The sequence below is a fragment of the Jeotgalibacillus sp. 10bf12 genome, assembly GCF_055597105.1.
In genome coordinates, this window is record NZ_CP200276.1 from 2,012,353 (window position 1) to 2,127,695 (window position 115,343).

Genomic DNA, 115,343 nt, shown 5'->3' on the forward strand with positions numbered 1-115,343 from the left:
TTATCCCAGCGCTACCTGATCTCAGGACTGACTGCCGGCGGTACAAAAGGTTAATCACTGATACTGATTGATTCTTACAGACACATAGCTTACGTAACTTCGGAAAATATTCCGTTAAAGGAGGAGGGGCAGAGGTGAGAAGAGTCAGCGCTCTTTTACTCATCACTATCCTCCTTTTTAATAGCGCTTTTTTGAATTCAGCAGGCGCTGTTGAAAAGGAAGAGAGAATGTGGCAGGACGAATCAATTTATTTTCTGATGGTGGACCGCTTTTTAAATGGTGATACCTCAAATGACTTTACAGTGGACACGCAGGATCCTCTTGCGTACCACGGTGGTGACTTTCAGGGAGTTATCAATGAGCTGGATCACATTAAAGACATGGGATTTACTGCAATCTGGCTGACGCCTGTCTTTTCTAATGAAGAAAACGGGTATCATGGCTACTGGATTGATGACTTTTACGAAACAGAAGAACATTTTGGCACAATCGAAGAATTTAAAACGCTCGTAGATGAAGCCCATGACAGAGGACTTAAAGTCATTCTGGACTTTGTTGTTAACCACACGGCGCCGACCCATCCGTGGGTGTCTGACCCTGAAAAAGAAGACTGGTACCATGAAGAACAGCCGATCAGAGATAATAATGATCCAGAACAGCTTGAAAACGGCTGGATTTACGGACTGCCGGATCTGAATACTGAAAATCCGGAAGTGCGGGAATACTTATTTGATGCAGCTAAATGGTGGATTGAGGAAACTGATATTGACGGATACAGGCTTGATACAGTCAAGCACGTACCTGCTGAATTCTGGACAGAATTTTCCTCTGAAGTAAAGTCTGTAAAAGATGACTTCTATTTAATAGGGGAAGTATATGATACTGATGTAAGGAAAATTGCTGAATATGCTGATACCGGCATTGACGGCTTTGTTGATTTCCCGCTTGCTGAACAGATGAGAACGGCTTTTCAGACCGTTGATCAGTCAACAGACCGTTTGTTCAACTACTGGGATTACAATCAGCAGTTTTTTGACAATCCTTATTTAATGGGTAACTTTATCGATAACCATGATATGTCCCGTTTCACAAGGCTTGCTGCCGAGAATAATATGTTCCCGGGTACCAGATGGGAGCTTGCAACCGTCTTTATGTTTACAGTACCAGGAATTCCGATCATGTATTACGGTTCTGAAATCGCGCTTGATGGCGGTGAGGATCCCGATAACCGCAGACTTATGGACTTTAACGTTGATGAAGAACTGAAGGATTATATTGCTGATGTTGGTGAACTGAGACAGGAGCTTCCTTCATTAACAAGAGGCACACTGAATGTGCTTTATAATGAGCAGGGAATGCTTGTATATGAACGAGAATATGAAGATGAGACCAGTGTCATTGCAATTAACAACACAAGTGAAACACAGACCGTGGATTTACCGGTTGCCGATTTTGCGGATGATAGCGAGCTGCGCGGTCTGCTTGGTGGAGATCTTGTAAGGCCGGAAAATGATCAGTTCAGAATTGTGATGGACCGTGAAGTGGCAGAGATCTATGTCGTTGCAGAAGAAACAGGTATTAATTACGGCTTTTTAGCATTGATTGCTGCTGTATGGATATTCTTCATCGGTTTATTCATATTTATGAAGAAAAAAGGGAATAGAAAATCAAAGGCTTAAGTCTTTGATTTTACTCAATTTGTAAGCGTAATCACAGGAGGTGACGATGATGTCTGTCACGATTAAAGATGTAGCAAAAGTTGCAAATGTAGCGCCGTCCACTGTGTCTCGGGTGATTGCCAATAATCCGAGAATCAGTGAAAAGACGAAAGTGAAAGTAAGGGAAGCGATGGATCTTCTTGGCTATCATCCGAATTTTATAGCCAGAAGTCTTGCCAATCAGGCAACGCAGGTGATCGGACTAGTCACCCCGGGTTCATCAGATGTGTTTTTTCAAAACCCATTCTTCCCAACAGTGTTAAGAGGGCTGAACGAGGGTGCACACGAGCATCAATATGCACTTCAGCTTGTTACAGGTAAAAGTGAGGATGATATTTATCATGGTGTTGTCCAGATGGTACAGGGCGGCCGGGTCGATGGCGTTGTCCTATTGTACTCCAAAGTGGAAGACAGAATCGTTTCATACTTACAGGAGCGGAATTTTCCGTTTGTCATGATTGGGAAGCCTTATAAAATGGCTGACAGTATTACTCATGTAGATAACGATAACGTCAGCGCGGGCTTTGATGCAACAGAGTTTTTAATTGGTATGGGGCATGAAAGAATTGCCTTTGTCGGCGGTGATAAGCAGCTGGTTGTGACAATGGAAAGACTTCAGGGGTACAAAGAAGCACTGCAAAAAGCGGGCATTCCTTATCGTGAATCCTATACGGTGCATGAAAGCTTTCTGCTCGAAGGCGGGAAGGATGCCATTTGTGCGCTGATGGATTTGCCGGAACAAGACCGCCCGACAGCGCTGTTAGTGACAGATGATTTAATGTCACTGGGTGTTTTAAACACATTAAGCGAGCTTGAAATATCAGTTCCTGAGGATCTCTCTATTATCAGCTTTAACAATGTGCTCTTTTCTGAAATGTCGAGACCGCCGCTTACTTCAGTCGATATTAATATATTTCAGCTTGGATATGAAGCATCAAAACAACTGATTAACTGTGTGGAAAAGAAAGAAGAAACTTCTCACAGAGTGACGGTTCCTCATAAAATTGTGAAGAGGTTTTCAACTGAATACGTAAAAAAATAAGAGCATCACTGCTCTTATTTTTTTATGTTCATTTTTTTAACTGCTTTATATCCAATCATGTTAACAGGATCTTTCGGTGCGCTGTAGGGTGGTGCGTAAGCAATTTCAAGGGTCTGCAGGTCAAGAACACTTAGATGTCCGGAAATGGCTGTGCTGATGACATCAATTCGTTTATCTGCTCCCTGTCCGACTGCCTGAGCACCATATATCTTTCCACTATCAGGACAGAAATGTACGATAAGCGATAGGGAAGATGCACCGGGATAATAGCCTGCGTGCTGCTTCGATGTTAGGTCTGCGGTTTCAAACGTCCTATTCATTTTCCTGAGTGAGGATGCACTGTGACCAACAACAGCGGCAGATTGCTCAAACACCTTACAAATAGCTGTACCTAAAATTCCTTTAAAGGGAATCGGATCATAGGTCATATGTCTTGCTGCAATATAGGCTTCTCGGTGGGCGACCCAGGCGAGTGGCACCTGCTTCGGCTCACCTGTAATAAAATCAACCGACTCGATTACATCACCAATCGCATAAATATCAGGGTCATCCGTTTGCATATATTCATTCACACAAACACCGCCTGTAGAACCGATTGACAGTCCAGCTGTTTCAGCAAGGTGTTTATTCGGTTTAATACCGACTGCAAGCAGCAGAAAGTCCGCTTCAATCACAGTTCCATCTGAAAGCTGAAGCGACTTATCTTCATTAATTTGCGTCACTGTTGATGACAAGTGAAGATCTATACCGTTTTCAACCAGCTCTTCTTCAAGCGCTTTTGAAAATTCAGGCTCAAGGAGGTTAAGTACATGTGCAGACCGCTGAACAAGATGAACTTTAATCCCTCTCGCTTTCATATTCTCAGCCATCTCAAGCCCGATAAATCCGCCACCAACCAAACAGACAGACTGATAATTGCGTTTAGAGATATGCTCATCCAGTTTGAGCATATCTTTAAATGACCTCAAGCTGTAGCAGTTCCCTCTATTCAGATGTTTGATATCTGGAACGATTGGTATTGCACCAGGGGAATAAACAAGCTTGTCATAGGTTTCATCATAGGTGTCATCTTTAATATGATCTTTTATGGTCACTGTTTTCTCAGTTCTGTTTATTCGGATCACTTCATGACGGATCCGAACTTCTATATTTTTCTTATCCTGGAAGGACTCAGGTGTAGCTGCAATCAGGTGCTCTCTTTTTTTAACAAAGCCCCCAAGGTAATAGGGCATCCCGCAATTTGCAAAAGACATGGTTCCATCTTTCTCAAATACAATGATCTCACTCTGCTCATCAAGCATTCTCAGTTGTGAGGCGAAAGTGGCACCTCCTGCGACTCCACCAATTACCAGCACTTTCTTCGTCATCTAATCAATCCAATCAATGTGCAGATTTTTTATTCAGGAAAAAGATTGCCAGCGTACCAGGTCCTGCGTGCGCACCAACTGCCGAACCGATCATACCGGTAAAGAATGAAGTTGTACCGAACTCATTCTCAATCATCGTCTTCATTTCTTCAGCAAGTGCTTCATCATCTCCGTGGCTGATCCCGATCATCTGCTGATCAAGCTGATCGCCGCGTTCCTTCATTACTTCAATGATTCTCTTCATCAGCTTCTTTTTGCCGCGAAGCTTCTCAAGCGGTACAAGCTTCCCGTCTTCAACATGCAGTAACGGCTTGATATTCAATAAGCCCCCGATGAATGCAGAGGCTTTAGACACGCGTCCGCCTTTTGCCAGATAATCAAGGTCTTCCACCGTAAAGAGGTGCTCCATATGCTCATACTGAAATTTCACTTCTTCTTCAATTTGCTCAAATGTTGCCCCCTCTGAAAGCATGTGAGCTGCTTTTACTACAACCAGCCCATATCCAAGAGAAGCACACTTAGTATCAAGGATTGTCAGATCGAGCGCAGGATATTCTTCCTTTACCTGATCCCTGATCATAACGGCAGTCTGATAAGTCCCTGACAGCTGTGAAGAAAAGGCAATATATAATCCTTTTTTACCCGATTTAGCAAGGTCTGTAAAAACTTCTTCCATTTTCTTTGGACTCGCCTGTGAAGTTTTTGGATGACCGCCTTGTCTGATCGAGTCAAATACATCTTTTGACTTAATTGATACGATATCTTCGTATTCTTCTTCTCCAATATGTACATGAAGTGGAAGGAGTGTTATATTATGTTCTGTGAAAAATTCGCCCGGTAAATCACTAGCACTATCAGCAATCAGTTGAATGTTCATTTTAGTAGCTCCTTTTTGTTTGGTTGTGGTATTCGCCTGAAGTGTTTGCGGTCCCGCGCATCGTCCTTCAGCAGGTGTTTTTATAAAGCTTTAGTCATACTTCTAAGTTTAGCGATTAAATGAAGAATTTACAATCAGATTAGTGTATTGACGGGTAAATTAGGTAAAGTATAAATAAATGATATAGAAGGGAAGGGTGAATCGTGGCAGAGACGAGAGATGCCTTTAGCCTGGCGCATGTATCGAAAGAGAATATCTGGATTGAATCCAAAAAAATTGCTGTTGTCATTATAGGTGCGATTTTAAATGCTGTAGCACTGAACCTGTTCTTAATACCTGCGAATGTTTTTGCAAGCGGCTTTACAGGAATGGCTCAGCTTTTATCTAATATTCTTCTTGATTTCACACCGTTTTTCATCTCAACAGGGATACTGTTGCTAATTCTTAACATTCCGGCCATTATACTGGGGTGGTTTAGAGTAGGGAAGATGTTCACGATTTACAGTCTGATTTCAGTAGGGTTTACCACTATTGCGCTTGAAATCATTCCTGTCGTGGAAGTTTCACCGGATATCCTGTTAAACGCTGTGTTCGGTGGTGTTATTGCTGGTGTCGGTGTAGGAATGACACTCAAGTGGGGTGCTTCCACCGGAGGTATGGATATTATTGCAATGATTTTATCCAGAATGAACGATAAACCGGTTGGCATTTATTTCTTTGCAATGAACGCAGGGATTATCCTGCTTGCAAGTGCATTATTCGGATGGGAAAAAGGATTATATACGCTCGTGACATTATATGCATCCACCAGAATGATTGATGCGCTGCATACAAGGCATGAAAAGCTGACTGCGATGATTGTGACTGACAAGTCGTCAGTACTGAAAAAGGCGATTCATGACAAAATGGTCCGGGGAATTACAATTGTACCGGCACGTGGTGCTTTTGCAGATGACCCGAAGGAAATGCTGATTATGGTCATAACACGATATGAGCTGTTTGAGCTTGAGCGGATTATTCATCAGACAGATCCTCATGCGTTTACAAATATCATTCAGACGACCGGGATCTTCGGATTCTTTAGAAAAGATGATTAGAAAAACGGCTGCTTCTATTATAGAGGCAGCCGTTTTATCTGTAACCGGTTCACTTCGCTTCAGGCGGACGCTTTCCGCGGCCGGGCGGTGAGCCAGCAGGCTCCGCCATAGCCTCACACGTCCCTTCCTGCCGCAGGAGTCGCCGCCTTACGCTCCGTTCCCCTCTGATTCAATTCATACGATTGAAACATCTAACATTCATCTTCATCAGATTTTAATATTCAACCGGTCTTCTAAGAATAATGAGATGCCGTCTTCGTTGTTGGTGCCTGTAATATGTTTGGCTGTTGATCTGACGCTGTCGATGCCGTTGCCCATTGCGACACCAAGACCTGCGTAATCGAGCATTTCAAGATCATTGTCTTCGTCTCCAAAGGCAATAATGCGGTCTTTGGAGATGCCGTAGTAGTCAGCCACTTTTTTAAGTCCGACTGCTTTATTCAGACCGGATTTGACGATTTCGATTACATGCCACGGTGCACCCCAGCGTCTATGATCAATAACTTCTGCATGAACTTCACTCAGGTGGCTCCTGATACTTTCCACATGCGATTCATCAGCATGAATCAATAAACTTGTTGGATTGGCTGGCAGATAGGTTCTAAGGTCTCCTGCTGTAATGGTTGGGTTACCGAAGCTGAAAATATCCAGCAGCTTTTCATCATGATAATGAAGGTAGACGTCATCAAGAATTTCTGCGACCATGTTATGAAATTCGTAATCATGCACTGCTTCAACGATATCTTTTACAACATTCAGGTTCATTGGCTCATGATGAAGTCCCCAGCTCTGATCAAGAGGGTGGTGGACATATGCACCATTAAAATTAACAATTGGTGTATGCAGTCCAAGCTCTTTATAATAGGCTTCGCTGGCTCTGAAAGGTCTGCCGGTAGCGATCATGACTTCATGACCTGCTTCCTTTGCTTTTAAGAGCGTTTTCTTCGTTCTTTCGGAAATCACTTTTTGATCTGTCAGTAGAGTACCATCAAGGTCGAGTGCAATTATATGTTTATCCATTGGAATACGCTCCTTCGCTTCTAAGTCCTTATTCAATTGTATCATTCGTTTCAAATAAGGTGAAATAGTATGACACAATTTGGTTATGTGATAATATATGAGCGAAAAGGATTGAGAGGAGCATCAGCGTTGATCGAAATACATAACAGAAAAATTGCAGGTATACCATGTTTACTGGTTGAAAATATGCAGAATGAAACATCTCCAGTCATTTTTTTCTTTCACGGATTCATGAGTGCGAAAGAACACAATCTTCACTATGCCTACCTTTTAGCAGAAAAAGGCTTTAATGTTGTGCTTCCGGATGCAGCCTACCATGGTGCCAGGTCGGATGGCTCTGATGAAATGGTCATGAGTACGCGCTTCTGGCAGATTGTTGTCAGATCAATAGAGGAATTGGGTGCCATGAAGCAGGAGCTCCTCAGTCAGGGGTATGCTGAAGAAAACCGTATTGGAGTTGCGGGTACTTCAATGGGGGGAATAACGACACTTGGCTCATTAAAGCGCTATGATTGGATCCACACCGGGGTCAGTCTAATGGGCTCTCCTGCTTATGTTGGTTTTGCTAAAGCACAGATTCAGCACTTTGAAAGAAATGGCTTCAAGCTGCCGATGAGCGATGAAGAAGTAGATGAACAGCTGAAGGTGCTTGAAGAATATGATCTCAGTCTTCATCCTGAAAAACTGAATAACAGACCACTGATGTTCTGGCATGGAAAAGCGGATACAGTCGTTCCTTATGAGCCGACATATGCTTTCTTCAAATCCATTCATCAGTCTTATGATAAAAAAGATTATTTGAGATTTATTACGGAAGAAACAGAAGGACATAAAGTGACACGAAGAGGTTTGCTTGAAACAGTAAAGTGGTTTGATCTGCATATGCAATCATGACAGTTTCAGTTGTAGCGTTTTTTTGTTATGATAAGTACAAAGCGTTAAAGGAGTGATTGGATGGATCAGGATACTAAAGACAGCATCATGGGTGCCCTTGAACAGGTTATTGACCCTGAGCTTGGCATTGATATCGTAAACTTAGGCCTTGTCTATGATGTATTTATGGACGATGCAGGAAATACAGAAGTTAAAATGACACTGACATCTATGGGTTGCCCGCTTGCACCGGTGATCGTTGACCAGGTAAAAGCAGCACTTGCAGATGTACCTGAAGTGAAAGAAGTAGATGTAAATATTGTATGGAGCCCGCCATGGAGCAAAGACAATATGTCACGCTACGCTAAAATTGCATTAGGGATTACGTGATCAAAAAAATAAAACCGCTGAACCCTTTGATGGGTTCGGCGGTTTTTGCTGTGTCGGAGTATGTAGCTGTTGAGGAAGCGGGCAGATTGCCGGTGACCGATTGCAGTGCGGCCTAATAATGAAAAAGGTGATGTAATCCGTGTGCTAGCTGTAGGAATCCTCAGTAAAATTGATAGATAAAATCTGCCCGACGGTGATGAGCTCCGAATTAATGTCAATGGTGTCAGAATAAATTCAATTGCCGATAGATAAATGGGAAAAGGTGATCGAATCACCGCCATCACCGCCCACCTCCTCCGCCACAGTATACAGATCATTTCCTACCTCCATTAACAACCACACATTGACTGCAGTTGAAATGCCTGTGTCGCTGCGATGTATTGCCCGAAAAAAAGAGGCTCAGCCGTCAACACGGCCAAACCTCTCACCAATTAAATGAATCAATTTCCCGTCTGAAACGTATATAAGGAAACCATTACTTTACGAAATCCACAGTACAAGTAGAACAATTGGACCTACAGTTAAACAGTAAATCGCAAAATAAATCAGGTTACCCTTCGCCATAATATTCATAAACCACTTAAGCGAGAAGTATGAAGCAATAAGTGATGCGATAAATGCCAGCAGGTATGGGAGCCACAGATCCGCCAGGTTATCATCCTGAAGGAAATCTGAGAAGCTCAGTACCATTCCGCCAAGACTGACAGGTACAAATAGCAGAAATGAATACCGCAGTGCCGTTTCCTGATGAATCCCTCTTGCCATTGCCGCTACAATTGTTGCGCCGCTCCGGCTGATACCCGGAATCAGGGCAACCGCCTGAGCGCCACCAATGATCAGTGCATCTTTTATAGACATACCACTCTCACCGCGTTTACCACGCAGATTTCTAATCAGAAATAGTGCGATACCGGTAATCATTAAAGTAATCGCAACCGTCTGAGGTCCGGATAGACGTGAAATGTCATCATCAAACAGCACACCGATCACACCGGCTGGAATTGTACCGATAATCAGGTACAAAATGAAATTAAATTCTGTTTTATCTTCAGGCTTTCTCGTTTTTATGTAACCAAGACCTCTTGTAATCAGTCGGATAATGTCTTCTCTGAAAACCAGTAAAACAGCGATAAGAGAGGCTGAGTTCACCATTAATTCAAAAGTGAAATTGTTACCTTCAATTTCTATACCAAGAAAATATTGTGCCAGCTGAAGGTGCCCGCTGGATGAGATCGGAATCGGTTCAGTAAACCCCTGAAACAATCCGAGAAAAGTAAATTTTAATAATAACCATAACTGTTCGATATCCATAAAATCCTCCATTATTTTAGCATCACATGTTCTTAATTTAACCACCGAAAAGATGAGATGTAAAGTGCTGGTTCTTTACAATTTGATGAAGAGAATGATAAAATATGACAAAAGGTCAAAGAAGGTCAAAGGAGTGATCTGATGAAACTGGATCAAATGACATACAGTGTGCAGGATGCTTTTGCTGAAGGAAAAGAGCTTGCAGTAAATAATAAGCATTCTTCTATTGATGTAGAACACGTTTTTGCCTCGATGCTGAACAATGATTTTACATTGAGGCTACTGTCCGGGATTCACATGAATACTGCTGACATTAAAAGCTATATCTCAGAGAAGCTGTCTTCATTGCCTGTCGTGCATTCAGAAAGTTATGATCCTGTTTTTGCAGGAGATGTAGGCGTGTGGCTGAAACATTCAGAATCAGTCATGAAGGAATATACAGATGAGTTTTTATCATTAGAGCACCTGATGCTCGGTTTAATGAAACTGTCTCATCTGGACACAGTCAAATATATATTAAAACATAGTGAAGGACCTGATGTTTTAAAGCAGGTTATTGATGAAATCAGAGGGGGAAGAAGAGTGACATCTCAAAATCCTGAAGTCGCATATGAAGCGCTGTCTAAGTACGGACGTGATTTAGTGGAAGAAGTAAAAAAAGGAAAGATGGACCCGGTGATTGGACGTGATGCTGAAATCAGACACGTCATCAGGATTTTATCCAGAAAAACAAAAAACAATCCTGTACTGATCGGCGAGCCGGGGGTTGGTAAAACGGCCATTGTTGAAGGGCTTGCACAGCGGATAGTCAGAAAAGATGTACCTGAAGGGCTGAAAGATAAAATTGTCTTTGAGCTCGATATGAGCGCGCTTGTCGCCGGCGCAAAGTTCAGAGGTGAATTTGAGGAAAGACTGAAAGCCGTTCTTGCTGAAGTGAAAAACAGTGATGGTCAGATCATCCTCTTTATTGATGAATTACACACCATTGTAGGTGCCGGGAAAACAGAAGGTGCCATGGATGCAGGGAATATGCTGAAGCCGATGCTTGCCAGAGGAGAAATACACTGCATCGGTGCGACTACTTTGAACGAACACAGACAGTATATTGAAAAAGATCCTGCTCTTGAACGCAGATTTCAGCAGGTGATGGTGCAGGAACCTGACGAGGATGATACAGTATCGATCCTGCGCGGGCTGAAAGAGCGTTTCGAGCTCCATCACGGTGTAAGAATTCACGACAGTGCGATCGTAGCAGCAGCTAAGCTTTCTGAGCGCTATATTACAGATCGCTTTCTACCTGATAAAGCGATTGACTTAATCGATGAAGCCTGCGCGATGATCAGAACTGAAATTGACTCGATGCCACAGGAATTAGATGAAGCATTCCGAAGAGTCATGCAGCTTGAAATTGAAGAGCAGGCACTTGCAAAGGAAAAAGACCCTGCAAGTATTGAAAGGCTGAATAAACTAAGGCTTGAGCTTGTTGAACTGAGAGAGCAGGCAGAGGTCATGAAAGCGAAATGGGAAAGTGAAAAGCACTCATTAGTCGTGATTCAGGAAAAAAAAGAAGAGCTTGATAAGTTGAGAAGAGAGCTTGAAGATGCTGAGAATAACTATGATCTTTCTAAAGCTGCAGAGCTGAAGCACGGTCATATTCCAAAGCTTCAAAAGGAAATTACAGCACTGGAACTTGAAAACGAACAATCACGCGATGAAAACCGTCTGTTAAGAGAAGAAGTTTCTGAAGAAGAGATTGCATCAATTGTAGCAAGATGGACGGGGATTCCGGTCAACAGATTAATAGAAGAAGAGCGTCAAAAACTGTTAAGACTTGAAGATACGCTGCAGGAAAGAGTGATTGGTCAGCAGGAAGCCGTTATTGCTGTAAGTGAAGCGGTTCTGAGAGCACGGGCAGGCATTAAAGACCCTGATCGTCCAATCGGTTCATTTATCTTCCTCGGACCAACAGGAGTCGGTAAAACAGAGCTTGCAAAATCACTTGCCTTCACACTGTTTGATAGCGAGGATCAGATGGTCAGAATTGATATGTCTGAGTACATGGAAAAACACGCTGTCTCTAGATTAATTGGAGCGCCTCCTGGTTATATCGGGTATGAAGAGGGAGGTCAGCTGACAGAAGCAGTCAGAAGAAAGCCATACTCAGTGATCCTTCTTGATGAAATAGAAAAAGCGCACCCTGAAGTATTCAACATTTTGCTTCAAATGCTTGATGAAGGAAGAATTACTGATTCTAAAGGACGGACAGTAGACTTTAAAAATACGATCATTATTATGACTTCTAATATCGGTTCAAGTCATCTCCTAGAACAATCCGGTGATATTGAAAAAGCGAGAGAGCTTGTTATGGGAGATCTGCATCGTCACTTCAGGCCGGAACTGTTAAATAGAATGGACGATATCGTTTTATTTAATCCGCTGACAGAAAATCATATGAGGGGAATAGTCTATAAGCTGATCGAAGAACTTCAGGAGCGGTTATCTGAACAGCATATAACACTAGATTTGTCAGATGAAACAGTCAGCTATATTGCTAAAGCAGCCTACAACCCATCCTTCGGCGCAAGACCGCTGAAGCGCTATATCCAGAAAGAAGTAGAAACCCTTCTTGCAAAAGAGCTGCTAAAAGGAAATATCCAGTCACACAGTCACATACTGATCGAGCGGGAAGATGAGCAGTATAGAATTGTGAAAAAATAGCCTACAAAATAATATATTTGTATATGCACAGCTGATAATTGGAACGTAAGGGGGCGGCTCGGCAGGAAGGGACAGGTGAGACCAAGCATGGCGAAGCCTGCGGGCTCAACGCCCGGCCATGGAAAGCATCCCCCTGAAGCAGAAATGTTCAGCCAGTCTATACAAATAAAAAATCATGATCCCTGTATCCGGGGATCATGATTTTTTAGTGATGCTCAGCAGGCTGAGGCTTTGGAATGATTGTACCTAGTACAAATAACAGTACCGTTACGATCACAGCGATAATATTAGCAGTCATAAACTCGTAAGGAACGCCGTTCATAGAGCTGACAACATAAGCCATCATGTGCGTTAATAGGAAAGTCCAGAATAATGTGAAGAAATATGCCAAAGGATTCACCTCATTTCGAAAAAATACATCGCTTTCATTTTAGCACAGTTTTTTAGAAAAGAAATGTCGAATCAATGAATTCATAACGAAATTCAGTTATGATTATAAAGGAATAAAAGCAATAAAGAGGAGAGATACAAATGGCAGACGATAAAACAATGGAATTTATGCAGATCGCAATGAAATATCTACCGGAAGCAAAAGCAAAAATGGATGAAGCTGGCATCGAAGTTTCAGTAGAATCACTCCAGCCATTCATGACAATCTTCGCAAAAGCAATGAATGACGCTTACGAACTTGGGAAAGCAGATGCTAAGAAGTAGGGAATAGTGAACACGTTGAATATCAGTCACACTCACGATTTGCGCAGCGAGCCGATCGTGTTCGAAGCTAAGACGATCATGTCTTAGCTTTTTTTATTACAGAGCAATCTATCCATCAGTTGAAAACAAAATCATTATCATATATTATTAGTACCAACTCATAATATATGATCATATCTATTGATAAAAAATCAGAAAGAAGGAAGATATATGCGTGCAGGTGCTTTAGGAGTAGGACGTTACTTACCTGAAAAAGTCGTAACAAATCTAGACTTGGAAAAACAGATGGACACGTCAGATGAATGGATCCGCACCCGGACAGGGATAGAAGAACGCCGGATAGCCGGTGATGATGTGAATACATCAGATATGGCCTATGAGGCTGCATTAAAAGCAATTGAAAACGCTGGAACCAAAGCTGAAGACCTGGATATGATTCTTGTTGCGACGGTCACACCTGACAGACCGTTTCCTTCAGTGGCAACGATTTTGCAGGAAAGACTTGGCGCAACAAAAGCTGCAGCATTGGATTTATCAGCAGCGTGTGCAGGATTTATGTATGGAATGGTTACTGCAAAGCAGTTTATTGAGAATGCAGGTTATCAGCAGGTCCTTGTAGTTGGTGTGGAAAAGCTGAGCAAAATTACAAATTGGAATGACCGGAACACAGCTGTTTTATTCGGAGATGGAGCAGGTGCAATGGTATTGGGCCCTGTTGACGAATCAAAGGGTATCCTGTCATTTGAACTTGGTTCTGATGGTTCAGGCGGAAACCATCTTTATCAGGCAGAAGATGGAATTCATATGAATGGCCGTGAAGTATTTAAGTTTGCTGTGCGTCAAATGGGTGAATCCAGCATCAACGTTCTTGAGAAAGCAGGATTAACGAAAGAAGATGTTGATTACCTGATCCCGCACCAGGCAAACATCAGAATTATGGAAGCATCCAGACAAAGGCTTGAATTACCGATTGAAAAGATGTCTATGACTGTAAATAAATATGGGAATACCTCGGCAGCTTCTATTCCGATTTCATTAATTGAGGATCTTGAAGCAGGCAGAATTAAAGATGGAGACCTGCTCGTAATGGTCGGATTCGGTGGCGGTCTGACATGGGGTGCTATCGCAATGCGCTGGGGAAAATAATCGAACGAACAGATCTTAACTAAACAGGAGATGACAATAATGACTAAAAGACGCGTCGTAGTAACAGGTCTTGGGATGGTTTCACCATTAGGAAACGATGTTGAGACAACCTGGCAGAATATTATTGATGGAAAATCAGGGATTGGTGAATTAACAAGACTCAATCAGGAAGATTTTCCTGCAAAAGCAGTTGCTGAATTGAAAGATTTTAATATTGAAGATCATATAGAAAGAAAAGAAGCACGTAAAATGGACCGTTTTACTCAATATGCAATTGTTGCAGCTCGTGAAGCCGTTAAGGACTCTTCACTCGATATTGCATCAAATGCAGAGCGAATTGGCGTTTGGATCGGCAGTGGTATCGGAGGGATGGAAACGTTTGAGAAACAGTTTGAAACATTCCAGAAGCGAGGCTATAAACGTGTCAGCCCATTTTTCGTTCCTATGATGATTCCTGATATGGCAGCAGGACAGGTGTCAATTGACCTCGGGGCTAAAGGAATGAACTCATGTACGGTAACGGCATGTGCCAGCGGTACCAATTCGATTGGAGATGCTTTTAAAGTCATCCAGAGAGGCGATGCTGATGCGATGGTCTCAGGAGGATCAGAAGCACCAATCTCCCAGATGGCGATGGCAGGATTTGTCGCAAACACTGCTCTTACACTTAATGATGATGTGACAAAGGCAAGCCGTCCGTTTGATAAAAACCGTGATGGTTTTGTCATGGGTGAAGGTGCAGGGATTCTTGTACTTGAAGAGCTTGAGCATGCACTTGCGAGAGGCGCTAAGATCTACGCTGAGATTACCGGCTATGGCTCTACAGGAGATGCATATCACATTACAGCGCCTGCTCCGGGTGGAGAAGGCGGCGTCCGTGCAATGAGGCAATCTCTTGAGGATGCAGGGATTAAGCCTGAAGAGGTCGGATACATTAATGCACACGGTACAAGTACACCTTATAACGATAAGTACGAAACAATGGCGATTAAGGAAGTATTCGGAGATCATGCATACAAGCTAGCAGTAAGCTCGACAAAATCCATGACAGGTCATTTACTTGGGGCAGCAGGTGGTGTAGAAGCAATATTCACCGTTCTTGCACTTAAGAACAGTATTCTTCCACCAACAATTAACCTGGAAGAACCTGACCCGGATTGCGATCTGGACTATATACCTAATGAGGCACGCAAACAGGAAATTCAGGCTGCGGTCAGTAATTCCCTGGGATTTGGCGGACATAATGCTACAATTGTTTTTAAATCATATAAATAAATTCAAAATACCAAGGCAGGGTTTGCGGCATGCAGCCCTGCTTTTTTATATGAATATGAATGAATATTCATGCATCCTATTGTAATATAATTCATTTTACCTATTAAAGTATGTTGAATAATAAAGTATTGTAAATATTACACCTATCATTCGAGTGTGAAAATATTTTTAAATTTTTTTATTTCGACAAAACCCTTTAAAATCAACGGTTCTAGGATGGTGAGGGGGGGTAATTACAAAGAATTAGAAAAAACAAGTTGAAATTGTAATCTATCTGTAATAGTATTTTATACAAATAATATAAATTGATTGAAAATAAGAAATATTAGAGGTGTTCAAATGGTTAGAAAAACGGCAGGACAGAATGAGACACCACTTTTAGAGATCAAGGAACTTCAGACAGGGTTCAAAATTGGCAAGAATTATTATAACGCTGTTGAAAAAGTTTCCTTGAAAGTCGACAGAAGAAAAATTGTCGGAATAGTCGGAGAATCCGGCTGCGGTAAAAGTGTAATGTCACTGTCAGTTATGCAGCTTCTTCCTCAGGGAATTGGAAAGATCCGAGGAGGAGAAATCAAATTCGAAGGCAGAAATCTGGAGAACTTATCAGAACGCGAAATGAATAAAATCCGCGGGAAAGATATTTCAATGATTTTCCAGGAACCGATGACTGCTCTTAATCCGGTGTTTACAATCGGATATCAAATAGAAGAAGTGCTTCTCAATCACGAAAAGATTGATAAGAAAGAAGCGCGAAAGAAAAGTGTTGCGCTATTGAAAAGTGTTGGAATTCCTCGACCTGAGAGTATCGTTGAAGAATATCCTCACCAGCTATCAGGTGGTATGAGACAGCGTGTCATGATTGCAATGGCAATTGCCTGTCAGCCAAAGCTGCTCATTGCAGATGAGCCTACAACAGCACTTGATGTAACGGTACAGGCTCAGATCCTCGAGCTGCTGAAAGATATTCAGGAAGTAAACGACATGGCCATTATCATGATTACGCATGACCTGGGCGTCGTCTCGGAAATCTGTGACGAGGTCATTGTTATGTACGCAGGTAAGATTGTAGAAAGAACTGATGTAATCGAACTGTTTGAAAATCCTAAGCATCCATATACACAGTTACTCATGAATGCGATACCGAAGATGGATGAGGATGTAGAGACGCTCGCAACAATCGAAGGTCTTGTCCCATCCATTCAGAAAATGCCTCAAGTAGGTTGCAGGTTCGCTAACAGATGTCCTAAAGCAATGCCGGAGTGTTCAACGATCACACCACTGCTTGCTGAAGATGCACCGGATCATGAAGTTGCTTGTCTCTTATATGAAAACAGTAAACAGCCTGAAAGGGTGGGTGACAGATGAACATGACAGAAACGCGCGAAACAACCGCTCAGCCGCCTAAAACTAAAAAAGAGGTACTGCTCGATATCCAGAACCTTAAAACCTATTATCCAATCAAAGGTGGATTTCTGAAAAGAACGATTGGTAATGTAAAAGCGGTGGATGATATTAATATTCAGATCAATAAAGGCGAAACAATGGGCCTTGTTGGAGAGTCAGGCTGTGGTAAGTCTACAACTGGACGGACAATACTGAGATTATTAACGCCTACTGCCGGAAAAATTATTTTTGACGGAAAAGATATCACAAAAATTAAAGGTAATACGCTCAGAAAAGCGAGACAGGATTTCCAGATGGTTTTCCAGGATCCTTATGCATCACTGAACCCTACACAAAGCGTGGGCGACATTGTATCAGAACCGATCCGGAACTACCGCAAAGTCAGTAAAAAAGAACTGAAATCTGAAGTCATTGAGTTGCTTGGGCGTGTTGGGCTGCCTCCTGAAGCATATGACAAATATGCACATGAATTCTCAGGTGGTCAGAGACAGCGTATCGGAATTGCAAGAGCGCTGGCACTGAAGCCTAAGCTGATTGTAGCCGATGAGCCGGTATCAGCACTTGATGTATCTGTTCAGTCACAGGTTTTAAACCTGCTGAAAGAACTTCAGGATGAATTTGACCTTACCTACTTATTTATTGCCCATGACCTGAGTGTTGTTAAACATATGAGTGACAGAATCGGGGTTATGTATCTTGGCAATATGGTGGAAGTGGCAGATAACAAGAGCTTGTATGCTGAGCCGCTTCATCCATATACCCAGGCGCTGATTTCAGCAATTCCGGAAGCGGATCCTAAAAAACGAAAAGAAAGAATTGTTTTACAGGGTGATGTACCATCACCTGCAAATCCGCCATCAGGCTGCCCGTTCCATACGCGCTGTCCTATGGCTAAAGCGGAGTGTGCTGAGATCAAGCCTACTTTAAAGGAGGTGAAACCTGGTCATCAAGTAGCGTGTATTCTTTACTAAGAAATTAAACCAATTTGGGGGGAACAAAATGAAAAAGAAGTCACTATTGCTGATGCTTACTCTTCTTCTAGTACTATCTGCGTTTCTAGCAGCATGTAGTTCAGATGATGGTTCAAGCGAACCGGCAGACACAGACAACGAATCATCAGAAGAAGGCACTGAAGGCGAAGAAGCAGCAGGCGAAGCACAACCTGGGGGAACTCTTACATATGGAGTAGACTCTCCACCGGAAGGTCTTTTCAACTGGGCATTCTACGGTATCGTAACTGATGCTGATATTCTTGCACTATTCGATGAAGGCCTAATCGAATATGATGAGAACCTTGCACCACAGCCTAACATTGCAAGCTGGGAAACTGAAGATAACAAAACATACACATTCACTTTCGAGCAGGGTGTTATGTGGCATGACGGTGTAGAACTTACAGTAAATGACTGGGTATTCGCACTAGAAACAATTGCTGATCCTGATTATGACGGTCCTCGTTATGCTAACGTTCAGACAATCGAAGGTGCTCCTGCATTCCGCGAAGGCGAAGCAGACAGCATTTCTGGTCTAAACGTAATTGATGACTACACAATTGAAGTGACTTTTGACGAAGCACGTGTTAACAACCTTGTTAACGTTTGGGCTTACCCAATGAGCCGTGCGCAATTTGAAGGTATCCCTGTAGCTGAAATGTCAGCTTCTGAGCAGGTACGTACTAAGCCAGTTGGTCTTGGACCATTCAAAGTTGACAGCATCACTCCTGGTGAAGCTGTAATCATGACGAAGTTTGAAGACTACTGGAAAGGTGAACCAATGCTTGACGGAATCAACGTTCAGGTTATTGATAACACAACTACAGTTGGAGCACTTGGAAATGGCGATATCGATATGATGTCACTACAGCCGGTAAACGCTGCTGAAGTTGAAGAACTTGATAATGTTGAAGTTGTAACTTATCCAGGTCTTTCTTATTACTATGTTGGATTTAAGCTTGGAACATTCAATACTGAAACAAACGAAATTGTTGAAGACAAAGATAAGTATGCTGATGTGAACCTGCGTAAGGCTATGGCACACGCAATTGACCGTGAGGCTTGGGTAGAAGCGTTCTTCTTCGGCTATGGTCAGCCTGTAAATGGTCCGGTTCCAACGAATCACTGGATCGCTGCTGATCCATCAGAACTTGCAACATACGATTATGATCCAGAAAAAGCAAAAGAACTTCTTGCTGAAGCTGGATACGAAGATACAAATGGCGACGGATTTGTTGAAGATCCAAACGGAGAAGAGTTTATTGCTAAGTTCTCTCACTATGATACTGGTAACCCGACTTTTGAAACGCGTGCTCAGGCAATCGTTCAATTCTGGGAAGCAGTAGGTATCAAGACTGAGCTGGAAATGTCTGAAGTAAACCTTTACTACGATGACATTGAAAAAGATGCTGATTCTATTGAAACATTCTTCGGCGGCTGGGGAACTGGAACTGACCCGGATCCAACAGCACTTTGGGGATCTGATCAGATTTGGAACTACCCACGTTACAAGAACGAAGAGTCTGATCAGCTTCTTGCTGACGCTCTAAACCTTGACATCGTAGGTGACGATCAGGAAGCTCGTAAAGACCTTTATGTTCAATGGCAGCAAATGGTAGCTGAAGATGTACCAATGATCTTCATCGCTGAGCTTCAGGAAATCGTTGCTCTTAGCGACCGCGTACAGGGTGTAGAATATGACGTATCTGGTCAGAACAGCCCGCACGAATGGTCTATCGCTCAATAATAATTTGCAGTAAAGCTAGATAAGGAGAGTATCTATGTTAAAGTATACAATTCGCCGTATTCTCGGCATGATTCCAATGCTTCTCCTTATCTCCTTCGTAGTGTTTCTCCTGGCGAAAGCAATGCCAGGAGATTCGCTAAGCGGGGAGATTGATCCGAATAACACAGACCCACAGTACATAGAAGAGATGCGCGAAAGACTCGGTTATAATGATCCGATTCCGGTACAGTATTTCAGATGGGTTGGCGGATTTTTTGAAGGTGATTTTGGAAAATCAACACGATATAAAGTACCTGTAGCCGACTTAGTAGCAGAAAGACTTCCTAACACGATATTCTTAGGTGTTACATCACTTGTAATTACGTATATTTTAGCCTTTGCAATGGGGATATATGCAGGAAGAAAACCATATACGTTTGGTGATAATTTAATCGGTGGTATCAATTATCTTGGTCTTGCCATACCGTCATTTATCGCCGCGGTATTTGCTATTTATTTCTTCTCCTTTAACCTTGGCTGGATCCCTTATTCAGGCTCAGTAGATCCAACCTTGCAGCCCGGTACATTTGATTACTGGTTAAGCCGACTTCATCACGTGATTATGCCGGCTATTGTTTTGGGAGCATTAGCAACTGCAAGTTATACGCAGTTTTTACGAAATGACATTATTGAAAACAGCAGAAAAGATTTTGTACGTACAGCACGTGCAAAAGGAACACCTACATCAAAGATCTATAATGTTCATATCATGCGTAACTCAATTATCCCACTTATTACATTTCTTGGCTTTGATATTGCAACACTCATCAGTGGTGCAATCATTACGGAAACAATTTTCACTTACCCGGGTATTGGTCAGCTTTTCCTGAACTCAGTAACCAACCGTGATTATCCGACACTGATGATTATTACAATGATGCTTTCAGCTCTGACTTTAATTGGGAATCTGATCGCTGATATTTTGTATGGTGTTGTTGATCCAAGAATCCGTCTGGACTGATAAAGGAGGAATTATTCAATGGTCAATGTAACCGCAGATTCAAATAAGTCACAGGAAAAAACCATTAATATGTCTCCTTGGGCAATCGCCAGACGTAAGTTTTTAAGGAACAAACTTGCTATGACAAGCAGCTTTTTCCTGCTGACAGTAATTATCGTATCGTTTTTAGCACCATTTATCACAACAGCTGATATTTCACAGGTTAATATTATGCAAATGACACTAGAGCCAAGTAGAGATCACTGGCTTGGTACTGATAAATCAGGACGTGACGTATTTACACGTCTATTGTATGGCGGACGAGTATCACTGATCGTTGGCATGTCATGTACACTGTTAGTTGTATTATTTGGTACAATTGTTGGTTCAATTGCAGGTTTTTATGGCGGAATTGTTGATTCAGCTCTTATGCGTTTCACTGATTTCGTTCTTAACTTCCCATTCCTAGTATTCGTTATCGTACTTGGTGCAATCTTCCGTGAATATGTAGATGGTCTAACAATTCTGATCGTCGTAATCAGTATACTCAGCTGGGGAGGCGTGGCCCGTATCGTAAGAAGTAAAATTCTTGCCGAGAAGGAAAACGAATATATTCTCGCTGCTGTATCAATCGGATGTAAGCCATCAAAAGTAATCATTAAACACCTGTTACCAAACGTTTTATCTACAATTATAGTCCAGTCTACGATTTTATTTGCTACACTGATCGTTGCTGAGTCAGGCCTAAGCTATCTAGGTTTTGGTGTACCGGCGACAATTCCGAGCTGGGGTAATATGCTCTCTGCTTCTCAGGAATCTGATGTTCTTGCAAATAAGCCATGGATCTGGATGCCACCTGCCATCATCCTGACAGTAACAATCCTGTCAATCAACTTTATTGGTGAAGGTCTTAAGGATGCATTTAATCCTAAATCTATCCGCTAAAAAAAGGCACCTCTTTTTATAAGAGGTGCCTTTTCATTTCCTGGGAAATGTTTTTTCACTCAGTTGCATAGGATAAAAATGGGGTGCTGATTGTGATTAGAGTGTTAATTTATATTGCCGGCTTTATATTAATCAGCTCGGGATTTTTACATAGTGTCATCTTACTGAATCTAATTCCTTCAGGTAATTCCACATTGGAGTACATAAAGTATCTTTTCAGCCATTCAGAGACATATGGTATTCCTGCCGGGGCATTGCTGATCCATTTTTCGACAATAAAAAAATCCGGCAATCGCCGGATTTAGTTTTATTTATTCTTACGCTTTCTGCCAAGACCCATAGCCGTTTCCATTTTTTTGACCATTTTACCTGCTGTAAAGTTTGCCTTCTCAGCACCATGATCAAGTATTTCATCCAGTTCCTCAGAGTCCATCAGCTCATAGTAACGATCCTGAATCGGCTTAATATGTGCTACAACAACTTCAGCCAGTTCAGCTTTAAAGTCACCGTAGCCTTTTCCTTCATAAGCTTCTTCAATCTCTGCAATTGTTTTACCAGTCAAAATTGAATAAATAGAGATCAGGTTTGAAACACCAGGCTTTTCTTCTTTGTTATATTTTACAATGCCCTCAGAGTCAGTTACTGCACTCTTGATCTTTTTAATAATCTGAGTGGGTTCATCCAGCATGGAGATAAATCCTTTTTTATTCGCATCAGACTTACTCATTTTCTTCAGAGGATCCTGAAGAGACATAATTCTTGCACCTGTCTTGGGGATTCTTACCTCAGGAATGGTGAATATGTCATTATACTTTCTGTTAAATCTTTCAGCCAGATCTCTTGTCAATTCAAGATGCTGCTTTTGATCCTCTCCAACCGGTACAAGATCAGTTTTATATAGCAGAATATCTGCTGCCATCAACGGGGGATATGTCAGTAGCCCGGCTGAGACACCATCTTTACCTGATGATTTGTCCTTGAACTGTGTCATTCTCTCAAGCTCACCTATATATGAAACGCATTGTAACATCCAACCCGCCTGAGCATGAGCAGGCACTTCAGATTGAATGAACAGTGTAACCTTCTCAGGATCGAGGCCTACAGCAATATACATTGCAGCAAGACTCTTAATATTCTTTCTTAACTCGAGACGGTCCTGAGGCATTGTAATTGCATGCTGGTCCACCACACAGAAGTAACAGTTATAGTCATCCTGGAGATCAACGAACTGCCTCATTGCACCAATATAATTACCAAGTGTGATGGTTCCACTCGGCTGAATGCCAGAAAAAATCGTTTTCATAAAAATTCCTCCTTTAATTAGACACACAAAAAATCCGTCCCTTCCTATTAATCGATGTTAATAGGAAGGGACGGATTTTCCGCGGTGCCACCCTTATTGCAGTTGAAAACTGCCACTTTAAGCTCATAACGCAGAGCGGTACGCTAATCGCTTTTCACGATTAGAGCTCAAAAGTCCATTCACTGAAGTTAAATATCTGCTTACACCGACCGCAGACTCTCTTGAATTTAATTCATCAGCTACTACTCTCTATCATTGCCTGTAATATAAAAGATCCTTTTATTATTATAAGCCAGTTTATAAAAAGGAATCAATGATTTTTCAGTTTCTCAGGAAAATTAGAAAAAAATATGTCATTTCAGAAATTATTAACAAAATAATTCAATATGACGTTTCTTTTACGATTATTACTTGTTAGAATTATAAGGTACATAAAAATGAGTTAGTAGGAGAGGTATACGTGTCATTGAAATACATCGCAACTTCTGCAAGCGCTGCACTTTTAGCTTTTACGGTTTTCAGCACTGACGCAAACGCAGAAACACAACACGAAGAACATCAAATCAGAGAATTTATTGAAATGCAAAAAGTTTTTCCGGAATCGATGCCAAGATTCGTTTATGACTCAGGGTTATCTTTCGAATATCCGGATGCAGTCAGAGGAATTTATGTGACTGGACATTCTGCCGGTGGAGAAAGATTCGAAACGTTACTGGATTTAATGGATAATACAGACTTAAATGCAATGGTCATCGACGTGAAAGAAGATCACGGTTATTTAACATATACGCCTGAAGAAGATTCGGCTTTTACAGATATCGGTCAGCCGTACATAAAAGATATGCGTGAAATGCTTGAGACGTTGGAAGAACATGAAGTGTATCCGATTGCACGTGTCGTGGTATTTAAAGATTCAGTGTTAGCTGAAAAAAGACCTGACCTTTCATTCCAGGAAAATGGCCAGGTATGGGCGAATGGACGGGGAGAATCTTTTGTTAACCCGTTTATGAAGGAAGTATGGGATTACAATGTAGACATTGCAATTGAAGCAGCAAAAATGGGATTCAAGGAAATTCAATTTGATTATGTCAGATTTCCTGAAGGCTTTGAAACCCGTGATGATGTATTAGAATATGGCACTGGTGATTACGTGGATGATGGCAGTGACGATACAAATGAAAGAGTCGATGCTGTAACTGATTTTGTAGAATATGCTTCAGATCAGCTTGAGCCTTATGATGTAGATGTTTCCGTAGATATCTTCGGATACTCTGCAACGTTACCTGAAGCACCTGGTATCGGTCAGAACTTTAACCGTATTTCTGAGCATGTTGATGTCATTTCATCAATGATTTATCCAAGTCACTGGACATCTTACTTCGGTATTGATAAGCCGGACCTAGAGCCTTACAACCTGATTTCAGAGTACGCAAAAGTTGAAAATGCCAAGCTTGCTGAACTTGAGAACCCTCCAGTATCTAGACCATGGATTCAGGACTTCACTGCATCATACCTTGGTACGGGTAATTATCTGGTATACGGACCAAAAGAAGTTAAAGATCAAATTGATGCACTTTATGACAACGGAATTAACGAGTTCCTTTTATGGAATGCAGGTAACACATATACTGGTGGAGTAGACTACTTGCCATAACCTCATGAGATACACCTTAGAAGCCGGCACGCTTATTTTGTGCCGGTTTTTTACATGTATTTAAGGACAGTGGTTTAAAAATTCAAAAACAGGGAAGAGTATAGAAGTTATCAATCCCTCATATTATAACCTCACTATACTCAACTCAAATCTTCACGATCTGAAAGGGGAACTACTATGCATTGGTATGAAAAACTGAAAGATTATTTTCCGGTAGAGGAAATGAAATCACGCGAACATATGGAAACGCTTTTAAAAGAAAGAAGTGATATTTATCATAAAGATGAAAGTGAAAAACACGTGCTTATGTACGTAGAAACAAAAGACTTTATCTTTATTGATTATTTATTTGTTTCAGGTGCAGCAAGAGGGGAAGGTCTTGGCGGTAAACTGATTCAACAGTTAAAGGATAAAAAGAAACCGATTATTCTTGAAGTGGAACCGGTTGATTATGATGATACAGATACGGAAAAGCGCCTCCGCTTTTATAAACGCGCAGGATTCCAGCATGCTACATCAATAGGATATAACCGTAGATCACTTGCTACCAATGAAATAAATACAATGGAGATTTTGTATTGGGCTCCTGGTGACGAGAGTGAAGCAGTCATCTATGAAGCAATGAAGAAAACGTACGAAGATATCCACACATATAAAGATAAAACTTTCTACGGCGATGAGTACGAACCGGTTGATCAGGTGCTGAAAAAAGACCGTGAAAATGCAGAAGACGTGCTGAAAGAGATCTGATATTTTCAATTAAAATATTTTAATTGAGAATGGGTAGAACAAATTGCTTAACAGATGTTTAATTTATTGATATACGGGAATAACTATCTTAAGGTTGAAATATATAAGTTATCATCACATATATATGACAATTTCGTTAAGAGTCTATTCAAAACTTACTTATTTGTGTATAATGAATTCAAGATATCTTTTTAAAACGATTTTAATCTAGGAATTGATCGTGTAAGATATTGAATGAAAAATTTTTAAATTCGAGGGAGTGTGAATGGTTCATGGTAACGTTGTTCACTTCACCTAGCTGTACATCATGCAGGAAAGCTAAAGCCTGGTTGGAAGAACATGAGATTCCATATACAGAAAGAAATATCTTCTCTGAACCGCTAAGTATTGAGGAAATCAAAGAAGTGCTTCGAATGACTGAAGATGGAACTGATGAGATCATCTCTACAAGATCTAAAATCTTTCAAAAGCTTAACGTCGACTTAGAATCTCTGCCACTGCAGGATCTATTCGAACTGATCCAGGAAAATCCGGGATTACTCAGACGTCCGATAATTATGGATGAGAAGCGTCTTCAGGTTGGATATAATGAAGATGAAATCCGCAGATTCCTGCCTAGAAAAGTACGTACATTCCAGCTTCTTGAAGCGCAAAAAATGGTAAATTAATTTTCAGTAATAGCTAATAACAAAGACTTGTCCCATTTCTGCAATAGGACAAGTCTTTTTGTATAATTGCGCGCTTTATCTAAGCACTATATAGCAGCTTGTCAGACAATTCCACAGTTAAGAGTGATCGTTTCGGCCAGTTATTCAGCCACGATATTACTGGTTTGCAGTTTAAACTTCTATAAGCTTCACTGCTTGAAATAATTGACGGAATAGTCTACACTCAAGTGACAATCCTTATAATAATTAGACGCCATATAATTTCCCTTTATGGCAGAATTATCATACAATATAAGAGTAGAAAGATCACCCTATTCTTTGAGTCCGATTGTATTACCTATGACTAGGGGGGAGATTCCCTTCATCCAACACATAGGAAGGGAGAGTTGAAAGATGGAAATTGAACGCATTAATGATCATACTGTAAAATTTTATATTTCTTATGGAGATATAGAAGACAGAGGATTTGACAGAGAAGAAATCTGGTATAACCGTGATAAAAGCGAAGAGCTCTTCTGGGAAATGATGGATGAGGTTCATCAGGAAGAAGATTTCACTGTAGAAGGTCCGCTTTGGATCCAGGTACAGGCACTTGAAAAAGGTCTTGAAATTCTTGTGACGAAAGCACAAGTAACAAAGGACGGACAGAAATTTGAATTGCCGATGCAGGATGATAAAAACGGCGCCGGTCTTTCCAATCAGATTGAGGATTATCTTGATCAGCATTTTGATATGGAAGATGAGCAGCAGGAAGAAATGGAAATGAAGCTTGTCATGCGTTTTCAGGATTTCGAGGATGTTATTGCGCTGTCAAAAAGATTTGAAACTGAAGACCGCTTAATCACAAAATTATTCTCTTATGAAAATCACTATTTTATGTATATTGAATTTCCTGAAAATCAGTTTGAAGAAGATGACTTTGAAAATATCTCAAGTCTTTTGTATGAGTATGGTAAAGAATCCAATGTTACCGTTCATCGCCTTGAAGAGTATGGAAAAGTGATTATGAAGGATCAGGTATTCAAACAGCTTGTTGAATATTTCAACTAAGGTTTATACTGTACTGTACGTTTTAAAAACGTACAGTACAGTTTTTTCATCGCTAAAAAAGGAGAGAGCTTATGCTAATAGCACATACCCCACTCGGTAAACCTATTTCACTATACCTCGCACGACATAACAGCCCTTTAATTACTCACCTTCGAACTCAACCACTTATATGCCCGTCTTGTAAATCTTCAGTTATTGTAAAATCCGGCGAAAAAGTTATACCACATTTTTCACATAAGCCAAAAGCAGCCTGCAGTGGATTCTCAGAAAATGAATCTGTTTTTCACCTTCATGCGAAAACGGCTTTAAATCGCTGGTTTTCCCGGCAATCTTTAATAACTGAGCTTGAGAAAACCTATCCCGAAATCAATAGAAGAAGTGATATTAGTGTGCAATGCTCAGAAACTGAATTTGCGATTGAGGTTCAGTGCTCCCCAATTTCTTCAGAAATACTGCAGTTAAGGTCTAATGATTACCGGACAATTGGAATCATCCCATTTTGGATACTACCCTCAGAGTTCATACAGAAAGCCTCTATGGTGAAGCTTAGTTCTTTTCACCAGCAATTCATTAGGTACTCACCCACTGCCGGTCAATACTATCTTCTGACTTATTCTCCTGTTTCACAATCCTTCACAATCTATAACCATTTAACCCCTATGAGTAAAACACTCTTTTATACCAGTTACAACGTTATACCACAAAACACAATCAATTTCCCCTCGTTTCCAATTAAACAACTTCATATGACTGACAACCTTTACAAAGCACATTTGAAAATGAATGAAAAGTGGCTCATGCAGTTATTGAAATACCGCAGAAGTGTTAGAGACCCTTTGATGAGAAAACTGTATGAGACAAATCTCTCACTGTTTGAAGCACCGCCGTGGATTGGCCTTCTGTTAAAAAGCAATATGATCTTTTCGTGTTCACCAATGGAATGGCAGATACACCTTTATGTAAAAATGAGAAGAGAGAAAGTGTTTAATGAACAGCATTTAATAAGTGAACTGAATCAACTCATTCATAGAAGAGTTCTGCATGTCAGATCCATATTAGAGCCGTTACCTGAAAATATTATTGATGAGGCTGTTGAAGAGCTCGTGAATGTCTTATTAAAATGTAAAGTGATTTTACAAGATAGCTCAGGATATCTGTTAAATAAAGCAATGGATTGTCAGCAGATCAATGCTCAAAATAGACCACAATACCTGGATGACTTCCATCATCAAATGAAAAATGTCATCATACAGGAATATAATAGAAGATAGTTGCAACTTGATTTAAAAAGAGAGAAAATAAAGAAAGTTCGAGTAATGAAATGATAGGGGGACCAATATGTCTAGTCAAGCTGTTAAAAAATTAAAAGAAAGAAACGAAGTACCTGAAGAATTGACCTGGAATCTTGAAGCCATCTTTGCAACAGATGAAGAGTGGCATAAAGAGTATAAAGAAGTGCTCGAGGAGTCTAAAAAAGCTGAAAACATCCAGGGAACTCTTGGAAACAGTGCGGATTCATTCTATGAAGCGCTTAAGTTTCAGGATGCGGTGATGGAGCGTCTTGAAAGACTTTATACATATTCACATATGCGTCATGATCAGGATACAGGCAATTCAACGTATCAGGGGATGGATGACCGCGCAAAAAATCTCGTTTCCCAGGTGAGCAGTGCATTTGCATTCATGCTTCCTGAGATCTTATCGATTGAAGAAGAGAAAATTCACCAGTTTCTTCAGGAAAAGTCTGAGCTTGAAACGTACAGACATTCAATAGAAGTATTGAATGCCCAACGCCCTCACGTTCTGACTGCTGAAATGGAAGGGTTGATGGCAGAAGCATCAGAAGTATTAAATGGATCCGCTAATACATTTGGTACATTAAATAATGCGGATCTGACTTTCCCGACAATTAAAGATGAAAACGGGGAAGAGGTAGAGGTCACACACGGCAGATTCATTAACTTCCTTGAGAGTGGAGATCAGCGTGTCAGACGTGATGCATTTAAAGCAGTATATGAGACGTATGGAAAATTCCGCAATACGTTTGCTTCAACACTTGGTGGACAGGTGAAAAAAGATAACTTCAATGCTAGAATCAGAAAGTATCGTTCGGCAAGACATGCTGCTCTTTCAAACAACAGCATTCCTGAAGATGTATACGAAAATCTAACTGGTACAATCAATAAAAACCTTCACCTGCTTCACCGTTACGTGAAACTGCGTAAAAAGGTGCTTGGCCTTGATGAGCTTCATATTTATGACCTTTATACGCCGCTTGTAAAGGATGCTGCGATGAAAGTGCCTTATGATGAGGCGAAGCAGCTAATGACTGATGGGTTGAAGCCACTTGGTGATGAATACCTGGATGTAGTGAAAGAAGGTCTTTCAAGCAGATGGGTGGATGTAGAAGAGAACAAAGGGAAACGAAGTGGCGCTTATTCTTCAGGTGCATTCGGTACTAACCCTTATATCTTAATGAACTGGCAGGATAACGTGAATAACCTGTTTACACTGGCTCACGAGTTTGGTCACAGCGTTCACAGCTATTATTCAAGATCAAATCAGCCATATCATGATAGTGGATACTCAATTTTTGTAGCAGAGGTGGCGTCTACTTGTAATGAAGCATTATTAAATGACCACCTGCTTGCGACAATTGAAGATGAAAAGAAGCGATTATACATCTTAAATCATTTCCTGGAAGGTTTCAGAGGAACTGTCTTCAGACAGACAATGTTTGCTGAATTTGAGCATAAAATTCATCAGATGGCCCAGGAAGGGGAAGCACTGACTGCAGAAACGCTCACAAAGGAATATTATGAGCTGAATAAGAAATACTTCGGGGACGAACTGATTGTAGATGAAGAAATCGGTCTTGAATGGGCAAGAATTCCACACTTCTACTACAATTATTATGTATATCAGTACGCAACTGGATACAGTGCTGCAACTGCGCTTAGCAAAAAGATTCTGGATGAAGGGGAGCCTGCTGTAGAGAAATATATTAATGAATTCTTAAAAGCAGGAAGCTCTGATTATCCGATCGAAGTACTTAAAAAAGCCGGAGTCGATATGACAACAGCACAGCCGATCGAAGAAGCTTGCAAGGTGTTTGAAGAAAAGCTGAACGAAATGGAAGCACTGTTAGATCGTTTGAATTAATTAATTTAAGTGATCAGCTTCAAAATGTATTGAGCAACGCATACCGAAGCCTGAGACACCTTAGTCTCAGGCTTTTTTTCATCTTATAATTACTACCTCTTAAACCTTCTCGGCTGGTAAAACGTCCATAAAAACAATGTGATAGCAGAGAATAAAAATAGCGATGAGAGGGTAACAGAATAGATCTCCAGCAATGCAAACAGGTGATAAATGAAAGCTGAAGGAATAAGAACAATCAGCAGAATGTATCTGAATAACTTCATAACAGGCGCCTCCTGCTAATAAATATATGAACATCCTGCAAATTTAAAACCGATTGACTTGTCACACTTGTAAATACATGATAAGATGATGGTGTGAAATTGATCACATACAAACATATACCCCTTTGTTTGACCGTGAAAAATTTCTCCCATCCCCTTTGTTCGTAAGAAAAGGCCCTCACATTTGTGAGGGCCTTTTCGCTATGAATAATTAAAAGATATAACGCCAGAAAGTACCGTTTACGGCTTCGATTTTTTCAACCTTATTCGTAAACATCAGTTTCTTCAGTTTTTTTTCAGCTTCTTTCATCGACATATCATAAACTTCAGCTACTTCAACAGTCGCAGCAATTTTAAATCTCATTAAAAATTCTTCAACAGACGGTAAATCCTTTTTAACAGGCTTATCTTCAAGCATCTGTTCAACAACCTGAGAATAAATTTCGTAAGGGTATAAACCGTCTACTTTAATGCCTTCATCTTCGATATTTTCATTAAAAAATACTAAAGTGGGTGTGCTGTGGACCTCCATTTCACTCGCAATTTTAACATCACATTGAAATGCTCTTGATGCAGTCGCTGAGTGTATATCATGAGTGAATTCATCCAGGTCGAGTCTTGACTGCTCTGCACACTTTAGTAGTACGTCATAATCTGAAATGTTTTTTTGCTCAACAAACAGTTGTTCCTGGATGGACCTTAAAAATCTACTGCCTGCTTTTTTTCCCTGCATTTCCGCAGCTTTTACAGCAACTGATGCAAGAAAAGGTGATTCTACAGGGTTTTTCAACCACTGGTTACCATTACAGGGCATTCCGGATTTTTTAGCTGTTTCATTCCAGGATTTCGCGATTTCTTTGCGCTGTTTTTCGGTCTGGCAATTCAGTGTATCCAGACTGCTGCTGAGAATATGCTTGATTCTTAAATATGGTTCATATTCCAGTAAAAGTTTTTTAATTTTTGGTTCAAGCGCCCAACAATCTGAACTGAGTGGATCTATAAATAAATAAATTTCCAAAGGCTTTTGATCCTGATTATACCAGCTTGCGTCTGTCCATTTTTTTGCACTCACCATTGATCACCTTCATGCTCAGGCGTGTTGACCATGTGCTTTGCTGTCATCGCAAGACGGTAATACAGTGCGTCTCTAAACTCGCCCTCCAGACCGGTTTCATCCATGGCAGCGTTCATACAGCTTAACCATGCATTAGCGCTGGATGGTGTGATCACGTGAGGGAGGTGTCTGGCTCTTAGCATTGGATGACCGTGCTCTTCAGTGTAAAGCTGTGGACCTCCGAGATACTGTGTCAAAAACTGCTTCTGTTTTCTTGCAGTTTCAGTAAGGTCATCAGGAAAGATAGATTTAAGTTCTGGATGATTGCTAACTCTGGTATAAAAAGCGTTAATGAGTTCAGTTAGTTTAGCTTCACCAATATATTCGTATGGTGTTCTACTCTGTTCAGTCATGAAAAAACCCCTTTACGCCCTAGTTCGAATGTATAACTATTGTAGCAACCGCCCATTCTTTTCTCAAATAGTTCGCTTGAGGACAAATTAAAAACGCCTGATAACAGGCGTTTTAAGATAAATAAGTATCCATTACTTTTCTCACATAATTGGTTGTTTCCTTAAAAGGCGGAATCCCGTTATATTTATCTACATTCCCTGGACCTGCATTGTATGCAGCAAGTGCGAGCTTTGGATCCTGGTTATATTTGTTTAGCATATCTCGCAGATATTTAACTCCGCCGTTTACGTTCTCTACAGGATCAAAAATGTTTTTAACGCCAAGCCATTTTGCAGTGCCCGGCATCAACTGCATTAATCCGGAAGCACCTGCATGGCTGACAGCATCAGGGTTAAAGTTGGATTCATGCTGAATAACTGACCTTACAAGTTTTTCTGGCACCTGATACTTCTCGGCAGCGGTTTTAATGATCTGGTCGAGCGGCTTTGACTGTGATGAAACGGCCTGAGCTGTAGTTTCAATAGGAGATTGAATAGGTGATTGAACCATGGGTGACTGAAGCGGCATGACATTTTGCAATTTATGCTGTTCCACCAGACTTGCTACAGATCCGAGCTGATTTGTATTAACGTTCATACTCTGCTGCATCAGTTGGAAAAAGTTTTGGGTGCTTGTCTCAGGGTTCTCTGATCCAAGTGTTCGCATCGCCTGCATTTGCATCAGCTGATTGATCGAGTCAATATTCATGCTGTTCCTCCTTTTATTTAAAACGTGCTTTATAAAACCGTTTAATTTTATTATCGGTTTCTCTTAACGGAATTTTGTAGGACGTTAGTAATGCCAGGAAGTTTTCTTTTCCTTCGTCATAAGAAGGCACTTCGTATTCAAGTTCATAATCTTCATGCCCAAGGTAAGTGCTGTGATCAAGCACGAGTAAACCGCCTTTGTATTCTATTTCCGTCCGGCTTGTCTCAAGTGATCCGAAATGTACAATGTCCTGAGGTGATATATTCATCAGCTTCAGCAGTTCAGCGATTTCTCCCCCGATCAGGCCACCTCCTGAGAGCATATCCTCGGTATCAAGGCTTGAAATTGACTGGTGAGTTTCAAGCAGACCTTCCTCTACCGGCTGTTTCAGCGTGAGCGTGAGCTTTCCTGATTTTTCACGTATTCTCAGTGCGGACTGAGCATCTTTTAAATGGAAAAGTGGGGTATCAAAATAATGATTGACCTGGTGAACCGGCTTCTCCATGTCAAAATCCTGGTAAAGCTTTATGTATTCATTTCTGGTAAGCAGATTTTTAAATTCTATTTCAAGCTCCTGCACAGTAAACGCCCCTTTTCGTTAATACTCATATTATGGAGTGTTTCCAGTGAAACTTCAATGGGAAGGTGAAAGCGGCAGGGCTCTGTGATAAAATGTAAAGGCAACTAATGGACTAGAAAAACCTGAGTTAGACAAACTGACGGGGTGATGCTGATGAAATGGGAAACATTTCTTGAGCCTTATAAACAGGCTGTAGATGAATTAAAGATCAAATTAAAAGGTATGCGTACACAGTTTCAACTTGAACAAACTCATTCCCCGATTGAATTTGTAACAGGAAGGGTAAAGCCCATTGCAAGCATTTTAGATAAAGCAAGGGAAAAAGAGATTTCTGAGCATGAATTTAACCAGCTTGCTTTTCAGATTCAGGATATTGCGGGACTCAGAATGATGTGTCAGTTTGTAGATGACATTGAAAAAGTGGTTAAGCTGTTGAGACAGCGTAAAGACTTTATCATTGTAGAGGAAAAGGATTATATTTCACACAAGAAATCAAGTGGGTACAGGTCCTATCATGTTGTCATTGAATATCCTGTGCAAACGATTAATGGTGAAAAGAAAATACTTGCCGAGATACAAATCAGAACACTCGCCATGAACTTTTGGGCTACAATTGAACACTCACTCAATTATAAATACCAGGGGCAATTCCCTGAAGATATCCAAAACAGGCTCCAGCGTGCTGCTGAAGCGGCTTTCAGATTGGACGAAGAAATGTCTGAGATCAGAGAAGAAATTCAGGAAGCCCAGGTCTTTTTTCAGAAAAACAAAGAAAAGGGCAACCAGCACAAAGATGATCGGGAAAATGGATGGAATGGAGGAGGGACACGATGAAATTTGCAATTACATCTAAAGGTGACGCGAAATCAAATGCACTAATGCATAAGATGCGTACATACTTGAAGGATTTTAATCTGGAATACGATGAAAAGGAACCTGAAATCGTCATATCAGTTGGCGGGGATGGAACGCTGCTTTATGCTTTCCACCGGTACAGCTCCCGTCTGTCCAAAACAGCCTTTGTTGGTGTACATACTGGTCACCTCGGCTTCTATGCTGACTGGGTACCTGATGAAATTGAAAAACTCGTGATTGCAATTGCTAAAACACCTTATCAGATTATTGAATATCCTTTAATGGAGGCGATTATCCGTTATAAAAACGGAGGACGTGAAACACGCTATCTTGCCCTGAACGAATCCACTGTTAAGAGTGTGGACGGTACACTCGTAATGGACGTTGAAATCAGAGGTCAACACTTTGAGGTATTCAGAGGGGACGGGCTGTGTCTATCTACACCTTCTGGATCTACTGCTTACAATAAAGCACTGGGCGGTGCAATTATCCACCCGTCATTACCTTCAATTCAATTAGCTGAAATGGCATCGATTAACAACCGGGTATTCAGAACAGTCGGTTCACCACTCATTATGCCGGCGCACCACACCTGCATGCTTAAGCCTGTAAACCGCTCTGACTTTATGATTACAATCGACCATTTGACACTTGTTCATAAAGATGTGAAATCCATCCAGTATCGTGTCGCAGATGAGAAAATCAGGTTTGCACGGTTCAGACCATTCCCATTCTGGAAGAGAGTACATGACTCGTTCATCGATGGATAAACGTTTAATAATGGAGTGGACGGTAGGGACAGAAGAACATAACCTGCTGCTGCGTGAATATTTAGGGTTAAAAGGCATTTCAAAAAGGGGTCTGACGGCCATTAAATATGATGGTGGCGGAATCTTTTTAAATGGTGAAGAAGTAACGGTGAGAAGGAAATGTCAGGCGGGGGATCAGGTGGAAATCTATTTTCCACCGGAGACCCGAAGTGAATCCTTAATACCGGAAGACCTGAATCTTGAGGTCTTATATGAAGATAGCTGGCTGCTGGCCGTCTTTAAGCCGGCCGGAATGAATACAATCCCTTCTCGTGATGCTCAGACCGGCTCACTTGCAAATGCGCTGGCAGGCTATTATGACAGGCATGGGATAGCAGCTGGTATTCATATTGCAACCAGGCTGGATAAAGATACTTCAGGGGTCGTGCTTGCTGCCAAGTATGCTCACATTCATCATCTGCTCAGTGAGATGCAGCAGGCAAATCTGGTGAACAGAGAATATATTGCAATTGCTGAAGGGACAGTAACAGAAGAGTCGGGCACGATCGATCAGCCGATTGCACGTGAACCGGACAGCATCATTACAAGAATGGTGGACAGTGAAGGCAGGCGTGCAGTGACCCACTTTAAAAAAATGTCTGCAGGCGAGCACCACACAATGCTGTCTTTCAAACTGGAAACAGGCAGAACTCATCAGATCAGGGTTCACACGTCGTGGCTGGGTCATCCGCTTGCAGGCGATGATTTGTATGGTGGAAAGTGCGACCTGATAGGTAGACAGGCCTTGCACTGCAGAAAACTGACGTTGCCTCATCCGGTCACAGGGGAAAACCTTGAAGTAGAATCGCCTTTGCCGGATGATCTATCAGAACTGATGAAGAGAGTTGGCATAAAAGGATAACTTTATGCCAGCTCATCATCCCTGAACTTTTCTGGATTATAAGCCATTGACGATGGAACAGAGATGATTTCCATTTCAGGATATCTGAGTGCTGTCAGTTTGTTGCCGAATACAGCCCCGGTATCGATATTGACAGTGCGATTCTTAAACCTTGCCTCATGAACAGGTGTATGGCCGTAAACAATCCAGGGTTTACCTTTATAATGCCTTGCCCAGTCTTTCCTGACAGGCAGGCCTTTTTCATTTTTCTCTCCTGTAATATCACCATAGAGTACAAAAACAGCCACACGTTTATTGAACTGGCCGATATCATCTTCTCTAATACCGGCGTGGGCAATTACAAGCCGCTTATGATCAAGCACGTGATATAGCGGTGCTGTTTCATAAAGTGTTAAAAATTGTGCAGTGACTTCCTTTCTTTCTTTTTCAGAGAGCCGTTCGAGTTCAGCAGCAGTGGTTTCAAGCCCATGGATCAACTTTACATTATTCCCTTTAAGATAGCGGTAAAGCTTATTACAGTGATTCCCGGGTACATAAAAAGCATGATGTTCTTTTACCACGCGGAAAACATCTCTTATTACCTGGACTGAATCAGGCCCTCTATCTGTCAGGTCCCCGACAAATGCGAGATGTCTTCCTCCGGGGTGAACAGGTAAACCGGTTTTCCAGGAATAGCCGAGCTTTTTTGTTAAAGAAACCCACTCATCATGACAACCGTGAATATCACCAATTATATCTATTTGCATGTCTGCCTCCTTGCAGGTATAAACCATTGATTTTTTAATTAAAAAGCGATATCTATATAAAGTGTGCTTTTTATTGCCGATTATTTCTCAGTTTACCACCAGTCAGTCTTAAATATCACATATAGGCTGCTTTGCCAGAATGAAAGGAGTGTGGGTTAAATGGCTGAACAGGAACTTGAAAGAGAAACAGTGATTGATGAAGATTATTTAATAAGATCGCTTGAAAATAATGAATTTGATGTGTTTAGAGACGAGTACTTTAATCTGCATCCTTATGACCGTGCCCAGTTTTATTTCAGACTTGACCCTCGGCAGCGGGTAAAAATTTATGAATATCTATCCCCTGAAGAAATGGGAGAAATCATTGAAAACATCGAAGCGGACGATGAGGATTATGAACCGCTTTTTGCTGAAATGAATGCACAGTATGCTGCAGATACACTTTCACACATGTATACAGATGACGCAGTAGACGTCCTGAATGAATTGAATAAAGATCAGGCAGCCAGTTACTTAACGATTATGGATCAGGAGTCGGCGCAGGAAATTAAAAACCTTCTTCATTACGAGGAGTATACTGCCGGCTCCATTATGACCACGGAGTTTATTTCAATTCCTGAACATTCAACTGTCCGCTCAGCGATGGCGATTCTTAGAAATAAAGCGCCGGATGCTGAAACGATTTACTATACGTTCGTTATAAATGAAGACAGAAAGCTGGTCGGCGTTGTTTCGCTCAGAGATCTGATCACATCAGAAGAGGACCGGTTGATTAAAGAAATTATGTCTGACAGAGTTGTCTCTGTTTCAGTAAGTGAAGATCAGGAAAATGTTGCAAGAATGATGAAAGATTACGACTTTCTTGCATTGCCGGTTGTAGATTTCCAGCAGCATTTACTCGGCATTATCACAGTCGATGATATCATCGATGTTTTAGACGAAGAGGCATCTGATGACTACTCCAAGCTTGCCGGGGTCTCAGATATGGATTCACGTGACCGCACGCCCATCAAGGCGGCGAGAAAGCGTCTGCCATGGCTGATCGCGCTATTGTTCCTTGGTATGCTGACAGCCAATCTGATCGGAAGCTTTGAAGATACACTTGAGCAGGTAGCTATCCTCGCAGTGTTCATTCCCCTGATTGCAGGTATGGCAGGGAACACAGGAACACAGGCACTTGCCGTTGCAGTCAGAAGTATTGCTACAGGTGATATCAAAGATGAGAGTAAGATGAAACTGATTATGAGAGAAGCAGGTACAGGTCTGATCACCGGTACAGTCTGCGGCATTCTGGTTACAGGGATCGTATATGTCTGGCAGGGTCATTTCTTCTTGGGGCTTCTGGTTGGCTTTTCTATCTTTGCATCACTGATCGTTGCAACACTCGCAGGATCACTCGTGCCACTTGTTATGCACAAATTCAATATTGACCCGGCCGTCGCATCAGGGCCGTTTATCACAACGATTAACGATATTATCAGTATTTTGATTTATTTTGGAATCGCTACGACATTTATGAGCTATCTTTAATTTAACATTTACATGAAGTCCGTTTCTCAGAAACAAATTAATTGGATTTTAAATGGAAGTCTTGGTGAGCGGAGCACAATGCGGCCCGCGGGAAGCATTCGCCAGAAGTAAGGCAAACTCAGAAAGAGAGTGGGGCTAAATCCCGCTCTCTTCTTTTTGGCAGTCAGATAAATATTGCCTCTATTCATTCAAATGTGTTAAGTTGGTATCAGGTACTAATAACTTGTTCTAAACAAGGAGGACACAATGAGCTTATCACTAAAAGGAAAAACAATTGTTGTAATGGGTGTTGCCAATAAAAGAAGTATTGCCTGGGGGATTGCCAGATCACTTGATGAGGCTGGCGCGAATTTAGTCTTTACATATGCAGGCGAACGTTTTGAAAAACCTGTACGCGACCTCGTCAGTACATTAAAAGGCAACCATGAATTAATTTTGCCGTGTGATATAACTAATGATGAAGAGATCAAATCATGCTTTAACACAATCAAAGAAAGTGTTGGCACAATCCACGGATTTGCACACTGTATTGCATTCGCTGTCAAAGAAGATCTGCAGGGTGATTATACAAATACGAACCGTGATAATTTCCTTCTTGCACATAATATCAGCTCGTATTCACTGACTGCTGTTGCGAAGGAAGCACGTCCGTTAATGACAGAAGGCGGAAGTATTGTGACATTGACTTACCTTGGTGGAGAGCGTATTCTGCCTAATTACAATGTAATGGGGGTAGCGAAAGCTTCTCTTGAAGCAAGCGTACGTTATCTTGCAGGAGACCTTGGTAAAGATAATATCCGCGTTAACTCCATTTCAGCAGGACCAATCAGAACGCTTTCAGCTAAAGGGATTAATGATTTCAACTCGATTTTAAAAGAGATTGAAGAGAAAGCGCCACTTAAAAGAAACACAACGCCTGAAGAAGTTGGCGATACTGCAGCATTCTTATTCAGTGACTATTCACGTGGAATGACTGGGGAGAACCTTCACGTAGATTCGGGTTATCATATTGTAGGATAATTAAAAGGCTTATCGGCATTTGCTGATAAGCTTTTTTTGTTGTCCTGAGTGGACCTGGCATCTGTATAGGTAAAATGACCCTGAGTGCCGAACATAGTGGGTTTTGCATCGAACTAGATCATCCAAGTCGCGAACTTCATACTATATACGTCGAACACCAGTTATTTCTCATCGGACATACTTTATTTCCCGTCGAACCACACAGCACCAACGTAACTCATTATGTTGAATATAACCCATACCATATACATATACTGAACCACTAACCGTTAAAGGGAGTGAGGTATTGCACAAAAAGGGGCGTCCGCTTCTTTATGTCAACCAGCCGGAGTTTCCTGAAATAAAGCCTGTCATGCAGCACTACTATCAGGCTCCTTCAGTTCATGAAAAAACCCCTGTAAAAAAAGCAAAAGTACCGCCGCTTGGATATGTAGAAGAATCTGTGATTGAAAAACCGCTGTCGGAAGAACCGAAGGAAGAAAAATTTACCTTTAAAGAACTTAAGCCATTTAAAAAAATGACTCTTCATGAAAAACTGGGTTACCTTGGTGCTTTTGAAGGAAGGAGGGCTCCATTTCAGTGCCGCTTTCTAAAAGATGATGGCAGTGAAATTTATGGCGTTCTATCAAATCAGGATCAAAGCGGCCTTACAGTCAAAACACTCAAAGGCAATGAAGTCAGTATAAGCTTAAATGAATTGAATGATATTACGATTTATTAAAACTTTATTCACCATGCTAAAAAGACATCCTTTGATCAGGATGTCTTTTTGCAGAGAAAGATCAGGGAGAATCCCCCCACTAACTAGTCACAGATTCCAAGGTGCACGTCTTTAATACACTGAACCGCACAGAAGCAGCTCAAGTCAACAGTTACACAGCTATCCGTAGAATCAAAATCTACTACTTTACAAAGCTTACTCAGCTTAATTTTTGTACCGCATTCATTTAGAAGGTCGACTTCATTGCCGTGATGGTCTCTTGGCTCAAGTACGCGAAGTGTTGCGCAGCATCCATCAAAAATTGACTCAACTCTGAAAAATACTGAGATACAGTCATGATCTTTAAAATCAGTGTCCTTATAAAAAGCATGGAATGGCGAACCGTCCTTCGTTTTCAGTGTAAATACACGTGTATCTGCACGGCGTCTTCTTGAAGGCGCAACCAGATCACCAAGGGGCTCTAAAAAGCAGTCAGTTAAACAAGGCTGACAGTCGACATCAACAGCGTTGTCCTGGATATCTTTTATTGCCCGGACAACCTCGCACACACAATTACGGTGGTGATGGTGATGATGATCCCCAGTTCCACCGACTTCATTTCTTTTTCCACAACTCATTTTTTCTCCTCCTTTACTTGAATTCTATATACTTTATTCAAACTTCACGGCAAGAGAGTGGTCATTTGCCGTGTTTTTTAAAATTAGGCATAAAACCTTTGAGAGTAAGACAAACTATCTCTATTCAGAACGGCAAAGAGGCGATTCGATGAAAAAGTTATTTTTACCGGCAATATGCTTAGTTTTCATGTCCGGCTGCGCTGCACTCGAGCAGACCGGTCCTGTCCATGTCAAAATTCATGATAGTGAAAACGGTACGATTAAAGAGGTTGCGGAGCATATAGAGGATACGAAAGAGCTATATGATTCTGTTGTAGTGGCTGCAGATTCAACGCTTGTTGTCAGTTATAAAGTAAAACACCTTCACCGCTTCCAAATGAAGGGGATCGAAAAAGAGATGAAAGCCTGGCTCGAAGACAAGTATCCGGATAAGGAAATCGTGCTTTCAAGTGATTATAAAATCTTCCTTGAATTATATGACCTTTCAAATAAGTGGGCGTCCGACTCATTAAGTGAGAAAGAAGCGATGGATGAAATTGAAAAAATCATTAAATTGAAAAAAGAAATGACGTAAGAGGTGATGAATGTGGCTGATAGTTGGGTCAGGCAGTCAAAAAATGCTGCAGAACAAAATGAGATTAAAAGACCGGTACTGAAAAACTGTCTGAAAGCATTTTTAGTAGGTGGTTTTATATGTACAATCGGACAGCTTGTGACGCTGTTTTTAATCAGTTATTTTCCGTTTACCGAACAGACAGCAGGAAATCCAACTGTAGCAATTATGGTATTTTTTTCAATGCTGCTTACCGGGTTTGGTCTTTATCAAAAGCTCGGGCAGTTTGCAGGAGCGGGCAGTGCGGTACCAGTAACCGGGTTTGGTAATGCTGTAGTAAGCGCTGCAATTGAACACAGAAGTGAAGGATTGGTACTTGGTGTAGGAGGAAATATTTTTAAGCTCGCAGGGTCTGTCATCGTATTTGGCGTCATATCAGCTTTTTTTATTGCACTCGTTAAAACAATTCTGATTCAAATAGGAGTCATCTGAATGAAAACGTGGCATTTTTCCTCGCGTCCATCAATTATAGCTTCTGCAGTAGCGGCAGGTCCTTTCGAAAAAAACAGTCCATATTCTGCTTCATTTGATACTTTTTTTGAAGACTTATATATGGGTGAGAAAACGTTTGAAAAAGCACAGCGAAGGTTAATGGAAACTGCTTCAAATATGGTGCTGGAAAAAGCAAATATGAATAGAGAGGATATTGACTGTCTCATATCAGGCGATTTGATTAATCAGATTACACCGAGCAGTATGACAGCAAGAACTTTAGAGATCCCTTACCTGGGCATCTTCAGTGCGTGTGCAAGTTCAATGGAAGGTTTAGCATTAGCTGGAGCACTAATAGATGGGGGATTTACTGATTATGTTTTAACCGGTGTTTCTAGTCACAACGCAGCAACAGAAAAACAGTTCAGATATCCAACTGAATATGGAGGGCAAAAGCCGCCTACAGCACAATGGACGGTTACTGCTGCAGGTGCTGTCATTGTCAGCAGCAGCAGTGATAATCCGATGGCATATATCGAAAAAGCCACCATTGGCAGAGTACAGGATATTAGTATGACAGACCCTTTTAATATGGGTGCTGCCATGTCACTCGCTGCAGCTGATGTGATTGAAAGACATCTGCAGCAGTGTGATGAAACACCTCAGGATTATGATTACATCATTACAGGCGATTTAGCTGAGATCGGTCATGCGACTGTAAAGGATATATTAGATAAAAAAAATATACATCTGACAGAGGAACAATTTTTAGATTGTGGAAAAATGATTTACCGCGGGATAGATGAGGTGATGGCAGGCGGGAGCGGTCCTGCTTGTTCTGCTGCAATGGTCTACAGTTACTTTTTAAACCAATTAGCTGAAGGTACTGTCAGCCGAATTTTAGTCGTTGCAACCGGTGCACTCTTATCTCCCCTGACCTTCCAGCAAAAAGAAACCATTCCGTGTATCGCTCATGCTGTATCACTGGTCAGTCCAATGAAAGGAGTGCATTAAGATGATCCCGATGTTTTTCTGGGCATTTGTTGTCGGTGGATTAATTTGTGTGATTGGCCAATTAATGATGGATGTATTAAAACTCACCCCTGCACATACACTCAGCACGCTTGTCGTAAGCGGAGCACTGCTCGAAGCGTTTGGATTGTATGAGCCGCTGATCGATTTTGCAGGAGCGGGCGCGACAGTGCCGATCACTTCATTTGGCAATGCATTGCTGCACGGCGCAATGCAGGAAGCAGAAAAGCACGGCATCATTGGCGTCATGACAGGTATGTTTGAAGTCACAAGCTCAGGTATCTCTGCAGCGATTATATTCGGGTTTATCGGTGCACTTATATTTAAACCGAAAGCCTGAACGTATGCCCACTCTTTCTGTATACCTCCTACATAGAATATAGAAGTCAGGGGGTGAAGGTATGTACGGCAACTGCGGATATGGCAATTATGGCGGGTACAATGGCGGCTCTACGTTTGTGCTGATTGTTGTGCTTTTCATTCTGTTAGTTATTGTTGGCGCGAGCTTCTACTATTAAGCGCGAAAGCCACTCCGGTATGGGGTGGCTTTTGACAATCAAAGGGAGGGTTAAATATGAATGATGCTTTTTTTAAAAAGATAGAGAATAAAACCGGGGTAAATATGGATCAGATTTTTGCGCTTGCAAATGCATTTCAGCATGCGGATTTTAACGATGAACAAACCGTTAAAAAGCTGGTACGCCAGGTAGCATCGGCTGCAGGGAAACCAATCACAAAAGAAATGGAAGAAAAAATTGCGCAAACTGTTACAGCTAAAGGGGAAAAACTTGATTATCAGACGTTGTCCAATATGATAAATAAAAAATGACCCCTATAAAAACCAGCTGATGCCCGAAAAGTTTATCAGGAAGTTTAATTTTATGTAATCAAGGTAATATAGATAATATTCGGAGGTGATAAGAATGGGCTATATCGCACCAGTAAATCAGCTGCAGTACCAACAGTACGCCGAGAGAGTCACTATGAAGGATTACGATCCATACTTCTTAACGCCTGTTCAAAGAGTCAGTCCGCTTCGCAGATCTGACAAAGATTTTGAAGAAGAGCTTGAGGAGAAAATGGATAGAAAAACTAAGAAACGTGAAAGAGACTTTAAAAGCGGTGATGCGCCTATCTTTCACATCCAGACAATCCCACCACATCTGATTCCAAAAGTGACAGGCAAAGGACAAAACTTTAATGCAACTATTTAAATACAACAAAAAAGCAGCTGCGATCATGCAGCTGCTTTTTTCATGATATCTGTATGTCTTTTTGCATCGTGTAATGCGGAATACCGGCATCCATAAACTCGTCTGAGATGACTTGATAGCCGAGTTTTTCGTAGAATCCAAGTGCGTGTGTCTGTGCATTCAGGATTAGTGCATGAATCCCTGAATTTTTTGCATGCTCTTCAATCCCTGTCATTAATAGAACGCCCGCATGCTTACCGCGAAGTGCTTTTATCACACATACTCTTTCAACTTTCCCTTTACCATCTTTCATTCTGAATCGCCCGGCACCTGCCGGCTGATCTTCAGCATAAAGAACAAAATGGGCAGCAGTCTGATCATATTCATCAAGCTCTAATTCTTCAGGGACCTGCTGTTCTTTAACAAATACTTCTTTTCTTACATGGTATGCATCCTGCAATTCCTCATCTGTTTCAACTTTCTTTACAAACATCAGCTGTCGCCGCCTAAACGATAAGTTTCGTATACAGTCCATGAACCATTTTCTAGCTGGTATAACAAGTGGACTCGGTCAACAGTTTCCTCATGATCAACGCCGGCCATTCTCAGTGAACCATATACATCTGAATGTTCATCATTAGACAGCTTCTGGGCGATGGTAATGTGAGGAACGAATGAATATTGTGATTCCCCGCCGAAGTCACTGCTGTGAAGGGCATCATAAAGATTCAATAATTCAGGCACAGCATCAACCTTCATGTAAATAACATTATTAACAGGCTGAAATGAGCTGATTTTATATGCTCTTAATGTAAAAGGCTCTGCATGATAAGCTACATCACCTAACTTTTTTGCAATGACATTGATTTCATCATCTGTTGCATCAAAAGGCTCTTTAAGAGTTAAATGAGGCGGAATCAGTGAATAGTGCGGATCATAGCGTTTCCGGTAAGAGTTAGCAAGATCCTGTAATTTTTTTGAAGGGAATACTGCGATACCAAACTTCATTATTGTCAGCCTCCTCTTTCACATCATAAAATAATCAATTTCTCATACAATTATATCAGACAAATCATTGAATATTGCGTCGGTTAATAAGAAGTTTTTTTAAACATTTTTTCCATGACACGAGCCAGATCAGGCTGCCAGTATTTCCATGAATGTTCACCGTCAAATTCATCATAAAATACACTGTAATTTTTATCTTTCATTACCTGATGAAGTTCTCTGTTCGGTTCAAGAAAGTTTGCTTCTGATCCATTGGTCGTTTTAACTGAAGTTTCACCCGTCCCGATAATGTGATAAAAATTAATCAGCTGAACATCAGTGAACGCCTGTGCATTCTCAATGATATCCTCATTCACAAGAGGGGACTGCATAATGACACGCCCGAAAGTATTTGGATATTTCAACGCCGCCTGGAAAGACACAGTCCCCGCCAGTGAATCGCCAATTAATGCCCGTCCGATACCAATGTTATAAGTAGGATACTCGTCATCAATAAAAGGTACTAGCTCCCGTGCAATAAACCGGACATAAGCATCGTGCTGACTGCCACCCGGATGATATTTATCATAGCGGTCTTTTACATTTTTATATGGGACCCCTACAAAAATCAGGTTTTCTATTTTTTCATCTTCATTCAATTGATCCAGCAGTCTTGGCACACGGCCAAGCTGAAAATAATCTTTTCCATCCTGAGCAATCAGGACCGTGTATTTATATAAAGGCGAATAGTTGTGAGGAAGATACACTAGTAAATTCATCTCTTCCCCGAGCGCCTCACTGTATAGCTGGTGTTCTTTTACTGTTCCTGTTTTAGGCATCAGAAATCCTCCCTGTTACAAAAAAAGTTTGAAGCGTTTACAAATAGATTGTATCATATCAGTCTACACAGTTATCAAATTCGAGTGATCGGCATATGTAAATCCTGATTGTTTGAATCACTTAAATATAATGAATAAAGGAGATTTATGATGAAGAATAAAAACGATAGAGTCCATTCTCATGACGTAACGCAGGCAGCTTATAATGTATTAATTGAGCGGGGCGTTACCATTGATGATATCGCAGACATCGTATATGAAATGCAGGGGCCTTACAATGAAAAACTGCAGCTTGATGAATGTATTGAAAGTGTTGAAAAGGTTTTGCTGAAGAGGGAAATGCAGCATGCAATTCTTGTAGCGGTTGAACTTGACCGGCTTGCAGAACAGAAAAAACTGACTGAACCTTTGCAATCACTTGTAGAAACAGATGAGGGTCTTTTTGGTGTAGATGAAACAATCGCACTCGGCGCTTCATTAGGTTATGGCAGTATTGCTGTTACGACTTTTGGACATCTTGATAAGAACAAGATTGGCATTATTGAAAAGCTTGATACAAAAAAAGGTGGGAAAATCCATACATTCCTTGATGACATGGTTGCAGCAATTGCAGCAAATGCATCATCAAGACTTGCGCACAGACTGAGAGATATCGAAGAAAACCTGCCGAAAAATGAGAGAAGAATTATAGAAGACGAATAACGTTATTCAAAATTTATACAAACCCTCCTATGAATTTGCAATCTTTTTAACATTTGATGTCATGAATGTCATTTGATAGATAGCGTTTGCATGCTTGATTTATCAATATTTGCAGAAACAATTACTAGGTTTAAAATGATTTAAGTTTGACACAAATGTAATATTGCATGATAAAATGGTATACGTAGTTATGCAATTTTATAAGGAGGGGGAACTATTTTGAAAAACAAAAAGTTTTATTTAAGCATGATATTGCTTCTGGCAGTATCAATGATTCTTGCTGCCTGCGGTGGAGATGACAGCGGCAGTGGAGATGGTGAAGGCGGTTCTGAACAGCCTGAATTTATTAATATCGCTACTGGCGGTACTGGCGGTACATACTACCCGCTTGGTGGAACATTTGCACAGCTGATTGAAGATGAAACAGGTATTACTACAACTGCAAACACTTCAAACGCTTCAGCAGAAAACATGGCAATGATCGATAACGAGGAAGTTGAAATTGCGTTTGTTCAAACGGATATCGCTTCTTACGCTGTTGAAGGAACACAAATGTTTGAGGCGCCAATCGAAACAATCCAGGGACTTGCAACGCTTTACCCTGAAACAATTCAGATCGTAACAAGTGCTGATTCAGGAATTGAATCAGTCGAAGATCTTGCTGGTATGACTGTATCAGTAGGTGAGTCAGGTTCAGGTACTCGTCTGAATGCTGAGCAGATTCTTGAAGTTCACGGCATGTCATTTGATGACATGGACGTTCAAAACCTTTCATTCGATGATTCTACAACTGGAATCCAGGATGGATCTATTGATGCTGCATTTATTACAGGTGGTACACCAACTGGAGCTGTAGAAGGACTTGCTGCTCAGGTTGATGTGGTTATCGTACCAATCGCGGCTGATATGGCTCAGACACTGATGGATGAATATCCATTCTATTCAGAGGACGAGATTGCTGCAGGCACATATGGTCTTGAAGAAGCAGTTCCAACTGTAGCTGTTCAGGCAATGCTTGCTGTATCTTCTGAGCTTTCAGAAGATGTTGTTTATGACATTACAGCTGCAATCTTCGAAAACACTGACTCAATCACTCACCCTAAAGGTGAATTCATTACTGTTGACACTGCTCTGGATGGAATCGGAATCGATGTTCACCCTGGTGCTCAGCGTTATTACGACGAGCAGTAATACAGAATTTAAATGAAATATGATGCGGCAAACAGGTCCCTAAAGGACCTGTTTGCCCATTCTTATGGAGTTGTAAATGAAATGCAGAAGAAAAAAATGATTCCTATTGTGGTCATTGTAATAACAGGAGTATTTTTTGCTGCTGTATTTCTGCCATTCAGACAAGCGATCACATTTCACCACCAGCGATCAGGAGAACTGATCAGCTATATCCCCGTATCAGACGAAAAAGATTTTCAGTTAAGCTATACGCATTCTATTCATCAATCAGAAGTGATTGATTTTTACGAAATCACACAGCAAAACGATGTAAGACAAGTGGCGCTTGAATATGAAGATATGGCGATAGGTATGCCATCAAATGCAATGTACGAAGGCGAAGAGTTTGTTGAAAAAGATGGTAAATACCGTATTGAAAATATGAATCGTGTATTTCCATCCATCAATCTGCATACAAGTCAGGTTGTAGTCAGTCATGTATTTCACTATCGTGACAAGGATTATGCCCTGCATGACTATATTGAACCTGGAACATTTATTACAATATCTATTAAACAATTAACATTATCAGAGTTTTTGAGAGGAGTTGGGATGGATGACTGAGGATAAAAACAAAGCTGAATTGGAGAATAAAGATGAAGAGCAGTTTGGCGAAAAAGAACAGAAGGATCTGCTGGCAAAATATGATCCCGATGCGAGAACGAAACAGTATAAAGGGCTCCTGAATTGGGTCGTCTTTATCGGATTAATCGCATTCTCTGTTTTTCAGATTTATGCCGCCGTTACACAGTCAATTCCAAGGCAGACGCTATTATCTATTCATTTAGGTTTTGCACTAACTTTAGTATTTTTACTATTTCCGGTTACTAAAAAGAAAGTCGGACATAACAAACTTACATGGTATGACAGTATTCTGGCACTGTTATCGATCTGGGTAGGTGCCTATTATCCGCTGAATGAAGACCGGATCGTGAATACGATTGGATCGATTTCACCGATGGACTTCTGGACAGGTCTGATTGCGATTCTGTTAGTACTTGAAGCAACAAGACGTGCGGTTGGTCTTCCAATCATGATCATTGCAGTGACCTTTATGGCATATGCTTTATTTGGTCCTCAGATGCCAGGCTTCCTTCGTCACAGAGGGCTTGACCTGGAAGGTTTAGTTAATACGATGTTTATTTCTTCAGAAGGTATATTTGGTACGCCATTATATGTATCAGCAACATTCATTTTCTTATTCTTGCTTTTCGGAGCTTTTCTTGTAAAAACGGGAATTGGTCAGTACTTTAATGACCTTGCCGTGGCATTTGCCGGTAAAGCAGTCGGTGGACCTGCTAAAGTAGCGATCTTCTCGAGTGCAATGCAGGGCACAATCAGCGGTAGTTCTGTAGCAAACGTTGTAACATCGGGTTCATTTACAATTCCGATGATGAAACGGCTGGGCTACAGAAAAGAATTTGCCGGTGGTGTAGAGGCAGCCGCTTCTACCGGTGGACAGCTGATGCCGCCTATTATGGGTGCGGCAGCGTTCCTGATGGTTGAATTCATTGGCGGCGTTACCTACTGGGAAATCGCCAAAGCCGCTACAATCCCTGCATTATTATACTTTTCAGGGATCTGGATCATTACACACTTTGAAGCCAAAAGAATCGGTCTGACAGGATTACCTGACTCAGAGATTCCGAAAAAATCAGTTGTGCTTAAAAAGATTTATTTATTAACACCAATCTTTGCTGTTATTTTCTTACTGCTTGACGGTAATTCCATCATCCGAGCAGCATTGTACTCAATTGTGATTACAATTCTGGTCAGCATGATCCGTAAAGATACACGTATTAATATCAGAAAGTTTTTCGATGGACTTGCAGACGGTGCGAGAACAGCTTTATCTGTTGCTGTGGCAACAGCCTGCGCAGGGATTATTGTAGGGGTTGTAACACGTACAGGACTGGGTCTGAAACTTGCAAACGGGCTTGTGGACCTTTCCGGCGGGATCCTGTTGTTGACGTTGTTCTTCACAATGTTTGCAGCAATTATTCTGGGTATGGGATCACCAACAACCGCGAACTATGTTATTACAGCAACAATCGCAGCACCAGCTTTGATTCTGCTTGACGTTCCACCGCTGGCTGCTCACTTATTCGTATTCTACTTTGGTATTGTGGCTGATATTACGCCACCGGTAGCGCTCGCCGCGTTCGCCGCCGCAGGGGTATCAGGCGGGGAACCGATACGAACCGGGGTCAATGCCGCCAAGCTTGCCATTGGCGCATTTATCATTCCGTACATGTTCGTTCTTTCTCCTCAGCTGCTGCTGATTGATACAAATGCAGGGGAAATTACACTATCAGTTATAACGGCACTTGCCGGCATGACCGCAATTGGTGCAGCAGTAATTGGTTACTGGTACAGACCGGTACACCCGATTGAAAGAGTGCTTGCGCTGACTGCAGGCCTTATGCTGATTTATCCTGAAGGCATCAGTGACCTGCTTGGTGCAGGACTATTTGTTGCATTGCTGATTCTTCAGTTTGTATGGAAGAGAAAAGATAAAGATAATCTTCAAACTGCAAAAGCATAATAAAAAGCATCCCGGCTTCGGAATTATATCCGATACCGGGATGCTTTTTTATGTTCTTCACCTAACCTCGTCGCCCACGATTCACACCAGAAAGCATCATAAGGTTTTAAGGGAACCCCTTTTTTTACTTTATATGCACGGATATGATACCTGACAGCTGAAGGGATTGTTACTGCAAATGGCATTAATGGACCCAGATAAAGGTTTTGAAAGCAGTGCCCATACTCGTGGGATTTCAACTTTTCAGAGGCATCTTTCTGCACGAAAAAAAATCCACCAAAATTAACGCCACCCCATTTGTCACCCGTGTCAAAATAAATCGCCTGATTGAATTGTTTCGGTTTTTTTCCTGAACATATTAAAAACAATGAAATCAATAGACCGGGAATATTAATTAATAAACCCCAGGATAATTGAATCAGCCAGAAAAGATAAGTGTTCATATGATCTCCTTTTCAGCAGAAACAATGGTAGCTGAATCTCTATCTGCTTATCTCCATTCTAATGATTAGATTCTGTTTTGTCAGCGCATGAAAAAAGCACTTTTATCAAAGTGCTTTTCGGGATGACCTGTGAGGGACTTGAACCCCCGACCCCTTCCCTGTCAAGTCTGTACATCTCGTTTTCTCAATTAGTATGATGTTTGCTGAGGCTTGATATATCAGCGTTTATTCACGTTTGAATTGGATAGGGTAGATGAAGAGTGGTCAATAATTTCCGAATTGGTCAACAAGTGGTCAACAAGTTTGGACAACAAAAAAAGCAGGGGGATCTATTCCCCTTGCTCTTCTGGATGCTGCTGTGGCTTTGGAATGTTATCAATAATGACAGTAGCGTTTTCATATTTCGGCTTCATCAGCTCATGTTCCAATTGTTCCTCATTCTCGACATCTAACCCTTTACCAACTTTTATAATGTGAACTCGTTTCCCCTGTGCCTTATGCATACCCTCCAGCCGCCTTAAACGTGCTGATAAGTCCATATCATTCACCCCTTTAGTTTGCGCTCAATCTCTTTAATACGTTCTTCTAACTCACCATCTTTAATCGCTGACAGTGCCACATTTGATAGATAGCCGATAGCCCTGGCTTTGTCCACTTCCTCTTTAGTAACCTCTTCAGCACGTAATTTATTGATCTGCTCGCTGACAACCTGCCTAACATGAGTGGGGGACTTAATACGCCTGTTTTTCATATATGCCCTACACCTCCTTGTAAATCGCTTATATGATGATTGTTTGTGCCATATGTTTTATGACATTTTACATCACTTTATTATTGTTTAGTTCCCATAACTCGACCAATAAAGAAGCATGATCCGCCTGTGGTGGGAGGGAAGAGAGCCTCTTCATAATCGAAAAGGCTTGTTTTCTATTCCCCATACCTGCTACATATTCCTCAATCTTATTTAATCTGCTTTCAATGTTCATAAGATCACCTCATGCCTATTTATTTGCTAATTGCGCCTCATGTTCTTCTTTCCTTTTAACCTTCTTGTACTCTTCAATCACATCAGATTTATAGCCAATGGTTCTAAATTCAAAACTCTGTCTAATGTGATCCTGTGTTGGTCTGGCGATATAAGAGGAGATCTTTTTCACTTTTTCTCTAGCTTCACTTTCGAACGCTTTGTAAGATTCACCGATTTCTTCATATAGCGCCAATGCTTCCTCCAGCTTTGTGTTCATCTCATCAAATTTAGGTTTTAACTCGACCTTTTTATCATTGAGATCTTTATCAACCGCTGCGCTTACTGTCTGCATTGAACCAGGCTCACCAGCTTGCTTATATGCTGTGACCTTATTATTAATCATGTCTAGTGTTTCCTGCGTGTCTTCGATCTCTCTGGACAGATCCTTTTTCAAGCGTAACGCCTTTTTAAATTTGTCCATTAAGCCAGCCTGTTCACTTTTTTGCATATCGCTTACACTGCCCTTATGCTTTGCAGTCAGTTCGCTTAATTCTTGCTCAAGATCCTGCTTCTGTTGGATTAATACTGCAAATTCCTGTTCTTTTGCTTGTAATAGTTCATTTAGATTTTTCATAGTTTATCATTCTCCTTTTTGTGTGTTGTTTTTATTGTGAACCCCTAATGCTTGGATGAACGCCTCATGTTCATCTTTTGGCGGCTTTGGCGCTGCTGGTATTCCCAGCGCTTTCTCTACGTCTGTTCGGTTGTCCTCTTCTAATAGAGGAAGCCCAAAAGCTTTGCGGAACTCATTGACATCTGGCTCATTCATCAGTTACCCCTCCTTAATACTCTTTAGATATGGTGCTGCGTACTGGCTTACAATCTCTATAATGACTTTATCCTCTGATACCTTCTGAATCTCTGCTGCTTCCTTAATCGCTTTGATAGCGGCTGAAAAGTCTTTCATATACTCACCTCCAGTTGCTTGCTCTCAATGTAGCTGAGATAGTTGTTAAATCTGTTGAACACATCATCAAAGTTTTGACCTCTTGCAATCTCTTTATATCTGCTGGTGGAGATCTGCCCGCTGTAATCTGTTTGACGATACACAAGCCATTCACCCCCTGACAGTTCCATATATGCGGTACTGGAGAAGCTAATGGACTTAAAATACAATGTGCCTGTGATCCCTACCATGCAGCCTATATCCTTCATAACGCTGTCATGCTGAAGCATATCCAATATGATTTGCTTATGCTCTCTGAGTGATTCAAGTAGGGAAGGGGGAAGGCGGCTTCCTTGTGCGATTCTTAGTTGACCACTTTCAGCATTCACGCCATGACCGATAGATTCAAGATACTCGACTAGCTGTAAGGGATCTCTCATATTAAGAGATCCTCTTTTTCTTCTTTAGAGAGAGTAGGGAAATTATCGTCACTTCGTAACCTATCGTCGCCAGCGTTGATATAATCACCTTTGTGCGGTGCTGAAGTATTATTTTTATCGTCACCAGTTGTTGCGTTATCGTCACCATCTTTAATTGCAACCAGTTTCAGCGTTTTAAACTTCCTGCTTTCCCACTCAATATAAAGGATGTTTTTCTTCTTCAATGATGGATTGATCCTTCTAAGCCTGTTTCTCACGCTTCTGGATGTCGGAAAGGCTTTACTGCGCCTTGTACGTTCATCTACATAGCGAGCGGCTTCAGATAATAGCTGAGTGGCATTACCTTCAAACTCATCAGTTCGCTTCATCAGCTCAAGTATTGCGGTTGCAAATGGATCTGATTCTATACCTTGATCGACTGCGGTTTCCCTGTTCTCGTTATAGATGTTAATGAATTCATTTTCTTCCCAGCTTAATGCTTTCTCTGCCGCTGTTACGAATAGGGCAAAGTCTGCCATACGTGGGGCTTTTGATAGCTTTGTATGCGGTAATGCCTTTAATGCACCAGCTACCACCGTACACAAGCCACCTAATATACTAGCCCTGTGCGCTTCAAATTCTCGCTTGAATGTTTTCTCATCTTTGCGCTGATCCTCTGGAATAGAAGGGAGGTTTAATATAATGCTGCGGTCAAGTAGATCCGGCTTGGCGCTGATGTCGTCGATTCCGTTCAAAATCATTGGGCGCATGACTTGAAACACGCTTTCCTCATTGTCACTGTATAGCTTTCTTGTGGCTAACCCTCCACCAGTTGATACTTTAGCCAGTGCGTCACTCATATCCGCTGGTAAGCCAGATAGGTTATCAAACGCCAGAATATGCGTGTTATTAGCTGCTATAACTAGATCCTTTTCATCTCTCGGTAACGCACGTAAGGGGAGGGAAGAGGGATCTATAATAGTTCTCAATACTTTAGTTGTAGTTGATTTACTGCTTCCCTGTTCGCCTTGAATGTTTAATATTGGATAAGGTGAATTTTCTCGGAAAGTTGATAGCAACCATGCTATAATTAACTTATAATCTGGTTCATCTTTAAAATTGATAAACCTTCTCAGATCGTTTACGGAACCATCTGGCATAGGGGCAGGAAGTGATCCCATATTATTCGACCTTTTGAAATAGACAGGCGAATGATCTATCACTTTCCAGCCTTCTTTTTTTATTTCTACGACCTGCCAATTCTCGTTGCATAGATCCAGATAAATCGCTTCATCCGTTTCCGCCACTCTTATATGAACGTTCCTTTTAGTACCCTTTAAACGTGCTTTTGCTTCTAATGCCATGAGTGCGTCTGATAACGCTTGGCTTCCTGGTACTCTATCCTCAAAATGCTCAAGGTATCTACCAACCAGTATCAGCTTTACATCACTGGATCGGATCGCCCACACTTCATAATGTCCATTGACCGCTATTCTTGCATAAGCGGTTGATTGATCGTCGTAAAATAAATCAAAATCTGAAGCTAATCCAACAAGTATTTGCGCTTGTGTTTTCTTTTCTTCTTTCGATTCTTGTTCCTGTTCTTGCGCTAATGCTTCAATGTTTTCCACTGTATCAACCGCCTTTCCTACGTTTTAATTCCTTCCCAGCTATTGAGTTAAGAATTGTTTTCAGTTCCTCTTCAGCTAGTGGGGGATCGTTCCTTTCATTCCACAAGTGCATAATTTCAATTACCAGATAAGGATCTATATACCTTCTAAGTAAATGACCTGCAAGGGAAGCCGCTGCATTGTTTCTGCCTTCACCTTCAGACAGTCCGCTCATAATAGAAGACCAGTGACCGCTCGTGTGCTTCTTTTGTTCGGCTGACTTATTGCCTTGTATAGCCTGTATCAGCCATTCAGGGGCTTCAGCAATCGGCTGTTCATGCGGATAGGATGAAACTTCAAACTCGTACTTTTTACCGCTAATATGAACGCTTGGGGCTGCTACGATATAGCCGCCATCACCTCTAATGTCAATGGAACGAAATAGGTTTGTTTTGTTCCCGATCCCTTCAGCATATTTAAAGAAGAAATGAGATCCACCACTTCCAGTAATGGCTTGTACGGTGTCTGGTAGCTGTCCGTATTGATCCGTTAATGCTTCTAAAGTGTCATATCCATCATTTAAGTGAGTGTCTACATCTAATACGAAAATGCCGCTAATTCTGCCAGTTGCTATGCCGACATTTGATATTGGATGTTTAGTGAACCAATTTCTAATTGTGTGAGTGTCAGTTGTGGCTGCCAGCACCCCGTTAGATGTTCTCGGATGTTTAGCTGGAGAAGGGCAATCTTTGCCGCAAGTACATTTACCATCTACCACACTATGAAGGGGGAAGACCGCCCAATTTAGCTTTGTAGCGTACCATAGAGCCGCTTCAAGTGACTTCATTTCACACAATCCCTTTACATTCCTGCTGCTCAATCCACTCATCAATACTGGACACCCTAAACAGGATTCTTCTTCCTACTCTGAAATGTGGTATGCGCTTTTCCCGAACCATCTTAAACACCATATCTACACTGATCCCTAAGTATTCAGCGGCTTCTTTTGTGGTTAGCGTGCTTCTTACAACTTCTTTCATTGTTCCCCCTCCTCAGATTTAGCAAGATCCCCGATAGCTTTCATTAAAGTTAAATAGTCGTGAAGCAGCTTGTAACCTTTAATCAGTTGATTCACTGATTGAACTGGCAACCCTTTTTCAAAGCGTGATAGTCTGCTTGCACTTGTACCCAGCGTTTTCGCCATTGCGGCTAATGTTAACCCTAACTTCTCACGGATCTGCTTATGCTGCTCGCCAGTCGCTTTCCATTCTTCAGCGTTTTCAAGGATGAATAATTCTTTATCGGTCATTTAATTCACCGACCTTAGTGTTCGTTTTATCAACCGTTTTGATCGTAAAAACACTCTCAAAAGGTAAGCCTAACCCCTCACTAATTTTATAGGCTGTTTTGGCTGCTAATGTTTTTTTGCTGTTTAGAAGCTGCGATAAATAAGACTGCGATACGTTTATCTGCTTAGAGAACTCTCTAGCAGACAGACCTTTTTTAGCAATTTCAAGTCTTACCAGGTCTTTATCCTTGAATTGAATGTTCACAAAATCATCCCCTTTACTGTTTGATATATCTAATATAAAACAAATGTTTATAAAAATCAACCATTGTGACAAAAAACGTTTGTTTTATTGTCCGTTTGATTGTAAAATGATAACTAACAGGAGGAGATACTATGAATAAAAGCTTTGGTAAGTCCTTAAAAGATCTTCGATTAGAGAAGAAGTTGTCAGGTAGAGAATTAGCGAGAAGAGCAGGTATTTCGCACGCTTACTTATCTCAATTAGAAAATGACCACAACAAAAACCCTACTAATGAAATGCAGAAGAAGCTGGCTAAAGGTTTCGGTATACCTTTGTATGAATTACAAATGAAAACCAACATTATTAGTGGTTACAAGAATCATGATCCGATCCAGCACTACATTAATAGCGCTGACTTGAAAGAATTACTGACAACATCATCCAGAATGAGATATAAGGATCAGCAATTAGTAAAAGAGGATGTTGAAAATATTATTAAGTATATTGAAGCGTTCATTTATAAAGGTGACGAGTAGATAAATTGACCACTCACTTACACTGATTATCGTTACTATAAATATTTATCGTGACCATATCGACACCTTTGTAACCGTTTATATATAAGGATTGGCGACGATAGGTGACGAAGCGACGATAACCTATATTTATTACAAAAAAAGAGGAGGAGAAGAGGACATGGCAGGAAGTATTCAAGATAGAGGGAATGGGTCATACTTGTTGGTGTATCATGTTGGTTATAATGCTGAAGGTAGACGGATCAGAAAGACACGCACCATAAAGGCAAAGAACCATACACAAGCTAAAAAGATGTTGGCAGCCTTTATCACTGAGATAGAAACTGGTGAATATGTCGCACCCTCACATACACGCTTTGGGGACTATGTGAATGTATGGCGTAAACACGCTATAAAGAAGCTGGCACCTGGCACAATGGAAACGTACAACTATGTATTGGATAGCAGGATCATACCAGCGTTATCTCATTATAAGATGGAGGATGTCACGCACTTCCACATAAGCGACTATTTACACCAATTAGAAGCGGAGAAACTGTCTTCAGCTTCATTAAAGAAGAACTATAACGTATTGAGTAGCATTTTCAATCTGGCAAAGAAGAATGACATCATAAAGAAGAATCCGATTGAAAAGGTAGATCCGCCCACTGTGACGTATAAAGCAGGGGCAGTGTATAATTCAACTGAACTGAGTAAACTGTACCAGCTACTTAATAAGGAAGAAAATAAGCAAATGGCGTTAATGGTGAAGGTGGCGTTAAAGACTGGTCTACGAAAAGGGGAACTGCTGGGGCTTCAGTGGAATGACATAGACTTCACCAATAACCTAATTCATGTCAGGCACTCACTCAGCTATACAAAGGATGGGGGATACTTCCTTAAAGAGCCGAAAACAAAGAATTCTATTCGTAAGGTAGCGCCACCAGTGAAGCTAATGGAGGAATTGAAGAAGCACATCTATATTAAGAAGACTGACAGAATGGAATCAAAGGAACTATGGGAAGGCGGAAAGTATACTTTTGTATTTTCATCCGATTTAGGCAAGCCGTTGCATTTAGGATCACCAAATAGATGGTGGATGAGGTTTCTTGAGCGGACAGGCTTTAAAAAGATCCGTTTCCATGATCTGCGCCATACGGCTGCTACTGATCTGATTAATAGAGGGGCTAATCTTCATTCAATCTCTAAAAGGCTTGGTCATTCATCATATACCATCACGACTAATATATATGGTCACTATCTGGAAGAAGCGGATCAGAAAATAGCTGATCTACTGAATGAGGATTACATTTAAGCACCGTTAAAAGCGGTGTTTTTTTATGGAGAAATAGGGGAACAAATATTCTACTTTTGAAAATGGTCAACAATTGGTCAACAAATACGCCAGATTGAATTTATTCTCAAATAGAAAAAACCCTCACAAGTGTTGATATGTAAGGGCTTCAAGCTGATGACCTGTGAGGGACTTGAACCCCCGACCCCTTCCCTGTCAAGGAAGTGCTCTCCCACTGAGCTAACAGGTCATTATATGTAGTTAATCCCATATGAGTTGGGACAAATATTATAATACCTTTTAGACAATTCATTGTCAATCAGTTATTGTTTTAAAATAGACGTTTAAATGAGGTGTATCGATGAAAAAGATTATCGTCATAGGTGGAGGCATCGCAGGTGCTTCAGCTGCCTATTATTTATCAAAACAACCGTGTGAAGTGATATTAATCGACCGGGAAGATCCAGGGCAGGCTACAGGTGCTGCAGCAGGGATTATCTGTCCATGGCTTTCACAAAGAAGAAATAAACAGTGGTATTTTCTGGTGAGAGAGGGTGCTGCTTATTATCCGGAATTAATCGATATGCTGAACCGCGACGGGGAAAATGATACCGGTTATAAAAAAACAGGCGGCATCGCACTGCATCTTGAAAAATCGAAGAGAGATAAGATGATTGAACGGGCGATGAAAAAGAGAGAAGAGGCACCTGAAATAGGTGAGATCAGTGCATTAGATGCTGAAGAGGTTAAGCGGCATTTCCCGTATCTGACTGAGGATTACTTCGGTGTCCACGTCTCCGGAGCAGCACGGGTAGATGGAAGGAAGCTAAGGCAGTCACTGATTAATGGAATGATAAAAAACGGGGGAAGGCTGATCACCGGTCATGCAGAAATTCTGAGTGATGAAAAACAGTCTCCAGTCGTATCTGTAAATGAAGAAAAACTGTCTGCTGATCATATTATTTTAGCGGCAGGCGCCTGGGCGCCGGAAATATTAAATAGTCTGCATATAAAGGTTGACGTTTCCTATCAAAAAGCGCAAATTACGCATTTAGGAGTAGCTGAGGATACGAGTGAGCTTCCTGTAGTCATGCCACCGGGAGATCAGTATCTGCTTGCATTTGATGATCACCGTATTGTTGCAGGTACAACGCATGAAAACGACAGACCAATGGATGATAAAGTCACAGCCGGCGGCGTCTTTGGCATTCTGAATAAAACGCTGGCTATTGCGGGCAGTCTCAATGAATCAGAATATATAGAGACAAGAGTAGGGTACAGACCGTTTACGCCCGGATTTCTGCCGGTAGCAGGGCCATTCCCCGGAATTCCGAATATGCTTTTTATTAACGGTCTCGGTTCTTCAGGGTTAACATCAGGTCCATTCATAGGATCAGAAGTAGCAAAAATGGCTTTAGGTCAGGAGTCAAAAATAAATCCCGAAGACTATTCGGTAGAGAATATTATAAAAGAGCGCCGATAAGCGCTCTTTTATTTTGCTGTATAAACAGGCAGACTAATCTCAAAAGTAGTGCCGTGCTTTTTAACACTGGATACCTTTACAGAACCACCAATTGCTTTAATTATACTGTATGAAACCATCAGTCCAAGACCCGTGCCTTTTTCTTTCGTTGAAAAATATGGCTCGCCCAGTCTGTTGACCTCTTCGTCAGACATACCGTGACCCTGATCAGAGACATGTAATATATACTGCTTAGTTTGCTGGGAAATACTGATTGATAAAACACCGCCGTCAGGCATTGCTTCAATTCCATTTTTAAATATATTGATCATGCTTTGCTGGAATTGTTTCTTTTCCGCAAGCAGAAGTGCATTCTCGGGAATCTGATCCTGCAGGTGAATATTTACATGATTCATATTAGCGAGCGGCTGGATCACATTAACTGAATGATTCAGTTCTTCTTTAATCATAATGATATTCTGCCGATCAGAAGTCGGCTTCGCGAATGTGAGATAATCATTAATGATATCCGTTGCATGATCGATCTCTTTTAATGCAGTGTTTAAATAATAGTGTTGTTTACCGTCCTCATCACGATCCTGAAGCGCCATCTGAATAAAACCTCTGCTGACTGTGAGCGGGTTTCTTACTTCATGTGAAATGCTTGCTGCAAGGTGACTGACGACAGAAAGTTTTTCAGCTCTGATTAAATCATTTAAGATCAGGAAATTCGTTCTGATGATCTCCCATAAAATCAGTGCAATAATCAGACCGATAATGTTGATAGTCGTAAATGTCACCCATACATCAAATGGCATTAAAACATCGAAAATCAAATAAGATAGTGTCAGGTTGCACAGAACAAGAAATGAAACCAGTAAGGTGCTAATCATGATTTTACCCGGAATCTTTGAGCGCTGAAACTGCTTCATAAAAACAAGATATAAAATCCAGATCAGACACAGTGTAATCGTTGATACCAATACGCCATCACCACCGAGTACAGCCCGGCTGATCAAAGCGACTACTGTTAGAAAGATGCCCATCCTGTAGCCGCCATATAATGTGCCAAGAACAATCGGGATAGCGCGCAGATCCCATAGAAAACCTTCATTAATGGTAAAAGGGAAGGAGAGGCATAGCAGAATAGAAATAGCTGGAAAAATAGCTGCAAATTTTCCTTCTTTCTTTTCAAGGCGATTGCGGTATGAATAAAAATAAACAATCTGTATAAATAATAACGGCAGGATCATTAGTAAAAAGTTCACCAGCAGGTCTTTTGTTAATACGTCCATATATCAAACTCCATACAATTAGTCAGTACGTATCATATCATAATTTGAAGCATTTAGATTGAAAAAAGTCAGCAGTTGCGCTATGATTCTAATTCAGGCTGCGTTGTTCGTATGTCCTAAGTAAGTTTTAACCTTTGATCTTGTAACGGGAGTTTTAAATAAAAGCGGGATTGTCATGCCTCATCAGCGTATGAGGACGCGCATGAATGCTTTTGCGAACACCCACTTTGAGGAGTGGTGGTTTAAAAACTTTCTTAATTAAACTACGGCAAAGGCGGCTGTAAAACCGGGGTCTCCCCGGTTTTTTTAATACCTGAAACCTCTTTAAAGCTCCGTTCTCAATTCCCAAAGCTCCGGAAAGAAATAAGTATCCAGCACGTTTTTTAAATAGTTAACGCCTGAGGAACCACCTGTACCTTTTTTGAAACCGATAATACGTTCTACTGTTTTCATATGACGGAATCGCCACTGCTGATGCCAGTCTTCAAGGTCGACCAGTTTCTCAGCAAGCTGATAAAGTGTCCAGTACGTCTGAGAATCTTTATATACTTCACTCCAAGCCGCCTTAACTTCATCACTTTTAACATAGGGCTTGGAAAATTCCCTGTTCAGAAGATGTTTTGGAATATGAAACCCTGCTTCTGAGAGTTTATCTATTGCAAGATCATAAAGCCCCTTTTCTTCATACGCCTTCTCAAGCACTTTAAAAACTTCCTTATCCTGTTCATAAATTTTGAGGATATGCGGGATTTTATATCCAAGTGAAAATTCAATCAGCCTGTACTGATATGACTGAAACCCTGATGCTTTACCGAGTGAGTCACGAAACTCAATGTATTCAGAAGGGGTCATTGTTGCCAGTACATCCCAGGCTTTAATAATCTGTTCCTGTATTTTTGATACGCGCGCCAGCTGTTTAAAAGCCGGTTCAAACTGGTTATGGCGGAGTGATTCACAGGCAGCCTGAATTTCATGAATGATCAGTTTCATCCACAGCTCACTTACCTGATGGATCACGATAAAGAGCATCTCATCATGATGACCTGAAAGCCGGTTCTGTGCAGCAAGCAGCTGGTCAAGAGACAGGTAGTCAGCATAAGTCATGTCATTTTTAAAATCTGTGTATACATGTTTGTCACTCATTCTGAACACTTCCTTTTTTTATCACGTGTTGGTTACCATTTTAACAAAACGATCCAGTGATGAGGAAAAATTAAAAATAATGTAAAACTTATATGAGGTTTGTGGTAAAATTTATTCATTGGAATACATTATATAGGTCTTTATCATTACGATGTATTATTTTTGTAAAAAGAAGGTGAAAACATTGTCTACGATGAATCATTCTCTTTTCAGAATTCAGCAGCAGCGGCTTTTTCAGTTAGCTAAAGCGAAAAGAATTTCTGCGATTGAACTTCAGTCCACAGTTGAACAGCTTTGTGAAGCGATGTCAGAAATGATTCAATGCGAAAGGGTCGGTGTGTGGGTCTTTGACCAGGAGCAGCCTGCTTTGAACGCAGTGAATGTTTATCATGGCAGCCATACAAATGGTGCTATCTTACATAAAGAACAATTTCCACATTACTTTAGCCTGCTGCAGGAGACGCGAGTACTTTCCATAACAGATGTTTCAACAGATAAACGGGTCAGGGAACTATACCCTGATTATTTTGAACAGGCAGGGAACATCCGTTCAATAATAGATGCACCCATCGTGATGGCTAATGGTGTAATAGGGGTTATCTGCTGTGAAACTTCAAGTCAGAAAGATTGGGGAAAGCTTGATGAATCCCTGGCTGGAAGCTTTGCAGACCTTATTGCATTTCTTTTTGACAGCATTCAACAGCAGGAGCTCGAAAACAAACTCGAGCATCTCGCTTATTATGACCAGCTGACATCATTACCCAACTTAAATATGTTCTACAAAGAAACAGACAGCAGAATGGACAAAGTTAAGCATGCCAGCGTCTGTTTTATTGAGATCGATCAACTGCACCAGATGGTTGATGCACTTGGTTATGATTCCGGCGACATGATCATTAAAAAAATTGCTGACAGGTTCAGCAGGATATTAAAGCACGGTGAATTTTTGGCTAAAGCAGACCAGGCACACTTTATATTTTTTACAGATCAGTCAAACATAGAAGAAAGAATTCATCAGATACAATTTTTACTGACAACTCCTTTTAAAATAAATAACCTGGATGTTGCTGCTTCCTTCAGCTTTGGTATCAGCCAGTCAGGATGCTCTGCTAAAGAGCTGTTGCAGACTGCCCAGATTGCACTCAACAGAGGAAAAGACACCTCATCAAGAAGCAGCCTGACTTACTTTACAGAAGATATGAAGGATTCAAGCAGAGATCACTTTGAAATAGAAATGAACCTGAGAAAAGGACTGGAGCTGAATCAGTTCACATTATATTATCAGCCTCAAATTAAAGCTTCTACAGGTGAAATAACAGGCTTTGAGGCGCTTGTCAGATGGAACCATCCCGAGATTGGTCTTGTTGCTCCTGATGTGTTTATTCCACTGGCTGAATCAACAGGGTTTATTGTGCCGCTGGGAGAATGGATCATTGAGGAATCGATTAAACGATTAAGCACCCTTAATCGTCAGGGGAGAGGGGATGTGGGAATCTCAATTAACATCTCACCTAGACAGTTTATTCATGAAAAGCTGCCAGATATGATTTTCAGAGCTCTTGCGCTCTATCATGTCTCTCCGGAACAGCTGTGTCTTGAGATTACAGAATCTGTTGCAATGGAAGAAAATAAGCTTGTCATTGAACGTTTGAATCTTTTCAGTAATGAGGGAATCAGGCTTTCAATCGATGACTTTGGTACAGGGTTTTCAGCCTTTGTTTATCTGCAGGACTATCCTGTCCATGAAATCAAGATTGACAGGGAATTTGTAAAGGTGCTGACGGATAATAAAAAAAGTGAGGCACTGGTTAAAACCATTATAGACCTTGCAGGAAACCTTAAGCTGTCTGTGATCGCAGAGGGTGTCGAATCAACCGAACAGTTGAATCTGTTGAAGCAGCTGGGCTGTGACCATTTTCAGGGTTATCTGATCAGCAGACCAATGCCGTCAGATGAGCTGGATTCATGGATGTCCCGTTTTGACGATCAGCTATAATGCAAAGCAGCCTGAGATTAAATCAGAGGCTGCTTTTTAATTATATCCTTTTGACAGAATACGCCTGCAACGGGAGTTTTATAGCGAAGGAGATCGGCCTGATACTGATAGAGGTAACTTCACGCTCATAAAGACAATAATATGATAAGAAACATTGCCTCGAATATTTCAGACTCCTGAATCAGCGCTGCCATCCCAAAATAGTACGGGCAAGCACGATACCATTTAAATCACATTTTCATGTCTTTAACTCCTGATTTTTCATAAAAAAAGACTTCCACTTAGTGAGCAGAAGTCATTGTCAGTTGATTTAATTGTAATTGATTAAATACTAGTAAGAAAGAGTAGGATGGCAGTAATAACCCCTGTTCCGGCAAATCCTGTAAGTATATCCGACTTTGTATATGAAACGTTTTCTTCTCTCATGATGATGTCCTCCTATGTTAAACGCTCTGTTTTTAGTGATATTAGTCTATTCCCGGAAGTCAGTCGTTTAAACAGAAGGTATTGAAAAAAAGAAAAAAGACCCACAAATTTAAAATTTGTGGGTCTTTTGATATATTATTCTGTTTTATACTGCATGTATGCGACGTGAGTAACAAGGAAGTCGTCCAGACCGTGCTTTCCATCAGCACCGCCAAGTCCTGATTTTCTCACACCGGCATGATAACCCTGAAGTGCTTCGAAATTTTCACGGTTAACAAACGTTTCACCAAACTTCAGTCCGTTGATCACTCTCATTGCTTCATGATAATTTTCAGTATAAACAGATGATGATAGTCCAAATTCAGTATCATTACTCATTTCAATCGCTTCATCAAGAGTATTGTACGTTACGATTGGAAGTACTGGACCAAATATTTCTTCTTTAATAATTGACATGCTGTGTTTCGCATTTCCGATAACGGTAGGAGCATAGAAGAACCCTTTGTCGCGATCAAGCGGCTTTCCACCTGTCAAAATTTCTGCACCTTCTTCAACTGCCTTTTGAACCATCTCATGAACAGTGTCAAGTCGATCTTTGCTGACTAATGGTCCAAGATCCAGGTTGGATTCCTCGTTTGGATTGCCTGCCTGTGATTTTTCCATTGCTTCAGTCAGTTTCTTTGTAAATGTTTCAGCTACTGATTCCTGAACGTAAACACGCTCAGCATTGGTGCATGCCTGTCCTGAGTTAGTCAGACGTGAAGTCACGATATGCTTCACAGCAAGGTCTAGATCTGCATTCTCTGTTACGATCGCAGGTGCTTTCCCGCCGAGCTCGAGGTTTACTTTCGTAATATTCTGTGCAGCTGCTTCCATTACCTTCGTTCCTGCACCAACACTCCCTGTCATTGTAATAATGCCGACCTTAGGGTGTGAAGCCATCACGTTTCCAATGGTGGAACCTGTCCCTGTTACGTAGTTATATACGCCTTTAGGGATCTCCTCCATGCTATCAACAATTTTCGTGAATTCAGCTGCTGTGTTTGGCGTCTGCTGACTCGGTTTAAGTACGATAGAGCACCCTGCAATTAATGCAGTTGCTACTTTTCTTGCGAGGATAAATACTGGGAAGTTCCACGGTACAATCCCGGCTACAACTCCAATAGGTTTTTTATAAATCAGTATGTTTTCATTTGGACGGTCACTTGGAAGGATTTCACCTTCAATTCTTCGAGCCCACTCAGACATGTAATGAAAGTATTTGATCGCTGTATCCACTTCGTCGCTTGCCTGATCTTTCGGTTTACCCTGTTCTTCAATCAGCAGCTTAATAAATGTTTCGCGCTTTTCCTGAATCTTATCACCAAGCTTTCTGACGATCTGACCACGTTCGTTAGAAGGGACCTTTTCCCATTGCTTCTGTGCTTCAAAAGCAGCATCTATTGCTTTGTTCACATCTTCTTCTGTACCTTTAGGTGTTCTTGAAATGACTTCTTCAGTAGCAGGATTGATAATATCAATCCATTCATCGCCGGTTGACTCTGTGTATTGCCCATTAATATATAATTTATGCTGATTCATAAAAATCCTCCTAAATGTGTAATAGTGTATGTTTTCCACATTCAGAAGGATAGAAACCTTTTGATGTTCTAAATAGCTTCGAAATTTTTCTCGAGCAGGATTTCAACGTTGCCTTTCAGCGCACGTGAGATCATGCAGCTTTGTTCCGACTGCTCCATATAACGTTCAATTTTACTCTGAAGTTCCGCCTCAGCCTTCACATATGGACGGTGGATAATAGATTTGTAGGTGATCACACCTTTATTGTCCACTTCAACAATTCCTTCAGATTCAAGTGACATTTTTTCTATTTCTATATTTGCGCGTTCAAGCTTTGCTGCAAGTGTAATGATATAGCAGGTTGAAGCTGCACCGAGTAACATTTCATCCGGATTTGTTCCAATCCCTGGTCCGTTCATTTCAGGGGGAATTGAGATATCAGTCTTCAGATTGCCTGCTTCAATTGAACCGACTGTGTTGCGGCCACCCGGCCATTTTGCTGTTAAATGAAAAGAATGTTCAGCCATCCAATCTTCCTTTCCTTATGAAAATTTCATCATTATTGTAACACTGAAGCTTAAAAAGGTAGATCAATACAACCTGTGCTACAATATTTTAAAAAAGATTCAGGAGAGATCATCATGAAAAAAAGAGTGCTGATCGTTGAAGATGAAGAAAAAATTGCCCGCGTGCTTGAACTGGAACTGGGCTTTGAAGGATACGATACAGTAAAAGTATATTCTGGCTATGATGCGCTTGAAAAATACAGAGAAGGGAACTGGGATCTGATTTTACTTGATGTCATGCTACCTGAAATGACAGGAATTGAACTCTTAAGAAGAATCCGTTCTGATGATTCGGAAACTCCGGTGATCTTGCTGACTGCAAAAGATTCGGTTGAGGATAAAGTTTCAGGTCTCGATCTCGGAGCCAACGACTACATTACAAAGCCATTCCAGATTGAAGAGCTCCTGGCAAGGGTCAGGGCAGTACTGAGAACTAAGAAGACAGATGATGCACCCGTTCTTAAAGCAGGGGATCTCATATTGAATGAACAAACAAGGGAAGTAACAAGAGGTGAATTTGAAATCGATCTGACACCACGTGAATTTGATCTGCTTGTTTATATGTTAAAAAACATGAGGCAGGTGCTGAATAGGGAACAGATTCTTAATGCGGTATGGGGCTATGATTATTACGGCGATACAAATGTAGTTGATGTCTATATCAGATATATACGTAAAAAAATTGATCTAGAAGGTCATACTTCCCTGATTCATACTGTAAGAGGAGTCGGGTATGTACTGAAGGTGAATGAATGAAGCTTCAGAACAAAATTCATCTTTTCACCTCAGGTGTATTTGCTATTTTGCTTTTACTCATCAGTGTTGCGATCTATCTGATATTCAGCAATCTTACCTATAACAGTCAACTGAATGCTGCAGAGCTCAATGCTGCAAACACAGCTTCCGGTATGATTTCGAGTGCGGGTGTCATTCCGGAAGGAGATCTGCTCCGCTCATTTGGACCTCTTGATGGCGCAACATCTATTATCAGAGAGGACGGCAGTTCACTTGGTACCGTCACCTCAGTTGGCCAGAGTACATTAAACAATACAGAAAGTAACTTTTATAATAATCAGCATGCGGAAATTGTAGATCTCGATAATGGGAAATATACATTCGTATCAATTCCAATGATCTGGACAGATGGAGCGGTTGTCAATCTGCAGACATATGAAAGCATTGAACCTGCTGTATCCAATTTGCAGATCCTCAGAAATACTCTTGCAGTTGTTGTTGTGTTAGCGTTGATACCGGTTTTTATTTCCGGCCGTCTTTTAGGTAATGTCATTATGGGACCGATCAGATCAATGACAGGAACAATGAAGGATATTCAAAAAAGTGGAGAGTTTAAAAGAATTCCGCTTGAGGAAAAATCTAAAGATGAATTATACCAGATGGGCGACAGCTTTAATCATATGATAAATCTGCTGGAGACGAATTATGAAAAGCAGGAGCAGTTTGTAGCAAATGCTTCCCATGAATTGAAAACACCGCTTACGGTCATTGAAAGCTATGCAAATTTAATTAAGCGGAGAGGAACAGATAATCCGGAAGTTGTCGCTGAGTCAGTTGAAGCGATTCATTCTGAGGCGATCAGGATGAGAGACTTAACCCAGCAGCTGCTGTTACTCGCTAAGCATGGTGAGCAGTGGAATCTGTCACTTGAAGAGTTTGATTTATTACCGCTTGTGGAGGATTCTGCTCAGGCGTTCAGGAATGCTTATAATAGAGATATTTTTCTTCATGGAGAAGAGCAGCTTACAGCCAGGGCAGATAAACAGAAGCTGAAACAGCTCATCTATATTTTAATTGATAATGCCATTAAATACAGCGAACAGGAGATCCATATCACGTTATTAAATAATGGATCAGCAGGAAGAATAACAGTCGAAGATAAAGGGATCGGAATTCCTGAAAGTGATCTGCCAAAAGTGTTTGACAGGTTTTACAGAGTGGATAAGGCCAGGACGCGAAAGTCAGGTGGATCCGGTCTCGGTCTGTCGCTGGCAAAGGAATTATCAGATGCACTCGGTATGACACTTACCTTAGAGAGCACAGAAGGAAAAGGCACGACGGCTTCCATCCATTTTCAGGTTTAATCTTAATCTGATTCTCATCGAATTCTAATCTGGACACGATAAGATAAAAGAAAAGCGCTGAGGTGAAGAAAGTGAAGAAGCAAAGAATGATTTGGATGGGCGGTGGAGCATTGCTGGCAGTGGTTTTATTTGTGATTGTACAGCAATTTATGATGACAGGCACTTCAGCTGCCCCGATGACAGAAGAAGAAGCAATCCAGTTAATTAATGAGCAGTATCCCGACAGCACACCGGAGCTGATTGATGAGAACGATAACACCTTTTTATTTAACCTGACCAATGATTACGGTAAGTACGAACTAGAAATTGACCGTGAGAATAAGAGTGTTGCATACCTTAATAACCTTATACTTAATGAGACAGCTGAAGGCAATGACACTGGCTCAGATGAATCTGACCAGTCAGCATCAGAAGATTTAACCGAAGAAGAAGTCATTGCAATCGCGCAGGAGATCAGCACAGGAGAAGTTGTCTCAGCTACACCGCTCGAAAATAATAGATACGAAATAATCCTTGAAGAGGATGACCGTATACTGACGGTTAGTGTAGATGCAACGTCGGGAGAGTCTGAAATTACAGGGGAAGAAGTTAAAAATACAGAAGAGCCTGCCAGAATTTTATCTGAACAGGAAGCGATTAATATCGCACTTGGTGCTGTGGCAGGTGAAGTGGATGATGTAGATCTTGAACAGGAGAATGGTGTCCCTTACTTCCTGATTGAAATTGAAACAGATGAAGATGATGCAACAGTGCAGATCAACGCCATATCAGGAGAAATCATGTCTACTGTATGGGATGACTAGACAAAGCGGGCGGGTCCGCTTTGTCTTTTTATCACTGTATAGTACACTGATACTTAGATGAATTTTACAGGAGGAATCTGTATGCAGCCCAATACAAAAGAAACGATGAATCTGTTAAAAGAATTAGTATCAATACCAAGCCCGTCAGGACATACATCTGAGATCATTACATATATTAAAAACTGGTTTTCAGAAAGAAATATTTCATCAAGAATCACGAATAAAGGTGGTCTGATTCTTACATTTCAGGGGGAGAATACGCATGAACAGAGAGTGCTCACAGCGCACGTGGATACACTTGGTGCCATGGTTAAAGAAATTAAGCCTGATGGCAGACTGAGCATGACGATGATCGGGGGATTCCGCTGGAACGCAGTCGAAGGGGAGTACTGTACAGTGGAAACGACAGATGGAAACAGGTATAGAGGAACCATCTTACTCCATCAGGCCTCTGTCCATACATATAAAGAAGCGGGATCTGCTGACCGCAGTGAAAAAAATATGGAAGTCAGACTTGATGAAGTGGTGCATTCACGTGAAGATACTGAAGCACTCGGTGTTTCTGTAGGAGATTTTATTTCATTTGATGCACGTCCTGAAATCACACCAAGCGGTTTTTTTAAGTCCCGGCACATTGATGATAAAGCAAGTGTTGCGATGCTGATGAAAGTCGCTGAACAAATAAAAGGAGCAACAATGCCATATACAACTCACCTGATTATCGCTAACAATGAAGAAATTGGGTTTGGCGGCAATTCAAATATCCCATTTGAAACAGTCGAATATATTGCTGTCGATATGGGTGCACTTGGTGATGGGCAAAGCTCAGATGAATTTACCGTTTCAATTTGTGCAAAAGACAGTTCAGGACCATATCACTACGGTTTGAGAAAACATCTAGTCAAGCTTGCAAAAGAGAATGACATTGAATATAAAATTGATATTTATAATTATTATGGATCCGATGCCTCTGCTGCAGTGAGAGCAGGTGCTGATATCAAACACGGTCTGATTGGCGCTGGCGTGGATGCTTCACATGCCAATGAACGCACACACGAAAAATCTCTCTATCATACTGAGTCTCTTATTCTTAAATATCTTCAGTCTCCATTAAGTGAGGATTGAAGAAATATAAAAAAAGAGTAAAATATCAAATGAACAAATCATCTAACGAGTGAGGAATTTTGAGATGAAAACCAATGAATGTATAAAAAACTTATCAATTGTAAAACAAATAGGTTCACTTCCAGATGAGATTACTGCGCTTGAAATTGATTCAAGAGCTGTATCAGAGGGAGCGGCATTTATCTGTCAAAAAGGCTATACAGTAGATGGTCATGATTATGCAGGACAGGCTGTTAAACAGGGAGCAACACTGATCATTACTGAAAAAGAGCTTGATCTGCCGGCTGAGCAGGCTGCTCAGTTGATCGTGAAAAATTCTTCGCGTGCACTTGCTGTACTTGCAGATACTTTTTACGGGGCTCCTTCTGAGCGGATGAACGTCTTTGGTGTGACTGGAACGAACGGTAAAACATCAGTATCCAATCTGATTCACGAACTGATCAGAAAGCTGAATGGGCGTTCTGCACTTTCCGGTACCATTGGATTTGACCTTGACGGGGATCTTCGTCAGAGTGCAAATACAACGAGTGACCTATTAACAACACAGCGTATGATCCGCACTGCGGAAGTTGAAGGTATTAGTAATATGATATTTGAGGTTTCTTCACATGGGTTAGTTGAAGGAAGACTGTGGGGGATTGACTTTGACGTGGCAGTATTTACGAATCTCAGTCATGATCACCTGGATTACCACCATACAATGGAACATTACGGATATGCTAAAGGGCTCCTTTTTGCCCAGCTCGGTCAGGATCTGACAAAGAAAAAAGCTGCCGTACTAAATCTTGATGATGAATGGTTCGAACGTTATGAACAAATGACACCGCATGAAGTGATCAGCTACAGTATGGAAAAGCCTGCTGACTTTTATGCTGAAAACATTCAATACATGTCAGATCGGACTTATTATAAGCTTATTTCACCAGAAGGGGAGTTTGACCTTGAAACACAACTCCTTGGCACATTCAATGTATCAAACACCCTTGCAGCGATTGCAGCACTCTATGCAAGAGGTTATAAAGTGTCAGACCTTGTGGAAGCTTTGAAAGACATTGCGCCTGTATCAGGAAGGATGCAGCTTGTTCCAACAAGTGCGCCATTATCTATTTATATTGATTACGCACATACACCGGATGCAATTGAGAAAGCCATCAGGTCTGTCATGCCTTTTAAGAAAAACAGAATTCTTTTCCTAATCGGTACAGGCGGTAATCGTGATAAATCCAAGCGCCCTGCAATGGCTCAAATGGCCTCGCTTGCAGACTACGTTGTCTTAACAACTGATGATCCGCGTTATGAAAGCTATGAAAGTATCACGTCAGATCTCGAAAAAGGCATGCTGCATGAAAACTATGCGTGTATTGGTGATAGAGCAGCAGCAGTCAGACATCTTATGCAGCAGGCAGAACCTGAAGATATTATCATCTTTGCCGGTAAAGGACACGAAGATTACCAGATCATTGAAAACACAAAATACCCTCACAGCGACAGCGAAATCGCTTTAGAAGTCATTGCTGAGAGGTTTTAAGCATTTTAATAAAAGTCATGATGGTTATTTCACACCAAAGCAATTAATTGGAGTGCGGGACGAAGGCTTGCATAGAAGCAACAACTGAGACACAGGAGGGCGAAGCCTGTAAGTGGTTCAGTGAGTGGCATCGGAAAGCGCAGTTCCGCACGGAAATCACTTGCGGTTTCAGCATACAAAAAGGGTTGTCCAATTCAGGACAACCCTTTTTAACGATTATATTAGAAGAACATACCTGCAATCGAAGCAGAAAGCATTGATGCAAGTGCACCGGCCGCAACTGCTCTGATACCCATACGAGCAATATCAGGACGTCTGTCAGGTGCAAGGTTACCAAGGCCACCAAGCAGAATTGCAAGAGAAGAAATATTCGCAAATCCACAAAGTGCGAATGTGATGATTGCAACTGTCTTATCTGAAAATGTATCTATTTGAGGAGCAAAGCTGGCATAAGCCACAAACTCATTCAGTACAAGCTTTTGACCAATAAAGTTACCTGCTCGAATTGCTTCATCCCATGGAATACCAATTGCAAATGCCAACGGGGCAAAAACGTAACCAAGAATTAATTCAATAGATAACTGTTCAAAACCAAACCAGCCGCCAATTCCGCCAAGAACCCCATTTAATAATGCGATTAAGGCGATGAAAGCAATTAGCATTGCACCTACGTTAAGTACGAGCTGAAGTCCTGTACTTGCCCCTTTTGCAGCAGCATCTACTACGTTTGAAGCTTCTTCATCCGCCTCCATCTGGAAGTCATCAGGATCTGGGCGGTTATCAGTTTCAGGAACAAACATCTTTGCCATTACTAAACCAGCAGGAGCAGCCATGAAACTCGCTGCAAGTAAATATTCGAGTGGTACGCCAAGCTGTGAATAACCAATCAAAACAGAACCTGCTACTGATGCAAGTCCACCAGTCATAACAGCAAACAACTCAGAATTAGTCATATTAGAAATATAAGGTTTCACGACTAAAGGTGCCTCAGTCTGTCCTACAAAAATATTAGCTGAAGCTGACATTGATTCTGCTTTACGTGTACCAAGTAACCATGAAAGACCGCCGCCAAGAATCTTTATTACAAATTGCATGATTTTTAAGTAATAGAGAACCGAAATTAACGATGAAAAGAAGATAATGATGGTTAATACATTTATCGCAAAAACAAAACCACCTTCTTGCTGTTGATAACCAAATCCACCGAGAACAAAATCAATACCGGCATTAGCATATTCAATAATATTGTTTACGCCAAAAGTCAAAGCTTCGAGAAAGCTTCTTCCGATTCCCGTTTGCAGCACGAGAAAAGCAAATGTTAATTGCAATCCAAGTCCAACTAGTACTGGACGCCATTTAATACGTGTTCTATTATTTGAGAAAATAAAGGCTATAGCCAGGACTGTTAAAATCCCTGCAAACCCCCATAAAATGTTCATCTTGCCAGCTCCTAACAATTGATAAATTAGTGTGTTGCCTAATTGCTTTTCTCATTCTACAATGCAATTGCAAGCGTTTCAATATTCGTCACAGAAACGTCAAACAAATGTATGATGTCTGACATCTGAGGAGGTGAAAACTTGAAAATCAGAAAGAGCTATGGTTCAAATGGGGAAAGATCTGTATATATCCACGAGAATAAAAAAGAAGAATGTATTCTGGTTGCAATCCCTTCATTGGAATGGTCCTGCTTTTTTACATATGAAGAAGCAGGGGAGGAATTACAGGAGAGAATGATAAAATCATTAGCTGACAGAACAGATGACACAGAGGCGGCTGAACTCTCGGCCCGAATTCGCGGGTGGACAGGGGAAATGTAGTCACATTAAAGGCTGATCAGATCTGATCAGCCTTTAATTCTGTATAGACTACTAATCTCTCAACATATCCGGCGCCTCCACGGTCAAAATAACCTGTGCATGTAATCAGGTTCAGTCCTCTTTCGGGAGAAGAACCAAAAATATCTGCAATCGGTGCTTCACCGGTATCATATGCGACTGAATCTTTCACCACAAAAACAAGGGTTTCCCCATTTTCATCAGTTATCGTAATCTCATCACCCGGTTCAAGCTCTTTCAGGTCCCAAAAAACGGCGGGAGCTTTCTCGCTGTCTACATGACCTGCAAGTACTGCATTGCCTCTTTGTCCAGGTTTATAACCCGGTTCAAACCATGCTACTTCTTCACCATTATCAGGTACAGCCATTCCACCGGATTCGTCAAGACCATAAGGGTTAACAATTGCATCTACACCAATAGCGGGGATCGTAACTCTGCTGGGCCTTAGTGAAACTTCCTGAACAATTGAAGTGATTGCCGGTTTATCAGTTTCCTGAGAATCAGCAGTTTCTTCATTTTCCACTTCTTCCTGCTTTTCTGCAGGAACGGTTTTTTCTTCAGTTTCTTCTGCAGGAGGAGCAGCCGTATCTGCAGAAAAAAGCTGATCAGATGATGAGCAGCCGCCCACCATCAAAATCAGCCCAGTAAATATCAATAGTTTTTTCATTTTTTAATTATGATTGGAATACGCGCTTGCGGAATACAATCAGTAATGCTGCTCCTGCAGCCATAGCTGCAACTGCCATCATACCTGCATTCGACTGATTAGCTGCTCCACCCATACCTGTTTCAGGCATTTCAGAAGGCATGCTTTCAGCTGCAGATGCAGTAACCACTAATGGCTCAATGCTATCAAGCGTATTAACTGCATATACACTGTATGCTGTACCAGCTTCTAGTGCTGTACCAGACAGATCAAGTACCTGATCACCTTCTGGCGTACGTACTTCTAAGTCATATGTGCCAGCTTCAAGTTCTGCAAAATCAGTAACACCAGGGAATTCTGCTCCTGAGAATACTGCATCTCCATCGATTAGACCAACATCAACTGCCGGTGCATCTGGAGAGAAGTGTCCTGCGCGAACTTTTGTCATTCCTTCACCAATTGTAAGGTCATCCTGAGTCACATTAAGCTCAATGCTATCCAGTGTTCCTACAGCTGCTGCAGTATAGTACATACCTTCTTCAACTGTAAGTGTTTCTGAAATGACAGCTGTTTCTGTGTCTCCAGCAGGGAAGATTTCAACTTCGTGATCTCCTGCAGGAAGTGCTAAGTAATCTGTAAATGCTTTAAATTCTGCGCCTTCAACGACTGCATCACCATTGACGTATACATCTACTGCCGGTGCATCAGGTGATGCGTGAATGACTCGTGCCCATCCTTCGCCGCCTTCATGATTGTCAGCCAGTGCTGCGCCACCCATCATTGCCATAACCATGATTGCTGCGGCGATTGAACTAAAAAGCTTTTTCACAAAAAATCACTCTCCTCTTTTTAATTGGTATAAAAATTGTGTACGATATACATATACCCAAATGAAATAATTTAACTCTTCTGAATGTTCTGATCAGAACATTAATTAGATAAAAATTATTTCAATCGGTATAAGTGGTGTACAACTTATTTATACACCGTGTTTAGTTTCTGTACAACTATGAATGTGCTCCTTAACATTTTGCATTGGATTGCAATCTGCTATAGAAACTAATATGATGTTAAAGGTAGAAATTCATACATGAGAGGAAATGGATATGACACTTATAGATGAGGTACAATCCCGCAGAACGTTTGCAATTATTTCTCACCCGGATGCCGGAAAAACGACACTGACAGAACAGTTACTTTTATTTGGCGGTGCAATTAGAGCAGCGGGGACAGTTAAAGGGAAAAAGACTGGAAAATATGCAACGTCTGACTGGATGGAAATTGAGAAGCAGCGTGGAATTTCGGTTACTTCTTCAGTGATGCAGTTTGATTATCAGGGGAAAAGAATTAATATCCTGGATACACCTGGTCACCAGGATTTCAGTGAAGACACTTATCGCACGCTGATGGCTGTGGATAGTGCTGTCATGATTATAGATGCAGCAAAAGGGATTGAAGCACAAACATTAAAATTATTTAAAGTGTGTAAAATGAGAGGGATCCCGATTTTTACTTTCGTTAATAAGCTTGATCGTCAGGGGAGAGAACCTCTTGAAATAATGGAGGAGTTAGAAGAAGTTCTTGGAATCGAATCTTACGCAATGAACTGGCCAATCGGAATGGGAAAAGAATTCCTTGGCATTTATGACCGTCATCATAACCGGATTGAACAGTTCAGAGTTGAAGATGATCAGCGTTTCCTTCCATTAAATGGAGAAGGAGAGCTTGAAGGGGATTATGAAATTAAAAAAACTTCATTATATGACCAGGCATTGGAAGATGTCATGCTGCTTAATGAAGCGGGAAATGAGTTTACAACGGACAGGCTGAAAAAAGGTGAGGTAACGCCGGTATTTTTCGGAAGTGCCTTAACAAACTTCGGTGTGCAAACATTTCTGGAGACGTATTTACAGTTTGCACCGTCACCTCAGCCGAGACAGACTGATCAAGGTGAAGTAGGAGCCGCTGAAGAAGAATTTTCAGGCTTTATCTTTAAAATTCAGGCCAACATGAATCCTGCACACCGTGATAGAATTGCTTTCCTGAGAATCTGTTCGGGTCAATTCGAGCGGGGAATGCCGGTACAGCTTAGCAGAACAGGAAAAACGATTAAGCTCAGTTCATCAACCTCCTTCCTTGCAGATGACCGTAACATAGTAGACAATGCCGTAAGTGGGGATATCATCGGTATTCACGATACAGGAAATTACCAAATTGGTGATACGTTGACAGGCGGTAAAAAAAATTTTGCATTTGAAAAACTGCCACAATTTACACCTGAATTATTTATGCGAGTTACAGCTAAAAATGTAATGAAGCAAAAACATTTCCATAAAGGGATCAATCAGCTCGTTCAGGAAGGTGCGATTCAGCTTTATAAAACCTACCGCACAGATGAAATTATCTTAGGCGCAGTGGGGCATCTTCAATTTGAAGTATTCGAGCACCGCATGAAAAATGAGTACAATACAGATGTGATGATGGAAAATATCGGATCAAAAATGGCCCGCTGGATTGAAAATGAAGAAGATGTAAAAGATTCAATGTCATCGCAGAGAAGTATGCTTGTAAAAGACCGTTACGGCAAGCTTGTCTTTTTGTTTGAAAATGACTTTGCAATGCGATGGTTCTCTGATAAACACCCAGATATTAAATTGTATAGTCTTTTATAATAGAAATGAAAAATCCCGTCAGAGATGGCGGGATTTTTAAAACTAAAAAACATTATTTTTTTACTATTATATAGGAATAAAGTATGCTTTTAATGGGTAGATAAAAAGCAGCATGTAAGATTAGCGAAGGTGGGGGAATGAATGGTGACTAAGTGTGTAAATTGTGGTGTCAGTATGAAATTTTTAAATGGAGGGACTTTTCATTTAAAAAATATCAGTGAGAGTGAACTTGAAGCATTAACTTTTCCTGTTATGGGATTAGGCATGACTTATAAAGCCGGATATGAGAGCCTGAATCAGCTTGAAGAAATGGCAAACGAGATTATTCAGCTGAATCAACATATTGAATGTGGAATATCCTCTAAAAATAACTACGCTCAATATATGAAGGCGGATCTTTTTAAGAAGAGACTTGAGAACAGGGAAACAGTTGAGTTTATTCAGGAAGGTAAGCTGATCAGCCACCTGCAGCCAATTGTTGATATTTCTTCTGGAGAGCTCTATGCATATGAATCACTCCTCAGGTCTGACAGCAGTGAAAAGAAAATTTCACCATACGAATTGTTCAAGGTTGCCAATGAGGCTGAAATGCATTCATTACTTGACCAGAGAGCGAGAGAAGAAGCAATCCGTGCAAGGAAAAATCATATTCCTTCAGGGATTAAGAGCTTCATTAACTTTCTTCCTTCTACAATCTATAATCCTGAATACTGTCTGCAGCATACATTCCATGTGGTAAATAAATATCAGGTTGATCCGGCCGATCTGGTGTTTGAAGTTGTGGAGACTGAAAAAATTCAGGACATTGACCATCTGAAAAAAGTTTTTAAAACCTATAAACGCGAGGGTATGAAGGTTGCACTTGATGATGTTGGGGCGGGTTTTTCTACTATTGAAATGTTAAAGCTGCTGGAACCTAATTATGTGAAAATTGACCGTTCTTTTGTTGACCGATGTGATGAGGATATGAAAAAGCAGAAATTTCTCGCTGACGTGAACCGGATTTCAAAAGAGCTCGGAATTACTGTATTAGCTGAAGGGCTTGAGAGAGTGGAAGAATTAAAGGTATGTAAGGAAATTGGTATTGATCTTTGTCAGGGGTACTTAATTGGTAAACCTGAACCAACTGCCACAACGCCGATTATTAATACATCTGCAGCGTCATAAAGATTATGACTTGACGATTCACTCAATCCAATATAAAATCATCGTATACTTTATCACTTAAAAGCGTTTAAGTAAAACAGTATATAGCGATGATCCGGCAGATTCAGTAGATCATTGACCTGCAGCAGAAAGAGACTGGAAGGACGGTGAAATTCCAGGCAGATCATTGATTAAATTACAACTGTCATATGGATGTACGGTTTGAGTGAGTGAGATACTAATTTGGGTGGTACCGCGGACTTAACTTCGTCCCTTTTCGAGGGGGCGGAGTTTTTTGCGTCTACAATGTTTGGTTTGGAGGATTTCTTATGAAGAAGATACATCAGGAAGTAGCACCTTCTTTTATGGAGGGGTTAATCATTGTTGTGATGATTATAGGTATTATGAGCGTGAGTATGATTGGATTCGGTTCAGTTCCGCATATACCGATCATGATGTCAATTTTACTGTTAATCACATTTGGGTTAATGAAGAGAGCATCATTTAAATCACTGCAGGACGGTATGATCTCTGGAGCAGCTTCAGGAATGGCTGCCATATTTATCTTTTTATTCATTGGTTTATTAATCAGTTCATTTATGTTGTCAGGTACAATTCCAACATTGATGTACTATGGACTATATTTAACGGACTTTCCATTTTTCTTTACGGCTGTGTTTGCCATTACTGCCATCATCGGGATCAGTATCGGGAGTTCTTTGACTACGGTCGCGACTATTGGTGTTGTGTTTATCAGTATTGCAGGTTCTCTTGATTTATCACTTGCCATCACGGCGGGTGCCATTGTTTCAGGTGCTTTTTTTGGTGATAAAATGTCGCCTCTTTCTGATACGACCAACCTTGCTTCATCTGTAGTAGGTGTTGACCTGTTTACCCATATCAGGCACATGTCCTGGACGACGATTCCGGCTTTTATTTTGACAGCTGTGTTGTTTATGTTCTTCTCAGCAGATCCGGCTGGTGATAACAGCGGGATTGCTGATCTAAGAGAACAACTTATGGATACAGGACTGATCCATCTTTACAGTCTGCTGCCGATTGTATTACTGTTTCTTTTTGCAGCCAAAAAGGTTCCTGCACTGCTGACATTAATTTCAGCTATTCTCTTTAGTATAGCCATTTCATATTTTCACAGTGCAGTTCCTGTTTCTGAGCTCTTTCAGATTTTATTCTCAGGCTACTCTTCGACCTCTGAAAGTGATCAGATTAATGAATTACTGAACAGAGGCGGCGTTGAATCAATGATGTTCACCATTTCATTAGTATTCCTGGCGCTTGGTTTGGGAGGATTACTGTTTTCAACAGGTGTGATTCCTGCTCTATTTGAGAAAATGAATGAGGCTAAAAATACACTCGTTAAGGCAGCCGGAACAGCGGTTGGAACAAATGTACTGATCGGGGAACAGTATTTATCTATTCTTTTAACTGGTGAAACCTTTGCGCATCAGGTGGATAAAGAAAAGATTGAAAGGAAAAATCTTTCAAGAGTACTCGAGGATGCAGGTACAGTGATTAATCCGCTTGTCCCATGGGGCGTATGCGGTGTATTCATTACGAATGTCTTAGGGGTTGAAGTCATTGACTATCTGCCATTTGCATTCTTCTGCCTGATCTCTCCGATTCTTACACTGACGTATATTTTTACAGGGTGGACTGTTACGAAAGCTGAATGATTTGATGATATTGTGAACGCGACATTTTAAAATTGATTAGCGACAGTTTTGTCGGTATAGTGAAAAGTACAGTAAAATGTTGGTCTGTATAGACTGGCGAAAGGAGCGTTCACTTGAACATCAGTCGTTTTTCAATTAGAAGACCCGTCTTTACTATCGTAACGATGCTGGTTGTTCTTTTAATAGGTACAATTTCACTATCAAGGATTCCACTTCAGCTGATCCCAAATATCAATGCCCCGGTTTCAGTGGTTGTGACATCCTATCCGGGTGCTGGCCCGACAGAAGTGCTTGAAAAAGTGACAAAGCCAATTGAAGCCCAGGTGGCACAACTTCCGGGTCTTGAGAATGTGCAGTCAACTTCTACAGAAGGATCGAATCTTGTCCTGCTGGAATTCAACTTCTCAACAGATATTGATGAGGTTGAAGGAGATATCAGAAGGGCAGTGGAACAGGTACAGCTGCCTGATGATGCAAATCAACCACGTGTTTTAAAGTTTGACCCCTCACAGTTTCCTGTGATTCAGATGAGTTTGAGATCTTCGGATGAAGGTGCGAATATCAGAAACCTGGCAGAGGAGCTTGAAGTAGAGCTTTCAAGAACTGAAGGTGTTGCCAGTGTTGATATCTCTAACTCTCTTTCAGAAGAAGTGAGAATTTCACTGGATCAGGATGAGCTCCAAACTTACGGGCTGACTCAGACTGATGTTTCGAATGTCATTCAGTCTAATAATGTTTCATTTCCAGGGGACACTGTTGAGACTGAGGGTAAAAGTCTGACGACAAGAATATTAAGCACACTGACTTCAGTTGAGGACATTGAATCGCTGGTTGTATCTGCAGACCCTTCAACAGGCGATGACATTACCATTTCTGATGTTGCAGACGTTCAACTGGGTGAGCCGGAACAGTCTGTTATTACCCGTGCGAACGATGAGTCTGCTGTGCTGATCAGCGTGCTGCAGGAAGCAGATGCGAATACAGCCGATGTTTCTACAGCATTTCAGGATGCCCTCAGTGAACTGTTAGAAGAAGATCAATATGAAAGCGTTACTGCAGATGTATTATTTGACCAGGGGGATTATATCCAGCTTGCAATCGGTAATATCGCAAGTTCTCTGATCTTTGGTGGTATTTTTGCCATGGCAGTACTGTTTTTATTCCTTAGAAATATTAAGAGTCCAATTATTATAGGAGTCGCAATACCGTACTCAGTGATCGTGACATTTGTATTGATGTACTTTGCAGACTTCTCACTTAACATCTTTACGCTGGGTGCCCTTGCACTAGGGATCGGGATGCTAGTGGATAATGCGATTGTCGTACTTGAGAATATCTACAGGCATCTTGGAATGAAAAAAGATCCTAAAACAGCAGCAAGAGACGGTGCTAAAGAGGTCGCAAGTGCAATTACAGCCTCTACACTTACAACCGTTGCTGTATTTATACCTGTTGTATTTATTGAAGGACTAATCGGTGATCTGTTTACTGAATTTGCTTTAACAATCTCATTCAGTTTATTTGCTTCTCTTGTAGTGGCGTTAACCGTTATTCCAATGCTTGCAAGTAAAATGCTGAAAGAGCCTAAAGAAGATCTCGAGAAAAAGAGAAGAGAGTCTCCATTTACAAAACGTTTTATGGGATCGGTCAAGTGGTCGCTAAAACACAGATGGGTACCAATTCTTATTACATTTATCCTGCTGGGAGCAGGAGGTTTTGGCATTATGAGTGTAGGTACTCAATTCCTGCCTGCAACAGATGAAGGTTTCTTTGATATCAGCGTATCATTAGAAAATGGTACAGCACTTGAGGAAACTGAATCAGTTATTGCTGCAATAGAGGATGTGCTGAGAGAAGAAGAATCGATCGATGTCTATTTAAGCCAGGCGGGATCATCAGGCCAAGGCGGACTTGATAATTCACCGGATGGATCTTCAGGTAATATTTTTGTGAAAATGAAGCAGCTAGACGATCGTGAAATATCAGTATTTGAGCTGATTGAAAAGATTACGCCTGAAATTGAGGATGCTGCGACTTCTGTCAATGAGACTGCTGAAGTTTCAGCGTCACTTCAGACAGCGACAGGTACTTCCCCACAGACACTTTCATTTAGTGTCAGGGATGCGAATGAGACGCGTCTGAATGAATCTGTTGATGAGATAAGAGATGCGTTAGTTGCACTCGATTCAATCACAGAAGTTGAAACGGATCTGGAAGACACAGTTGAAGAAGTTCAAATAGAAATTAACAGGGAAGATGCACGAGCAGCGGGATTATCACCGGCACAGATTTCCCAGGAGGTAAATGCCGTTACACGCGGTGCATTAGCGACACAAATTATTACAGATGACTCGAATGTATATGATGTCTTTATCCAGTATGATGGAGATATCGCAAATACGATTGAAGGACTTGAAGACCTTGCATTAAGAACGCCTTCAGGTGAATTTATCTCACTTGGAGATGTTTCAGACATTACAATTGGCGAGGGACCTGTATCAATTCAGAGAATAGATCAGCAGGCCGCTGTTGGATTTACTGCTTCTTATACGACCAATACGAATCTTGGTGCAGTTTCCCAGGAAGTGGATGAAGCCATAGCGGATCTGAATCTCGCTGATGAAACAGAAGTTGTATTCGGCGGTGACAGAGAACTGCTAGAAGATTCAATTATGGATATGCTGCTTGCAGTCGGACTTGCGATTGTACTCGTATACTTTGTTATGGCAGCTCAATTCGAGTCATTTAAATATCCATTCGTTATTATGTTTACAGTTCCACTAATGGTGATTGGGGTAGCCATTGCACAGTTTGTTACGCAGACGCCTGTCAGCGTAACGTCAATCATTGGACTGCTAATTCTGACCGGGATCGTCGTTAATAACGGGATTGTACTCGTTGATTATATTAATCAGCGAAAAGCTGCAGGTCTTACAAGCTATGATGCAATTGTTACATCTGTCAGAGACCGTGCACGCCCGATTTTAATGACGGCACTTACAACAATACTCGGGCTGGTTCCACTGGCTCTGGGGATCGGTGAAGGAACGGAAATTAACCAGCCAATGGCGATTACCGTTATTGGGGGATTAATCAGTTCAACATTCCTGACGCTGTTCATCGTTCCGATCGTTTACAGTTTCCTTGATCCGGAGACGAGAAGAATGAATAAGAAAAGTAAGACAAAATAATAAAAGGCAGTTCACAAATATGTGAACTGCCTTTTTCTATTGGCGGCTTTTTCTGTATAATCAGAATAAGGGGAGTGATCACATGAAAAAAGGCTATTTCGTAACCGGATTTCCAGGATTCATCAGCGAAAAACTATTAAGAAAATGGCTGAATGAACCGGATGAAAAAAACATTTACCTACTCGTTCTGCCAGCACTTCAGCAAAAAGCTGCTGAACGCATTGAGAAAATTAGAAATGAAATCCCAACCACATCAACAATTCACATTGTGCAGGGGGATATTACTAAACCGGACATAGGACTATCATCAACTGTCTCAACATACTTAAAAGATAAAATTCATTACGTCTGGCACCTTGCAGCAGCGTATGACCTAGCGATCGATCAGCCAACTGCTTACAGAGTAAATGTAACTGGAACTTATCACGTAAATGAATGGGTAAAGCAGCTATCCGCACTAAAGCGTTATATATATTTCAGCACTGCATATGTTGCTGGACACAGAACCGGTTTAATCAAAGAAAACGAACTAATCAGACCTGAAAACTTCAGAAATGCATATGAAGAAACGAAGTATGAAGCAGAATTACTTGTTGAGGAGCTTAAAGCCCATTTACCTGTTACGATCTTAAGACCGGGTATTGTGAGAGGTGACACGCAAACCGGTGAAACCAGCAAATTTGATGGACCATATTATTTACTTAATATATTCGACAAAACGAAGGGTCTGTCAAAATACCCTTATATCAGTAAAAGTCGTGCAAAGCTTAATGTAGTTCCTGTTGAATACGTCATTGATGCTGCAAGTTATTTAGGCAGAAGCGAACGCAGTATAGGTAAAACTTATCACTTAACAGATCCAAATCCTTATCCTGCAAGGGAGGTCTACCGCTTTTTACTGCAAAAGCAAACTGGAAAGACACCTTCTGGATTTGTCTCACATAAAATAATGGATAAGGCACTTTCCATTCCTAGAGTCAGGAAGTATCTCAAAGCTGAACGTGAGGGACTTGAGTACTTTTTCTGGGAAGGGGAATTTGATCAATCAGAAACTGCAAAAGATCTCGCGGGCTCAGGCATTCATTGTGCTGACTTTCTGGAGGGTCTGGATGCTATGGTCGACTTTTATAATCGACATAAGCATGAAAAAAGTTTCCATTCAGTAATAAAATAAGCATTGCCATTTTACCAGCTAATGGTATAATAAGCGTAATTCAATAGCGCTTTGACAAAGTTGTCAAGGGGGAGTAGCTTTAGCTGCATTCGCAGCTAATTATGATCGTCACGACATGAACTAGAGCGGTTCATCGGTCATAATGGCATGATAAATGCTTTGCAAGACCTTTGCCTTTTATTAGGTGAAGGTCTTTTTTGCGTCCATTTATAGGAAAAAGAGCTTCGTGAGTAAGTTATCGGTTATTGGAGAAAATTAAACAGAGTTAGAGGAGGAAAAAAGAATGGATGCAGCACTATTATTGGAATACGGCTGGGTACTTCTTATTTTAATCGGGCTTGAAGGAATTCTCGCAGCTGATAATGCGGTGGTTATGGCAGTTATGGTCAAGCATCTGCCGCCTGAACAGCGCAAAAAAGCATTATTCTATGGATTATTCGGTGCATTTATTTTCCGTTTCGCATCGTTATTTTTAATTGCAATTTTAATTGATGTTTGGCAGGTCCAGGCAATCGGTGCTTTATATCTGTTGTACATTTCAATCAGTCATGTCACAAAACAGATTTTATCAAAAAAAGATGAGTCAGTTGAAGCTGCGGATGCAGAGGGCAAAGCAAAAGGCTCAGGATTCTGGATGACAGTATTGAAGGTAGAGCTTGCAGATATTGCATTTGCAGTTGATTCAATGCTAGCGGCAGTTGCTCTGGCACTGACGCTTCCTGCAGTCGGCGCGTTCGAAATCGGAGGAATTGATGGAGGGCAGTTCATTGTTATTTTCCTGGGCGGCCTGATTGGATTAATTATCATGCGTTTTGCAGCTCACTGGTTCGTAAAACTTCTTGGGAAATATCCATTACTTGAAACAACTGCATTTCTTATCGTTGGATGGGTCGGCGTTAAGCTTGCGGTCTTCACACTCGGTCACCCGAGTGTCCAGCTGATCGACACACACTTTCCACATTCTACAGAGTGGAAAATCATTTTCTGGTCAGTACTCGTTCTAATTGCCGCTGGAGGATTTATTCTTGCGAAAAGACGCGGTCAGGAAAGCGCTGCTTATTAATGTGATGAAGTCTGTTCCTTTTGGAGCAGGCTTTTTTATGCGGCACATTAGGGACGGAGTTGTGTGAGTCGAAATTAGAATGATTATAAAAAAGAATCACTTAACTCCGTCCCCGGTGTGTCTATTAAATAATGTTTGTAAAACCCCCTTATATTACAAACACATTACGTAAACTATATTGAATGGCTTCATCTTCCATTCGACACAATTTACCGGTACAATTTGTCTATGACGTGTTGAATAGAGGTGGAGAGATGTTATCCTTCCTTTTGTTTGGATTATATCATTTCTCTTCAAAGCTGAGCCTTGAAGAGAAAGTGGCTCAAATACAAAAAGGGAATACGCAGCTTTTGTCTGAAGTGCTTGAGGATTATAAGCCTTTTGTGAAGAAAGCTGCATCGAAAATTTGTCATCGTTACATCTATGATTCAGATGACGAATTCAGTATTGCGTTAATTGCATTCAATGATGCATTGATGAAATATCAGCCTGAAAAAGGGGCTTCAGTCATCAGTTTTTCAGAAATTGTGATTAAAAGAAGAATTATTGATTATATGAGAACGCATCAAAAAGAAAAGCGGGAATTGTTATTTGAACCTGGAGCTGAAGCCTCAGAAGCTGCTGGTTATTTAGAAAATAATCAGTCTATGAAGCAGTATCATGATGAACAGGATTCTGTATTTAGAAAAGAAGAGATTGCCAGGTATAGCAGTGAACTGAGTGGATACGGATTAACGTTTGGTGAACTGGCAGGCAGCTCTCCTAAACATCAGGATGCACGTAAAAACGCAATATTTATTGCACAGCTGGTCAGTACAAATGATGAATGGTTTTCAGAGTTAAAGAGCAAGAAACGACTTCCAATTAAAAAGATTGAAAAAGAAGTTGAAGTCAGCAGAAAAACGATTGAGCGTAACAGAAAGTATATTATTGCGGTAGCAGTATTACTGAGTGGCGGTTATCCTTATCTTTATGAGTATGTGAAGGAGCATTTATGATGAAAAAAGGAATCGTAATGGAAGTGAAAAAAAGACACGTCGTGCTTTTGACTGGTGATGGAGAATTCTGCAGAGTAAAAAAACCATCAGACCATGTTGGTGTAGGTGAAGAGATTATCTCGAGCGAAATATCTGTGAAATCATACAACCAGCTGATTGCAACAGGAGCTTTAGCAGCCTTATTTATGATTGCCTTTGTCATACTGCAGCCGGTTTTAAATCAAAAGACTTATGCCTATGTGGCAATTGATATTAACCCAAGCTTTGAAATTGAATTAAATAAAAATAATGAAGCAGTGAAGATCGAACCGGTTAATCAGGATGCCGAGGCGATATATAATGATCTGGACTGGGAAAATAAAAAAATTGGTGACGTGATCGCTGCTATTGTGCAGGAAAGTGTCCGTACAGGCTTTCTGAAACCTGACGAGGGGACTTTAACAATTTCTACAGCTTTGTCAGGGGAAGCGGATGAAACCTACGAGGAGAAGCTTCACTCCATTTTGAAAGGCTGGTCACAAACTTCAAATCTATCTAATGTTGTATTCCTTGAAGGTGATATGCAGCATGTAACAAGGGCAGATGAAAGAGGGATTTCATTTGGACAGCTTCTGTCTGAACAGAAAAGTAAGAATGAGCAGCTGATCACACCAGAAAAACCTGCTTCTGTCATCACTGACCAAGAAGAAGACGCTGCTGAAACAGCTGAAGATTCTGAAGAAGCACCGTTTGAGGAATCAACACCTCCTCCTGCGTCTGAATCATCAGAAGAACCTCCTGAAGAATCTGTTCCTGCCAATCAGCATGGTATGGAGAAGAAGGAAGAAAACATGCAAAAACAAGAAGAAAAAAAGGATGAGCAAAAAGACAAAAAAGAAGAGAAACAGCCGATAAATAACGGCAACAGCGGAAACAACGGAAACAACGGCAACAGCGGAAACAACGGAAATAACGGCAACAGCGGCAACAACGGCAACAACGGCAACAACGGCAACAACGGCAACAGCGGAAACAACGGAAATAACGGCAACAGCGGAAACAACGGAAACAACGGCAACAGCGGAAACAACGGAAATAACGGCAACAGCGGAAACAACGGAAACAACGGAAACAACGGAAACAACGGCAACAACGGAAACAGCGGAAACAGCGGAAACAACGGAAACAGCGGAAACAGCGGAAACAACGGAAACAACGGCAACAGCGGAAACAGCGGAAACAGCAGTAAAAATAAAGATAATCAAGGCTAAAGCGGGGGATTCCCTGCTTTTTTATTTGTGTTTAAATGTCAGAGATCTATATATAGTTTTAAGATTACTATTTAAATCTTTCCGTTTTTCATATAAGCTATGTATAGATTTCACAGAAGGGAATTAGAAACATGTGGCAGATGCTGAAAAACCGTATTAGAAAGCTAAAACCTGCCCAGCTGATTGTAACGTATTATTTTCTGGCAATCAGTTTGTCATTTGGGCTGTTACGACTGCCATGGGTTCACCAGCCTGGTCAGGAAGTATCTTTAATTGATTCGCTTTTTACTGCTGTAAGTGCTGTAAGTGTAACAGGGTTAACTGTCATTCAGATTACAGATACTTATACAGTTTTTGGAATCCTGATGGTTATGCTGATCTTACAGCTTGGTGGAATTGGTATTATGTCTCTAGGGACATTTGTATGGTTATTAATTGGTAAAAGAATTGGATTAAGAGAACGCCAATTGATCATGCTTGACCATAACCAGTACAATCTATCCGGCGTGGTAAAATTGATTATTGAAATTATAAAAATATTATTGTTGATCGAAGCCATAGGGGCAGTGTTGCTTAGCTTATACTTTACGCAATTCTATGAGACATGGGCTGAAGCCGTTTTACAAGGCGTGTTTGCTTCAGTTTCAGCTACAACAAACGGTGGTTTTGACATAACGGGACAGTCAATGATTCCTTATGCAAATGATTATTTTGTGCAGATTATTACGATTTTACTGATTATTCTAGGTGCAATAGGATTTCCGGTTTTGATTGAATTAAAGCAGTTCCTTAGTCATAAGTCAGGTCCATTCCGCTTTTCTTTATTTACGAAATTAACAACGATCACGTTTGGAATCCTCCTGGTCGTAGGAACGATTTTGATTTACCTGATAGAATATAATCAGCGATTTGCAGATGTCAGTTGGCATCAGGGGCTGTTTTATGCTCTTTTTCAATCAGTCTCTACGCGGTCAGGCGGACTTGTAACAATAGAAGTTAGTACGTTTACAGAGCCAACCCAATTAATACTGAGTCTGCTGATGTTTATTGGCGCCTCACCTAGTTCGGTTGGAGGAGGTATTAGAACGACTACACTCGCCATTGCAGTATTGTTTCTGATTAACTTTTCAAGGGGCAGACATCATATTCAGATATTCGGCAGGGAGATTCACCTGATCGATATTTTCAGATCTTATGTTGTCATTATTTTAGCTGTGCTGATGTCTATGATTTCAGTTATCACAATTATGATTATTGAAGACCTGGATGTCATTGCCGTCATATTCGAAGTCACATCCGCGTTCGGAACATCAGGCATGTCTATGGGCATCACACCGACACTTTCAACACCAAGTAAAGTAATCCTGATGGTGTTAATGTTTATCGGGCGTGTGGGACTGATCTCATTTCTGTTTATGATTGGTGGTAACAACAAAAAAGAAAAGTTCCATTATCCAAAAGAACGAGTCATTATCGGATAACTAAAAGATCCTTTGCCACAAGGCAAAGGATCTTTTTACATAATCAATTCAGACTGTCAGGCTCTTTACCTGATCTTTTGAAAACTCAAACATCGCAGACTTACCTGATTTAGGGTCATAATAAGCAAGCAGGTACATTGTAACAGGCTTCCCTTCAATCAGTTTTAAGCCCTCCTCAAGCACTGTATGCTTATGAAGCTCTTTTTGGTTCAGATTAAGTAATGTGAACGCTTCTCCAGCCATTTCAGGGTTTGAAAGAAGAGAGTCATAAACCTCACCTGATCGTTTTTCTTCTTTGCTCCACCAGGCTTTTCTCGGTTTGAATCTATGCTTTTCCAGATAATCTTTTTTCATCAGATAGGAAACATAAGGAAGTGACTCAGGTTTATTTTTCTCAATAAACTGAAAGAGTCGTTTAAATAAATCTTCAAGCTGGTGACCGATACGCGACCAGCCTTTTTCATCCCAGTAAGTGCCGAAATCCTGATAGAAGTCAAAAGGCGTGTCAAACACGTCTGTCGTTAAATAAGCAATCGTTTCATCAAGTCTGTGGTCGTTCCAGTACTTTTCAAGTACATCTTCAACCTGTTTAATTCTCAGGATCTCATCAAAGGACAGCTGATTATTACCGAGAATTTCATATGGTGCGTGATCCATAAAGACGTATTGATGATCTGCTGCGTTAATTCTGAGTCCGGTTCCTCTCAGCATTTTCAGGAAGCCGAGCTGAAGCTCTTCAGGTCCTAATTCATATACATCATTAAACGTCTGTTTAAATGACTCATAATTCTCTTCAGGAAGTCCTGCGATCAGATCGAGGTGCTGATCAATTTTACCGCCTTCTTTGACCATTGTCACAGTCCGCTTCAGCTTATCAAAGTTCTGTCTTCTTTTTACTAGCTCATTCGTATGGTCATTTGTCGACTGAACACCGATTTCAAAGCGGAATAATCCTGCAGGTGCATGATCATTTAAATACTGGATCACTTCCGGGCGCATAATATCACCCGTAATTTCAAACTGAAACACTGTTCCAGGCAGATGCTCATCGATTAGAAATTCAAACATTTCCATTGCATAGCTTCTGCTGATATTGAATGTTCTGTCTACAAATTTGAACACTCTAGCACCATGCTGCATCAGGTAACGGATATCATCTTTTACTGCTTCCCGGTCAAAATATCTAACACCGACCTCAATAGATGATAAACAGAACTGACATTGGAAAGGACATCCTCTGCTCGTTTCAATGTAAGTGATTCTCTTTTTCAAATCAGTACGGTCTTCCGGAAATCTGAATGGGGAAGGAAGATTCTTTAAGTCAGTCTTCTGCGGTTGTGGAATCAGATGCATTTTTTCATCAATCAGGCATGCTGCACCTTGAACCTGCTTGAATTCGATTTTTCCTGAAAAATAATCAAGCAATTCTTTAAAAGTAGCTTCACCTTCACCTACTGCAATAAAATCAATATCGTTCTTCAGCCTTTTCAGCCAGTCGTATACGTCATAAGTCACTTCTGGTCCGCCGAGAATGATTTTCACATCAGGTAACACTTTTTTAAGCATTCTGATGACCTGAATCGTTTCTTCGATGTTCCATATATAGCAGCTGAATCCGATCACGTCAGGCTTTTTTGCATATAAATCGCCCACAATATTTATAACAGGGTCATTAATTGTATATTCGGCAAGCTCAATGTCATATTCACCGGCAGCAGCTTTCAGATACCGGATCGCAAGGTTTGTGTGTATATATTTGGCGTTTAATGATGCCAGGATTGTATTCATTTTTATGCTCCTTTATCAACAAATCAACCCTTATTCTACAGGAGAGAATAAGGGTTGACAATAAGCGTTCTTTATAATGAATAAATCGATGATAATGGTTTATTTTATAAAAGGTAAATGTTAAAATAAAACAATGACTTGTCAGAAATTTCTATCATCGTTATTCTTTCTGGTTTAACATCTTTTTCGCCTTGGAAGCCCTGAGCTCGACAATCGGCTGAGCTGCCGCTGCAACCAGTCTAGAAGAGAGGAAAATCGTCAATAACAGCGAAGCTGCCATGATAATCAGCAGCGAAACGTAAGGATTGACGATTAATCCCAATCCGCTTTCACGGTAAAATTGAATAATAAACCCGTGGAACAGGTACACATATAATGTGTTAAGGCCCCATCTTGTAAAGAACGTCTTAGCGACAGGTGCAAGCGAAAAGAATGCAACAACCAGCCAGAAGCTGACACCATAGATCAGCAGTCTCAGCATAGGACTTGCTTCTACAGGCGTACCAAGGTCCTCATAAGAGTGGGAACCAAATAGCCATCTGCTGCTCCAGTCAGGTAACAGGTAAATTGAAATAAAAACAATGACAAGAGACAGAACGGAGCCAATCATCATTTTTTTCGACTTTAACTGACTGAAGAACTCTCTGCTCAGATAATGTCCTGCCAGGAAAAACGGGAAAAAAACAAAAGTTCTTGATAAACTTAACGTGGACGTGTAATCATTCACAAAGCCAATCACGACGCCGAGTGTAATGCTGATCAGCATCGATGCTTTCCAATTCAACTTCAGTACATCAACAAACAAAATTAACAGCAGACTCCAGAAGAATAAGCTGATTAAGAACCACAGTGCCCATTGAGGATTCAGCGGATCGATTTCAAGATTATTTTCATTTCTCAAAAAGTAATAATAGATCGTATAGATCAGCTGAAAAATCAAATATGGAACAATCAGCTTTTTTAACAGCTTAAAGAACAAGCCTTTCGAATAGTTCGCTTTTGCAAAATATCCGGCAACTAAGATAAACGCCGGCATATGAAAAAAGTAGATTGTCTGATAAGTAGTCATGAGAATCGGATCTTCCTGTATACTGCTTTGAATCGCATGGCCAAAGACGACCAGGAAAATTAATATAAATTTTGCATTGTCAAAATAATAATCACGATTTGCCATTGTTACACCGCTTTCTATTACAGTTCGTTCATCTTACATACCCTTTTTTACAAAAAATAAATCTGGTGAAATCGACATAGTTATGATTGAACATCATTCTAATGAAAAGTAGGGATACAATGATGCTTTCGAGAGATTTATCTCAAATGGATTTAATTCAAATTGCGAATAACCAGTCAAAAACAACTTTACAAAGTGACCGGCTGTTAAAGTATATCAGCGAATGTGCCATAATCCTGAATCCCGAAGGAATTATACTCAATTTTAATGAGCCGAGCAAATGTCAATTTCATCCTGAACCTGGTGTTTCGATCTCGAAGTACCTCAAAAGTGAACATATTGGATGGCTGAAGGCCTGTATGCTCGGGAGAAATCAAGAATCTGCAAACCTTCAGTTTTTTAATGGTTCCTGCGTGAAAGAATGTACAGGGGATTGCATTCCTATTCCTGCTGAAGGTGTATATATTTTGATCCTTCAAAATGTTAATCAGGTTCCTGAGGAATTAATTTATGCAAACGTTTTTGCAAGGTCTATTCATGGCTTACTTATTACAAATGACGAAGGAAACATTGTTAAGTCGAATATTGTTGCTGACCGTCTGCTTGATTTAGCATCAGGCGAATTGATAAATTTTAAGGATTTAATGGCCCGATTTGAGACAAATGAAAGGGTGCCGGTATTTCCGCAGCCACTTGCACCCCATGATGAAAATGAAATGATGAGTAAAGTCATAAATATTAACAACAGAAATTATGAGCTTACAAAAGTCATGGACATTGCAAATGACTATCATTTAATTATCATAAGAGATATTAGTGAAATGGTTGAATATATCAATAGGGCAGATCAGCATGACACACTGAAAGTTGTCGGACAGCTTGCAGCGGGTATTGCACACGAAATCAGAAACCCCATGACTTCACTGAAAGGGTTTATTCAACTGCTGCAGTCAGATTTAAAAGACAGTCAGAAGATGTATTTCGAAGTGATACAATCAGAACTGAACCGTCTTGAAGCGACAATGACCGAATTCCTGATGCTTGCTAAGCCGAAAAATAGTGTGATGAAGAAAATTAATCTGACCAGAGTACTCGAAGAAACAGTTCAAATCATGCACCCTCAAGCTATGCTGCACGATATTGAACTACACTTTGCGATGTCTGACCGGGAATCCTGGACATTTGGTGATGCCAACCGGCTGAAGCAGGTATTTATTAATTTAATTAAAAATGCAATTGAAGCTACGCCGGTCAAAGGCCACATCAACATATCCATTCAGCATAAAAATAACGGCTTAGTCGCATCTGTCCGGGATTACGGATGCGGCATTCCAAAAGAAAAGCTTAAAAGGTTGAATGAACCATTTTTTACAACGAAGGAAAATGGAACCGGACTTGGATTACCGGTGAGTTTGAAAATTATCGAGGAACATAGAGGGGCTGTTGAAGTTATCAGCAGAGAAGATGAAGGGACTGAATTTAATATTTCACTGCCTTTAAGCAGCTGAATAATGAGCGGCCACATGTGGCCGCTCATTATTTGGATTTAATAGAAATCAACTCTCCGATCATCAAATATCGGGATTCTCTTACGGATTTCTTCAACTTCTTCTGCCTGAATCTCACCGTAGATGATCTCTTCCTGATCAGACCCTTCAGCAATCACTTTACCCCATGGATCAATGATCAGAGAGTGTCCTCCGAATTCGTTTGCATGATCACTGCCAACCCGGTTACAGGCAATGACATATACCTGGTTTTCAATCGCTCTTGCCTTTAACAGTGTAATCCAGTGATCAATTCTTGGCGCAGGCCACTCAGCAGGCACTACAACCGCTTTAGCACCGTTCAGAACGGATTTTCTGATCCATTCAGGGAATCTGATGTCATAACAGATAAAGCCTGCAAAATGAATCTGACCCAGCTTAAATGACGGATCATCATTTCCTTCTTTTAAATGAAGGTGTTCATCCATCAGTTTAAATAAATGAAGCTTGCTGTATTCATGAATCAGGGAGCCTTCCTGATCGATCACCGGCATCGTATTATAAATATGGTTGTTCTCTGATTTGGCGACAGAACCGCCAATGATATGAACATGATGTTTAACAGCCAGGTCTTTTAAAATTGAGACTGTCTGATTAAAGTGATCATTCATATTTTTAAGGTTTGGCAGGTCATAGCCTGTCGTCCAAAGCTCCGGGAGGACAACAACGTCTGCAGGATTCATTTGACTCATCCAGCTCTTTACTTTTTCAACATTTTCTTCAGGAGATCCAAATGCCAGATCCATTTGGAAAATCGCGAATTTCATATGCTTCACCCACTTTTCAGAATCATCTTTACAATTATACATTTACGTTATAACATTTAGGGCAATAATTTGAAAGAGGGGCGTCTTAGTGAAAAAGTTTGAACAATCAGATCGTTTGAATGAATTACCGGAGCAATTCTTTGCAAAGCTTTCATCGAAAGTAATGGAGAAGGTGGCAGCGGGGCACGATATCATCAACTTAGGCCAGGGTAATCCGGACCTGCCGACACCTGAACATATCATCAGGAGATTACAGGGCGCAGCTGAAAACCCGGTGAATCATAAATACTCTCCTTTTAAAGGAATGAAATATGTAAGGGAAGCGGCTGCTGCTTTTTATAAACGGGAATACGGAGTTGAGCTTGATTCTGATGAGGAGGTAGCACTTCTTTTTGGTGGTAAAGCAGGACTGGTTGAATTACCTCAGTGTCTTGCAAACCCTGGAGATGTGGTGCTTGTTCCGGATCCGGGCTACCCTGATTACTGGTCAGGTGTATCACTTGCAGAGGCTGAAATGGTCATGATGCCGCTGCTTGAGGAAAATCAGTTTCTGCCGGATTTGACTAAAATTCCTGAAGAAGCTGCAAAAAAAGCAAAGCTGATGTTTTTGAACTATCCGAATAATCCTACAGGGGCGGTTGCTGATCAGGCTTTTTTTGATGAAGTCATTACTTTTGCTGAAAAATATAACATTTGTGTGGTCCATGATTTTGCTTACGGATCGATTGGTTTCGATGGCTATCGACCAGTCAGCTATCTGCAGTCTGAGCGTGCTAAAGAAAATGGGATCGAAATCTATACACTTTCTAAAACCTTTAATATGGCTGGTTGGCGGGTTGCTTTTGCAGTTGGAAATCCTTCTGTGATTAAGGCACTTAACCTTCTGCAGGATCATCTGCATGTAAGTCTGTTTGGAGCAGTCCAGGAAGCAGCAGAATCAGCCCTTACGGAGTCTTATGAACCGGCACTCGCGCTATCTGATATTTATGAGAAGAGAAGAAATACAATGATCCGTGCTTTTAACGAGGCAGGCTGGAAGGTTAAAGCGCCACACGGTTCATTTTTTGCCTGGTTTAAAGTGCCTGATGGCTATTCGTCAGAGAGCTTCAGTGACATGCTGCTTGAGAAAGCAGGAGTTGTGGTGGCGCCCGGGATCGGCTTTGGGGAAAGCGGTGAAGGTTACGTCAGAGTTGCTCTGCTGGCAGACGAGGACAGAATTGAGGAAGCAGCCTCAAGACTCTCGCAGCTTAACTTATTTAATTAATACATAAAAAGTCATGATAAAGATGAGGTGAAGGGATTGGCAAATGATCATGTTGAATTAACCATTCTTCAAACGAATGATATCCACGGGCACGTAAAGTCCACCTCTCACTGGGGGACAGATCACACACATGGAATGGCGCGTCTGTCATCTGTCATTAAAAAAAGGCGGCAGGTGGACCCTGATCTATTGCTGCTTGATACAGGTGATATGTTAAAAGGAAGTCCTTTATCTTACCATTACGCAAAATATAATGATCATATGCCAAACCCGATGATCTCAATCATGAATCACCTTGAATACGATTGTGCGGCAATAGGGGAATACGATTTTGACTATGGTCTGCCATTTTTGAGCCGTGCAATTGGAAGGTCATTCTTTCCATGGCTTGCAGCAAACATTGTGCATAAGACGACTAAAGAGCCCTATTTCGGATTTCCTTACACAATTAAAAAAGTAAAAGGTGTAAAGGTTGCCATTCTGGGCATTTCGGCTACCAGAAAGATCGGGGAACATCCGTTTATCCTGAAAGATATTTTAATTGAGGATGCTTATGTATCAGCAAAGCGCTGGGTTGGTTTTATTCATGAAACCGAGAGCCCGGATCTTGTAGTTGTTAATTACCACGGTGGTTTCAACAATAAAGATTCCCGAAGCATAGACCAGGGGGATGAGATCTGTTCGATTGATGGGATTGATATTCTATTGACTGGCAGAGACCATGCAAAGGTTAGTGAAATGAAAAATAGCAAATTTGTGATGCAGACAGGTGGATACGGGATTGAGCTGGGAGAAGTGCGTGTGAGACTTTCAAGCTTTGGATCTTCTTATAAAGTTGAGTCAATCCATGGTCATTTTCATGCAGCAAATGAAGCTGAGCCTGATGAAGAAATTGAAAAACTGGTATATTTTCAGCAGCTTGAAACATTAAATTGGAGTCTCCGTGAGAAGGTTTCACAGCATTTTAAGTATTCAAAGTCAGAGGATCCTGTTATCAATGATTGGTTGAAGAAATTGCGACTAAAGGATTATATTGACTTCTTTTAGTCCTCATCGCTATACTTTATAAGATGAATCTGACAAAAGGAATGACTGTAAATGACAGATGGAGCGGACTATAACCAATCATTAAAGCTATTTATTGTTTTATCGAGAGCGTATAAAGCAATTAACGAATCAAGCAGCAAGCTTTTTCAGGAGCATGGGCTGAATCCGACTGAATTTGGCGTGCTCGAATTACTGTACCATAAAGGGAAGCAGCCGCTTCAGAAAATAGGCGGAAAGATACTCCTGGCAAGCGGCAGTATCACGTATGTAGTGGACAAGCTTGAAAAAAAGGGGTTAATCTCAAGAATCGCTTCTCCGGAGGACCGAAGAGTGACATACGCTGTTATCACGGATGAAGGTCATCAATTTATGAGTGAGATCTTCCCGGCACATGAAAAAAACCTTCATGAACTTATGACAGCTTTATCAGATGAAGAACAAAAACAGGCAATCGAACTGCTGAAAAAATTAGGACTTTCTATTAAAGATCTATCTTATTAAGCAAATTCGAATGTTGAATACCAGACGCCGGAATAGTCCGGTGTTTTTTTATGGGGAAAAGCAGGAAGCAGGCAGCAATCAGTCGAATGGTATAACTGAATCCATACATAAGGAGAATGATGATGCTGAAATTTAGTGACTACGAATATAAACGCCCTGATATAGAGCAGGTAAAACATCAGTTTAATCAATTGCTTGAGGCTTTTAAGCAAGCTGATAGCCTCCAGGATCAGGAACAAGTGATCCTGAATGTAAATCAGCTGCGTGATGGTGTGTCCACGCAGGGTAATCTTGCATTTATCAGAGCATCCATTAATACAAAGGATGAATTTTATGAAAATGAAAAAAATTACTTTGATGAAGCCCAGCCGGAGTTTGAAGCTTTAGTTACGCTCTTTTATAAAGAGCTTGTTAAGTCTCCGTTTCGCAGTGAGCTTGAAGATAAATGGGGACGTCAATTCTTTGATCTGGCAGACTATTCCATTAAATCCTTTAGCCCTGAGATAATCCCTTTACTTCAGGAAGAAAACCGGCTCTCCTCTGAATATTCCAGGCTGGTGGCTTCAGCAGAGATTGAGTTTGAAGGGGAAACACTGACACTTGCTCAAATCGATCCATATACAGAATCAACTGATCGTAAAAAGAGAGAAAAAGCAGTGAAGGCTAAATTTGACTTCTTTGCACAAAATGAAGCCAGATTCGATTCACTGTATGACAGTCTGGTAAAAACCAGACATGAAATTGCATTAAAGCTTGGCTATAAAAACTTTGTAGATGTCGGCTACCTGAGAATGCTGAGAGTGGATTACGATGCAGAAAAAGTATCTAAATTCCGTGAGCAGGTCCGTACCTACGTTGTACCTCTTGCAACAAAGCTGAGAGAGCGTCAGCAGGAAAGAATTGGTGTGCAGGAATTGATGTTCTGGGATGAATCACTGGAATTTCTTACTGGAAATGCAAACCCGCAAGGCGGACCGGAGTGGATTATAGATAAAGGAAAACAGATGTATCAGGAGCTATCAGAAGAAACAAATGAGTTTTTTACGTTTATGAATGAGCGTGAACTGATGGACCTTGAAGCGAAGAAAGGGAAGGAAGCAGGAGGCTACTGTACATTTATTGAGAACTATGAAGCACCGTTTATTTTCTCTAATTTTAATGGAACTTCAGGAGACATTGATGTATTAACACATGAAGCGGGACATGCTTTTCAGGTGTATATGAGCAGGCACTCCATTATTCCTGAATATATCTGGCCAACACACGAGGCAGCTGAAATTCATTCAATGAGTATGGAGTTTCTGACTTGGCCGTGGATGGAGAACTTCTTCGGTGACCAGACTGAAAAATACAAGTTCACACATTTAAGCAGCGGGATTTTGTTCTTGCCATATGGAGTGGCAGTTGACGAATTCCAGCACCGTATTTATGAAAAGCCTGATATGACGCCTGATGAAAGAAAGGCGGTCTGGAAAGAGCTTGAAGAAATCTATCTGCCTCACCGCAAGTATGGGGACCATGACTACCTGAATCGAGGAGGGGTATGGCAGAGGCAGGGTCATATTTATGAAAATCCTTTTTACTATATTGACTACACGCTCGCCCAGATTTGTGCGTTTCAGTTCTGGAAAAAATCGAGAGAAGACTTTGACAATGCATGGAAGGATTACGTACATTTATGTAAGCTTGGCGGTTCAAAATCATTCACAAAGCTCGTTGAGGAAGCGAACCTTAAATCGCCATTTGAAACAGGGAGTCTGGAGTCAGTTGTGAAAGAGATCGAGCAATGGCTTGATGGTGTGGATGATAAAAAGCTTTGACAATAAACAATCTGAATGGATGAAAATAAATAAAGTACTAGTGAAACGATAAAAGCCTGAGACATTTGCATCTCAGGCTTTTAATTTATATCTTTTCAATTTTAATCTCGTGATCCACAAGTACTGCTTTCAGCTGCTTTTCTTCAGGGTGATCGTAAACAAAATCAGTTATCTGGTCTTCAATTGTTTCCTGAATCACTCTTCTGAGTGGACGTGCACCAAATGAAGGATGATAGCCAAGTTCAGCAATTTTTTCTTTTACTTCTTCAGTCACTTCAAGCTTCATCTGCTGCTCTTCAATCAGTTCATGCAGTTCATTTAGCATAAGATCAACAATTCTGATCAGGTGCTCTTTGCCAAGTGAATCAAATTCGATAATGCTGTCAAATCTGTTCAGAAACTCCGGTTTGAAAAAGTCACTCAGTGACTCCAGAATAGATGCTTCATCGGCAGCCTGTGTGGCACCGAAACCAACTGCTTTCTTTCTTGGTCCAATACCCGCATTACTGGTCATAATAATGACAGTTTCTTTAAAGCTCACTGTACGGCCCTGACTGTCAGTTAATCTGCCATCCTCCATAATCTGAAGGAACATATGCATCACATCGGGGTGCGCTTTTTCAATTTCGTCAAGCAGGAGAATCGTATAAGGTGAACGACGGACTTTTTCAGTCAGTTGTCCTGCCTGATCATGTCCGACATAGCCCGGCGGTGAACCAATTAATTTGGAAATGCTGTGCTTTTCCATATACTCACTCATATCGAGACGGATCATATGATCTTTAGAACCGAATAATTCTTCTGCTAGTGTTTTTGATAGCTCTGTTTTACCTACACCAGTCGGTCCGACAAAAAGGAATGAGCCTGCAGGGCGATTTTTGGATTTAAGTCCTGCACGGCTTCGGCGTACAGCTTTCGCTACGCGTTTCACAGCTTCATTTTGGCCAATTACATGGTTGCGCAGGTTTTCCTCCAGTTCAGCCATTTTTTTATGCTCATCCTGTTCCAGTTTGCCGACGGGTATTCCAGTTTTGCGTTCAATCAGCTTTTGGATGAGTTCGATCTGAACGACCGGCTTTTCAGAATGTGAAGGCTGATTCAATGCCTTCTCAAGTTCCTCCTCTTCATCTCTGAGCTTTGCAGCTTTTTCATATTCTTCATGCTTTAATGCTTCTTCCTTTTCAGCGTGAATTGATTTCAGACGCTTTTCAACAGCATCTTTATCCGCATGGTCCATTTTAAGGTTCAGCTTCGAGCCTGCTTCATCCATTAAGTCAATTGCCTTATCCGGAAGGAAGCGATCCTGGATATAGCGTTTTGATAGCGTAACGGTTGCTTCAATTGCTTCAGGGCTGTAAGTGACGCCATGGAAATCTTCATATCTCGGTGCAAGCCCTTTCAGGATATCAATTGCCTCTGAAATAGATGGCTCTTTCAGATGAATTGGCTGGAATCTTCGCTCTAATGCGGCATCCTTTTCGATTTTTCGATATTCAGAAAGTGTTGTTGCACCAACCAGCTGCATTTCACCTCGTGCAAGGGCAGGCTTCAGAATATTTCCTGCATCCATAGAACCCTCAGCTGATCCGGCACCAACAATCTGGTGGATTTCATCAATAAACAGGATAATATTTTTACGCTGCTGCAGTTCACTGATCAGCTGCTTCATTCTTTCTTCAAATTGCCCTCTGATGCCTGTGTTTGAGACAAGAGAAGCTACATCCAATAAAATAACTTCTTTTTGCTTTAACTTCTGAGGCACTGTACCTTCAGCAATTTTAAGTGCTAATCCTTCAGCAGCAGCTGTCTTCCCGATACCAGGTTCTCCAATCAGCACCGGGTTATTTTTATTTCTTCTATTTAAAATTTCAATCATTTGTTCAATTTCTGCATCCCGCCCGATTACAGGGTCAATCAGACCTGCACCAGCTAAGTTTGTCAGGTTTCTTCCGTACTCTTCAAGGAGACCCTGTTCTTTTGCAGGCTCCTGCTGCTTCGCCTGTTCGAAAGGCTGAAACTGGTCATGCCCTTTTTTATTCATAGCGGCATGAAGCTTTGAGCGCTCTTCTTTATAACATGCGGAGCACAAATGAAAATCCTGTACCTGATCATTCAATTGAACTCTGAATTGTATATTTGCAGGCTTGCTTTGGCATTTTTGACAAATCATTGTGACTCCTCCTTCAGCAAATTTAATTAACAAAGTTTGACTAACTTTGACTTTGTGATTTCAGTATACTTTGACCTTTATTGACTTTCAAGTAATAAGTTTTGAAGAAATAGAAAACCCTCTTTCTGTTTGTGAAAGAGGGTTACTTGTATTATTCGATTGTTTCAGCCATCTGAAGAAAAGCCTCTTCAAGATCGGAGTCTGTCTTTGTATAAATCGCAATTCTTACGTACATATCATTCTTTTCGTACAAATAAGTTTTAAACTGTTCTTCACTTAGTGTTGTTTCATAACCACCGATTATTTCATTGGCGCTCTCTTCAGGTGTCCACTCTCCCGCAGCTTCTCCCTTAATAGCATCTGCCTGACCCTTCATCTGCTCTTCGATCAGGGCAGCTTCAGATTCAGCTTTTGGATAAGTATAGATTCGCATATATTGTGCGCCATCCTCATCATAGAAAACCTGATCGACATATGGTTCCTCAGGTGTAAAAGTAAATCCTTCAGCCACATACATGCTGTAGTTGTTTTCTTCGCTTTCCTGTAAAAATGCAGTGCGTGCTGTCTCTTCACCGTTGATTGATAAAGTCATTTGCTGTTCCAAGAGTCGCATTTTAGTACCTTCTTCTTCAGTTGTATCTTCGGCTGATTCTTCCGGCATATCAGCAGATTCATCTGTTTCCTCTGCAGCTGGCTCTTCAACCTCTTCAGCGGTTTCATTATCTTCAGCAGGTTCCTCAGGACTTTCATCCTGCTGTCCACCGTTACTTCCCTCTTCAGCACTTTCAGTTCCACAAGCGGCCGTAAAAGCTGCGAGCATGAGTACAAGTAATAATGTCCATAACTTTTTCATCGTTATTCCTCCATTCAGTATGTATGCGCTTATAACATCAGACGTTTGAGTATTGTAAAAGTTTCAAAAAAGCCATAAAGTGATATAGAGTATCAGTATGGAAAAGCAGGTGAACAGGTATGAATAAAGAAGAAGTGAACAATTTACTTGAACAGTTGAAAACTGGAGAGTTAAAAGAAGTCTCGGTTGATAAAGAGGATTTTGATTTTTTCAGAGGTGTCTTAACTGACAGAAATGACTTTAAGCATTTCCGCGGAATAGCAGGGCACTTCGGGAAAACAGTCTATCAATATCTTGATGAGCCGAGAAGCTGAGGAGGAGTTTGATGAAGACAGTCGTTGTAACAGGAGCTGCGAATGGAATAGGACTCGCGATCGCACAGGCATACGTAAATGAAGGTGCTTTTGTTTACATGGTGGATATCAATGAGGACAAGCTAAATGAAGAAGCCGGAAAGTTAAAACATGCTGAAGCGGTTATTGCTGATGTAGCCAAGTATGAACATGTCAAAAACCTTTTTGCACACGTAAGAGAAAAATCAGGGTCAATTGATATTCTGATTAATAATGCGGGGATATCCAAGTTCAAATCGATCTGGGAAGTCTCAGTGGAAGATTGGGAAAGTATTCTACATACAAATCTCTCGAGTGTTTTCTATTGTTCGAGAGAAGCTGCAGGATTGATGGACCAGGGGGGCGCAATTGTGAATCTTTGTTCCACACGTGCCCACATGTCAGAGCCGAATACTGAGGGTTACGCAGCCACAAAAGGCGGCATTTTCGCGCTGACTCATTCACTTGCAGTTACTTTTTCTGAGAAGGATATTACAGTCAATGCCATCAGTCCGGGCTGGATTCACACCGGTGATTATGAAGAACTGCGGGAAGTTGATCATGATCAGCACCTTTCCAATAGGGTCGGAAAGCCGGAAGATATTGCGAGGGCATGTCTGTTCCTGACAGATGAATCAAATAATTTTATAAATGGTGAGAATCTGGTTATTGATGGCGGGATGACAAGAAAGATGATATATGAGCATTAATGCATTTTCTAATAGATAAAAAGGCGGGACACAAGTTGTCTCGCCTTTTTATCGTTTCAGGATCGTATGTTGGTCTGATCCTTATCGCTTTAATCCAATAAAATCAATGATATTGTACTGTCCAAGTTGCTTTGTTAATGGTGTTCGCAGGTGATCGAATAATTTAATATGAAACCTTTTGTCAGAATGTTAAGTATACTAATCATAAAAGTAAAAAAAGTGAGGAGAGATACAATGAAGCACAAATTGATAAAAGAAGTAGGAAAAGCAGCTATAGGAAAGGAAAAGGAAGTTGAGCTTTTAACGATTGCCCTTCTTCAGGGAGGACATGTTCTGCTTGAGAGTGTGCCGGGTACAGGGAAAACGCTGCTGGCTAAATCCTATGCCAAGGTCTGCGGTGGAGCGTATGCACGTATACAGTTTACACCTGATGTATTGCCATCAGATGTAACAGGACTTCACTTTTTTAATCCGGAAACAAGGTCATTTGAATTAAAGAAAGGGCCGGTCATGACGAATTTTCTACTGGCTGATGAAATTAATCGTGCAACACCGAGAACGCAGTCGAGTCTGCTTGAGGTAATGGAAGAAAAGCAGGTGACAATTGACGGAGAAACGCTGGTTTCTTCATTTCCTTTTATGGTGATTGCAACACAAAATCCCGTTGAATCGCAGCAGGGGACATTTCCACTGCCATACGCTCAACTGGACAGGTTTATGTTCAAGCTGCCATCAGATTATCCCCTTTACGAAGATGAAGCGAGTATCCTGAAGCAGTGGGTGTCAGGAAATGAACTGCCTGCTCTTGAAGAAGTTCTGTCTATTGAGGAGATTAAACAGGCTGCAAAGAAAGTAAGAGAAGTAACCGTACATAATGAAATAACAGATTATATTTTAACCTTAATCCGGGCAACACGGACTCACCCCTCAATCGAACACGGGGCAAGTCCAAGAGCAGCAGTAACCCTTCTAAAGGCTGCTCAGGGCTCGGCGTTTTTACGGGACAGACAGTATGTCTTACCTGAAGATGTCAAAAGCCTTTTCCATTTCGTTCTTGGCCACAGAATCCAGCTGACAGCAGAAGCCTCACTGATGAAAAATACTGAACAGGTATTACAGGATGTTTTAGCGTCAGCTGATGCACCGGTAGAGCTGAGGCTTTAAGATATGTGGCTTGAAGCAAGGTCTTCTGAGAGACATATCCTGTTTCTTGAAATTCTCACATTTATCAGTGGACTGCTTTTCTTTATTGGCAGTCAATTTTTAGTCAGCACTGTTTTTTTAATGATCCTTGTTTTTATCAGATTATATCTTCATTACAACCGAAATGCAGGTTCTGACCTGAGGCTGTCCGGGGAGGAAACGGTCGAGCGGCTTACAGTTGATGATGAGTCCGAGTGGATCGTTATTTTCAGAAATGGCAAATACCCTTTAAGAAATGTATCTCTCACGCTTGGTTTTACAGATCACGGAGTATTCGTGAACCATGACACAGAGAGAGCAGGAAATACAATTCAATGGAATGAAAATGTATCACTGGAACAATACGAAGAAGTTGAAATTCGTATCCCGTTTAAAGCAGTCAGAAGAGGAAAAATGAAAATGGTCACCTGTCAGCTTTATGTGCCGCACTTATTTGGATTTGGCTATAAGATTTTACAGTACAAGGGACACTTTCATCAGGAAAAAAGAATCTATCCGGAAGTGGAAAGAGTAGATTTCTCACCGGTAGCTGCAAATCAGCAGCCAGGGGAAGAACCTGCTGTGTATTCTCTTTACGAAGACCTGACTCTTCCGGCAGGAACCAGGGAATACAGAACGGGGGATACGATGCAGCGGATCAGCTGGTCAGCTTTTGCCAGGACCGGTCTGCTGCAGACTAATCTATATGAGCCTGTTATTGAGGAAAAGTATATGCTGGTTTTAAATGTCACATATATGCACGGAAAAAATATCTTATTTGAAAAATTAATCAAACAGGCTGCTTTTATAATGACTGAAGCACACAGAAAGAATCAACCAATCGGTTTATGTGTCAACGTCAGAACAAAAGCATCACCGAATTTTTACTTTATTGCACCGAATAAAGGTGTCAGCCACGCGAGACAGTGTCTAGAAATGCTCAGTATTCTATCTGTAGGGGATGCTACGCTTCCAGTTAATGTAATGCTGAATCAGCTTGCTGTGATGCGGGTGCCTGTAACAGACTTTATCATCATTGGAGAAGCCGGTTCTGCAGAAAGACTACATGCATTGAAGAGCCGGATCTGGACAGTCAGTGGAGGAGGAACAGTTGAATGGAAACAGCCAAACGCCCAGTAAGATTACCTTTAGCACTGTTATTCGATTCTCTTTTTCCGCTAATGGTCCTGACCGCTTTTGCAGCGGGCGGGATATTTCCGGTTCATTACGGGGCAGTCATCTTCGGAGCGGCGCTCGCTGTAATCTCCTTGTTAGTCAGACATATACGTCAGGCCGGCTTTATTATAATTGGCACGGCGTTTCTGGCAGCATTATTAACAGCTGGCTGGTCTGTACTTCTAGTTATGGCCCTGAGTGTTTATTTTGTCTGGCGTCTGCTCGTCAGGTCCCATCATTACGATGCGCATGAAATTACGACAATACAACTGATCATATTGCTGGTTGTTTTTTTAGCTACTTACAGTTTTCAGCTGACGTATGACATATATTCAACGGGTATTCTCGTTATCTCACTTGTGGCAGGATTCATTTTATACAGTGCTTCACCTTATTTCAGTAGTTATACGGGTAACAAAGCGCTGAAATTGTTCGGCAAATGGTCTGCTTTGCTTCTTGGCTGCTCAGTGTTGATCTATTTTCTAATCGCTCCAATTAAACAGCTTATCATCACCGGCACCAATCAGATGATCTCCTGGGTGACAGATTTCTTTCAGTATACGGGTGTAAATATCAGCATTCCGGAGATCAGTCAGGAAGACATGGAATCTTCAGAAGAAAGTGTACCGTCAGAATTCGAACCTTTTCCTGATGCTGTAAATGAGGAAACAGTCAGGGTTGATACCATTGAAGTAATCATCACCGTGATCGGGGCAATTTTCCTTCTATTCATTGTAATTAAAGCACTGAAGAAGTTCAGTAATCCGGTTCGATCCGTCAAGCAGATAAATGAAGAACCGATCATTATTAAAAAAGATGTTGAGCAGCTTTCCCTAGAGAAGACTGTGGTGCCGGCTCATGCGATCAGAAAAGAAATGCTGAAGCTCGAAAAGAAAGCGCAAAAGAAGGCTGCAGGAAGACGTAAGTCAGAGACAGTTAGAGAGTGGTTTGCCAGATTAAATTTACAGCAGGCGGAGGCTCTAGCCGGGATTTATGAAAAAATCCGTTATGCTGATGAGGAAATTACAGAATCAGAGTATAAAGCTTTTGAACAATTTGTTAAGGATTTTGAAAAAAGAATCAAAAACTTTTAAAAAAGCGAATGCCCAAGCATATCAAATTCGTTGTGCTTATACCGTCGTCATGCTATTCTTATGATTTAAAGAGATAGTTTTAACTCATCGCCCGCAAGTGAACGATTTTTATTGACGGCAACGTTTGAATTCGTTAACTTATTAAGGTGATGTTGTAAATACAAGTGTAGAAAAGGAGAAGATCAATCATGACAGAAAAAACTTTTACAGTAACAGCAGAAACTGGAATTCACGCACGTCCCGCAACAATTCTTGTACAGAACGCAAGTAAGTTCGATTCTGATATCCAGCTTGAGTATAAAGGGAAGAAAGTAAACCTTAAGTCAATCATGGGTGTTATGTCTCTTGGAGTAGGCAAAGATGCTGAAATCACGATTTATGCTGATGGAAGCGATGAAGAGGAAGCGCTGGCAAGTCTTGAAGAAACACTTAAAAACGAAGGTCTGGCATAAGAATGTCTTCAGTACTTAAAGGAATTGCAGCATCAAGCGGAATCGCGATTGCAAAGGCTTACCGTCTAGTAGAGCCTGATCTTTCATTCGAACAGATAAAAGTTGAGAATGCAGATCAGGAAGTACAGCGCTTCCAGGAAGCACTACAGACATCGAAACAGGAGCTGGAAGTAATCCGTGAACGCGCCAAGACTGAACTTGGTGAAGATAAAGCCGCAATTTTTGAAGCGCATCTACTTGTCTTAAGTGATCCTGAGCTGGTTTCTCCAATTGAGGATAAGATCAAAAGCGAGCAGGTTAACGCTGAAGCAGCATTAAAAGAAACGGCGGATATGTTTGTTACGATGTTTGAACAGATGGATAATGAGTACATGAAAGAACGTGCTGCTGATATCCGTGACGTTACAAAGCGAGTACTTTCACATCTGCTTGGTGTAAAAGTACTTAATCCGAGCATGATTTCAGAAGAAGTGGTTGTCATCGCTGACGACTTAACGCCTTCTGACACGGCTCAGTTAAACCGTGAGTTTGTTAAAGGATTTACAACAAATATCGGTGGCCGTACGTCCCACTCAGCGATCATGGCCCGCTCTATGGAAATTCCTGCGGTTGTAGGAACGAAAGAAGCGACTGTGACGATTGAGAATGGTGATATGGTCATTGTAGACGGACTGAACGGTGAAGTTCATGTGAATCCGACTGAAGAAATCATCAGTAAATACAAGCAGGAAGCTGCCGATTTTGCTGATCAAAAAGCAGAATGGGCAAAACTTGTAGATGACAAAACAGTAACGGCTGATGGCCGTCATGTTGAGCTTGCTGCGAATATCGGGACACCTGGGGATCTTGATGGAGTAACGAATAACGGCGGCGAGGCAGTTGGCCTTTACCGTACAGAATTTCTATATATGGGACGTACTGAACTGCCTTCAGAGGATGAGCAGTACGAGTCTTATAAAGCGGTATTAGAAGGTATGAAAGGTAAGCCTGTTGTCGTCCGCACGCTCGATATCGGCGGAGACAAAGAGCTTCCTTACCTGAACCTGCCTGAAGAAATGAATCCATTCCTTGGCTTCCGTGCGATCAGACTTTGCCTTGAGCAGACTGATCTGTTCCGTACACAGCTGCGTGCGCTACTACGTGCCAGCTCCTACGGAAACCTGAAAGTCATGTTCCCGATGATTTCAAATCTTGAAGAATTCAGAGCTGCAAAAGCACTTCTTCTTGAAGTGAAGGAAGAGCTGACTACAGAAGGCGTTGAAGTATCAGACTCTATTGAAGTTGGTATTATGGTTGAAATTCCATCTACTGCTGTCATGGCAGACCAGTTTGCTAAGGAAGTAGATTTCTTCAGCATCGGTACCAATGACCTGATTCAGTATACAATGGCAGCTGACCGTATGAATGAAAGAGTTTCATATCTGTATCAGCCTTATAATCCGGCGATTCTTCGTCTGATTAAAATGGTCATCGATGCTTCTCATAAAGAAGGTAAATGGACTGGCATGTGTGGTGAGATGGCCGGAGATGAAATTGCAATTCCAATCCTCCTTGGACTTGGACTTGATGAATTCTCAATGAGCGCTACATCTATTCTGCCTGCACGTACACAGATCAAGCAGCTTTCAGATGATAAAATGAAAGCATTGGCTGACCATGTACTGACACTTTCAACAAATGATGAAGTGATTGAGGCTGTAAAAAAAGAAATCAATTTGTAATATAAATGTTACTGAAATTGGGATTAGATGAATGAACAGGGGGAAGTATATTAGTAGTACAAGCATACTTTTTCATTCTGATTTCCCTTTTTTGAACCGGATTCCCCCCATAATCCGGTTCTTTTTTTATGTGAAAAAAGGGTTTTTCCAAGTCATCAGGACAGCGGAATCAGCTGAATCTTCGTCTTCAAGATAATGTTTCATCAATCTTTCAGGCATTCTTCCAGCCTTCATCAAAAAAGTAACAACCGGGTCACTCAACTTCCCCTGAATAACTTTTTCATAATATTCTTCAATGGAAAGTTCATTACGAACATCCTTATAACCCGGCATTCTGCTGCCGCCAGCCAATTTTTTAACTCCAAGGTAGACGACTGTTTCATACATTGCTCTCATTAGCTCTTTTCCAAGTCCAAGCCCTCTGTAATCAGGATCAATACAAATATCAACGATATAAATGACCTCACCGTCATCCTCGTGGTTTGTAATGTAGCCGTCTGACGTTATTTGTTCCCACGTGTGGCTTTCATTCGCATAATTGGTTCTGAGTGCAGTAATGGAGCCGGCTATTTTTCCATCAACCTTGATACATAAAGCACCGTCTGGGAACCTAGTAATATGTGAAGTCAGCTGTTCGTGATTCCAAAGCAGATCCGGCGGGAAGGGAGGAGGAAACGCTTTTCGCTGAAGTTCAATCAAATCTTTAAAATCTTTTTCACTGTAATTTCTTACATTCACTTCATATCTCTTATCATGTTTAAAAATAAATAGGTTCTTATTCATAACACCCTCCTTTTTGCCAATCTTACCAACAGAATCAATCGTTTGCAATTTTCTAAAAGTGAGTCAAAATATTTATTAGGAGGGATCAGGATGGAAATTGGATTTATCGGTACAGGTGTGATGGGAAAGTCGATTGTGCAGCACTTGTTAAAAACGCACTCGGTACATATATATACGCGCACAAAAAAGAAAGCAGAGGAACTGATTCATCAGGGAGCGGTATGGCAGGAAACGCCATCGGCTCTTGCTTCTAAATGTGGGCTGATTTTTACTATGGTTGGTTATCCGGAAGACGTTCAGGAAGTTTATACTGGTGAACATGGCATTTTAAAGGCTGCGGAAGAAGGGACTATTTGTGTGGATCTGACAACTTCAAAACCAGAGCTGGCTATAACACTGTTTGAAGAAGGGAAGCAAAAAGGTCTGCATATCATTGATGCCCCTGTATCAGGCGGTGACACTGGTGCCAAAAACGGCACGCTCTCTATTATGGCTGGCGGTGAGAAAATGATATTTGACGAAATTCTGCCTGTTCTTGAGACTTTCGGTTCGAACATTGTTTATCATGGTGAAGCAGGAAGCGGGCAGCATACAAAAATGAGCAATCAGATTGTCATTGGGTCTACTATGATGGGGGTGTGTGAAGCGCTCACGTATGCAGTAAAATCCGGTCTTGACCCTGAAAAGGTGCTTGCAAGTATTTCGCAGGGTGCTGCAGGCAGCTGGAGCTTAAGCCACCTTGCTCCCCGTATTTTAAAAGGAGATTATGAGCCGGGTTTTTATATTCACCATTTTATCAAGGATATGAAAATTGCTCTTGAAGAAAGCAGGAAGATGGGACTTTCTCTCCCGGGACTTGAGCTTGCATTAAAATCCTATGAGCAGGCTCAGACGATCGGTTTTTCAGATAAAGGCACCCAGGCATTGTATAAAGTATACGAGGATCAGCTGTAAGTAAAACACCCTTTGCAAACCCGTTTGTTTGCAAAGGGTGTATTTTTACTTGGATAAATACTCTTTCATCCGTGTGAAGGCTTCATTGAGCTGCTCTTCAGAACACGCATAAGAGACCCGGATATAACCTTCTCCTTCATGACCGAATGCTGTCCCTGGGACGACTCCGACTTTTGCATGCTCAGCAAGCTCGAGTGCAAATTGCTCAGCTGTCTTTTCGCACGGTATGCCAGCAAAGAAATAAAAAGCCCCGTCCGGTTTAACAACTTTAAAGCCGAGCTCATTCAGCTTTTCCTCTGTCAGTGCCCTTCTTTTTCTATAGGCTTCCTTCATCGGTTCAGCATCGTTCTTCCCTGCTGTATAGGCTGCAAGCGCAGCATGCTGTGAGATAGAAGAAGCGCATGAAACCGTGTATTGATGAACCTTGAGGCACTGTGACGCAATATGCTCAGGCGCCATTAACACACCAATTCTCCAGCCGGTCATTGAATGAGATTTAGAAAGACCGTTGATGGTAATTGTGCGCTCTCTTGCAATTGTCCCCATTGACACATGCGGCTCATCATAAGTCAGTTCACTATATATTTCATCAGCCACGATCAATAAGTTGAACTCCACTGCCAAATCAGCGATCTTCTGCAGTTCTGAACGATTCAGGCTGACTCCGGTCGGATTGGAAGGGTAGGGCAAGATGATACAGGACGTCTGCTCAGTAATATGAGGTCTGATCATGTCGGCAGTCATTTTGAAATGGTGAGCAGTTGTGTTCACAAATACAGGTACTGCACCACACTGTTTAATGACTGGTGTGTAGCCGGGGTAAACAGGACCTGGTAAAATGACTTCTTCACCATTAGACAAAATGGTTCTGAGTGCTGTATCAATTGCCTGTGATGCGCCATTCGTTACGATTACCTCATCTTCAGCCCGGTAATTCAAATGATATTTATCCATCATATAGGCAGAGATTGCTTTTCTCAGTGCTATAATGCCTGCATTATGTGTGTAATTTGTATGATTATGATCAATTGCTTCTTTTGCAGCTTCTTTGATATGTGTTGGAGTTGGAAAGTCTGGCTGGCCGATTGTCAGTGAGATCATGCCGTCTATATGATGAATTTTATTAAAAAACTTTCGGATCCCGGATATTTCGATCTGTTTTACTGCTTCATTCATTACAATCACTTCCTTTTAGCATTCCGTATATACAGGTTATTGTACCGTAAATTAATAATGGATAACACGATTGAACGATTTTTTGATTAAAGAACGGCAGTTTTGGATAAATAACAATTATGAAGTACGGGAGGTGAAGAGGATGATCAGAGTCTTGGGCATGACAGCAGGTGGCAGCCTGACACAATTTGATTCGATTAAAGAAGCTCGAAAAGCCAGCCTGAGATGGATGTGGGTCGACTTTAATAAACCATCTGAGCGCGAAGGGAAAGAATTATCAAGAACATTCTCCTTTCATCCGCTTGCAATAGAAGACTGTGTGGAAAAAGGGTATCAGCGTCCGAAGTTTGACAGTTATCATCAATATATTTTTCTTGTCTTACATCATTTAACGAAGGATACATATGAAGCTGAAGAGATCGACGTATTTGTAAATGATAAACTGATCGTCACGTGGCATTATGATGAGTTAAAGATGATTGATATGATCTGGGATAGGCAGCTTGCAGGGGAAGGACTTACAGGAGAAGGGAATCCGATCGGGCTTCTTCATTCTATTCTAGATATGACTGTGGACGACTACTTTCCTTCTGTTTACGGTATTGAAGATGTACTGAACAGAATCGAGGAAAAAACAGATGAGAACTCTTCACATGATTTGATGGACAGACTTTTTGATGTCAGGCATGATATGCAAAAGCTTAGAAGGTCTCTCGTTCCAACGAGGGACATGCTTTACAGGTTACTGAATGGAACAAATGTGGCATTAACAAAAGATCAGCAATTATATTTTTCTGATGTCTATGACCATGTTATTAAACTGACAGAAATGCTGGAGTCGTACCGGGAATTTTCATCAGATATCAGGGATAACTATATTTCAGTCAGCTCGGATAAAATGAATAACATTATGATGACACTGACAGTCATTACAACTATTTTCATGCCACTTTCTTTTTTAGCGGGGTTGTATGGGATGAACTTTGTATTTATTCCGGAACTTGAATTTGAATATGGATATTTTGTGCTCCTCAGTATCATGTTTATCATTGCCGTGTTGATGTTTAGCATCTTTCGCAAGATCGGTTGGCTGCAATTCTCACGATCGAAAAAGAAAAAGAGGAGAAGAATTTTTAAGCGTTAAACATCAATCATGCGCTAGTCCGGAGATAATTGGGTGACTATGCTGGATCGGGCTGATCTATCACAGAACGATTTCAAAGCCGGGGGGGACAATATGTTTCCCCGGCTTTTTATGAACGTTTACATAAAATTAATGTCAATAAAAAAGGTTTTTGAATCGCAGTTATGGAAGTGTACAGGAAAGAAATGGGGGAGAGACATTTGAACCGGAATGAGCAGGCACCGAGAAGTGGCATGAAGCTGTTTTTTACTTTGCCGATCCTATCATGGGCTTTATATGATTTTGCGAACACAATCTTTTCATCAAATATCAATACTGTATTTTTCCCGTTTTATCTGGATGCCCAAATTGGCGGAAGTGCTGAAATGGAGCAGGTTGCAAGTACATTTATCTCATATGCGAACGCATTTGCAAGCTTTTTACTTGTGGTCTTTTCACCGCTTTACGGGGTATGGATCGATCGGACAGGGCAAAAAAAGAAGTACATTGTCTGGCTGGCCTCACTATCGATCATCGGAACATTCCTAATGGGGATTTTTGCTGTAACTGATATGGCAGGAGAATGGTTCAACCTCCCGATTAATCTGTTTTTTGTCGTCATTGCATTTGTAGCTGCAAAATTCTTTTTTAATAGCAGCCTCGTTTTTTATGACACGATGCTCAGTGATCTCGGAACACAGAAGGAGATTCCTCTAATCTCGGGATTTGGTGTAGCTGTCGGATATTTAGGGACGATTGTCGGCCTCTCAGTTTATTTGTTTGTGCAGGAAGGCAGTCCGGAGCAGGCGTTTATCCCGACTGCAGTGATGTATTTACTTTTTTCACTTCCTCTATTCTTTTTCCTGAAGGATACGCCTGCAAAGAAAGTGAAGAAAGAGCACTTTCTGACTGGCTACAGGGAAATCTATGTAACATTTAAAGAAATGAAATCACATAAGAATACATTTACATTTATGCTGTCATATTTCTTCTTAAATGATGCGATTGCAACGACGATCGCAATTATGGCGATCTATGCGACAGCTGTTGTCGGTTTCTCGAGCGGACAATTCATTATTTTATATTTAGGTTCAACCATTTTTGCAGTGATAGGATCATTCATTTTCGGGTATATTACTAAAAAAACCGGTGCGAAAATCGGAGTGATGCTGGTATCCATTATTTTAATTACAGCGCTGACGATCGCAGCACTTGCAACAGAACAGTGGATGTTCTGGATTGCAGGCGCACTCATTGGTATTGCGCTTGGATCAATGTGGGTAACGTCACGCACATTGATTATTGACCTGACACCTTATGAAAAAAGAGGACAGTTTTTCGGTCTGTTTGCTTTTTCAGGTAAAGTCTCATCTATTATCGGACCGGCTGTTTATGGAACCATTACGCTGAATCTGAGGGAATATGGCGAGCTTGCGAGCAGAATTGCGCTCTCCTCACTCATTGTCATGGCAGTGATCGGCATGATCCTGCTTATAAAAGTTAAGCAGCCTGAACCACACGCTGAAACTTGACTCTGAGGACAGTCATTCCTATAATGGAAATTGTGTTTTTTAATAATGATTTTAAATTGTAAAGCCCGTTAGTAAAAAGCATTACGGGTTCAGAAAGCCACCAGGAGGAATTAGAAATGAAACTAAGAGCACCAATGCCTGAAATGGAAGGCGCAGTAAAATGGTTAAACAGTGAAGTGACAAGAGAAGATCTTGTCGGGGAAAAACCAACACTCATTCATTTCTGGTCAGTCAGCTGCCACCTTTGTAAAGAAGCAATGCCTGACATTAATGAACTGCGTGATGAATATGAAGAAAACCTGAACGTGGTTGCGGTTCATATGCCTCGATCTGAAGATGATCTTGATATGCAGGTCATTGAGCAGGTTGCACAGGGACACGATATTTCACAGCCAATTTATGTGGACAGTGAGCATAAGCTGACTGAAGCATTTGAAAATCAGTATGTACCAGCTTATTACGTTTTTGATAAAGAAGGTCAGCTTCGTCATTTCCAGGCAGGCGGCAGCGGGATGAAAATGCTCCGTAAGCGACTGAACAGAGTGCTTGATACTGAAGAAAAATGATTTGACCACTTCATTAACAACTTCCTTTACCCGATATAATGGGTGAAGGAAGTTTTTTGTTATGGACGTAAAAGGAGAGATACATATGACAGAACAAAATGGCATCCTGCTTGAAAGCGGGACAAATGAGCTGGAAATCGTTGAATTTGAAGTGAAAGGGAGTAAGTATGGGATTAACGTAATTAAAGTAAAAGAAATTATACAGCCTGTGCCGGTTATTCCAATTCCACATTCTCATCATTATATAAAAGGAATTATCCAGCTGAGAGGAGAAGTGTTACCTGTAATCGATATGAGACAGGTGCTTGGAAGCGGGACTTTTGAAACAAATTCACAGGGAAAATACATTGTGTCAGAATTCAATCAACAAAAAGTAGTCTTTCATGTAGATAACGTTTCAATGATTCACAGGGTCTCGTGGGATCAGATAGAAAAGCCATCTGATATGTATCAGAGTAACCATACAAAAGTAATTGGTGTGATTAAGCGGAATGCTGACATGCTGCTTTTGCTCGACTTCGAGAGTATTATCCTTGAGATTAATCCGGAAACAGGCATAAATGTAGGAATGGTCAAGAAGCTTGGAGCGAGAGAAAGATCAGAGAAAAAGCTGGTAGTTGCTGAGGACTCACCGCTTCTAAGACAGCTGCTATCAGATACCCTGAGAGAAGCAGGGTATGATCAGGCTGAGTTTTTTGAGAATGGTCAGGATGCGCTGCATTATCTTGAATCA

General features: G+C 41.1%; 118 protein-coding genes, 1 tRNA gene, 1 other RNA gene and 1 other annotated feature (2 of these 121 only partly in view). Of the genes, 76 read left to right on the plus strand and 44 right to left on the minus strand.

From position 1 onward, the window contains the following. From DH10bf12_RS10480 to DH10bf12_RS10490, 3 genes are all read left to right on the plus strand, one after another. On the plus strand, positions 1-54 hold the 3' end of the coding sequence (locus DH10bf12_RS10480) for a sugar ABC transporter permease (protein WP_471735248.1). Its footprint begins 789 nt before the window's first position; only the last 54 of its 843 coding nucleotides appear in the window; its start codon lies beyond the left edge, outside the window; the stop codon is at positions 52-54. 80 nt (positions 55-134) lie between these two features. Further along, positions 135-1,679 carry an alpha-amylase family glycosyl hydrolase gene (locus DH10bf12_RS10485; protein WP_471735249.1) on the plus strand — a complete coding sequence of 515 codons (1,545 nt, stop codon included), beginning with the start codon at positions 135-137 and terminating at the stop codon, positions 1,677-1,679. Between the two features lie 49 nt (positions 1,680-1,728). After that, entirely contained in the window at positions 1,729-2,760 is a 1,032-nt protein-coding gene (locus DH10bf12_RS10490; RefSeq protein WP_471735250.1) for a LacI family DNA-binding transcriptional regulator, read from the plus strand. A 14-nt stretch (positions 2,761-2,774) separates the two neighbouring features. Here DH10bf12_RS10490 and DH10bf12_RS10495 read toward each other — a convergent pair whose 3' ends face one another. Both DH10bf12_RS10495 and DH10bf12_RS10500 read right to left on the minus strand, forming a co-directional pair. Further along, on the minus strand, positions 2,775-4,127 hold the full coding sequence (locus DH10bf12_RS10495) for a CoA-disulfide reductase (protein ID WP_471735251.1): 1,353 nt from the start codon (positions 4,125-4,127) through the stop codon (positions 2,775-2,777). 13 nt (positions 4,128-4,140) lie between these two features. Beyond that, on the minus strand, positions 4,141-5,004 hold the full coding sequence (locus DH10bf12_RS10500; RefSeq protein WP_471735252.1) for a DegV family protein: 864 nt from the start codon (positions 5,002-5,004) through the stop codon (positions 4,141-4,143). 203 nt (positions 5,005-5,207) lie between these two features. Between DH10bf12_RS10500 and DH10bf12_RS10505 the strand changes: the two genes are divergently transcribed. Then, on the plus strand, positions 5,208-6,101 hold the full coding sequence (locus DH10bf12_RS10505) for a YitT family protein (protein ID WP_471735253.1): 894 nt from the start codon (positions 5,208-5,210) through the stop codon (positions 6,099-6,101). Between the two features lie 207 nt (positions 6,102-6,308). Here the strand turns inward: DH10bf12_RS10505 and DH10bf12_RS10510 are convergent, their stop codons facing one another. Next, positions 6,309-7,121, minus strand: coding sequence for a Cof-type HAD-IIB family hydrolase (locus DH10bf12_RS10510; protein WP_471735254.1), 813 nt, complete (start codon positions 7,119-7,121; stop codon positions 6,309-6,311). Positions 7,122-7,250: 129 nt separating this feature from the next. Here DH10bf12_RS10510 and yjfP point away from each other — a divergent pair, with 129 nt between their 5' ends. Together yjfP and DH10bf12_RS10520 are read left to right on the plus strand one after the other, a co-directional pair. After that, positions 7,251-8,015: an esterase gene (yjfP, locus tag DH10bf12_RS10515; protein WP_471735255.1), complete on the plus strand. Its 765-nt coding sequence runs from the start codon at positions 7,251-7,253 to the stop codon at positions 8,013-8,015. A gap of 60 nt (positions 8,016-8,075) precedes the next feature. Continuing rightward, complete coding sequence (locus DH10bf12_RS10520) at positions 8,076-8,384, plus strand: metal-sulfur cluster assembly factor (RefSeq protein WP_039808436.1); 309 nt, start codon at positions 8,076-8,078, stop codon at positions 8,382-8,384. A gap of 480 nt (positions 8,385-8,864) precedes the next feature. Here DH10bf12_RS10520 and DH10bf12_RS10525 read toward each other — a convergent pair whose 3' ends face one another. Further along, on the minus strand, positions 8,865-9,695 hold the full coding sequence (locus DH10bf12_RS10525) for an undecaprenyl-diphosphate phosphatase (RefSeq protein WP_471735256.1): 831 nt from the start codon (positions 9,693-9,695) through the stop codon (positions 8,865-8,867). A gap of 141 nt (positions 9,696-9,836) precedes the next feature. Here DH10bf12_RS10525 and clpB point away from each other — a divergent pair, with 141 nt between their 5' ends. Beyond that, the gene (clpB, locus tag DH10bf12_RS10530; RefSeq protein WP_471735257.1) at positions 9,837-12,413 is read left to right on the plus strand and encodes an ATP-dependent chaperone ClpB; all 2,577 of its coding nucleotides are present in this window, start codon (positions 9,837-9,839) and stop codon (positions 12,411-12,413) included. 205 nt (positions 12,414-12,618) lie between these two features. Here the strand turns inward: clpB and DH10bf12_RS10535 are convergent, their stop codons facing one another. Continuing rightward, positions 12,619-12,804 (minus strand): YjzD family protein, encoded by a 186-nt coding sequence (locus DH10bf12_RS10535; RefSeq protein ID WP_404408684.1) that lies wholly within the window; start codon positions 12,802-12,804, stop codon positions 12,619-12,621. 140 nt (positions 12,805-12,944) lie between these two features. Here DH10bf12_RS10535 and DH10bf12_RS10540 point away from each other — a divergent pair, with 140 nt between their 5' ends. The 9 genes from DH10bf12_RS10540 to DH10bf12_RS10580 all read left to right on the plus strand — a co-directional run bounded on the left by DH10bf12_RS10540 (position 12,945) and on the right by DH10bf12_RS10580 (position 21,923). After that, positions 12,945-13,127 carry a ComZ family protein gene (locus DH10bf12_RS10540; RefSeq protein ID WP_471735258.1) on the plus strand — a complete coding sequence of 61 codons (183 nt, stop codon included), beginning with the start codon at positions 12,945-12,947 and terminating at the stop codon, positions 13,125-13,127. A gap of 210 nt (positions 13,128-13,337) precedes the next feature. Next, on the plus strand, positions 13,338-14,273 hold the full coding sequence (locus DH10bf12_RS10545; protein ID WP_471735259.1) for a beta-ketoacyl-ACP synthase III: 936 nt from the start codon (positions 13,338-13,340) through the stop codon (positions 14,271-14,273). Between the two features lie 39 nt (positions 14,274-14,312). Beyond that, a complete protein-coding gene (fabF, locus tag DH10bf12_RS10550; protein WP_471735260.1) occupies positions 14,313-15,548 on the plus strand; it encodes a beta-ketoacyl-ACP synthase II in 1,236 nt (411 codons plus the stop codon). 339 nt (positions 15,549-15,887) lie between these two features. After that, positions 15,888-16,916 (plus strand): ABC transporter ATP-binding protein, encoded by a 1,029-nt coding sequence (locus tag DH10bf12_RS10555; RefSeq protein ID WP_471735261.1) that lies wholly within the window; start codon positions 15,888-15,890, stop codon positions 16,914-16,916. A gap of 2 nt (positions 16,917-16,918) precedes the next feature. Continuing rightward, complete coding sequence (locus DH10bf12_RS10560) at positions 16,919-17,926, plus strand: ABC transporter ATP-binding protein (RefSeq protein WP_471738221.1); 1,008 nt, start codon at positions 16,919-16,921, stop codon at positions 17,924-17,926. 28 nt (positions 17,927-17,954) lie between these two features. After that, positions 17,955-19,694 carry an oligopeptide ABC transporter substrate-binding protein gene (opp4A, locus tag DH10bf12_RS10565; RefSeq protein WP_471735262.1) on the plus strand — a complete coding sequence of 580 codons (1,740 nt, stop codon included), beginning with the start codon at positions 17,955-17,957 and terminating at the stop codon, positions 19,692-19,694. 34 nt (positions 19,695-19,728) lie between these two features. Next, complete coding sequence (gene opp4B, locus DH10bf12_RS10570; RefSeq protein WP_404408698.1) at positions 19,729-20,694, plus strand: oligopeptide ABC transporter permease; 966 nt, start codon at positions 19,729-19,731, stop codon at positions 20,692-20,694. Between the two features lie 18 nt (positions 20,695-20,712). Further along, positions 20,713-21,618 (plus strand): oligopeptide ABC transporter permease, encoded by a 906-nt coding sequence (opp4C, locus tag DH10bf12_RS10575; protein ID WP_404408699.1) that lies wholly within the window; start codon positions 20,713-20,715, stop codon positions 21,616-21,618. A gap of 101 nt (positions 21,619-21,719) precedes the next feature. Beyond that, positions 21,720-21,923: a YuzI family membrane protein gene (locus DH10bf12_RS10580; protein WP_471738222.1), complete on the plus strand. Its 204-nt coding sequence runs from the start codon at positions 21,720-21,722 to the stop codon at positions 21,921-21,923. A gap of 2 nt (positions 21,924-21,925) precedes the next feature. Here the strand turns inward: DH10bf12_RS10580 and trpS are convergent, their stop codons facing one another. After that, positions 21,926-22,921, minus strand: a complete 996-nt coding sequence (trpS, locus tag DH10bf12_RS10585; RefSeq protein ID WP_471735263.1) for a tryptophan--tRNA ligase — start codon at positions 22,919-22,921, stop codon at positions 21,926-21,928. Positions 22,922-22,984: 63 nt separating this feature from the next. Then, positions 22,985-23,186: a binding site (T-box leader), on the minus strand. A 201-nt stretch (positions 23,187-23,387) separates the two neighbouring features. On the opposite strand from trpS, the gene DH10bf12_RS10590 reads away from it, so the two are divergent. The 6 genes from DH10bf12_RS10590 (at position 23,388) to pepF (ending at position 30,205) form a co-directional block, all read left to right on the plus strand. Further along, positions 23,388-24,575, plus strand: a complete 1,188-nt coding sequence (locus DH10bf12_RS10590) for a putative glycoside hydrolase (RefSeq protein ID WP_471738223.1) — start codon at positions 23,388-23,390, stop codon at positions 24,573-24,575. A gap of 177 nt (positions 24,576-24,752) precedes the next feature. Continuing rightward, a complete protein-coding gene (locus DH10bf12_RS10595; RefSeq protein WP_471735264.1) occupies positions 24,753-25,325 on the plus strand; it encodes a GNAT family N-acetyltransferase in 573 nt (190 codons plus the stop codon). Positions 25,326-25,597: 272 nt separating this feature from the next. After that, on the plus strand, positions 25,598-25,993 hold the full coding sequence (gene spxA, locus DH10bf12_RS10600) for a transcriptional regulator SpxA (RefSeq protein WP_039808451.1): 396 nt from the start codon (positions 25,598-25,600) through the stop codon (positions 25,991-25,993). Between the two features lie 393 nt (positions 25,994-26,386). Beyond that, positions 26,387-27,043, plus strand: coding sequence for an adaptor protein MecA (gene mecA, locus DH10bf12_RS10605; RefSeq protein WP_471735265.1), 657 nt, complete (start codon positions 26,387-26,389; stop codon positions 27,041-27,043). A 71-nt stretch (positions 27,044-27,114) separates the two neighbouring features. Then, the gene (locus tag DH10bf12_RS10610) at positions 27,115-28,314 is read left to right on the plus strand and encodes a competence protein CoiA (protein WP_471735266.1); all 1,200 of its coding nucleotides are present in this window, start codon (positions 27,115-27,117) and stop codon (positions 28,312-28,314) included. A 67-nt stretch (positions 28,315-28,381) separates the two neighbouring features. Continuing rightward, complete coding sequence (gene pepF, locus DH10bf12_RS10615) at positions 28,382-30,205, plus strand: oligoendopeptidase F (RefSeq protein ID WP_471735267.1); 1,824 nt, start codon at positions 28,382-28,384, stop codon at positions 30,203-30,205. Between the two features lie 92 nt (positions 30,206-30,297). On the opposite strand, the gene DH10bf12_RS10620 is transcribed toward pepF, so the two are convergent. From DH10bf12_RS10620 to DH10bf12_RS10640, 5 genes are all read right to left on the minus strand, one after another. After that, positions 30,298-30,468, minus strand: coding sequence for a hypothetical protein (locus DH10bf12_RS10620; protein ID WP_404408713.1), 171 nt, complete (start codon positions 30,466-30,468; stop codon positions 30,298-30,300). Between the two features lie 211 nt (positions 30,469-30,679). Then, positions 30,680-31,540, minus strand: a complete 861-nt coding sequence (locus DH10bf12_RS10625; protein WP_471735268.1) for a ClpXP adapter SpxH family protein — start codon at positions 31,538-31,540, stop codon at positions 30,680-30,682. Continuing rightward, entirely contained in the window at positions 31,537-31,935 is a 399-nt protein-coding gene (locus DH10bf12_RS10630; RefSeq protein WP_471735269.1) for a globin domain-containing protein, read from the minus strand. The genes DH10bf12_RS10625 and DH10bf12_RS10630 overlap by 4 nt, the downstream gene beginning before the upstream one ends. Before the next feature lie 112 nt (positions 31,936-32,047). Then, on the minus strand, positions 32,048-32,683 hold the full coding sequence (locus DH10bf12_RS10635; RefSeq protein WP_471735270.1) for a lytic transglycosylase domain-containing protein: 636 nt from the start codon (positions 32,681-32,683) through the stop codon (positions 32,048-32,050). 13 nt (positions 32,684-32,696) lie between these two features. Further along, complete coding sequence (locus DH10bf12_RS10640; RefSeq protein ID WP_471735271.1) at positions 32,697-33,263, minus strand: CYTH domain-containing protein; 567 nt, start codon at positions 33,261-33,263, stop codon at positions 32,697-32,699. Positions 33,264-33,413: 150 nt separating this feature from the next. Between DH10bf12_RS10640 and yjbM the strand changes: the two genes are divergently transcribed. Genes yjbM through DH10bf12_RS10655 form a run of 3 tightly spaced genes read left to right on the plus strand, consistent with a single transcriptional unit; the run spans position 33,414 to position 35,789 of the window. After that, the gene (gene yjbM, locus DH10bf12_RS10645; RefSeq protein WP_471738224.1) at positions 33,414-34,097 is read left to right on the plus strand and encodes a GTP diphosphokinase; all 684 of its coding nucleotides are present in this window, start codon (positions 33,414-33,416) and stop codon (positions 34,095-34,097) included. Next, the gene (locus DH10bf12_RS10650; RefSeq protein ID WP_039808459.1) at positions 34,094-34,888 is read left to right on the plus strand and encodes an NAD kinase; all 795 of its coding nucleotides are present in this window, start codon (positions 34,094-34,096) and stop codon (positions 34,886-34,888) included. The genes yjbM and DH10bf12_RS10650 overlap by 4 nt, the downstream gene beginning before the upstream one ends. Then, on the plus strand, positions 34,866-35,789 hold the full coding sequence (locus DH10bf12_RS10655) for an RluA family pseudouridine synthase (RefSeq protein WP_471735272.1): 924 nt from the start codon (positions 34,866-34,868) through the stop codon (positions 35,787-35,789). Before DH10bf12_RS10650 ends, DH10bf12_RS10655 begins: the two co-directional genes overlap by 23 nt. Positions 35,790-35,791: 2 nt before the next feature. Here the strand turns inward: DH10bf12_RS10655 and prpE are convergent, their stop codons facing one another. Then, complete coding sequence (gene prpE, locus DH10bf12_RS10660) at positions 35,792-36,535, minus strand: bis(5'-nucleosyl)-tetraphosphatase PrpE (RefSeq protein ID WP_471735273.1); 744 nt, start codon at positions 36,533-36,535, stop codon at positions 35,792-35,794. Between the two features lie 159 nt (positions 36,536-36,694). On the opposite strand from prpE, the gene mgtE reads away from it, so the two are divergent. The 3 genes from mgtE (at position 36,695) to DH10bf12_RS10675 (ending at position 39,806) form a co-directional block, all read left to right on the plus strand. After that, on the plus strand, positions 36,695-38,065 hold the full coding sequence (gene mgtE / locus DH10bf12_RS10665; protein WP_471735274.1) for a magnesium transporter: 1,371 nt from the start codon (positions 36,695-36,697) through the stop codon (positions 38,063-38,065). A 246-nt stretch (positions 38,066-38,311) separates the two neighbouring features. Next, a complete protein-coding gene (gene fabI, locus DH10bf12_RS10670; RefSeq protein ID WP_471735275.1) occupies positions 38,312-39,085 on the plus strand; it encodes an enoyl-ACP reductase FabI in 774 nt (257 codons plus the stop codon). Positions 39,086-39,371: 286 nt separating this feature from the next. After that, entirely contained in the window at positions 39,372-39,806 is a 435-nt protein-coding gene (locus tag DH10bf12_RS10675; protein WP_471735276.1) for a hypothetical protein, read from the plus strand. Positions 39,807-39,889: 83 nt separating this feature from the next. On the opposite strand, the gene DH10bf12_RS10680 is transcribed toward DH10bf12_RS10675, so the two are convergent. Further along, entirely contained in the window at positions 39,890-40,423 is a 534-nt protein-coding gene (locus DH10bf12_RS10680) for a CotY/CotZ family spore coat protein (RefSeq protein WP_471735277.1), read from the minus strand. Positions 40,424-40,571: 148 nt separating this feature from the next. Between DH10bf12_RS10680 and DH10bf12_RS10685 the strand changes: the two genes are divergently transcribed. From DH10bf12_RS10685 to DH10bf12_RS10715, 7 genes are all read left to right on the plus strand, one after another. Then, a complete protein-coding gene (locus DH10bf12_RS10685) occupies positions 40,572-40,997 on the plus strand; it encodes a sporulation protein (protein ID WP_471735278.1) in 426 nt (141 codons plus the stop codon). A gap of 12 nt (positions 40,998-41,009) precedes the next feature. Then, a complete protein-coding gene (spoVAC, locus tag DH10bf12_RS10690) occupies positions 41,010-41,468 on the plus strand; it encodes a stage V sporulation protein AC (protein WP_471735279.1) in 459 nt (152 codons plus the stop codon). After that, positions 41,469-42,482, plus strand: coding sequence for a stage V sporulation protein AD (gene spoVAD, locus DH10bf12_RS10695; RefSeq protein WP_471735280.1), 1,014 nt, complete (start codon positions 41,469-41,471; stop codon positions 42,480-42,482). A gap of 1 nt (position 42,483) precedes the next feature. After that, positions 42,484-42,840: a stage V sporulation protein AE gene (gene spoVAE / locus DH10bf12_RS10700; protein ID WP_471735281.1), complete on the plus strand. Its 357-nt coding sequence runs from the start codon at positions 42,484-42,486 to the stop codon at positions 42,838-42,840. 61 nt (positions 42,841-42,901) lie between these two features. Beyond that, positions 42,902-43,018, plus strand: a complete 117-nt coding sequence (locus DH10bf12_RS10705; protein WP_039808466.1) for a YjcZ family sporulation protein — start codon at positions 42,902-42,904, stop codon at positions 43,016-43,018. 56 nt (positions 43,019-43,074) lie between these two features. Next, the gene (locus tag DH10bf12_RS10710; RefSeq protein ID WP_471735282.1) at positions 43,075-43,329 is read left to right on the plus strand and encodes a stage VI sporulation protein F; all 255 of its coding nucleotides are present in this window, start codon (positions 43,075-43,077) and stop codon (positions 43,327-43,329) included. A gap of 94 nt (positions 43,330-43,423) precedes the next feature. Then, a complete protein-coding gene (locus DH10bf12_RS10715) occupies positions 43,424-43,714 on the plus strand; it encodes a hypothetical protein (RefSeq protein ID WP_471735283.1) in 291 nt (96 codons plus the stop codon). Positions 43,715-43,754: 40 nt separating this feature from the next. Here DH10bf12_RS10715 and DH10bf12_RS10720 read toward each other — a convergent pair whose 3' ends face one another. From DH10bf12_RS10720 to DH10bf12_RS10730, 3 genes are all read right to left on the minus strand, one after another. Next, a complete protein-coding gene (locus DH10bf12_RS10720) occupies positions 43,755-44,186 on the minus strand; it encodes a GNAT family N-acetyltransferase (RefSeq protein ID WP_471735284.1) in 432 nt (143 codons plus the stop codon). Beyond that, a complete protein-coding gene (locus DH10bf12_RS10725; protein WP_471735285.1) occupies positions 44,186-44,701 on the minus strand; it encodes a YjcG family protein in 516 nt (171 codons plus the stop codon). The genes DH10bf12_RS10720 and DH10bf12_RS10725 overlap by 1 nt, the downstream gene beginning before the upstream one ends. 83 nt (positions 44,702-44,784) lie before the next feature. After that, entirely contained in the window at positions 44,785-45,519 is a 735-nt protein-coding gene (locus tag DH10bf12_RS10730) for an alpha/beta hydrolase (protein ID WP_471735286.1), read from the minus strand. Positions 45,520-45,669: 150 nt separating this feature from the next. On the opposite strand from DH10bf12_RS10730, the gene DH10bf12_RS10735 reads away from it, so the two are divergent. The 4 genes from DH10bf12_RS10735 (at position 45,670) to DH10bf12_RS10750 (ending at position 49,996) form a co-directional block, all read left to right on the plus strand. After that, positions 45,670-46,221, plus strand: a complete 552-nt coding sequence (locus DH10bf12_RS10735) for a phosphatidylglycerophosphatase A family protein (protein ID WP_471735287.1) — start codon at positions 45,670-45,672, stop codon at positions 46,219-46,221. A 219-nt stretch (positions 46,222-46,440) separates the two neighbouring features. After that, the gene (locus DH10bf12_RS10740; RefSeq protein ID WP_471735288.1) at positions 46,441-47,412 is read left to right on the plus strand and encodes a TAXI family TRAP transporter solute-binding subunit; all 972 of its coding nucleotides are present in this window, start codon (positions 46,441-46,443) and stop codon (positions 47,410-47,412) included. 81 nt (positions 47,413-47,493) lie between these two features. After that, positions 47,494-48,015 carry a DUF1850 domain-containing protein gene (locus DH10bf12_RS10745; protein WP_471735289.1) on the plus strand — a complete coding sequence of 174 codons (522 nt, stop codon included), beginning with the start codon at positions 47,494-47,496 and terminating at the stop codon, positions 48,013-48,015. After that, complete coding sequence (locus DH10bf12_RS10750) at positions 48,008-49,996, plus strand: TRAP transporter permease (protein WP_471735290.1); 1,989 nt, start codon at positions 48,008-48,010, stop codon at positions 49,994-49,996. The genes DH10bf12_RS10745 and DH10bf12_RS10750 overlap by 8 nt, the downstream gene beginning before the upstream one ends. Positions 49,997-50,019: 23 nt before the next feature. Here the strand turns inward: DH10bf12_RS10750 and DH10bf12_RS10755 are convergent, their stop codons facing one another. From DH10bf12_RS10755 to DH10bf12_RS10815, 13 genes are all read right to left on the minus strand, one after another. Next, the gene (locus tag DH10bf12_RS10755) at positions 50,020-50,439 is read right to left on the minus strand and encodes a hypothetical protein (protein ID WP_471735291.1); all 420 of its coding nucleotides are present in this window, start codon (positions 50,437-50,439) and stop codon (positions 50,020-50,022) included. Positions 50,440-50,768: 329 nt separating this feature from the next. Continuing rightward, positions 50,769-50,978 (minus strand): hypothetical protein, encoded by a 210-nt coding sequence (locus DH10bf12_RS10760; protein WP_471735292.1) that lies wholly within the window; start codon positions 50,976-50,978, stop codon positions 50,769-50,771. 5 nt (positions 50,979-50,983) lie between these two features. Beyond that, positions 50,984-51,190, minus strand: a complete 207-nt coding sequence (locus tag DH10bf12_RS10765; RefSeq protein WP_471735293.1) for a hypothetical protein — start codon at positions 51,188-51,190, stop codon at positions 50,984-50,986. A 67-nt stretch (positions 51,191-51,257) separates the two neighbouring features. After that, a complete protein-coding gene (locus DH10bf12_RS10770; protein WP_471735294.1) occupies positions 51,258-51,425 on the minus strand; it encodes a hypothetical protein in 168 nt (55 codons plus the stop codon). 15 nt (positions 51,426-51,440) lie between these two features. Further along, positions 51,441-52,040 (minus strand): hypothetical protein, encoded by a 600-nt coding sequence (locus DH10bf12_RS10775; protein ID WP_471735295.1) that lies wholly within the window; start codon positions 52,038-52,040, stop codon positions 51,441-51,443. Positions 52,041-52,046: 6 nt separating this feature from the next. Continuing rightward, entirely contained in the window at positions 52,047-52,235 is a 189-nt protein-coding gene (locus tag DH10bf12_RS10780) for a hypothetical protein (protein ID WP_471735296.1), read from the minus strand. 3 nt (positions 52,236-52,238) lie between these two features. Beyond that, positions 52,239-52,373 carry a hypothetical protein gene (locus tag DH10bf12_RS10785; protein WP_471735297.1) on the minus strand — a complete coding sequence of 45 codons (135 nt, stop codon included), beginning with the start codon at positions 52,371-52,373 and terminating at the stop codon, positions 52,239-52,241. Next, positions 52,370-52,792 carry a hypothetical protein gene (locus tag DH10bf12_RS10790; RefSeq protein WP_471735298.1) on the minus strand — a complete coding sequence of 141 codons (423 nt, stop codon included), beginning with the start codon at positions 52,790-52,792 and terminating at the stop codon, positions 52,370-52,372. The genes DH10bf12_RS10785 and DH10bf12_RS10790 overlap by 4 nt, the downstream gene beginning before the upstream one ends. After that, positions 52,789-54,402, minus strand: coding sequence for a hypothetical protein (locus tag DH10bf12_RS10795; protein ID WP_471735299.1), 1,614 nt, complete (start codon positions 54,400-54,402; stop codon positions 52,789-52,791). Before DH10bf12_RS10795 ends, DH10bf12_RS10790 begins: the two co-directional genes overlap by 4 nt. Before the next feature lie 4 nt (positions 54,403-54,406). Next, positions 54,407-55,228, minus strand: a complete 822-nt coding sequence (locus tag DH10bf12_RS10800) for a bifunctional DNA primase/polymerase (protein ID WP_471735300.1) — start codon at positions 55,226-55,228, stop codon at positions 54,407-54,409. Position 55,229: 1 nt separating this feature from the next. Beyond that, entirely contained in the window at positions 55,230-55,421 is a 192-nt protein-coding gene (locus DH10bf12_RS10805) for a helix-turn-helix domain-containing protein (protein WP_471735301.1), read from the minus strand. Beyond that, the gene (locus tag DH10bf12_RS10810) at positions 55,418-55,690 is read right to left on the minus strand and encodes a helix-turn-helix domain-containing protein (RefSeq protein WP_471735302.1); all 273 of its coding nucleotides are present in this window, start codon (positions 55,688-55,690) and stop codon (positions 55,418-55,420) included. The genes DH10bf12_RS10805 and DH10bf12_RS10810 overlap by 4 nt, the downstream gene beginning before the upstream one ends. Further along, entirely contained in the window at positions 55,680-55,934 is a 255-nt protein-coding gene (locus tag DH10bf12_RS10815) for a helix-turn-helix transcriptional regulator (protein WP_471735303.1), read from the minus strand. The genes DH10bf12_RS10810 and DH10bf12_RS10815 overlap by 11 nt, the downstream gene beginning before the upstream one ends. A gap of 131 nt (positions 55,935-56,065) precedes the next feature. On the opposite strand from DH10bf12_RS10815, the gene DH10bf12_RS10820 reads away from it, so the two are divergent. Together DH10bf12_RS10820 and DH10bf12_RS10825 are read left to right on the plus strand one after the other, a co-directional pair. After that, on the plus strand, positions 56,066-56,449 hold the full coding sequence (locus tag DH10bf12_RS10820) for a helix-turn-helix domain-containing protein (RefSeq protein WP_471735304.1): 384 nt from the start codon (positions 56,066-56,068) through the stop codon (positions 56,447-56,449). Between the two features lie 160 nt (positions 56,450-56,609). Continuing rightward, positions 56,610-57,743 carry a tyrosine-type recombinase/integrase gene (locus tag DH10bf12_RS10825; RefSeq protein ID WP_471735305.1) on the plus strand — a complete coding sequence of 378 codons (1,134 nt, stop codon included), beginning with the start codon at positions 56,610-56,612 and terminating at the stop codon, positions 57,741-57,743. Between the two features lie 157 nt (positions 57,744-57,900). Here DH10bf12_RS10825 and DH10bf12_RS10830 read toward each other — a convergent pair. Beyond that, positions 57,901-57,972 (minus strand) — tRNA-Val (locus DH10bf12_RS10830). 111 nt (positions 57,973-58,083) lie between these two features. Here DH10bf12_RS10830 and DH10bf12_RS10835 point away from each other — a divergent pair. Continuing rightward, positions 58,084-59,205, plus strand: a complete 1,122-nt coding sequence (locus tag DH10bf12_RS10835; RefSeq protein ID WP_471735306.1) for an NAD(P)/FAD-dependent oxidoreductase — start codon at positions 58,084-58,086, stop codon at positions 59,203-59,205. A gap of 8 nt (positions 59,206-59,213) precedes the next feature. Here the strand turns inward: DH10bf12_RS10835 and DH10bf12_RS10840 are convergent, their stop codons facing one another. Then, positions 59,214-60,479: an ATP-binding protein gene (locus tag DH10bf12_RS10840; protein WP_471735307.1), complete on the minus strand. Its 1,266-nt coding sequence runs from the start codon at positions 60,477-60,479 to the stop codon at positions 59,214-59,216. Positions 60,480-60,571: 92 nt separating this feature from the next. Here DH10bf12_RS10840 and ssrS point away from each other — a divergent pair. Next, positions 60,572-60,764, plus strand: a non-coding RNA gene (gene ssrS / locus DH10bf12_RS10845) — 6S RNA. A gap of 39 nt (positions 60,765-60,803) precedes the next feature. Here the strand turns inward: ssrS and kynA are convergent. Then, a complete protein-coding gene (kynA, locus tag DH10bf12_RS10850; protein WP_471735308.1) occupies positions 60,804-61,622 on the minus strand; it encodes a tryptophan 2,3-dioxygenase in 819 nt (272 codons plus the stop codon). Positions 61,623-61,815: 193 nt separating this feature from the next. Between kynA and DH10bf12_RS10855 the strand changes: the two genes are divergently transcribed. Beyond that, positions 61,816-63,618 (plus strand): sensor domain-containing phosphodiesterase, encoded by a 1,803-nt coding sequence (locus tag DH10bf12_RS10855; RefSeq protein WP_471738225.1) that lies wholly within the window; start codon positions 61,816-61,818, stop codon positions 63,616-63,618. A gap of 561 nt (positions 63,619-64,179) precedes the next feature. Here the strand turns inward: DH10bf12_RS10855 and aldA are convergent. Together aldA and DH10bf12_RS10865 are read right to left on the minus strand one after the other, a co-directional pair. After that, complete coding sequence (gene aldA / locus DH10bf12_RS10860) at positions 64,180-65,625, minus strand: aldehyde dehydrogenase (RefSeq protein ID WP_471735309.1); 1,446 nt, start codon at positions 65,623-65,625, stop codon at positions 64,180-64,182. A 68-nt stretch (positions 65,626-65,693) separates the two neighbouring features. Next, positions 65,694-66,131, minus strand: coding sequence for an SACOL1771 family peroxiredoxin (locus tag DH10bf12_RS10865; protein ID WP_471735310.1), 438 nt, complete (start codon positions 66,129-66,131; stop codon positions 65,694-65,696). A 114-nt stretch (positions 66,132-66,245) separates the two neighbouring features. Between DH10bf12_RS10865 and DH10bf12_RS10870 the strand changes: the two genes are divergently transcribed. From DH10bf12_RS10870 to DH10bf12_RS10890, 5 genes are all read left to right on the plus strand, one after another. Continuing rightward, the gene (locus DH10bf12_RS10870; protein WP_471735311.1) at positions 66,246-66,926 is read left to right on the plus strand and encodes a response regulator transcription factor; all 681 of its coding nucleotides are present in this window, start codon (positions 66,246-66,248) and stop codon (positions 66,924-66,926) included. Next, entirely contained in the window at positions 66,923-68,269 is a 1,347-nt protein-coding gene (locus DH10bf12_RS10875) for a sensor histidine kinase (protein ID WP_471735312.1), read from the plus strand. Before DH10bf12_RS10870 ends, DH10bf12_RS10875 begins: the two co-directional genes overlap by 4 nt. 71 nt (positions 68,270-68,340) lie before the next feature. Further along, complete coding sequence (locus DH10bf12_RS10880) at positions 68,341-69,072, plus strand: PepSY domain-containing protein (protein WP_471735313.1); 732 nt, start codon at positions 68,341-68,343, stop codon at positions 69,070-69,072. Positions 69,073-69,153: 81 nt separating this feature from the next. Then, the gene (locus DH10bf12_RS10885) at positions 69,154-70,197 is read left to right on the plus strand and encodes a M42 family metallopeptidase (protein WP_471735314.1); all 1,044 of its coding nucleotides are present in this window, start codon (positions 69,154-69,156) and stop codon (positions 70,195-70,197) included. Between the two features lie 64 nt (positions 70,198-70,261). After that, entirely contained in the window at positions 70,262-71,725 is a 1,464-nt protein-coding gene (locus DH10bf12_RS10890; RefSeq protein ID WP_471735315.1) for a UDP-N-acetylmuramoyl-L-alanyl-D-glutamate--2,6-diaminopimelate ligase, read from the plus strand. A 221-nt stretch (positions 71,726-71,946) separates the two neighbouring features. Here the strand turns inward: DH10bf12_RS10890 and DH10bf12_RS10895 are convergent, their stop codons facing one another. After that, on the minus strand, positions 71,947-73,164 hold the full coding sequence (locus DH10bf12_RS10895; RefSeq protein WP_471735316.1) for a NupC/NupG family nucleoside CNT transporter: 1,218 nt from the start codon (positions 73,162-73,164) through the stop codon (positions 71,947-71,949). A gap of 141 nt (positions 73,165-73,305) precedes the next feature. Here DH10bf12_RS10895 and DH10bf12_RS10900 point away from each other — a divergent pair, with 141 nt between their 5' ends. Continuing rightward, entirely contained in the window at positions 73,306-73,545 is a 240-nt protein-coding gene (locus DH10bf12_RS10900; protein WP_471735317.1) for a YueH family protein, read from the plus strand. A 16-nt stretch (positions 73,546-73,561) separates the two neighbouring features. Here DH10bf12_RS10900 and DH10bf12_RS10905 read toward each other — a convergent pair whose 3' ends face one another. Together DH10bf12_RS10905 and DH10bf12_RS10910 are read right to left on the minus strand one after the other, a co-directional pair. Then, on the minus strand, positions 73,562-74,230 hold the full coding sequence (locus tag DH10bf12_RS10905; protein WP_471735318.1) for a class F sortase: 669 nt from the start codon (positions 74,228-74,230) through the stop codon (positions 73,562-73,564). A gap of 7 nt (positions 74,231-74,237) precedes the next feature. After that, positions 74,238-75,038 carry a DUF4397 domain-containing protein gene (locus tag DH10bf12_RS10910; protein WP_471735319.1) on the minus strand — a complete coding sequence of 267 codons (801 nt, stop codon included), beginning with the start codon at positions 75,036-75,038 and terminating at the stop codon, positions 74,238-74,240. Positions 75,039-75,315: 277 nt separating this feature from the next. Here DH10bf12_RS10910 and DH10bf12_RS10915 point away from each other — a divergent pair, with 277 nt between their 5' ends. The 9 genes from DH10bf12_RS10915 (at position 75,316) to DH10bf12_RS10955 (ending at position 88,878) form a co-directional block, all read left to right on the plus strand. Beyond that, positions 75,316-76,881, plus strand: coding sequence for a peptide chain release factor 3 (locus tag DH10bf12_RS10915; RefSeq protein WP_471735320.1), 1,566 nt, complete (start codon positions 75,316-75,318; stop codon positions 76,879-76,881). Between the two features lie 141 nt (positions 76,882-77,022). Then, the gene (locus tag DH10bf12_RS10920) at positions 77,023-78,048 is read left to right on the plus strand and encodes an EAL domain-containing protein (protein ID WP_471735321.1); all 1,026 of its coding nucleotides are present in this window, start codon (positions 77,023-77,025) and stop codon (positions 78,046-78,048) included. A gap of 308 nt (positions 78,049-78,356) precedes the next feature. Next, the gene (gene nhaC, locus DH10bf12_RS10925; protein WP_471735322.1) at positions 78,357-79,721 is read left to right on the plus strand and encodes a Na+/H+ antiporter NhaC; all 1,365 of its coding nucleotides are present in this window, start codon (positions 78,357-78,359) and stop codon (positions 79,719-79,721) included. A gap of 113 nt (positions 79,722-79,834) precedes the next feature. After that, positions 79,835-82,912, plus strand: a complete 3,078-nt coding sequence (locus DH10bf12_RS10930; RefSeq protein ID WP_471735323.1) for an efflux RND transporter permease subunit — start codon at positions 79,835-79,837, stop codon at positions 82,910-82,912. 82 nt (positions 82,913-82,994) lie between these two features. Continuing rightward, a complete protein-coding gene (locus tag DH10bf12_RS10935; RefSeq protein ID WP_471735324.1) occupies positions 82,995-84,086 on the plus strand; it encodes an SDR family oxidoreductase in 1,092 nt (363 codons plus the stop codon). 283 nt (positions 84,087-84,369) lie between these two features. Further along, complete coding sequence (locus DH10bf12_RS10940) at positions 84,370-85,149, plus strand: TerC family protein (protein ID WP_471735325.1); 780 nt, start codon at positions 84,370-84,372, stop codon at positions 85,147-85,149. 254 nt (positions 85,150-85,403) lie between these two features. Next, positions 85,404-86,147, plus strand: a complete 744-nt coding sequence (sigI, locus tag DH10bf12_RS10945; RefSeq protein ID WP_471735326.1) for an RNA polymerase sigma-I factor — start codon at positions 85,404-85,406, stop codon at positions 86,145-86,147. Continuing rightward, positions 86,147-87,397, plus strand: a complete 1,251-nt coding sequence (locus DH10bf12_RS10950; RefSeq protein ID WP_471735327.1) for an anti-sigma factor domain-containing protein — start codon at positions 86,147-86,149, stop codon at positions 87,395-87,397. The genes sigI and DH10bf12_RS10950 overlap by 1 nt, the downstream gene beginning before the upstream one ends. A gap of 131 nt (positions 87,398-87,528) precedes the next feature. Next, entirely contained in the window at positions 87,529-88,878 is a 1,350-nt protein-coding gene (locus DH10bf12_RS10955; RefSeq protein WP_471735328.1) for a TrkH family potassium uptake protein, read from the plus strand. 48 nt (positions 88,879-88,926) lie between these two features. Here DH10bf12_RS10955 and DH10bf12_RS10960 read toward each other — a convergent pair whose 3' ends face one another. Both DH10bf12_RS10960 and DH10bf12_RS10965 read right to left on the minus strand, forming a co-directional pair. Continuing rightward, complete coding sequence (locus tag DH10bf12_RS10960; RefSeq protein WP_471735329.1) at positions 88,927-90,666, minus strand: B12-binding domain-containing radical SAM protein; 1,740 nt, start codon at positions 90,664-90,666, stop codon at positions 88,927-88,929. A gap of 160 nt (positions 90,667-90,826) precedes the next feature. Continuing rightward, positions 90,827-91,840 carry an acyltransferase family protein gene (locus DH10bf12_RS10965; protein WP_471735330.1) on the minus strand — a complete coding sequence of 338 codons (1,014 nt, stop codon included), beginning with the start codon at positions 91,838-91,840 and terminating at the stop codon, positions 90,827-90,829. 146 nt (positions 91,841-91,986) lie between these two features. Here DH10bf12_RS10965 and DH10bf12_RS10970 point away from each other — a divergent pair, with 146 nt between their 5' ends. Continuing rightward, entirely contained in the window at positions 91,987-93,348 is a 1,362-nt protein-coding gene (locus tag DH10bf12_RS10970; protein ID WP_471735331.1) for an ATP-binding protein, read from the plus strand. 38 nt (positions 93,349-93,386) lie between these two features. Here DH10bf12_RS10970 and DH10bf12_RS10975 read toward each other — a convergent pair whose 3' ends face one another. Beyond that, the gene (locus DH10bf12_RS10975; RefSeq protein ID WP_471735332.1) at positions 93,387-94,154 is read right to left on the minus strand and encodes a carbon-nitrogen family hydrolase; all 768 of its coding nucleotides are present in this window, start codon (positions 94,152-94,154) and stop codon (positions 93,387-93,389) included. Positions 94,155-94,242: 88 nt separating this feature from the next. On the opposite strand from DH10bf12_RS10975, the gene DH10bf12_RS10980 reads away from it, so the two are divergent. The 4 genes from DH10bf12_RS10980 (at position 94,243) to DH10bf12_RS10995 (ending at position 98,786) form a co-directional block, all read left to right on the plus strand. Continuing rightward, positions 94,243-95,418, plus strand: a complete 1,176-nt coding sequence (locus DH10bf12_RS10980) for an aminotransferase class I/II-fold pyridoxal phosphate-dependent enzyme (protein ID WP_471735333.1) — start codon at positions 94,243-94,245, stop codon at positions 95,416-95,418. 36 nt (positions 95,419-95,454) lie between these two features. Further along, positions 95,455-96,465 (plus strand): bifunctional metallophosphatase/5'-nucleotidase, encoded by a 1,011-nt coding sequence (locus DH10bf12_RS10985; RefSeq protein WP_471735334.1) that lies wholly within the window; start codon positions 95,455-95,457, stop codon positions 96,463-96,465. A gap of 51 nt (positions 96,466-96,516) precedes the next feature. Continuing rightward, complete coding sequence (locus DH10bf12_RS10990) at positions 96,517-96,966, plus strand: MarR family winged helix-turn-helix transcriptional regulator (protein WP_471735335.1); 450 nt, start codon at positions 96,517-96,519, stop codon at positions 96,964-96,966. A gap of 122 nt (positions 96,967-97,088) precedes the next feature. Beyond that, entirely contained in the window at positions 97,089-98,786 is a 1,698-nt protein-coding gene (locus tag DH10bf12_RS10995) for a M3 family oligoendopeptidase (RefSeq protein WP_471735336.1), read from the plus strand. 85 nt (positions 98,787-98,871) lie between these two features. Here DH10bf12_RS10995 and DH10bf12_RS11000 read toward each other — a convergent pair whose 3' ends face one another. Further along, a complete protein-coding gene (locus DH10bf12_RS11000) occupies positions 98,872-100,956 on the minus strand; it encodes an ATP-dependent Clp protease ATP-binding subunit (protein WP_471735337.1) in 2,085 nt (694 codons plus the stop codon). Between the two features lie 151 nt (positions 100,957-101,107). Beyond that, a complete protein-coding gene (locus DH10bf12_RS11005; RefSeq protein ID WP_471735338.1) occupies positions 101,108-101,809 on the minus strand; it encodes a hypothetical protein in 702 nt (233 codons plus the stop codon). A 119-nt stretch (positions 101,810-101,928) separates the two neighbouring features. On the opposite strand from DH10bf12_RS11005, the gene DH10bf12_RS11010 reads away from it, so the two are divergent. The 7 genes from DH10bf12_RS11010 (at position 101,929) to ptsP (ending at position 108,476) form a co-directional block, all read left to right on the plus strand. Continuing rightward, on the plus strand, positions 101,929-102,123 hold the full coding sequence (locus DH10bf12_RS11010; protein ID WP_471735339.1) for a hypothetical protein: 195 nt from the start codon (positions 101,929-101,931) through the stop codon (positions 102,121-102,123). Between the two features lie 11 nt (positions 102,124-102,134). Beyond that, positions 102,135-102,851 carry an SDR family NAD(P)-dependent oxidoreductase gene (locus DH10bf12_RS11015; RefSeq protein WP_471735340.1) on the plus strand — a complete coding sequence of 239 codons (717 nt, stop codon included), beginning with the start codon at positions 102,135-102,137 and terminating at the stop codon, positions 102,849-102,851. Between the two features lie 234 nt (positions 102,852-103,085). Beyond that, entirely contained in the window at positions 103,086-104,015 is a 930-nt protein-coding gene (locus DH10bf12_RS11020; protein WP_471735341.1) for an AAA family ATPase, read from the plus strand. Between the two features lie 3 nt (positions 104,016-104,018). Next, positions 104,019-105,173, plus strand: coding sequence for a DUF58 domain-containing protein (locus tag DH10bf12_RS11025; RefSeq protein WP_471735342.1), 1,155 nt, complete (start codon positions 104,019-104,021; stop codon positions 105,171-105,173). Then, positions 105,149-106,303 carry a DUF4129 domain-containing protein gene (locus DH10bf12_RS11030; RefSeq protein WP_471735343.1) on the plus strand — a complete coding sequence of 385 codons (1,155 nt, stop codon included), beginning with the start codon at positions 105,149-105,151 and terminating at the stop codon, positions 106,301-106,303. The genes DH10bf12_RS11025 and DH10bf12_RS11030 overlap by 25 nt, the downstream gene beginning before the upstream one ends. Before the next feature lie 188 nt (positions 106,304-106,491). Further along, entirely contained in the window at positions 106,492-106,755 is a 264-nt protein-coding gene (locus DH10bf12_RS11035) for a phosphocarrier protein HPr (RefSeq protein ID WP_471735344.1), read from the plus strand. 2 nt (positions 106,756-106,757) lie between these two features. After that, a complete protein-coding gene (gene ptsP / locus DH10bf12_RS11040; RefSeq protein WP_471735345.1) occupies positions 106,758-108,476 on the plus strand; it encodes a phosphoenolpyruvate--protein phosphotransferase in 1,719 nt (572 codons plus the stop codon). 126 nt (positions 108,477-108,602) lie between these two features. On the opposite strand, the gene DH10bf12_RS11045 is transcribed toward ptsP, so the two are convergent. Then, positions 108,603-109,259: a GNAT family N-acetyltransferase gene (locus DH10bf12_RS11045; RefSeq protein ID WP_471735346.1), complete on the minus strand. Its 657-nt coding sequence runs from the start codon at positions 109,257-109,259 to the stop codon at positions 108,603-108,605. Between the two features lie 90 nt (positions 109,260-109,349). Between DH10bf12_RS11045 and DH10bf12_RS11050 the strand changes: the two genes are divergently transcribed. Next, positions 109,350-110,213, plus strand: a complete 864-nt coding sequence (locus tag DH10bf12_RS11050; RefSeq protein WP_471735347.1) for an NAD(P)-dependent oxidoreductase — start codon at positions 109,350-109,352, stop codon at positions 110,211-110,213. 45 nt (positions 110,214-110,258) lie between these two features. On the opposite strand, the gene DH10bf12_RS11055 is transcribed toward DH10bf12_RS11050, so the two are convergent. Further along, a complete protein-coding gene (locus tag DH10bf12_RS11055) occupies positions 110,259-111,389 on the minus strand; it encodes an aminotransferase class I/II-fold pyridoxal phosphate-dependent enzyme (protein WP_471735348.1) in 1,131 nt (376 codons plus the stop codon). A gap of 142 nt (positions 111,390-111,531) precedes the next feature. Here DH10bf12_RS11055 and corA point away from each other — a divergent pair, with 142 nt between their 5' ends. The 4 genes from corA to DH10bf12_RS11075 form a co-directional block, all read left to right on the plus strand. After that, the gene (corA, locus tag DH10bf12_RS11060; RefSeq protein ID WP_471735349.1) at positions 111,532-112,533 is read left to right on the plus strand and encodes a magnesium/cobalt transporter CorA; all 1,002 of its coding nucleotides are present in this window, start codon (positions 111,532-111,534) and stop codon (positions 112,531-112,533) included. Positions 112,534-112,718: 185 nt separating this feature from the next. Then, positions 112,719-114,044 carry an MFS transporter gene (locus DH10bf12_RS11065; RefSeq protein WP_471738226.1) on the plus strand — a complete coding sequence of 442 codons (1,326 nt, stop codon included), beginning with the start codon at positions 112,719-112,721 and terminating at the stop codon, positions 114,042-114,044. A 116-nt stretch (positions 114,045-114,160) separates the two neighbouring features. Continuing rightward, positions 114,161-114,610 carry a TlpA disulfide reductase family protein gene (locus DH10bf12_RS11070; protein WP_471735350.1) on the plus strand — a complete coding sequence of 150 codons (450 nt, stop codon included), beginning with the start codon at positions 114,161-114,163 and terminating at the stop codon, positions 114,608-114,610. 85 nt (positions 114,611-114,695) lie between these two features. Further along, positions 114,696-115,343: the 5' portion of a chemotaxis protein gene (locus DH10bf12_RS11075; protein ID WP_471735351.1), read on the plus strand. 258 nt of this gene lie beyond the right edge of the window; 648 of the gene's 906 nt are visible here — the first part of the coding sequence; the start codon lies at positions 114,696-114,698; its stop codon lies beyond the right edge, outside the window.

What these genes read in the sequence shown, in the direction of transcription:
- DH10bf12_RS10965 (WP_471735330.1), bottom strand. Translation starts at nt 91,840, where the DNA reads ATGGCAAATCGTGATTATTATTTTGACAATGCAAAATTTATATTAATT.
- DH10bf12_RS10865 (WP_471735310.1), bottom strand. Translation starts at nt 66,131, where the DNA reads ATGGCTGAACATTCTTTTCATTTAACAGCAAAATGGCCGGGTGGCCGC.
- DH10bf12_RS10525 (WP_471735256.1), bottom strand. Translation starts at nt 9,695, where the DNA reads ATGGATATCGAACAGTTATGGTTATTATTAAAATTTACTTTTCTCGGA.
- opp4A (WP_471735262.1), top strand. Translation starts at nt 17,955, where the DNA reads ATGAAAAAGAAGTCACTATTGCTGATGCTTACTCTTCTTCTAGTACTA.
- DH10bf12_RS10820 (WP_471735304.1), top strand. Translation starts at nt 56,066, where the DNA reads ATGAATAAAAGCTTTGGTAAGTCCTTAAAAGATCTTCGATTAGAGAAG.
- DH10bf12_RS11015 (WP_471735340.1), top strand. Translation starts at nt 102,135, where the DNA reads ATGAAGACAGTCGTTGTAACAGGAGCTGCGAATGGAATAGGACTCGCG.
- DH10bf12_RS10630 (WP_471735269.1), bottom strand. Translation starts at nt 31,935, where the DNA reads ATGACTGAACAGAGTAGAACACCATACGAATATATTGGTGAAGCTAAA.
- DH10bf12_RS10920 (WP_471735321.1), top strand. Translation starts at nt 77,023, where the DNA reads ATGGTGACTAAGTGTGTAAATTGTGGTGTCAGTATGAAATTTTTAAAT.
- DH10bf12_RS10995 (WP_471735336.1), top strand. Translation starts at nt 97,089, where the DNA reads ATGCTGAAATTTAGTGACTACGAATATAAACGCCCTGATATAGAGCAG.
- DH10bf12_RS10875 (WP_471735312.1), top strand. Translation starts at nt 66,923, where the DNA reads ATGAAGCTTCAGAACAAAATTCATCTTTTCACCTCAGGTGTATTTGCT.
- fabF (WP_471735260.1), top strand. Translation starts at nt 14,313, where the DNA reads ATGACTAAAAGACGCGTCGTAGTAACAGGTCTTGGGATGGTTTCACCA.
- trpS (WP_471735263.1), bottom strand. Translation starts at nt 22,921, where the DNA reads ATGAAAACGATTTTTTCTGGCATTCAGCCGAGTGGAACCATCACACTT.
- spxA (WP_039808451.1), top strand. Translation starts at nt 25,598, where the DNA reads ATGGTAACGTTGTTCACTTCACCTAGCTGTACATCATGCAGGAAAGCT.
- mecA (WP_471735265.1), top strand. Translation starts at nt 26,387, where the DNA reads ATGGAAATTGAACGCATTAATGATCATACTGTAAAATTTTATATTTCT.
- DH10bf12_RS11045 (WP_471735346.1), bottom strand. Translation starts at nt 109,259, where the DNA reads ATGAATAAGAACCTATTTATTTTTAAACATGATAAGAGATATGAAGTG.
- nhaC (WP_471735322.1), top strand. Translation starts at nt 78,357, where the DNA reads ATGAAGAAGATACATCAGGAAGTAGCACCTTCTTTTATGGAGGGGTTA.
- DH10bf12_RS10735 (WP_471735287.1), top strand. Translation starts at nt 45,670, where the DNA reads ATGAAGAATAAAAACGATAGAGTCCATTCTCATGACGTAACGCAGGCA.
- spoVAD (WP_471735280.1), top strand. Translation starts at nt 41,469, where the DNA reads ATGAAAACGTGGCATTTTTCCTCGCGTCCATCAATTATAGCTTCTGCA.
- DH10bf12_RS10765 (WP_471735293.1), bottom strand. Translation starts at nt 51,190, where the DNA reads ATGAAAAACAGGCGTATTAAGTCCCCCACTCATGTTAGGCAGGTTGTC.
- clpB (WP_471735257.1), top strand. Translation starts at nt 9,837, where the DNA reads ATGAAACTGGATCAAATGACATACAGTGTGCAGGATGCTTTTGCTGAA.
- DH10bf12_RS10970 (WP_471735331.1), top strand. Translation starts at nt 91,987, where the DNA reads ATGGATTTAATTCAAATTGCGAATAACCAGTCAAAAACAACTTTACAA.
- DH10bf12_RS11055 (WP_471735348.1), bottom strand. Translation starts at nt 111,389, where the DNA reads ATGAATGAAGCAGTAAAACAGATCGAAATATCCGGGATCCGAAAGTTT.
- DH10bf12_RS11030 (WP_471735343.1), top strand. Translation starts at nt 105,149, where the DNA reads ATGGAAACAGCCAAACGCCCAGTAAGATTACCTTTAGCACTGTTATTC.
- corA (WP_471735349.1), top strand. Translation starts at nt 111,532, where the DNA reads ATGATCAGAGTCTTGGGCATGACAGCAGGTGGCAGCCTGACACAATTT.
- DH10bf12_RS10780 (WP_471735296.1), bottom strand. Translation starts at nt 52,235, where the DNA reads ATGAATGAGCCAGATGTCAATGAGTTCCGCAAAGCTTTTGGGCTTCCT.
- DH10bf12_RS10790 (WP_471735298.1), bottom strand. Translation starts at nt 52,792, where the DNA reads ATGAGAGATCCCTTACAGCTAGTCGAGTATCTTGAATCTATCGGTCAT.
- DH10bf12_RS10510 (WP_471735254.1), bottom strand. Translation starts at nt 7,121, where the DNA reads ATGGATAAACATATAATTGCACTCGACCTTGATGGTACTCTACTGACA.
- DH10bf12_RS10745 (WP_471735289.1), top strand. Translation starts at nt 47,494, where the DNA reads ATGCAGAAGAAAAAAATGATTCCTATTGTGGTCATTGTAATAACAGGA.
- opp4C (WP_404408699.1), top strand. Translation starts at nt 20,713, where the DNA reads ATGGTCAATGTAACCGCAGATTCAAATAAGTCACAGGAAAAAACCATT.
- DH10bf12_RS10870 (WP_471735311.1), top strand. Translation starts at nt 66,246, where the DNA reads ATGAAAAAAAGAGTGCTGATCGTTGAAGATGAAGAAAAAATTGCCCGC.
- DH10bf12_RS10770 (WP_471735294.1), bottom strand. Translation starts at nt 51,425, where the DNA reads ATGAACATTGAAAGCAGATTAAATAAGATTGAGGAATATGTAGCAGGT.
- pepF (WP_471735267.1), top strand. Translation starts at nt 28,382, where the DNA reads ATGTCTAGTCAAGCTGTTAAAAAATTAAAAGAAAGAAACGAAGTACCT.
- DH10bf12_RS10915 (WP_471735320.1), top strand. Translation starts at nt 75,316, where the DNA reads ATGACACTTATAGATGAGGTACAATCCCGCAGAACGTTTGCAATTATT.
- DH10bf12_RS10500 (WP_471735252.1), bottom strand. Translation starts at nt 5,004, where the DNA reads ATGAACATTCAACTGATTGCTGATAGTGCTAGTGATTTACCGGGCGAA.
- DH10bf12_RS11070 (WP_471735350.1), top strand. Translation starts at nt 114,161, where the DNA reads ATGAAACTAAGAGCACCAATGCCTGAAATGGAAGGCGCAGTAAAATGG.
- DH10bf12_RS10620 (WP_404408713.1), bottom strand. Translation starts at nt 30,468, where the DNA reads ATGAAGTTATTCAGATACATTCTGCTGATTGTTCTTATTCCTTCAGCT.
- DH10bf12_RS10935 (WP_471735324.1), top strand. Translation starts at nt 82,995, where the DNA reads ATGAAAAAAGGCTATTTCGTAACCGGATTTCCAGGATTCATCAGCGAA.
- DH10bf12_RS10520 (WP_039808436.1), top strand. Translation starts at nt 8,076, where the DNA reads ATGGATCAGGATACTAAAGACAGCATCATGGGTGCCCTTGAACAGGTT.
- DH10bf12_RS10950 (WP_471735327.1), top strand. Translation starts at nt 86,147, where the DNA reads ATGAAAAAAGGAATCGTAATGGAAGTGAAAAAAAGACACGTCGTGCTT.
- DH10bf12_RS10810 (WP_471735302.1), bottom strand. Translation starts at nt 55,690, where the DNA reads ATGACCGATAAAGAATTATTCATCCTTGAAAACGCTGAAGAATGGAAA.
- DH10bf12_RS11000 (WP_471735337.1), bottom strand. Translation starts at nt 100,956, where the DNA reads ATGATTTGTCAAAAATGCCAAAGCAAGCCTGCAAATATACAATTCAGA.
- fabI (WP_471735275.1), top strand. Translation starts at nt 38,312, where the DNA reads ATGAGCTTATCACTAAAAGGAAAAACAATTGTTGTAATGGGTGTTGCC.
- DH10bf12_RS10890 (WP_471735315.1), top strand. Translation starts at nt 70,262, where the DNA reads ATGAAAACCAATGAATGTATAAAAAACTTATCAATTGTAAAACAAATA.
- DH10bf12_RS10720 (WP_471735284.1), bottom strand. Translation starts at nt 44,186, where the DNA reads ATGTTTGTAAAGAAAGTTGAAACAGATGAGGAATTGCAGGATGCATAC.
- DH10bf12_RS10730 (WP_471735286.1), bottom strand. Translation starts at nt 45,519, where the DNA reads ATGCCTAAAACAGGAACAGTAAAAGAACACCAGCTATACAGTGAGGCG.
- DH10bf12_RS10775 (WP_471735295.1), bottom strand. Translation starts at nt 52,040, where the DNA reads ATGAAAAATCTAAATGAACTATTACAAGCAAAAGAACAGGAATTTGCA.
- DH10bf12_RS10825 (WP_471735305.1), top strand. Translation starts at nt 56,610, where the DNA reads ATGGCAGGAAGTATTCAAGATAGAGGGAATGGGTCATACTTGTTGGTG.
- DH10bf12_RS10905 (WP_471735318.1), bottom strand. Translation starts at nt 74,230, where the DNA reads ATGAAAAAACTATTGATATTTACTGGGCTGATTTTGATGGTGGGCGGC.
- DH10bf12_RS10760 (WP_471735292.1), bottom strand. Translation starts at nt 50,978, where the DNA reads ATGGACTTATCAGCACGTTTAAGGCGGCTGGAGGGTATGCATAAGGCA.
- DH10bf12_RS10490 (WP_471735250.1), top strand. Translation starts at nt 1,729, where the DNA reads ATGTCTGTCACGATTAAAGATGTAGCAAAAGTTGCAAATGTAGCGCCG.
- DH10bf12_RS11050 (WP_471735347.1), top strand. Translation starts at nt 109,350, where the DNA reads ATGGAAATTGGATTTATCGGTACAGGTGTGATGGGAAAGTCGATTGTG.
- mgtE (WP_471735274.1), top strand. Translation starts at nt 36,695, where the DNA reads ATGGCTGAACAGGAACTTGAAAGAGAAACAGTGATTGATGAAGATTAT.
- prpE (WP_471735273.1), bottom strand. Translation starts at nt 36,535, where the DNA reads ATGCAAATAGATATAATTGGTGATATTCACGGTTGTCATGATGAGTGG.
- DH10bf12_RS10805 (WP_471735301.1), bottom strand. Translation starts at nt 55,421, where the DNA reads ATGAAAGAAGTTGTAAGAAGCACGCTAACCACAAAAGAAGCCGCTGAA.
- DH10bf12_RS11065 (WP_471738226.1), top strand. Translation starts at nt 112,719, where the DNA reads ATGGGGGAGAGACATTTGAACCGGAATGAGCAGGCACCGAGAAGTGGC.
- aldA (WP_471735309.1), bottom strand. Translation starts at nt 65,625, where the DNA reads ATGAATCAGCATAAATTATATATTAATGGGCAATACACAGAGTCAACC.
- DH10bf12_RS10885 (WP_471735314.1), top strand. Translation starts at nt 69,154, where the DNA reads ATGCAGCCCAATACAAAAGAAACGATGAATCTGTTAAAAGAATTAGTA.
- DH10bf12_RS10725 (WP_471735285.1), bottom strand. Translation starts at nt 44,701, where the DNA reads ATGAAGTTTGGTATCGCAGTATTCCCTTCAAAAAAATTACAGGATCTT.
- opp4B (WP_404408698.1), top strand. Translation starts at nt 19,729, where the DNA reads ATGTTAAAGTATACAATTCGCCGTATTCTCGGCATGATTCCAATGCTT.
- DH10bf12_RS11025 (WP_471735342.1), top strand. Translation starts at nt 104,019, where the DNA reads ATGTGGCTTGAAGCAAGGTCTTCTGAGAGACATATCCTGTTTCTTGAA.
- DH10bf12_RS10495 (WP_471735251.1), bottom strand. Translation starts at nt 4,127, where the DNA reads ATGACGAAGAAAGTGCTGGTAATTGGTGGAGTCGCAGGAGGTGCCACT.
- DH10bf12_RS10540 (WP_471735258.1), top strand. Translation starts at nt 12,945, where the DNA reads ATGGCAGACGATAAAACAATGGAATTTATGCAGATCGCAATGAAATAT.
- DH10bf12_RS10610 (WP_471735266.1), top strand. Translation starts at nt 27,115, where the DNA reads ATGCTAATAGCACATACCCCACTCGGTAAACCTATTTCACTATACCTC.
- DH10bf12_RS10800 (WP_471735300.1), bottom strand. Translation starts at nt 55,228, where the DNA reads ATGAAGTCACTTGAAGCGGCTCTATGGTACGCTACAAAGCTAAATTGG.
- DH10bf12_RS10655 (WP_471735272.1), top strand. Translation starts at nt 34,866, where the DNA reads ATGACTCGTTCATCGATGGATAAACGTTTAATAATGGAGTGGACGGTA.
- DH10bf12_RS10835 (WP_471735306.1), top strand. Translation starts at nt 58,084, where the DNA reads ATGAAAAAGATTATCGTCATAGGTGGAGGCATCGCAGGTGCTTCAGCT.
- kynA (WP_471735308.1), bottom strand. Translation starts at nt 61,622, where the DNA reads ATGAGTGACAAACATGTATACACAGATTTTAAAAATGACATGACTTAT.
- DH10bf12_RS10710 (WP_471735282.1), top strand. Translation starts at nt 43,075, where the DNA reads ATGAATGATGCTTTTTTTAAAAAGATAGAGAATAAAACCGGGGTAAAT.
- DH10bf12_RS10975 (WP_471735332.1), bottom strand. Translation starts at nt 94,154, where the DNA reads ATGAAATTCGCGATTTTCCAAATGGATCTGGCATTTGGATCTCCTGAA.
- sigI (WP_471735326.1), top strand. Translation starts at nt 85,404, where the DNA reads ATGTTATCCTTCCTTTTGTTTGGATTATATCATTTCTCTTCAAAGCTG.
- DH10bf12_RS10840 (WP_471735307.1), bottom strand. Translation starts at nt 60,479, where the DNA reads ATGGACGTATTAACAAAAGACCTGCTGGTGAACTTTTTACTAATGATC.
- DH10bf12_RS10595 (WP_471735264.1), top strand. Translation starts at nt 24,753, where the DNA reads ATGCATTGGTATGAAAAACTGAAAGATTATTTTCCGGTAGAGGAAATG.
- spoVAE (WP_471735281.1), top strand. Translation starts at nt 42,484, where the DNA reads ATGATCCCGATGTTTTTCTGGGCATTTGTTGTCGGTGGATTAATTTGT.
- DH10bf12_RS10855 (WP_471738225.1), top strand. Translation starts at nt 61,816, where the DNA reads ATGAATCATTCTCTTTTCAGAATTCAGCAGCAGCGGCTTTTTCAGTTA.
- DH10bf12_RS11020 (WP_471735341.1), top strand. Translation starts at nt 103,086, where the DNA reads ATGAAGCACAAATTGATAAAAGAAGTAGGAAAAGCAGCTATAGGAAAG.
- DH10bf12_RS10560 (WP_471738221.1), top strand. Translation starts at nt 16,919, where the DNA reads ATGACAGAAACGCGCGAAACAACCGCTCAGCCGCCTAAAACTAAAAAA.
- DH10bf12_RS10750 (WP_471735290.1), top strand. Translation starts at nt 48,008, where the DNA reads ATGACTGAGGATAAAAACAAAGCTGAATTGGAGAATAAAGATGAAGAG.
- DH10bf12_RS10635 (WP_471735270.1), bottom strand. Translation starts at nt 32,683, where the DNA reads ATGAATATTGACTCGATCAATCAGCTGATGCAAATGCAGGCGATGCGA.
- DH10bf12_RS11035 (WP_471735344.1), top strand. Translation starts at nt 106,492, where the DNA reads ATGACAGAAAAAACTTTTACAGTAACAGCAGAAACTGGAATTCACGCA.
- DH10bf12_RS10715 (WP_471735283.1), top strand. Translation starts at nt 43,424, where the DNA reads ATGGGCTATATCGCACCAGTAAATCAGCTGCAGTACCAACAGTACGCC.
- DH10bf12_RS10650 (WP_039808459.1), top strand. Translation starts at nt 34,094, where the DNA reads ATGAAATTTGCAATTACATCTAAAGGTGACGCGAAATCAAATGCACTA.
- DH10bf12_RS10785 (WP_471735297.1), bottom strand. Translation starts at nt 52,373, where the DNA reads ATGAAAGACTTTTCAGCCGCTATCAAAGCGATTAAGGAAGCAGCAGAG.
- DH10bf12_RS10960 (WP_471735329.1), bottom strand. Translation starts at nt 90,666, where the DNA reads ATGAATACAATCCTGGCATCATTAAACGCCAAATATATACACACAAAC.
- DH10bf12_RS10685 (WP_471735278.1), top strand. Translation starts at nt 40,572, where the DNA reads ATGAAAAAGTTATTTTTACCGGCAATATGCTTAGTTTTCATGTCCGGC.
- DH10bf12_RS11010 (WP_471735339.1), top strand. Translation starts at nt 101,929, where the DNA reads ATGAATAAAGAAGAAGTGAACAATTTACTTGAACAGTTGAAAACTGGA.
- DH10bf12_RS10940 (WP_471735325.1), top strand. Translation starts at nt 84,370, where the DNA reads ATGGATGCAGCACTATTATTGGAATACGGCTGGGTACTTCTTATTTTA.
- DH10bf12_RS10755 (WP_471735291.1), bottom strand. Translation starts at nt 50,439, where the DNA reads ATGAACACTTATCTTTTCTGGCTGATTCAATTATCCTGGGGTTTATTA.
- DH10bf12_RS10895 (WP_471735316.1), bottom strand. Translation starts at nt 73,164, where the DNA reads ATGAACATTTTATGGGGGTTTGCAGGGATTTTAACAGTCCTGGCTATA.
- DH10bf12_RS11005 (WP_471735338.1), bottom strand. Translation starts at nt 101,809, where the DNA reads ATGAAAAAGTTATGGACATTATTACTTGTACTCATGCTCGCAGCTTTT.
- DH10bf12_RS10705 (WP_039808466.1), top strand. Translation starts at nt 42,902, where the DNA reads ATGTACGGCAACTGCGGATATGGCAATTATGGCGGGTACAATGGCGGC.
- DH10bf12_RS10990 (WP_471735335.1), top strand. Translation starts at nt 96,517, where the DNA reads ATGACAGATGGAGCGGACTATAACCAATCATTAAAGCTATTTATTGTT.
- ptsP (WP_471735345.1), top strand. Translation starts at nt 106,758, where the DNA reads ATGTCTTCAGTACTTAAAGGAATTGCAGCATCAAGCGGAATCGCGATT.
- DH10bf12_RS10680 (WP_471735277.1), bottom strand. Translation starts at nt 40,423, where the DNA reads ATGAGTTGTGGAAAAAGAAATGAAGTCGGTGGAACTGGGGATCATCAT.
- DH10bf12_RS10545 (WP_471735259.1), top strand. Translation starts at nt 13,338, where the DNA reads ATGCGTGCAGGTGCTTTAGGAGTAGGACGTTACTTACCTGAAAAAGTC.
- DH10bf12_RS10955 (WP_471735328.1), top strand. Translation starts at nt 87,529, where the DNA reads ATGTGGCAGATGCTGAAAAACCGTATTAGAAAGCTAAAACCTGCCCAG.
- DH10bf12_RS10555 (WP_471735261.1), top strand. Translation starts at nt 15,888, where the DNA reads ATGGTTAGAAAAACGGCAGGACAGAATGAGACACCACTTTTAGAGATC.